Raw genomic sequence first — 114,797 nt, forward strand, 5'->3', positions numbered from 1 at the left:
CCGCCGCCGAGGCGGGTTTTGTGTTTTTGGCGCCTTGTCATGTGACGGCGCTGAGGCTGCCGATTTTGAACGCCGGCGGGACAGCGCCCCCCTCTGTCCTGCCGGACATCTCCCCCACAGGTGGGGAGATTGGCTGTTATCCTGGCTTTCGCCAATCGCCTACGCTGCAAGATTGGCGAGGCGCCGAAGCTGCCAATCTCCCCCCAAGTGGGGGAGATGTCCGGCAGGACAGAGGGGGGCGCCGTAGAGCGCGACCTCCGCGAGAAATCCAATGACCCAACGCTACGCCACGATCATTACCGACGATGATGGCCGCGAGATCGTCAGCGCCGTTGGCGAATTCGAGGGTGCTGCGCCGCAGCCGCGTCTGGGCCGGGTCGAACCGGCCGCGCCAGGCGTACTGATCGGCATGGTGCGGGATGTGGGCGGCGGCTTTGGTTTTCCGCAGTCCGGCAGTGGCGGGCAGGCCATTGGTCTCGTATTGGCGCGGCTCAAGGCGCAGGCCAGCGTGGCAAAACGCGCCGGTGCCGCAAAACCTGCCGCGACCGAAAAGCCGAAGCGCGCCAAGCGGGCGAGGAAAAAACCCGCCCGTTCGAAGAAGCCGGCCGGATCGGCGCAGAAGGCGGGCAGAGCGGCCGGCGATGCCGTTGCAAAGGCGACAGTCGATGGCTGACGACACCGCTGATCAGCCGGCGCGCCGCAAGACAAGGCCGGCAAGGCGCAAGCCGGTCCGCGAGACGGCCGCGCCGACGCCTCGTCCGAAGCGGACGAAAAAGACGCTGGGCGACGACTTTCTCGCCGCCGTGCGGGCCGATTTCCGCGCGCATGGCGCCGGCGTCATCGCCGAGGTGCGGGCCGACAAGCCGGACCAGTATCTGAAGATCGTGTTGTCAGTCCTGCCCAAAGATTTCGATGTCGCCGTCAACCATCTGGACGTATTGAGCGATGAAGAGATCCGCAGCCGCATCCGCAGCCTCGAAGCCGTCGTCAAACCGTTCCTCGAAGAGCCCGCCGATCGCCGTGAAGACGGAATACCTGGCGCTGCTGGCGGAACTTGACCGCCGCAGACGCAACAACCAGCTGGCGGCGTACAGACCGTATCAGCGCCAGGCCGAATTTCACGCGGCAGGAGCGGTCAACCGCGAAAGGCTGTTCATGGCCGGCAACCAGCTTGGCAAGACCAGGGCCGGCGGCGCGGAATGGGCGATGCATCTGACCGGCCGCTATCCCGCGTGGTGGCAAGGCAAGGTCTTCGACACGCCCGTGCGGCTGTGGGCCGCCGGCGTGACCGGCGAGGGCACGCGCGACAACCCGCAGCGCGTGCTGGTCGGCCCGCCGCAGCAGCAGGCGGCCTGGGGCACCGGCATGATCCCGGCCGATGCCATTGTCGACACCATCATGGGCCGCGGCGCGCCGGGCGCGCTCGACAGCGTCGTGGTGCGCCATGGCGGCGGCGGCGATGTGCAGGCCGGCGAGAGCGTGCTGTCGTTCAAGAGTTTCGAGAAGGGCCGCGAGAAATGGCAGGGCGAGACGCTGCACGGCGTCTGGTTCGACGAGGAGCCGCCGCTCGACATCTATTCCGAAGGCCTGACCCGCACCAACGCGACCGGCGGGATAACGATCGTGACGTTCACGCCGCTGCTTGGGATGTCGGATGTGGTGCTGTTGTTTTTGTCGGCGGGGGAGGTGGAGAGGATGGGAAAAATCAACTGACGAAGAGGAATCAAGGATATTGGCTGCCCGCAAGCTGCCTGGCGCGGGCCTTGGGATCGGTGGCTTTCCGGGTAAGCGGCATACACCTGACTTCGGATTGACCCAGGGCACGGTTCCAGTATTCCACGCATGCCTTGTTTGGCGTGTCTGGAATACAGACATTTCTGTTGATCGGCACGATTTTCCCGCCGGGGATTTGCAAAGATGAGGCTTGATTTGTGCAAGTTGTCTTCTTGCTGGAATAGGGCACGTTTGACTGGGTCGTGCAGGCGGCTGAGCTAACTGCAATAGCTATAACCAATGCTATGCGGATCATGTTTCCCCCCCAAAGTCGTTCGCCAACGTCGCACCGAACCCCATCGCTATCAACTATGCAGCTTGATCGGACTACACGAGAATGAGTCGTCACGTCACCTTCATGACCATCGACGATGCCGCGCATTATTCGGCGCAGGAGCGCGCGGCGATCGTCGCCGCCTATCCCGAACATGAGCGCGAGGCGCGCGCCCGCGGCATTCCGGTGCTGGGCTCGGGCCGCATCTTTCCTGTCGCCGAGGCGCTGATTGTCTGCGAGCCGTTCCGGCTGCCGCGCTATTGGCCGCGCATCGGCGCGCTCGATTTCGGCTGGGACCATCCTTCCGCCGCCGTCGAGCTCGCCTGGGATACGGAGGCCGATGTCGTTTATGTCACCAAGGCCGCGCGGGCCTCGCAGCAGACGCCGGCGATGCAGACGCTGACCCTGAGACCCTGGGGCGAATGGCTGCCCTTCGCCTGGCCGCGCGACGGCCGCCGCGAGACGCTGGAAGGGGCGGGGGTGGCGCTGGCCAAACAATATGCGGCACACGGGCTGAACATGCTGTCGCGCCATGCGCAGTTCGCCGACGGCTCGGTCTCGGTCGAGGCCGGGCTGATGGAGATGCTCGACCGCATGCAATCCGGCCGCTTCAAGGTGTTTTCCACGCTCACCGACTGGTTCGAGGAATTCCGCCTCTACCAGCGACAGGGATTTCGCATGTTCCGTATCGTGCAGGACGCGTTCGGGCCATCGACCGGTTACCCCGAAGGCTCGGCTGTGAACGGCATTCCGCTGCGCGACCAGGTGGTTTTCGAACGCGACCTCGGCGCGGATTGAGGGGTAGTGGATCCTCCACCTCGCGCTCCGGCTTCACGACAGTCGTTGACAGTCCAACAGCCCGCTCCGGTTCGCCGGAGCGGGCTTTTTTGCGTTTTGGCCTGAAGCGCGTCGCGGCGAAGTGGATTCATGCGACGCGCTTCAGGGCTTTGTTTTTTTGGCATGGCGTCTTCCCAAAACCGAGGTCGCCTTTGCGCGACATGCATCAGGCCAGGATGTTGACGGCGCGGGCCGCGACCAGTGCGATCGTCAGCAGGGAGATCATCGCCTCGGCCATCATCAAAAGCTTCGCGCGCTGGGAGAGTGGCAAGGTGTCGGTCGGCGAAAACGCCGTCGCGTTGGTGAAGGCGAGGAAGACATAATCGACGAAGCCCGGCAGCCAGTCGCGGATCTCGCGGTCGTTCAAGGTCATTTGCGGGAACAGGAAATCGGAATGGGCGCGGTTGACGAGGCCGCAGGTCGGCGGCCCGCCGCGATCGGTGCTCCAGAACCACAGGGCAAAAATGATGACATTGGTGACCCAGATGTTGAGCGCGTCGATCAGCAGCGTCTGGCCGCTGGAGCCGGCATGGCCCGCCAGCAGCGCGCGCACCAGGAACACCAGCGAACCGCAGTTCATGACGCTGACGACGCCGGTCATGACCAGGGCCGTCCTGCGGATCATGACGCGGAACCGGCCGACCAGATACCAGTGCTCCTCCTCGACCGCCTTCTGGGTGGCGACCTGTGTCCAGGCCGTGGCGACCGACAGCGGCACGAGCAGCGCCGCCTCAAGGGCCGGCGCCAGCCAGCGGGGGCCGAACGAAAGATCGTTGATCACCAGAAGCTGCAGGCAGATGATGACAAGGACAGCCGCGCGCGCCAGCCAGAAATCGAACGCGCGGTGGTGGATGACGGCATGCTGGTGACGCATCGAGTATCCGGGAGGTTCAGACAGGATCAGATATGCGGGTTGTTCTGTCTGGGGAGGGCAACGGAGCGCTGAAATTCCCGCTCAATCTTGGTCTTGCAATGGCCTGCAAGTATACTTTTTCGTAAGCTTTGACGTTGGGGCTGTTCGGCAAACCGGTCGGTGTGATTTAAGCGCCGCATGACGGGAATTGACGACTCCATAGATGGTTGGCTGCCGGCCGGGTTGCCTGTCGCGGGCATCGACCGTTCGTCGGTATGGTCCGACCTGCTTCGTCATCCCTGGCATTTGCTGGCCCTCTTGTGCCTGGTGCAGATCGTGTGCTGGACGGTGGTGCCGGCGCTGATCGATCCCGCGCCGCCTGGCGATGTCGTGGAAGGTTTCATGTGGGGCCGCGAATGGGTGCTGTTGACCTACAAGCATCCGCAGCTTCCCGGCTGGCTGCTTGAAACCAGCCATCTTCTGACCGGATCGTTCCGCTGGCCGCAATATCTGCTCGCCCAGCTGACGATCTCGTTGACCTTCGTCCTGGTCTATCTGCTGGCCCGCGACATGCTTGGGCAAAGCCGCGCGCTGGCCGCCGTGCTTTTGATGCCGTCGGTCTATTTCTTCGGCTGGCCCACCCCGCAATTCAATCATGACTATGCGCAGATGCCGTTCTGGGCGGCCATATGCTGGCTGCTTTGGCGTGCCGGCCGCGGTGGTGGGCCGGGCTGGTGGCTGGCGCTCGGACTGGTGTCGGGCGTCGGACTCTATGCCAAGTTCTCCACCGGCCTGCTGCTCGCCTTCGGCGCTCTCTGGCTGTTGTCCGACGCACGCGCGCGCAGCCGGCTTGCGACGCCTTGGCCATGGCTCGGCCTTGCAGTTTTTCTCGCCGTCGCCGCGCCGCTGGCCGTCGAACTGTACCGCATCGACTTCCTGCCGCTGACCTATTTCGCCGACCGCGACGCCTGGGTGACCGAACACCGTGCGCGCCTGTATTACATCGGTGTCCAGGTGGCCGGGCTCTCCGGCTTTCTGCTGGTGCTGTCCATATCAGGGCTGCTGCGGCGCTCGCCTGACCCCGAAGCGCCCGTCGAACGCGGCATTCTGGTCTATCTCGTATGGATGGGGCTCGGCCCGGCGGTCCTGATCATGCTGGCCTCGTTGTTCACCGGCACCGGTGAATCCTGGGGTGCGCCGATGTACAATCTTGTCGGCGTCGTGGCGCTCGCCTTCCTCGGTCGCCGGCTCGGCGCCTTCGAGATGCGAAGGTTGGCGATCTGCGCATTCACCTGCATCGTCACCATGTCGGCCGCCTATGCGGCGATCCGCTGGACGGACTGCAATGTGCGAGGGCGCATGGATGCAGTCTGCTGGCCGGCGCAGCCGATCTCGGACGAGGCCGAGGCGGTGTGGCACGCGGCAGCACCCGGCCGGCTCGACATTGTCGGCGGCGATACCAATCTGGCCATGCTGGCTGGTCTCAATGCCTATGACAAGCCGTCGATCTTCACCGACCTCAACATGCGGTTCGCGCCATGGATAACAGGGCGGCGCTTGCATGATCACGGCATGCTGATGGTCTGGTCGGGGCGTGGTGTGCCGCCGTCGCTGCGGGCATGGTTGGGCAACATCCCGGTCAAGACCGTTCTTTTCAACTGGTCGCGCGAGGCACCGCCCGTGCCAATCAATTTTGCCGCCATTCCGCCTGGCACGCGCTATCTGCCGCTTGCCGTGGACAGCCGAACCCGGCATCAGCGCAGCTGAAGCCTGTCGCGCGGTCCGATCGCGTTCCGCATCGTGATATTTCGTTCGTGCATGGCCGTACGCGGCCTGCAGGCGCCGCGTTCACTTCCAGTCGACTGGACGAAGCCGCCGACAATGCCCATTTATGGGAAATCCAATTTTGTTGTTGTGCAATTCAGGTCGGAAACGGCTACCGTTTCCCCCTTGAATTGCTTTCTTGAGGAGACGTGACATGGCGACTTCGACCGAACGCGCAGTGCTTGCCGGTGGCTGTTTCTGGGGCATGCAGGATCTGATACGGCGCTATCCCGGCGTCATCTCCACTCGTGTCGGCTATAGCGGTGGCGACGTACCCAACGCCACTTACCGCAACCACGGCACCCATGCCGAAGCCATCGAGATCAATTTCGATCCGGCCGTGATCAGCTATCGCACACTGTTGGAGCGCTTTTTCCAGATCCACGATCCGACGACGCGCAACCGCCAGGGCAACGATGTCGGGATGAGCTACCGCTCCGCGATCTACTATACCAGCGACGAGCAAAAGCGCGTCGCCGAAGACACCATTGAAGACGTCGATGCGTCCGGCCTGTGGCCCGGCAAGGTCGTTACCGAAGTCGCACCTGCTGGTGCCTTCTGGGAGGCCGAGCCCGAGCATCAGGATTATCTGGAGAAATATCCCAACGGCTATACCTGCCATTTCGTGAGGCCAGGCTGGAAGCTGCCGGTTCGTGAGAAGGCCGTCTCATAGGTTTACGGATAGGCTTTCGCGCGGCATGGGGCTATAATTGCTTCGCCGATTGCCGCGCGACCAGCCATCGCGTGGCGATTGACGGGAGGTGGCATTTACCGAAATGCGCGGGCTGATCTGACGGGGGTGAGCATGAAGAAGATCTATCGGAAGCCAGTCCTGGTGAAAAAGGGCCGCCTTTCAGACGTCACCGCCTTGATACCGCCTTCGCAAATCAAGGCCACCTGATCGACAGCCTTCATTGGCAAGTGCGGTCGGCCCGCTCGAAAAGGCCTGGCTCGACCGCCGTTTGAATGGGGTGACCGGCTTGACGGGCGCTTTGAGAGGGTGCCGCTTTTGAGCCCGCAAACCGGGCAAGACCGGCTTTCGGCCGTGTTCATACTCGACGTCAACCACTATACCGGGCCGCTGCTGGCAGGGTGGCTTGAAGCAGGCCATCACATCGGTGCGATTGTTGTGCCGGGGTTGCGTCGGCGCCCAAAGCACTTCAGCACCGGCAATTTACGCCGAAGACTGAAACGCAGATTGCTGCTCAGACGCTATATCGGCGACACGCCGGCAAGACTGATCGAATTCGGGCGACCTTATGATTGGGACACGCTCGGCAAGCAATTGTCGCAGGTCGAGGCCACTGTGTTGATCTGCTATGCTTTCCCCACATTGGTCCCACCGCAATTGCTGAGCGTCTTTCCCAAGGGCGGGCTCAATCTTCACCCGGCGCTGCTGCCCAACTATCGGGGCCCGCATCCTCTCCACCGCCTGGCTGTCGACGGCCAGCATGCCGTTCATGGCGGTGTGACGCTGCACAAGATGTCCGCCGCCTTCGATGACGGCGACATCCTTGGGCAGGTGTCGTTTTCGGAAACAGACTGGGCGTCGCGGCGGGCCTTGATCGACGGCTTGGCAAGCGCGATGCGCACGCTGGTGAGCGAGGTGGCGCCAGCCTACTGCAAGGGTAGCCTTTCGGGGACACGGCAGCCGGCCGGCGATTTCATCTGGGCGCGGCTTGAATCTGCCCACACGATGATCTCGCCGGCAATGTCGATCGAGCATGTCGATCGGTTGTGGCATGTGCTGGGCAATATTCCAGGGATCTATCTCGATGTCGCCGGCCGCAAGGTCAGGCTGGGGTTCCAGATCGGACGGCTAGGCTCGCCGACCGGACAAGTGCCGGTCGCACGATGGGGCACCGTGGAGTTCGATCTTGCCGATGGCAGGGTCCGGTATCTCGCCTATGGCCGCCTGCTCAAACGGCTCTTGAAATTGCGCGACGCTTTCGCGCGCTCTCAAGTCAGAAGTCGCGTCCTGAAATAGCGGTCAGCGAGAAACGATCGAGCAAGGGACTTGCCGAAAGCAGACCACCCCGGTCATCAAGACCGGTAAACGCGGAAAAGTCGCGGGGTTTGCGCGCCGCGACTTTTCTGGCTGCGATCGAAATTACTTGCCGCAGTTGTTGTCGTTCACTGTCGGTGCGGTTGCATTGCCGTTGGCGTCGCTCTGCGCACCTTGGGGATTGGTCGGGCAGTTCTTATCCGCATTGGAATTCATGTCGCCCGGCGCGGTGGTAGTGCTGTTGGTCGCAGCCGGATCGACCGTATTGGGTGAGGCCGGCGTGCTGGGGTCCACTGTGATCGACTGGCCGCTGCCGCCCGACCCTTCCGTGCCGTTTGCGCTATTGCCTTGCGCCATCGCGGATGTGGCAAGAGCAACGGTGAACGCCGAAGCTGCGAGGATTTTCATGAACATGGTTCTGTCTCCATTTCTGTGAACTCGTCGCGTTGCGACTGGTGGGTCAACCTCGCGGCTTGGCGAAGGTTCCCGATAAAATTCGCGCGGGGAGGACCCTCCGGCGTCCATCCCGTGATCAGATCTGGTGCAATGTTTTTGGCCCATTGCGCCGAAAAAACAGCTTCCCCTTCAGTTCGAATGGTGCTTTAACGCGTCCATCCACAGGGGTGCTCCGTACGGTCGGGGCTGAGACGGGGGCGGCAAGCCCACAGACCCTAGAAGCTGATCTGGGTAATACCAGCGGAGCGAGGCGGGCGATGTTTTCAGGCGCACAGATTTCCCTATATCCCATGGCCGACGATTTCGTCGGTGTCATCCTTGGTGCGCTCGGCGCACTCGATCCCTACCGGGACAGGCTCAGGATCGAGACCGACGACATCTCGACCTTGCTGGTCGGACCGCCCGAGGTGTTGTTCCCGGCGCTGCGCGATCTGTTCGTGGCGGCGGCGCGGAGCGGCAAGCATTGCGTGCTGTCGGCGGCCATTTCGCGCGGCTGCCCGGGTGAGCCGGACGATCCGATCTGCCGCTCCGACGCGTTTGGCGGACCTGTCGGGCCGCTCGGCCCACGCAAGGAAGCCGCCATCGCCGCGGTGCGCGATGCAGCTGCCACCGGCCAGCCGGCGGCGGCGCAATTCTCGCTCTATGTGATGGGCACCGGCGACCACATGGACGAGATCTATGGCTGCATCGATTTCCTGAAGCAGTCGGGCGTCTACGATCGCTCCAAGAACTTCTGCACCAAATTGCGCGGCGACACGGGCGCGATCTTTTCAGCGCTGAACGAGGCCTTCTGCCGCTTCGGGCCGGGTGCAGGCCACGTAACCCTCGACGTCACGGTTTCGGCCAACAGCCCGTCGGCTGTCTAAGCCGGCCGCGCTTCGGCGCGACCCCGTCAAAGGTTATGCCCGTGGTCTCATCATCAGTGCCGCGCCCGCTCGCGGAGTCCCTTACCAAGGCAGTACCCGCCGTCATCTCGGTCGGGTTGCTGCTCGTGGTGTGGGAGCTCTACGCTACCTATTCCGGTATCAAGCCGACGATCCTGCCTGCGCCGTCACGCGTCTTCGAACAGGCGATGCTCAATCGCGGGGCGCTGGTCGACAACGCTATTCCGACCATCCGCGCCACGCTGATCGGCTTTGCCTGTTCGCTCAGTGCCGCCTTTCTGCTGTCCATGCTGGTCGATTTCTTCCAGCCGCTGCGACGCGCGCTGTTTCCTGTCTTCATCATCAGCCAGACCTTGCCGCTGGTGGCGATCGCGCCGCTGGTGGTGCTGTGGTTCGGCTTCGGGCTGGCCCCGAAGATCATGCTGGTCGCGCTGGTCACCTTCTTTCCCATGCTGGTGGCTCTGGTGCAGGGCTACGAGGCGACCGAGACCGAGATCGGCCAGATGCTGCGCGCCATGGGAGCAGGGCGCTGGCGCGTCTTCTTGCTGGCGCGGCTGCCTTCGGCGCTGCCCTATTTCTTCGCGGGCCTGCGGATCTCCATCACCTATGCGGTGGTCGGCGCCATCTTCGCCGAATATGCGGGTGCGGCGAAAGGGCTGGGCATCTACATGCTCAACGCCAAGAACAATTTCCGCCCCGACCTGGTGCTGGCCGCCGTCGGTGTCAGCGCCGCGCTGACGCTTGTCCTGTTCGGGCTGACGGCGCTCTTGCAGCGCTTTGCCATGCCCTGGGAACGGGCCGGTCGGCAGCCGGCGGGGAAGGGCGCGCGGAGATGAGCCGGCTCGAATTGCGGCATGTGCGCAAGGCATTCGGTGGGCTCGACGTGCTCGCCGATATTTCGCTCAGCGTTGGCGCCGGCGAATTCGTCTCCATCCTTGGGCCTTCGGGTGCCGGCAAGTCGACGCTGTTCCAGCTCCTGACGGGTGCCGAGCATGGCGAGGGCGACATGTTGTTCGACGGCGCGCCGCTCGACGATCATGGCAGGCATTTTGCCTTCATGCCGCAGCGCGACGCGCTGATGCCGTGGCGGCGCATCATCGACAACACGACGCTCGGGCTGGAAGTGCAAGGCACCAGGCGCAAGGTGGCGCGGGCTCGCGTCGCGCCGCTGTTTGCCGAGTTCGGGCTTGCCGGCTTCGAGCGGCATTTTCCGGCACAGCTTTCGGGCGGCATGCGCCAGCGCGCGGCGCTTTTGCGCACGGTGGTGCAGGAGCGCGACATGCTTCTGCTGGACGAGCCGTTCGGCGCGCTCGACGCGCTGACCCGCGCGGCCATGCAGCGCTGGCTCGAGCAGATGTGGCGGCACCATCGCTGGACGGCGTTGCTGATCACGCACGATGTGCGTGAGGCCGTGTTCCTGTCCGACCGCATCTATGTGCTGTCGGCGCGCCCGGCCCGTGTGCTGCGTGAAATCAGGGTGCCGCTGCCGCGCCCGCGCGATCCGGCCGGTGCTGCCGCGCAACAGGTCGGCGCACTCGAGGCCGAGATCCTCGACATCTTGCTCAACCCTCAACCATCCAAAGGACATGACCATGACTGACTTGACGCGCCGGCAGGCTTTGCTGCTCACCCTTGCCAGCGGTCTTCCGCTGGTCGCGGGATCGAGCCGCTCCTTCGCGGCAACGCAAAAAGTCTCTGTCGCGCTGGACTGGACCGTCAACACCAACCACGTCGGGCTGTTCGTCGCCCGCGACAAGGGATTTTACCGCGAGGCCGGCCTCGAGGTCGACATCCTGCCCTACAGCGACACCGGCGCCGGCACGCTGGTCGCCAACCGCGTTGCCGATTTCGGCATCAACGGCACCATCAGCCTCTTCACCCAGAGGACCGCCGGTGCCGACTTGAAGGCGGTCTATGCGGTGGTGCAGGCCGAAACCGGCCGGGTGGTCTTCAATGCGGCGCGCAGCGAGATCAAAAGCCCGAGGGACCTCGACGGCCTGACCTATGGCGGTTTCGGCAGCGCCTGGGAAAATGCGCTGATCTCGACCATCATCCGCCATGACGGCGGCAAGGGCAATTTCGAGACGGTGACGCTCGGCACCTCCGCCTATGAAGCGCTGGCCAATGGCTCGGTCGACTTCACGCTGGAGGTCGCGACCTGGGAAGGCGTCGAGGCCGAACTCAAAGGCGTCAAGCAGCGCAGCTTCGTCTATGCCGACTACGGCGTCCCCGACGAGCACACGACACTGATCTCGTCGAGCGAAGCGTATCTCAAAGCAAACCCGGCATTGGCGTCGGCCTTCGTCGAGGCAACGCGGCGCGGTTATCAGTTCACCGTCGATCATCCGGAAGAAGCCGCCGTGCTGCTGATCGCCGCCAACAAGGATGCCCTGACCAATCCGTCTTTGATCGAGGCGTCGCTGAAAGTGCTGATCGACGGACACTATCTGCGGGCGGAAAACGGTGCCATCGGTACGATGGACCCGGCCAAGATGGACGCGATCGGCGGCTATCTCTTCACTGCGGGCATTTTGCACGACGCCGATGGCAAGGTTCTGACGCAACGTCCGGATTTCGCCAGGTATTTCGCAAATTCATATCTGGGTTGAGGCTGGATGCGCGTCACCGGTGGCGCTCGGTGAGCTACGTCGGTTTGGCGTCGGGGCGCATCTTTCTCCAGCCTTCCGGTCGATCCCGTCAATCCTGATCCGGTCTTGCCGGTTAACCGCCCGGCAATGGTTGCATGCAATGGTCCCGCCGAGGGGATCATCGGGGTGTTTGCCTTGTTCACGTCAAAAAGTGGAACGCTTCCAAGCGCCGGCCGGGACAGGATCTTATCCGACGTGCGCAAGCGCGAGATCCTTGCCGACCTGCGTGAAGGCTTCTTTCGCGCCTGTGCCCTGGCCTGCGCGGGGCTGTTCGTCTATCGCGGCCTTTATCAGGTCGTGGAGGATCCGACCCGGCTCAACGCCGCCTTGGTGGCGATTTCCGAGATACTCACCTTCACCTGGCTGCTTTTGTCGCGGCGTCCGGTGACGCGTGACTGGAATCCGCTTACGGTCATCGTCTCCGTGAGCGCCAGTTTCGGGGTTGCATTGATCAGCCTTGAACCTGGCATGGCGCTCGTTCCAGTCTATATCGCCGCGCCGTTGCAGGTCGCGGCGCTGCTATTCGTCATCTGGGGCAAGATATCGCTTGGCCGTTCCTTTGCCATCCTGCCCGGCAACCGTGGCGTGATGACGGGCGGCGCCTACCGTATCGTGCGGCACCCGATCTATGCCGGCTACCTTGCCGGCCACGTGCTCTACCTGCTGTCGGCCTTTTCCTTCCACAACCTCGCGGTCTATGCGGTCATCACCTATTTGCAGCTTTATCGCATCCTGCGCGAGGAGGCCCTGCTGGCGGCCGAGCCGGAATATCGCGCCTACATGGAACGGGTGCGCTACAGGCTGTTCTACCGGATATTCTGAGAGCAGGACTGTCGTCGAAGAGGCTGTGGGCGATCCTGTCGGGCTTGGGGATGGCTGGCAGCGCTTACCCGAAGCGGTTCCTCGTTTCTGTCCTCATCGCTGATTTATGTCCGATCTTCCGGGTTGCGCCAAGCGGAGATCAGCAATGGCGGGAGTGGCGCTTCCGTGGAAAATCGTTTTTATCTCCAGATAAGCCACTATATCGATAATACGTACTCTTTGATGTAAAATTTCTCTTACGCATCTATTATATTTTTATTCGTCTTATAATTTCTGTATTTTTGCAATAAACACCATCACCTCCGTAAGTATACGTTGATTTGAAACCTGATCTCCCCTGTCACGTAGTTGAATCTGCAATCGGCTGTACGCCGACTGCCTTAGCGCAACGACAACAGGAGAGTGTTATGGCTTTTACCATCAAGACAGTCGCCAGTGTGTTGGCCGGTAGTGCGATAGTCGTCGTTCTTTCCTTGCCAGCGAATGCGGCAGGGCTGGGTGTCGGCGCCTCGGTGGGTGGTGGCGGCGGCGTCAATGCCGGTGCCGGCGCCTCCGTCGGCGGCGGCGGTGGCGTCAACGCCGGTGCCGGAGCATCGGTTGGCGGGGGCGGTGGCGTCAATGCTGGCGCCGGTGCCAATGTCGGCGGATCTAACGGCGTCAACGCCGGATTGGGGGCCTCGGTCGGTGGAAGCAACGGCATCAATGGCGGGGCAAGTGCGAATGTCGGCGGCACGGGTGGCGTTACCGCCGGGCTCGGCGCCAATGTCGGCGCCACGAGCGGGGTCGGCGTCGGGGTCGGCATCGGCGGAACCAATCCGACAACTCCGTCCAACCCAAGCAATGCGTCGAAGGCGAGCCTCTCGGGTGTCGTGGCCCAGATGTCCGGCAGCCAGGTGGCGCGCATGAAGAAGCGGTGCGTCGACGTGCTTAGCAACGCAGGCACCTATGACCGCGATCTGCGTCAACTCTGCCTGCTGATCGCCCGTCGTTGAGGCAAGGGGCGCCAGGGACGGAAGTGCCAAACCAGCCGTGAGGCTTTGACAGCACTCTCCCGGCTACGGCCGGTCGGAAGCCCGCCATTCAGGCGGGCTTCCTGCGTGTCGAGCGCTTTCAATCACCGGCGCTTTGTTGTTTGAGATTTCATTCGCCAGCGAAAATCATCTCCGTGCGGATGTCGTGCCACAATCGCGCGGAACGGTAGGGCTGCTCGAACGTTCTCGTCTTCGAAACATCGCATGCAGCGATGTTAAAACCGGCGTGGCAGCGCCTACAGGAGCGGGAAAACCATGAGCTTAGGCACCATACTCATCATCATCCTTGTCATTGCGCTGCTTGGCGGTTTCAGCGGGCTCGGCGGCGGGCCGTTCTATGGAACTGGCTACTATGGTGGCGGCGGGCTCGGGCTTGTGCTGCTGATCATTATCGTCCTTGTCGTGCTAGGGCGGATCTAGAGGCCCACAAGGCTTCGGATAATCGCGATCTCGTGACCGTGTCCAGCTCGGAGCGCACCGGATTGTGATGAAAGCGAGCCGGCTTGTGATCCCAAATTTTTCGCGATTCTCGTATTGTGAATTCGGTCCACACCCCCCGTGGAAACAAGAGGAGAGGGTCCCACCCCTTTATCCTCCTCCAAGGCCCGCCCCGGCATCCGGAGCGGGCTTTCTTTTTTTCCCAAGGCAAGTGTTTTGAAGGCAGACCGGCATTGGCCACCAATAACGAGGATTCCGGCCTAACCGCCGGCAACCGTCAGTCGGTGCCCTCAAGGGCTGTCCCGCATTGAGGTGAGGATCGTCCATTCCCTGTCATCGAGCGACCGTTGACAGCACTGCCACGGCGGTATATTGAACAGGACTATACAGGTTCACTGAACAGGTATGCATATGAAGCGGCGCGCGGTTCAACTGTCTCCCGGCACGGGCAAGCCCGAGCAGATCGCGACCGTTCTGGAACATGAAATCCGTTCCGGCCTGCTCGGCTTCGGCGACCGCCTGCAAAGCGAAAATGAACTCGTCCAGCGCTTCTCCGTCAGCCGCAACACGGTCCGCAAGGGCCTCGAGGAACTGTCCAGCCGCGGGCTGATCACCACCAAGGTCGGCATCGGCTCCTTCGTCACCTTCGACGGCAAGCCGGTCGACGACGCCATCGGCTGGTCGCGGGCGCTGGCCAATGCGGGCGCCAATGCCGAGACCAGGACGCTGCGGCTGGAAGTGATTGAAGACGCCGATCTGGCAGCCTTGCTTGGCATCGAAAGCCCGTTCTTCATCGCCGTTGACCGGGTGCGTACCAATGCCAGCGACGGCCATGCGATTTCCATCGAGCGCAGCCGCCTGCCGCTGTCGCCGGAGCTGGAGGATGTGCCGCTGCGCGGCCTGCGCGAAGGATCGCTGCACCAGACGCTGCGCGGCGCCGGCCTGATCCCCGACCATGGCGAGGAATGGGTGGGCATCGAGATGCTCAATGCCGAGGATGCGGCCATTCTGGGCTGCCCGCAAGGCACGCCCTTCCTGCGCGGCCGCCGGCTGACGCGTGCGGCCGACGACCGGCCGATCGAATATGTCACCAGCCTGCTCAATCCCGCGCATTTCGCGCTGCATATGAGGTTCTGAGCGATGCCGGACAACATCACGCTTGATCGCGCAATGGGCGCGCTTGTCGGCGGCGCGCTGGGAGACGCGCTCGGCATGCCGACGCAGCTTCTGTCGCAGGCCCGGATTGCCGAACTCTACGGCCATGTCGAGGATTTCATCGCGCCCTTCGCCGATCATCCGGTGTCGAAGGGGCTCGCGGCCGGCACTATCACCGACGATACCGAACAGGCGCTGCTGCTCGGCCGCATTTTGGTCGAGTCCGGCGAGCGCTTCGACCATGCGCGCTGGGTCAACGCGCTGCTCGACTGGGAGCGCGAGGTCAAGGCGCGCGGCAGCTACGATCTGCTGGGACCATCGACCAAGCGCGCCATCGATGCCATCAACAATGGCGTGCCAGCGGAAGAGGCGGGGCGCGGCGGCGACACCAACGGCGCGGCGATGCGCATCGCGCCGGTCGGCATCATGATGCCGCTGGAGCCGCTCGATGCGTTGGTCGCCAAGGTGGCCGAGACCTGCCGGGCGACGCACAACACCTCGATCGCCATAGCGTCGGCCGCCGCCGTCGCGGCCGCCGTCAGCCACGGCGTGTCCGGCGGCGATTGGCGCGCCGCATCCGGCAGTGGCGTCGCTGCGGCGAGGCGAGGGGCGACGCTTGGCCATTGGGTGACCGGCGGCGACATCGCGGCGCGTATCGTCTGGGCGCAGGATCTGGTGCGCGGCAAGGTGATGAGCGATGCAATCCGGCTGATCACCGATCTGGTCGGCACCGGCGTCGCCAGCCAGGAATCCGTTCCGGCGGCCTTCGCGGTGCTCGAGCTTGCCGGCGGTGACCCCTGGCAAGCGGCTGAAATCAGCGCCAACCTCGGCGGCGACACCGATACGATCGGCGCCATCGCGGCCGGCATGGCCGGCGCCTGCACCGGCTTTTCGCGATTGCCCGGGGATCGCGTCGCCGGCCTCAGGGGGATCGACATGGCGGAGGTTCGTGCGCTCGCCGCCGACCTTGTTGCGGCGCGAACGTCCAAAACCGGTTCCGGCAAGGACGCCGCGGCATGAGCGGGCGTCTCGTCCATATCGGCAGCGCGGTGGTCGACTATGTCTACCGCATCGACGCCTTGCCGGCGCCGGGTACGGAGAAGACGGCATCCAGCTACGCGCAGGTCGCCGGCGGCGGCTTCAACATGATGGTCGCTGCCACCCGCACCGGCATGACGGTGGTGTTTGGTGGCCAGCTCGGCAGCGGGCCGAATGGCGATTTCCTGCGCGCCGCGTTCGCCGCCGAGGAAATCGGGACGCTGACGGCCCCATCGCCTCATATGGACAGCGGCAATTGCGTCGCCATGATCTCGAGCGACGCCGAACGCACTTTCGTGTCATGGCCCGGTGCGGAGAGCGTTCTCAACCTCGACATGATGGCACCGGTATCAGTGGCGCCGGGTGATTGGGTGTTCACTTCGGGCTACACGCTGAGCTACCCGGGCAGCCGCGACGCGCTCGCCGACTGGATCGAGGCGCTGCCGGAGAACATTCCCTTTGTCTTCGACCCGACGCCCGTCGTTTCAGACATTCCACGCCCGATCCTGTCGCGTGTGCTGGCCTGCTCGGCATGGCTGAGCTGCAATATGGCGGAAGCCGCCGAGATCGCCGGCCAGGGCGATGTCGAGACCCTCGCGGCGCGGCTGCTTGCCGATCATTGTCCAAGGGCGGCCGGTGTCGTGATCCGCTCCGCCGCCAAGGGCTGCCATGTCAGGCTGGCCGACGGTTCGGCGCGAACCATTGCCGGTTTCAAGGTCGATGCCGTCGACACCAATGGCGCCGGCGACACCCATATCGGCGCTTTCGTCAGCGCGCTGGCGCGGGGTGCACATCCTTTCGAGGCGGCGCGCTACGCCAATGCGGCGGCCGCCATTTCGGTGACCCGTCATGGCGGCTCGTCGGCGCCGACCGACACCGAGATCCAGACTTTCCTGACCCAGGCCGCCGCGACCGGCACGCCGGGCCAGAACCAGAAGGCCCATCAGACAGCCTGACAAGCCCCGCCAAGCGGGCAAACAAAGAGAGGAACCAACATGCGCATGCCAAGACTGACTGCTCTCTTGACGGCGACCGCCGTCTTCACCACCGCGCTCACGCTGGCCGCCAGTGCCGCCGAAGTGCATGTGCTCAACTGGAAAGGCTACGGCGCCGACGAACCATGGGCCGTCGAGGCCTTCGAGAAAGCGACCGGCAACAAGGTCGTCAACGACTTCTTCAATTCCGAACAGGAAATGCTGACCAAGATCCGGACCAATCCCGGCCTCTACGACGTCGTCATGATCAACGCCGCCTTCAACGACCAGGCGATGGCGGAAAAGCTGATCCAGCCGATCGATACCTCGAAACTGCCGAACTATGCCGACATCAGCAAGGACAAGGCGGGTTCGCCGATGCTCGACCATGACGGCAAGGTCTATGGCGTGCCGTGGGTGTGGGGCCTGACCGCGCTCGCCATCAACGAAAAGTCCTTCGACAAGCCGCCGACGTCGATCGCCGAAATGTGGGATCCCGCGCACAAGGGCCGCGTCGTCATCCGCGACGACGCCGTCGAGGCGGTGCAGTTCGGCGCCATCGCCACCGGCCAGAACATCAACGACATCAAGGATATGGATGCGGTCAAGACGAAGCTCACCTCGCTGATGCCGCAGATCAAGACCTTCTGGAGCTCGGAGAACGACTGGAACCAGATGGTCGCCTCCAACCAGATCGACATCGGCACCTATTGGAGCGGCTCGGCCGACCGCGCCAAGACGCACTTCAAGCTGCCGGTTTCGCTGGTCATTCCGCAGGAGGGCGCCGTTGCCTGGCTCGACGCGTTCTCGATCCCGGCAGGTTCGAAGAATGTCGAAGGCGCGCAGGCCTTCATCAACTGGATGATCGACCCGAAATTCTATGTCGAATGGGTCACCAAGGTCGGAGCCCCCGTCTCTGCCAACACCAAGGCGGTGGAAGCGCTGCCCGAGGATGCCTTCAACCGCAAGGTCATGGGTGATCCCGAGGTTGCCAAGCGCATCCAGTTCCAGGCGCCGATCACCGACGCGCAGCGCGAGGCTTATCTGGCGCTCTGGCAGCAGCTCAAGGTCGACGTGAAGTAAAACGCACGTCCAGGCCAGCCGGCGGTTCGCGCCGGCTGGTCCTTCAATCCTGGGGAGGAGGCTTATCATGGCAGCGCAGGGTGCGCCGCGCAGCGGGCTGAGATCGGCTCTGCCGCTGCTGGCGCCAGCCTATCTCTGGCTGACGGTGGCGATCTTCCTGCCGCTCTCGGCCATGGTCTTCTTCTCCTTCATGACCGACCTGCCGCTGACTGGGAAGCCCTGGGCTTTCACGCTTGGCAATTACGCCGCTTTCTTCTCGCAGAGCCTCTATCTGACGCTGCTGCTCGCTTCGCTCAGGCTCGGCCTGGAAGTGACGCTGTGGTGCATCGTCATCGGCTATCCCGCCGCCTATGTGCTGGCCAAGGTGCTGAAGGGCCGCAGCCGCGAGGCGATCTTCCTGCTGGTCATCCTGCCGTTCTGGTCGAACGGGCTGGTGCGGATCTTCTCCTGGGCGATGGTTTTGCGCGAGGGCGGCATCCTCGATACGGCGCTCAATGCGGTGCTCCCGTTCAAGATCAACATCGATCTGATGTATTCCTATCCCGCCGTCATCATCGGCCTGGTGCACTCCTACGTGCCCTACATGGTGCTGACCTGTTATCTCACCTTGCAGGCGATCGACGACTCGCTGATCGAGGCTGGTCGCTCGCTTGGCGCCTCGCGGCTACAAGTGCTCAAGCGTGTGATCATCCCGCTGTCGATGCCCGGTCTCGTGGCGGGGGCCGCGCTCATCTTCGTTCCCGTCGTCGGCTCGTTCATGGAGCCGCGCATCCTTGGCGGGCGCACCGGCACCTTCTACGGCACCGTCATCGAGGACCAGTTCGTCGCCGTGTTCAACTGGCCGCTGGGCGCGGCACTGTCCTTCATCCTGCTGGCCGTCGTGCTGGTCATCCTGGCGATTGCCTCACCAGTGCTGCGGAGGGCCGCGTGATGATGACGACACGTATCCTGGAAGGACTTGGCCGGCTCTACATCTTCCTGCTGCTCGCCTTCCTCTATCTGCCCATCATCATCATGGCGCTGATGTCGTTCAACGTCTCGCCCTTCTACCAACTGCCGTTCGAGTGGACGACGGAGTGGTATCAATCGCTGTGGCAGAACGACCAGCTGATCGCAGCCACCTGGAACAGCCTGGAGATCGCAATCATCACCACGCTCATCAGCGTGGTGCTCGGCTCGGCGGCGTCGCTGGCGCTTTTTCGCTATGACTTCCGCGGCAAGAAGGTGCTGCAGGCGCTGCTCTTTCCGCCGATCGCCATTCCATGGCTGATCACCGGCACGGCGATGCTGATCTTCTTCTTCGGCGTCGGCATCGGGCGCGGCCTTTTCGCCATCCTGCTCGGCCATGTCGCGCTGGCGCTGCCCTATGTCATCGTCGTCGTTTCGGCCCGGCTGCAGACTTTCGCGCCGGAACTGGAAGAGGCGGCACGCTCACTCGGCGCCAACCAGTGGCAGGTGACCAATCGCGTCACGTTGCCCTGGATCATGCCGGGCGTCATCGCCGGTGGGCTGTTTGCATTTGCCGTGTCGTTCGATCAGTTCGTCGTTTCCTACTTCCTGTCGACACCCGGCCAGACGACGCTGCCGGTCGAAATCTACGCCGCGATCCGCAAGGGTTTCACGCCCGAGATCAACGCGGTCTCGACCATCATCATTGTCGTGTCCATGGCGCTCATGCTGCTCACGGCGCGCTTCTTCAAATTCGGCGGAGAGAAATAATGGCCGGCGTGCAGGTAGCGAACGTCTCGCGCAGCTTCGGCGCGCACAAGGCGCTGGACGATGTCTCCATCGATTTCGCCGATGGCGGCTTCTATGCGCTGCTCGGGCCGTCGGGCAGCGGCAAGACCACGCTGCTCAGGCAGATCGCCGGTTTCGATTTTCCCGACTCCGGCCGTATTTCCATCGGCGGCGAGAGCGTCGAGCGCGTGCCGGTCGAAAAGCGCCGCATTGGCATGGTGTTCCAGAACTACGCGCTGTTTCCCAATATGAGCGTCGCCGACAATGTCGCCTTCGGCCTGTCGGTGCGCGGCGAGGCCAAGGCGGTGATTGCAGCGGAAGTGCAGCGCGCGCTCGACCTCGTGCAACTCGGCAAGCTCGGCGGCCGCCGCCCGCACCAGCTTTCCGGCGGCCAGCGCCAGCGTGTCGCGCTGGCGCGCGCCATCGTCACCAAGCCGCGCGTGCTTTTGCTGGATGAGCCATTGGGAGCGCTCGACAAGGCGCTGCGCGTCGACATGCAGATCGAGCTGAAACGCATCCAGCGCGAGATCGGCATCACCACCATCTTCGTCACCCACGACCAGGAAGAAGCGCTGACGATGAGCGACCGCATCGGCATATTGCGCGACGGCAGGCTGGTGCAGGAAGGGCCGCCGGAGGAAATCTACGACCGGCCGAAAAGCGAATTTGCCGCCACTTTCCTCGGCGACGCCAACATCCTTCGCGGTGACGCGACCGGCAACGGCATTCGGCTGCCGGACGGCACGGCGATCGCCGCCGGTGTGGGGGCAACGCTCGCCGCCGGCGCCAAGGCGAGCTGCGCCGTGCGGCCCGAGCGAATTCGCATCGCCACTGATGGCGGGGCCTCCGATGCGGCCAATGCGAACATGCTGAAGGGCCAGGTCTCCAAGCGCATCTTCGCCGGCAACAACAGCACCTACTTTGTCGAGCGTGCCGGCCAGACGCTGAAGGTCATCGTGCAGAACACCGGCGCCGACAGATTGGCGGAGGGGCAGGATGTGGTGCTGCGATGGTCACCGGAAAGCACGGTGCTGATCGCGGCGAGCTGATCCTCGTTCTGGCTCTTGCCAGACAGCGGGCAATAAGGAACAGCTTAGCCGGGCATGAGTCCGGAGCATTCCGATGACGCTTGAACTGACCGCGCAGGACCGATCCGTACTCGACGGCGAGCAAGGCCCATCCGCGGCTGCCGCCATGAAGATCCTCATCGCGTTTTCCAATGCGGTCGGCGCGCGGGGCCTGCTCGACATCTCGGGTGCCCATATCGATGGCTGCCTCTATCACGGCAAGGCCGGGCTCGATTTCGTCGAACGGCTGGTCGAGGGCGGCGGGCGCGTGCAGGTGCCGACGACGCTGAATGTCGGCTCGTTCGACCTCATCCATCCGGGCATGGTGAAGATGCCGGGGGCGCAAGAGGTGCCGGCGCGGCGGCTGATGAAGGCGCATCTGGAACTCGGCTGCCAGGCGACCTTCACTTGCGCGCCCTATCAGACGCGCTTCCGGCCTGAATTCGGCCAGCAGATCGCCTGGGGCGAATCCAACGCCATCGTCTTCGCCAATTCGGTGATCGGCGCGCGCACCAACCGCTATGGCGATTTCATCGATCTGTGCTGCGCCATGACCGGTCGAGCGCCGGCCTGGGGCCTGCATCTGAGCGAAAACCGGCGTGGCCGCATCCTGTTCACATTGGACATCGCTGAGCCCGAACCAAGCGACAGCCTGTTCGTCGGCATCGGGCTGATCATCGGGCAAGCCAGTGGCGACCGCGTTCCGGTCATATCAGGCCTGCCGAAGCCACGCGACGAGGATCAGTTGAAGGCGCTGGGCGCGGCCGCCGCGACGACGGGCGCCGTGGCGCTGTTCCATGCGGTCGGCATCACGCCGGAAGCGGGTACACTCGACGAAGCGTTGCACGGCCACGCACCGGAAGAGACGATCATCGTCACCCGCGCCGATATCGATGATGCGCTGGCCAGGCTGTCGATGGTGCCGGACGGAGCCCCGCTGGCGGCCGTGTCGCTCGGCACGCCGCATTTCTCGCATGAGGAATGGATGCGCCTGTTGCCGGTGCTGCGCGAGGCATCCCCTGGCAAGGGCATTCCGATCTACGTCAACACCGGGCGCGCGACGCTGACGCGACTGCAGGAGGAAGGCGCGCTTGCCGGCATGGAGGCATTCGGCCTGATCCCGGTCGCCGACACCTGCACCTATGTCACCGCGATTCTCGAGCGGCTCGACGGCGTGGTGATGACCAACTCCGGCAAATGGGCGCATTACGCGCCGGGCAATATCGGCGTGACCGTCGCCTTCGCCGACATGAGGGATTGCATCCGCTCCGCCGCGGTCGGCCATGTCGTGAGGAGTGGTTCATGACGCGGTCGGTGGAGCGATCTGGCACCTTCCAACTTGCTGGTAAGGCCGAGGGCCAAGCCTTGGTGTTTTCGCAGCCGCTCAGTTTCTGGGGCGGTATCGACGCCGAGACCGGCGACATCATCGACCATTCGCATCCTGGCCTTGGTCAGAACGTGGCCGGCAAGATCCTGGTCATGCCGAGCGGGCGGGGGTCGTCATCCTCGTCATCGGTGCTGGCCGAAGCGATCCGTAGGGGTACGGCGCCGGCCGGCATTCTGCTGCAACGGCCGGACCCGATCCTGGCGGTGGGCGCCATCGTCGCTGAGTTTCTGTACGGGATCAGCATGCCGCTGGTGGTGTGTGAGGTTGCGGGGATTGTTCCCGGCGATGAGATTGCAATTGACGTTGGTGCGGATGGCGCGGCGGTTATCCGCAAAGTCTAGGGAGGGGTGCTTGGCTCAGGTCAGCGCCCCCCTCATCGCCCTGCAGGCAGATGAGGGGCGGCGCCAACGCTTGTCAGCTCGCTGCAATCAAACAGACCTCAAACCTCAGCCCGCCATCAGCCCCGCAGCCCCGCGCCGCCAATAGGCGGCTGCCAGAGTCCGGTCTCGGCCCAAGCCCAGCGTGTCGCGCCAATATTCGCGCACGATCCTGGCGGCACCGGCTTCCGCGGCGAACCAGCCGAAGGTCGAGCCGTCCTGCGGCCATGCCACCGAGCGGACGGCCTCGGCGAGCAGCTTGTCCTCCCCCGCCGGCACGCCATCCCTTGTCAGCCAGTGCAGTTCGATGCCGGTAGCGTTGTCGATCTGCTGCTTCTCGCCCTCGTCGGCGATTTCGACAAAGGCGACGCCCCTGGTTTGCGCCGGCAGCGTTTCCAGCAGCCGCGCCAGCGCGGGAAGACCGGTTTCGTCTGATCCCATGACATACCATTCAGCCTGCCGCACCGGGCGGCCGACCGGTCCCATGATGCCGACCTTCATCCCGGCTGCTGCCTGCATGGCCCAGGCGGAGCCGACGCTGTCACCAGGATGGACGAGGAAATCGACATTCATGATGCCCCTGGCGACGTCGAGGGCGCGGATGGTGTAGACGCGCGCCACCGGGCGCCGGTCGTCAGCGGGCCAGACCGGCAGGCCATTGTCACCGAGTATCGGCCAAAGCGGATCGGGCACTTCCCCGGTTGGGAACAACATGCGGATATGCATGCCGCCGAATTTGGCGAAACGACCGAGGTCCTGGCCGGCAAGACGGATGCGGCGCATATGCGGGGTGAGGTCGCGAACCTCAATTACCGTCATCTCGCGGAACTGGGCGAGGCTGGTTTCGCCAGAGAGATCGCCGGTCCAGACGATCTCCGGGTTTTCTTCCTTGGCGTAAACCTGGACCGCCGTGGCGAGCAGGTCCTTGATGCGGGCGAGCCCATCACGATCGGGCGCGTTGGCCCGCATCACCAACTGCTCCATGTCGATGGAGGCACCGCCAAAGGTGAAGCGGAAATCGATGCGCCCGCCATGATGCGAGGCATCGGCCTCGAAGCTCCGCAGCCTGTCGCTGATGCTGTCCATGTAGTCCGGCAGGCGCCGCAGCTTGAGCCGCGCCTCGCAGGCAAGTTCATGCACCGATGCTTCGCTCATTGTCATCCTCCGATCCTGCCGGTGAGGGCCAGCTTGAAGGTGCGGCCCTTGCCCTGTTCCGTTGCAGCCGTGGTCGACCATGCGCTTTGCGGGTCGGTGTAGGCGGTGTTGAAGACGTTATCGACGCCGAAATCGAGCTTGAGATTGTCGTTGATGGTCCAGTTGGCGAAGACGTTGACGAGGTCGAAACCGTCGTTGACCACGGGTACGGCGTTGGGATTGGTGCGGCTGGTGCGGGTGATCTTGCCGACGCTGAGATATTGCGCGCCAACGGTGAGCTGGTCCTCCAGCATGCGGAAGCCAATCGTGGCCGAGAAGCGGTCGAGCGGTGTGTTGTTCAAAGCCTGGCCGGAATAGACCCCGCTGACGACCTTGGCGTCGATCAGCGCGCCGGCGAGGTTCACGAAACCCCAGTTGTAGTCGTAGACCATCTCGGCCTCGACACCCCTGAGGCGCGCGTCGCCGATGTTGATTGCCGTGCGCGGCAGGACGGTGAGGTCGACGTCGATGTAGTCCTCGACATCGGTGTGGAAGACGTTGACCTTGGCGCGCAGCCGGTCACCCGCCGTCAGCACATCGTCGTACTTCACGTTGATGCCGGCCTCCCAGTTCTTCGCCGTTTCGGGCTGCAGCAGGAGATTGGGCCGGTAGCTGTCGGCGCCGCCATGCGCGCCGCCGCCACGGAAGACATCCTGCAGGCCGGGTGCCCGGTAGCCTTCGGAGTAGGTGCCGTAGAGCTGGAAGCCTTCGAAGGGCGTGACACCGACGGTCACGCGCGGCGACCAGCGGTCGCCGGAGATCGACGCCTGTTCTGGCGGCACGGAGCGGGTCTCGCCGTCGAGCTGATAGCCGTCATAGCGCAGGGCCGTGATCACCTGCAGCCAGTTCTCGTAGTCGCCCTGCCATTGCAGGAAGCCGCCATAGCCCTGCTGTTCGCCGGCGCCGAAATGCGCGGCTTCCGAGGAGGCCTCTAGATAGTAATAGTCGAGCCCATAGGTCAGCGTGTGGGCGATGCCCCAGGCGTCGAAGCGCGAGGAGTTCCTCACGTTGAAGCCTGATGTCGCGACATCGTAGAAGCGGAAGTTGCCGATCGCCGAAGTGGGCCAGACCTGCGTCTGCTCGGCGCGGGTGCGGTTGTGATAGGCGTTGGCGCTGAGGTCGATCAGGTCGTTGTCGTCAGGCTTCCAGGTGTAGGCGGCGGTGTAGGTCTGGTTGGTCGTGTTGGTGTCGTAGCGGCTCAGTGTCGGCGAGGTCGAGCCGCTCGAACCGGTGATCTGGTCGTTGTAGCGCTGCAGGATGGCGCCGAGCTTCAGCTCATGGCCGTCGGCCGGACGCAGCGTCGTCTTCAGATAGCCGCTTGTCACGCGCTCGCCGGTCCATGGCACGGTGTCGCCATTGCCGTCGGTGTAGCTGTCGCGGTTGCGATAGATGAGGTTGCCGATGATGTCGGCATCATCGCTGAATCGGTAAGCGCCGGTGGTGCTGGTGGTGAAGCCGTCGCCATTGCTTTCATAGCCGAGCTTCTCGCTCAGCGCCCAGCTCTCATCTTTCTTGAGAAAATCGCCGGCGTCCTTGGTTTCGAAGGAAACAACGCCACCAATGCCGCCCGAGCCATAGGCGTTGGACACCGGGCCGCGAATGACGGTGGCTTCCTTGATCAGGTCCGGCTCGACATAGAACGAGCCGGAGCCATGGCCGACGCGCCAGTAATCCTGGCGGGCACCGTCGAGGGTGACGACAACGCGGCCATACTGTTCCAGGCCGCGAATGTTGATGGCGGTCGCCGGGTCGTCGCCATTCATCGAGGCGGCGACGCCGGGCGTGGTGCGGAAAATGTCGGCGGCGGTGTCGGGCTGGATGCGGTCGAGCTCATCCTGGTCGACGGCGCTGATGGCGGCCATCGATTCGATGACGGCGGTCTTGATCATCGTCGCCGAGATGGTGATCACGTCGAGCATGGTCGCCGGCTGGCTCTGCTTGGCAGTGGCCGACGCCAGGCGGTCGCTCTTGGTGGCGGCCTTTTTCTCCTGTTCCTGTTCCTGGGCGTTGGCGAAAGGCGCGGCGCAGAGGCCGAGCACGAAGGCGAGCGCGGTGCTGGCCATCAAGGTCGTGTTTGTTGTCGTTGTCATGCAAGCCCCCAAGCAAATGCAAACTGCTGGCGGTGGCTGAACGGCCCTGGCTGGCATGATTGGAATCCCTCGACCCAAACGGTCAGAGCAGGGGTCACATATTAAAACATGATGACATGAGTCAACTTTAAATTTATAGGCCAAGTCAGTCATCGAAAAGGCAAATGGACAGGAGTGAACGATGCAGGGCAGCGTAGGCGAGGGCAGGCGGAGTCCATGGTTCCAGCCGGGCAGGACCCTGGCGGTGCTGTTTCTGGCGCTGTCGGTGCTGGCACCGTCCTGCGGCTTCAAGGCGCTGGCCGCCGAGAGCGTTGTCGATGCGCTGGGGCGAACTGTCACGCCGGGGCCGGCAACGAGAATCCTGACGCTTGGCTCCGATGTCACCGAGATCGTCCATGCGCTCGGCGCCGGCGAGCGCGTCATCGCGGTCGACCGGGGCAGCAAATATCCGCCCGAGGTGACCGAGAAGCCCAATGTCGGTTATCGCCGCCAGCTTTCGGTGGAAGGGCTCGCGGGCCTGCGTCCCGACCTGATCCTGGCGGCCGAGGACAGCGGGCCGCCGGAAGCGGTGGAGGTGCTGAAGTCGCTGGCAATCCCGATCGTCTTCGTCCCGCAGGACAACACGCCAGACGGCATCGAACGCAAGATCACGCTGATCGCTGCCTCGCTCGGGCTCGAGGACAAGGGCAAGGCGGTTTCCGCCGAGGTGCTCGCCGCCTTCCAGGCCGCCGCCGAGCTGTCCGCGACAATCCCGCTGGAGCGGCGCAAGAAGGTGGTGTTCTTCCATGGGCTGGTGAAGTTGAGCGCCGCCGGCGCCGGCACCTCGGCCGACGCCATCATCCGCTATGCCGGCGGCCTCAATCCAATGGATGTCGTGCAAGGCTACAAGGCCGCCTCGGAGGAAAAACTGGTGGAGATGGCGCCCGATGTGATCCTGATGATGAGCGACGGCAAGGGCGGGCCGACGCCGGAGCAGGTCTTCTCAAACCGGGCATTGGCGGCTACGCCCGCGGCGGCCAACAAGGCACTGATCGTGCTCGACGGCGCCTACATGATCGGCTTTGGCCCGCGCACATCGGACGCGATCCGCGACCTGGCTAAGGCGCTCTATCCGGAAGGGTGACCGCTGATTGATAACGCTGCACGGGGGTGACGGTTGGAGGTCAGCAAGATGCCCTCCTTCGGTGGGTCATCGCTGACATTTCGGGGTTGGCGAAAGCGCCTCCTTCTTCGTCATCCACTGGCGGAGCAAGGAGCGAAGCGACGCGGCGCAGACCCGAGGATACATGCCGCGACTCCTGAACGCCGCAATGGGTGCAGAATTTTGCGCCGCTGTGCCTCTCGTTGATGTCACGGAATGGATCCCAGGGTCTCCGCGACGCCGCTTCGCGGCTGCTACGCCCTAGATGACGAAGTTATGGACGCTTCGGCCAATAGCCAAGGTATGTCGCTATGCCGCAGACCCGCACGGCGGGCTCTTTGCGTCGGAGCGCTCCCCTCCCGAACAAACTTGCCGGGCCGGCACAAACATTGGCACGATATTCTAGTCCTTGCGGTTGACCGCAAAGGCGTTCTCCAGCCTATAATTCTACTAAATTCATAGACTAACTGCGGCCGTTCAGCGCGCCCGTGGCATGGCCCGTGAAACAGGTGGAAAAGGGAGCGCATCGATGCCGAAGACAGAATCCAATCCGATCGAGCTTGGCACCAAGGCGGCGGACTTCCTGTTGCCCGACGCGCAGGGCGTGTTGCACCGGCTGGCCGATTTCGACGCCAGGCCGGCCGTGCTCGTCGCCTTCATCTCCAACCGCTGCCCGTTCGTCGTGCTGATCCGCGAGCAACTCGCCGCCTTCGCCAGGGATTATGCGGCCAAGGGGCTGCAGGTGGTGGCGATCAACGCCAACGACCATGAGGCGCACCCCGAGGAGACGCTCGCCCGCATCGGTGAGGAAGCTGAGAAATTCGGCTATTCCTTCCCCTATCTCAAGGACGCCTCGCAGCAGACGGCCAAGGCCTATGGCGCGGCCTGCACGCCTGATTTCTTCCTGTTCGGCGCCGATCGCCGGCTGGCCTATCACGGCCAGTTCGATGATGCGCGGCCGGGCAATGGCAGGCCGGTGACGGGTGCGGATCTGCGCGCCGCGGTCGATACGGTGCTGGAGGGCGGCAAGCCTGCAACCGATCAGGCGCCGTCGATCGGCTGCAACATCAAATGGAGCGCCGGCAATGAGCCGGTATGGTTCGCGGGCGCGGCCCGTGCCGCCTGAAGCGGCCGCGGCCAGCCTTGAATCGATCGCCGAGTAGCCATGCCCCAGCCAAAACGATCCGTGTCCGACAGCTTGCATATGCAGGCCGATGTGCTGGTGCTCGGCGGCGGGCCGTCCGCGGCCTGGGCGGCAGTCGCGGCGGCTGAGAGCGGCGCCAAGGTCGTGCTGGCCGACAAGGGCTATCTCGGCACCAGCGGCGCCACCGCGCCGTCCAACACAGGCACATGGTGCGTGCCACCGGGTGACAACAGGCATGCCGTGGTCGAGCGACGCTGGCAGCGCACCGGCGAGCTTGCCGACCAGCGCTGGATGCTGCGCTGCGTCGACGCCGCTTACCGCAATCTGCTCAGGCTTTCCGAATGGGGTTATCCCTTCCCCAGCGAGGAGGACGGCCGGCTCTACATCGCCAATCTGCGCGGTCCCGACTATATGCGCTTCATGCGCCGCCGCGTGCTTCTGGCCGGCGTCACCGTGCTCGACCATCATCCGGCACTCGAACTGCTTTCGGACGGCGATGCCATCGTCGGTGCTGCCGGTGTCGCCCGGCAGGCCGGCCATGACTGGCGCGTCGATGCCAGTGCCGTGGTGCTGGCGACCGGCGGCTGCGCCTTTCGCGAGCGCATCCTCGGCGGCACCGGCCTGACCGGTGACGGCTATCTGATGGCGGCGGAGGCCGGCGCCAGCCTGTCGGGCATGGAGTTCACCGGCAAGTACACGCTGGCGCCTTATGGTTCGTCGCTGAACAAGGGGCTGCCGTTCCGCTGGGCCTCGTTCCATCGCGAGGATGGTTCGCCGATCCTGGGACCCACCGGCGAGCCGTTGCGCAACGGCATTGGCGACCGCGAGGAAGAGGTGGCGCGCGCGCTGATCGACGGCCCGGTCTATGCGCGGCTCGATCAGGCCGAGCCGGCGCTGCAGGGCTGGCTGCGCCAGGGCCAGCCGAACTGTTTCGCGCCCTACGATCGCGCCGGCATTGATCCGTTCACCGAACTGTTCCGCATCACGCTGCGCGCCGAAGGCACGGTGCGCGGCACCGGCGGCATCGACATCGTCTCCGACGATTGCGCCACCGGCGTGCCCGGTCTCTACGTCGCCGGCGACGCTGCCAGCCGCGAGATCATGACCGGTGCGGTGTCGGGCGGCGGCGCCGTCAATTCATCCTGGGCGCTGGCCAGCGGCTGGTGGGCCGGCAAGGGCGCCTCGACCCACGCCAAGCGTCGCGGCGGCAAGGCGTTCCGCAATGCTTCACGGCCGCTCGGTCAGGCTGGCTTGAGGCCGGCGGCATCGCCGCGCGCCGACATCGCCGCAAGCGAGGTGATCGACGCCGTGCGCAATGAGGTGACGCCGCTCGACGGGAATTTCTTCCGCACAGGCGCCGGCCTGGAGCAAAGCCGGGAGCGGCTGGAGAGCGTCTGGCGCGACGTGCGCGACCATCTGCAAAGCGAGGGGCTGGACCGGGTCCGCGCCCGCGAGGCGGCATCGATCGCCGCTGCCGGGCGCTGGTCGGTGGCGGCCGCGCTGCATCGCACCGAGAGCCGTGGCATGCATCGGCGCACCGATCTGCCGGGCAAGAGCCCTGATTTGGCGCATCGGCTGGTGATCACCGGCGTCGACCAATTCCGTATCGAAGGCGCCCCCGAGCGGCTCGCGGAGCTGGCGTCATGATCGAGATCGTCTCCGCCACGCGCTGCATCGAGTGCGACATCTGCGTCAAGGTATGCCCGACCAACGTCTTCGACGCGACTGACAACGGCGCCCCCATTATCGCGCGCCAGGACGACTGCCAAACCTGCTTCCTGTGCGAGATCTATTGTCCGACGGACGCGCTTTACGTCGCCGAATTCGCCGAAGGGCCGACCGGCATCAGCGAGGCGGAAGTCGAGGAGCGGCTTCTGTTCGGCTCCTATGCCCGTGCGCTCGGCTGGAAGCGCGGTAAGGCCGGCGGCTCGGAATTCGACCCGACGCACCACATCCGCGTGGCGCAATAGGAGGGGACAAGATCATGGACCGCATTGTCGTCAGCGACATCAAGAAAACCTTCCAGCTCAAGCCCGGGCAGTTCGTCACCGTCGACGGCGAGGCGACCGATCGCGTCACCGTGCTCGATGGCGTCGACCTGTCTATCCGCAAGGGCGAGTTCATCACGCTGGTAGGGCCGAGCGGCTCCGGCAAATCGGTGCTGCTCGACATTATCGGCGGGTTGACGCAGGCGACTGCCGGGGACGTTCAGCTCGACGGAAGGCGGATCACCAGGCCCGATCCCAAGACCGGCTATGTCTTCCAGCAATACGCGCTGTTCCCCTGGCGCACGGCGCTGGCCAACATCGAATACGCGCTGGAGGTGCGCGGCGTCGGCAAGGCGGAGCGTACGGCCACCGCCCGTCACCTGCTGTCGCTGTTCGGCCTTGCCGGCTTCGAGGACCGTTTCCCCAACCAGCTCTCCGGCGGCATGCAGCAACGCGTCGCGATCGCGCGGGCGCTGGCCAGCAACCCTGAAGTGCTGTTGATGGATGAGCCCTTCGCCGCTCTCGACCAGCAGACGCGCGAGTTGCTGCAAGGCGAACTGCTCAGGATCTGGGGCAAGATCAAGACGACGGTCATTTTCGTCACCCACTCCATCGACGAGGCGATCTTCCTCGCCGACCGGGTGGTGGTGATGACCGCACGGCCAGGCGCGGTGAAGGAGATCATCGATATCGACCTGCCACGGCCGCGCGATGGCGATATCCGCGCCAGCATCGCCTTCAACGATTATCGCGCCCGCGTCTGGGACGTGCTGCGCGACGAGGTCAACAAGGCGCAGAAGGACTGGACGCTGTCGCCAGCCTTCAGCCATTGAGGAGCTAGAGCCATGGCCTATCTGACCGAAAAGCTTGGCCCCGCCATCGGTTTTCGCAGCGTTGCCGGGGCGGCGCCAAAGGTTGGTCGAGCCGCCAAGGCCCGACGGAAGAGCGCGCATTTCGGCACTTTCGTCTACGGCTTGCCGCTGCTCGGCCTGTTCTTCCTTTTGTGGGAGATCGCGCCGCGGTTGGGCTGGCTCAACCGCATCTTCTTTCCGCCGCTGAGCGAGGTGATGGTGGCGTGGTGGAACCTGCTCGCCTCGGGTGTGCTGATCGAACATATCGGCATCAGCCTGCAGCGCGCAGCGATCGGCTTCGCGCTCGGCGTGGTGGTGGCCATTCCGCTCGGTCTCTTGATGGGGCGCTATGCGCTGTTCGAGAAGGTCAGCGACCTCCTGGTGCAGACGCTGCGCAACACCTCGCAATTCGCGCTGCTGCCGGTGTTCATCCTGCTGCTCGGTATTGGCGAGGAATCGAAGGTGGCGATCACCTTCTACTCCTCGGTGTTTTTTCTCCTCGTCAACACGATCAGCGGCGTCAAATCGGTCGATCCGCTGCTGATCAAGGCGGCACGCTCGATGGGCACGTCCGACTTCGACCTGTTCCGCAAGGTCATCCTGCCGGCCAGCATTCCCTCGATCGTCGCCGGCGCGCGGCTGGCGGTCAAATCCTCGCTGTTCGCGGTCATCGGCGCCGAGATGCTGGCGGCCAAATCCGGCCTCGGCTTCCTCATCCAGAACTCGCAGCTGATGATGGAGACGGCCGACATGTATGCCGGCATCCTGACGCTCACCGTCATCGGGCTCACCGTCAACTACCTGCTCGTCTGGTTCGAACGCTGGGCGACCGCCTGGAAGGGCCAGTCCGAGTCTTCGCTCATTTAAGCCATTCATTCCAATCAGGAAGGATTTTCCCATGACCAGCATCGCATTCGATGGATTTCGCCGGCTGCTCCTGAAGGGCGCCATTGCCGTCGTCATCGGCCTTGGCGGCATGCCCGCCTTCGCGCAGGACAAGCCCGACGTGATCCGCATCGGCAGCACCGCGCCTGGGCATCTCAAATTCATCCTCGCCCAGAAGGATGGCTGGTGGGACAAGGAATTCGCCAAGGACGGCATCAAGGTTGAATTGGTGACCTTCAATGGCGGCTCGGAGGCGACGACGGCGTTGGCCACCGGCGCCATCGAGGTGACCTATACCGGCAACAACCCGGCGCTGCGCGTCGCCGCGTCCGGCGCCGATGTCAAGCTGATCGGCCTGTCGAGCTATGTCAGGGCGGGCGGCTCCTACATCGGTGTCAAGGCCGACTCGCCGCTGAAGACCCTTCAGGACCTCAAGGGCAAGAAGGTCGCCTTTCTCACCGGCACGGTGCGGCATTCGAATTTCAGCAAGGCGCTGAACAGCGTCGGCCTGACGACGAATGACGTCGAGGGGCTGAACCTGCCTTTCGAGGCCTCCGGCCCGGCACTGTTGCGCGGCGACATCGACGCCATCGTCGAGACCGACTCGACAGCGGCCAAGCTGGTCGACACCGGCGAGGCGCGTGTGCTGTTCGACACCGGCACGCATCCGGAATGGAACGTGCCCAACGTCATCTCGGTCAATGGCGCCTTCGCGGCGAAATATCCTGACCTGGTCAAGCGGCTGCTGAAGGTCGATATCGAGATTTCACGCTGGGCCGACGCGCATCCCGACGAGACGATCAAGACCTTTGTCGAGGCGACCAAATCGTCGGAAAAGTCAGTGCGCAAGACCTATGCCGACGGCGTGTTCCACCAGGATCCCAAACTCACCGACGACGCCATCGACGCCTTGAAGGGCGAGGAGAAATTCATGGCTGGCGCCGGGCTTTTGAAAGGTTCGATCGACTACGGCAAATGGGTCGACAAGAGTTTTGTCGACGCCGCCGAAGCCCAGCTGGCCGCCGTCCAATAATTGTAATCCGGACATTCATGAGGTCGCGCCAAGCAGGCGCGACCGTCGTTTCGGGCAGCAACTCGTCTGCCCGGTGATCCTGTCGCCGATGGCGGCGGTGATGGGAATTGATGGTGCTGGCCTTGGCTGACCGGCAAGCCATGGCGCTATATGCTGTCCTCCAGGGAGGAATGGATGGCAGGCACGGATTTCGAACCAGATGTGAAGGTTCGCACCAGGGAATACCGGATCGGCTGCGTCGGTGCGGGCATGATCATGGCGGAATGCCATCTGGCCGCTTATGCGCAGGCAGGCTTCCCGGTGGTGGCGATCGCCTCGCGGACGAAGGCCAGCGCCGAGAAGGTGGCCAGGCGCTGGGATATTCCGATCGTTCACGACACGCCCGAGCAATTGATCGAGGATTCCAAGGTCGAGATTGTCGACCTTGCCTTTCCGCCGGACCAGCAGCCGGCTCTCATCCGTCACGCGCTGAGGCAGCCCCACATCAAGGCGATCCTGGCGCAGAAGCCTTTGGCGCTGTCGGTTGAGGAAGCCGTCAAGCTGCGCGACGAGGCGGCCAGGTCCGGCAAGATCCTCTCGGTCAACCAGAATATGCGCTACGACCAGTCGATGCGCGTGCTGAAGCAGATCATCGACAGCGGCGCGCTGGGCGACATCGTCTTCGCCCAGATCGACATGCATGCCATCCCGCACTGGCAGGCTTTCCTTGCCGATTACGACCGGCTGACGCTCGCCAATATGAGCGTGCATCATCTCGACGTGTTGCGCTTCCTGTTCGGCGATCCCCAGGAAATCACGACGCTGACGCGCAAGGATCCGCGCACGGCCTTCGACCATTCCGACGGCATCACCGTGTCGACTTTGCGCTTTCCTTCCGGGGTGCTCGCCGTTTCGCTGGAGGATGTCTGGTCCGGTCCGCGTGAGCAGGGCTATCGTGACGACCAGCACATCAACTGGCGTGTCGACGGCACCAGGGGCGTCGCCAAGGGCACGATCGGCTGGCCGACGGGCGTCGCTTCGACGCTGACCTACGCCTCGACGGGGACGACGGGCGGCGAATGGGTGACGCCCAGCTGGGACACGATGTGGTTTCCACACGCCTTCATCGGTGTGATGGAGCAGCTGCAATACGCGGTGAAGACCGGCACGCCACCGGCACTCTCCGTTGCCGACAACGTCAAGACCATGGCGCTGGTCGAGGCCGGCTACCGCTCGATGGCGGAAGGCCGCACCGTCCGGCTTTCCGAAATCCCGACCAACTGAAATACGGGACCGCGCAAAAAGCGTGGCGGCTGAATCGCTTACCGGGAGGAGTTCACATCATGATGCAGGCAGGGATATTCACCGGCTACTTTCCCTACGAACTCGACGAGGCTGCCAGGCGCATCCGCGCGCTCGGTTTCAACACCGTGCAGCTCGACCTGCATTTCCGGGATATCGATCTCACCGCCGGGCAGATCACACGGGACAAGGCCAGAAAAGTGCGCGACACGTTCCGCGATCACAATCTGCCGGTGTGCTGCATTTCCGGCTATACAAACATCATCCATCCCGACAAGGCCGAGCGCGAGAAACGCGTCGGCTATCTCAAGGAAATCATCCGCAACGCGCGCGAATTCGGTTCGCCCTACGTGATTTCTGAGACCGGAACCTACAACACCGAGTCCGACTGGGTGCATGATCCCAGGAACAAGACCGAGGAGGGTTTCGAGGAATGCCGCAAGGTGATTTCGGACCTTGCCCAGACCGCCTATGACCACGGCGCGGTCTTCCTGCTCGAAACCTATGTCAACAATGTCGTGGGTTCGGTCGAGGAGACGGTGAAGATGTTCGCGCAGGTCGACCATCCCGGCCTCGGCCTGCTGATGGACCCGACCAATTACTTCGAAGCGCACAACATCGATCGCATGGACCAGGTGCTGAACCAGGTGTTCGACACGCTGAGCGACAAGATCCGGATCGCGCATGCCAAGGATGTGAAGCGCTCGGGCAGCGACAAGACGGAGAAGCATGCCGACATCGGCGATGCAGACGCGCATGAGGGACTGACGTTCCGTGGTGTCGGCGAGATCGAGCTGCCGGCGCCTGGCCTCGGCTCGCTCAACTATGATCTTTATCTGAGGCGGCTCAGCGAAAAGCACCCGAACATCCCTGTCATCATCGAGCATCTGACCGAGGATGACGTGCCGCGCGCGAAAACATTCCTCGACGGAAAATTCCGCGCCAACGGCCTCTAGGTCCAAACAGATCGAGCAGGATGTCGTCCAACAACCGCTTCACACTTTTCGGCATCATGCTCTCGAGGCGACGATGACGGCGATGGCAAAAAAGCGCGATTACAGCCTGGTCGGCGAAAGCACACGCAGGGCGATCGAGACCGGCCTGGCCTCGGCCGAGTGGTACCACACCGACGTGCCGCGCAAGGCGATGAAGGAACTGATGCAGCGCTCGGACGGTCCGGCGATTCGCGACACGGTGATCTGGCTCGCTGTAATCGTGGGTTCGGCCGCCGGCATCGTCTGGTTCTGGGGTTCGTGGTGGGTGGTGCCGTTCCTGTTCGTCTATGGCGTGCTCTACGGCTCGTCTAGCGACTCGCGCTGGCACGAATGCGGCCACGGCACGGCTTTCCGCACGCGCTGGATGAACGATGTCGTCTATCACATCGCCTCCTTCATGCTGATGCGCAATCCCGTGCAATGGCGCTGGAGCCATGCCCGCCACCACACCGACACCATCATCGTCGGCCGCGACGCCGAGATCGCCGTGATGCGTCCGCCGGATCTGTTGAAGGCAGCGCTCGCCTTCACCGGCATTCTCGATTTCCGCTATTCGCTGCCGACGCTGGTGCGCCAGGCCTTCGGCACGCTGTCGGCGGAGGAGAAGAGCTACATCCCCGAAATGGAACAGCACAAGGCCGTCGTCGCCGCCCGATGGCACGTGGCCATCTATGTCGCGACGATCGCTCTTGCGATCGCACTGAGGTCATGGATACCGCTGGTGCTGATCGGCCTGCCGCGCCTTTACGGCACCTGGCACATGGTGACGACCGGCCTGCTGCAGCACATCGGCCTTGCCGACAATGTCGTCGACCACCGGCTCAACACGCGCACCGTCTACATGAACCCGATCAGCCGGTTCATCTACTGGAACATGAATTACCATGTCGAGCACCACATGTTCCCCATGGTGCCGTATCACGCGCTGCCCAGGCTGCACGAACTGATCAAACACGATCTGCCGGAGCCGAACCCGTCGATGTGGCATGCCTATCGCGAGGTCTGGCCGGTCCTGCTCAGGCAGCTGAAATACGAGGATTTTTATCTCAAGCGCGAATTGCCGCCGACGGCCAGGCCCTATCGTGGCGAGTTCCACGAGGTCGATATGTCGGCGGCCGCCGAATAGCGATCGCGAAGTGTTGGCAGGAGACCGAGATGGCCGATTGGGTTGAAGCGTGCGCGGTGGATGACGTCGAGGAGGAGGATGTCATCCGCTTCGACCATGGCGGCCGCACCTTCGCGGTCTACCGCTCACCGGACGATCAGTTCTTCGCCACCGACGGCTATTGCACGCATGAGAAGGCGCATCTGGCCGACGGGCTGGTGATGGACGACATCATCGAATGCCCCAAGCATAATGGCCGTTTCAACTACAAGACCGGCCAGGCCAAGGGTGCGCCGGTCTGCGTCAATCTCGCGACCTATCCGGTGAAGATCGAGGCCGGTAAGGTGATGATCCAGATTTGACGCGCGGCAACCGACCCAGCACATGGCAAGCAATAGAGGGGATGTTCTAATGAGCCGAAAGAGACCGACCGTCGCCGATCTGCGCGCCATGAAGGGCAAGCGCCAGCTGACCATGCTGCGCGTGCTGACGCTTGATGAGGCGGAGGCCGCCGAACGGGCAGGGGTCGACATCGTGTCGGTGTCGCCCGAACTGGTGCTCAACCCCCAATATCGCGATGCCGCACCCAGCCTGTTCACCATGCCGGGCGAAAACTTCTTCGAGATCGGCACGGCGGATGATTTCCTGCGCTGGGCGTTCCGGCTCTACAAGGCCGGTGCCGACGCGGTCTATTGCAGCGCCGGCTATGCCACGATCAAGCGGATGGCCGACGATGCCATTCCCGTCATCGGCCATGTCGGCCTCATTCCGTCCCGCGCCACCTGGACCGGCGGCTTCAAGGCGGTCGGCAAGACCGCCGACACCGCCATCCAGGTCTTCGAAGCGGTGAAGCAGCTGGAGGCCGCCGGTGCGATCGGCGCGGAGATCGAAGTGGTGCCGGTGGAGGTTGCCAAGGCCATCTCGGAGCGGACCTCGCTGATCATGCTGTCGATGGGGGCGGGCACCGGCTGCGACGCGCAATATCTGTTCGCCGAGGATATCCTTGGCCAGAACCGGGGCCACATGCCGCGCCACTCCAAGGTCTATCGCAATTTCGCCGCCGAATATGACCGGCTGCAGGCGGAGCGGGTGGCGGCATTCTCCGAATATGTCGCCGACGTCAACAGTGGCGCCTATCCCGAGGATAGGCACATCGTGCACATGGACCCGGCAGAGCTCAGCCTGTTCATGAAAAGGGTGGACGCAAAGAGCTGATTATTCGGTTTCCTGGCTGATCGTCGCAGCGCCTTGCCACGCTCCATCGGCGAGCATGGCGTGGAGCACCTCGGCGTCGGTTCCCAGCGGCCGGTCGTCCTTCAGCATCGATACATGCGCGCGCACCGCCGCATAGATCGAGCCGGTGCGTGGCCCCAGCGTCGACCCTTCACGCAGGTCGACGGCCTGGGCGGCGGCCATCAGTTCGAAGGCTATCAGCCGCCGCCACAGCGCGATCATCCCGGCGCATTTCGCAACGGCGAGGGGTGACTGGGTCGCATGGTCCTCGACACCTTCCGATACCGGCAGGAAGTCGAGCATCACAGGATTGGCCTTGTGGCGAATGGCGGCCAGGATCGATGTCGCGGTCTTCTGCAGGGGCACGAAGCCGGCCGACGCGCCGCCGACCGGCGACAGGTATTTCGCCAGGCCGTTGCGTCCCGAGCCGGTGAGCTGAATGAAGCGGGCGACGCTCGCGGCGGCGCATTGCGCGATCGCCAGGCTGAGCGTCTCGAAAGCGAGCGAAAGAGCGGCCGTGTGGAAATTGCCGGTCGACAGTACCAGTTCGTCATCGCCCAGCACCAGCGGGTTGTCGGCGGCGGCGTTGAGCTCGATCTCGACGGCACGTTTCGCCTGGCCGATCGCCTCGATCAGCGCGCCGTGGATCGACGGCATGCAGCGGATCGACAGCGGGTCCTGCAGGGTGGTCGGCGCCGGCGGCTCGTCGCGGGCAAGCAGATCATGCAGTGCCTTGGCGGCTTCCTGCTGGCCGGCTGCAGGGCGTGCCATGTGCAGGCGCGGATCGAGGATGGTGCGGTTGGCGCCAAGACCTTCCATGGTCAGCGCGCCGGCCTGCTGCTGCTGGGCCAGCGCCGACAGCGCGTCAGTTACCGCCAGCGCGCCACTGCCTGAGGAGACCGCCGAGGCGTTGATCAGCGACAGCCCGTCCTTGGGTGCCAGGCTGATGGGCGCAAGGCGGCCCATCATTAGCGCCTTGGCCGCCGGCATGCGACGGCCCTGATAGTCGACTTCGCCTTCGCCGATCAGCACACGGGCAAGCGCGGTCATCAGCACGAGGTCGCCGGCACCGATCGAGCCGAGCGACGGCATCACCGGGTGGACACCGGCATTGAGCACGTCGACCAGAGCGACGAAGACAGCGGGCGAGAGGCCGGAGCCGCCGGCCGACAGCATCGCCAGGCGGGCGACCATTGTTGCCCGCACCGCCTCAACCGGCAGCGCCTCGCCGACCGCGCCGCTGCGCCCTTCCAGCAATTGGCGCTGGAAGGCACTGGCGTCGCCCTCGACCGCCGTGCCGAGATTGGCGCCGAGCCCGGTGTTCAGCCCGTATATGGGCTGGCCGGAGGCGGCGACCTGGTCGAGCACTTTCCGTGCCTTGTCCAGCCTGCCGAGGACATCGGGGCCGATCTCCACCTTGCGGGCTCCGCGGGCGACGGTGGCGATATCGCCGACACTGACAGCGGCTCCGGTGAGGACGAGCGCGCTCATGCGAAACGCAGCCTCTGGCCGATGCCTTTTTCTCCTGCCTTGGCGAGCATCGCCTTGCCGAGCGCAATGTCGGACAGCGACAGGCCGCGATGCCAGAACAGGATGGTCTCGTCGTCGCTCTGCCGGCCCGGCTTGAGGCCGGCGGCGATCTGGCCGAGTTCGGCATGCAGCGTCTTTTCGCTGAGCCGCCCGGTCTCGACATGGGCCCGCAGCGAGCCGAACTTGCCGCCCTTGCACTGGCCCCAGTCGTCGACCACCATCTTCTGCATGATGTCGGTCAGCGACAGCTCCACCGCGCTCATCGTGCCATAGGGCACGACCAGCGCGCCGGGCTTGATCCATTCAGTCTTGAGCAGCGGCTGAGGCTCCGGCAGCCGCGAGGCCTCGACAACGATGTCGGCACCTTCGATGCAGCTCTTCCAGTCGGCGACCGCCGTCACTTTCTTGCCGAGGTCGGCGGAGAGCCTGGCGGCAAAGCCGTCACGGCTTTCCGGGCGGCGCGAATGGACGCGGATCTCGTCGAAGTCGAAGAGATGGTCAAGCAGGCGCACGTTCCAGTAGGCGGTGCCGCGCGCGCCGATATGGGCGAGCACCTTGGAGTTCTTGCGTGCCAGATGCTTCGCGCCGATGGCGGTGACGGCGCCGGTGCGCATGTCGGTGATGACCGTGGCATCGAGGATGGCACGCGGCGTGCCGGTGCGCGGATCGAACAGGTTGAGAATGCCGAATTCAGAGGGCAGGCCATGCAGATAGTTGTCGACATAGTCGCCGACGATCTTCACGCCCGCCGCATCGAGTGGCGCCACATAGCCGCGCAGGACGTTGAAATGGCCGTGGAAGGATGGGTCCGGTTCCAGGTGAACACGCGGCTCGATCACGGTCTGGCCCTTGCCCTGAGCGACCAGGCCGGCCTCGACGGCGGCAATGATTTCGCCGTCGGTCATGGCAAGCGCATCGATGTCGAGAGCATTGAGATAGTCGATGTAGATGGGCTTCATTTTATGCGCGCCCTTTTCCTTTGTCGCCCCGCTCATCCCATAGCAGGCCGCGAGGCGACACGAAAGTTTGTTGCGCTGGCTATGGACGCAGTCGGTCAAATGCTGTTCAACCCGGTTTCGACATGACTGCCATTCCCGAAACTGAAGCCTTGCCGGCAACGGCCACCAGTGCGCGGCGCGTGGCGCTGATCGTCGCCATCGCCTTCTTCATGCAATTGCTGGATTCGACGATCATCTCGACCTCGTTGCCGCAGATGGGTGCCTCCTTCGGCGTGCCGGCGGTGGCGATGAGCATCGGCATCACTGTCTATATGCTGACCATGGCTGTTTTCGTGCCGCTGTCCGGCTGGCTTGCCGACCGGTTCGGCGCGCGCAACATTTTTCTCGTGGCGATCGCGCTGTTCACGCTGGCCTCGCTCGCCTGTGGCTTTTCGGAAAACCTGACCCAATTTGTCGCTGCTCGCGCCGTGCAGGGGCTGGGCAGCGCGCTGATGACGCCGGTCGGCCGCATTCTTGTCCTGCGCAATGCGTCGAAGTCCGAGCTGCTGAACGCCACCGCGCTGATCACCTGGCCGGCGCTGTTCGCGCCCGTGGTAGGGCCGGTGCTCGGCGGCTTCATCACCACCTATCTGTCCTGGTACTGGAATTTCTTCATCAACGTACCGCTTGGGCTGATCGGGCTGGCACTGGTCGCCCGCTTCATTCCGGGTGACCGGGAAGCCGATCCCAAGCCGCTGGACTGGCCGGGGTTTTTCCTGACGTCGCTCGGGCTCGCCTGCCTGCTCTACGGCCTTGAGCGCATCGCGCATCCCGAGGACGGCCTGCGGCCGACGGTGCTGCTGATCGCGGCGGGCATCGTCATCGGCTGGCTGGCGGTGCGGCATCTCCGGCGCGCGGCTCATCCGCTGCTCGATCTCTCCTCGTTCAAGGTGCTGACCTTCGCCCTCTCGACACTTGCCGCGGGCACCATATTCCGGATGGCGATCAACGCCACGCCGTTCCTGCTGCCGCTTTTGTTCCAGGTTGGCTTCGGCCTCTCGCCCGTCGATGCCGGCTTGATGATCCTGGCCTATTTTCTAGGCAATCTCGGCATGAAGACCGTAACGACGCCAACGCTGCGGCGTTTCGGTTTCCGCTCGGTGATGGTCGTCAACGGCGTCATCGCCTCGGCCTCGATCATGGCTTGCGGAGCGATCTCGCCGCAGACACCGCAGGCGCTCGTTGTCGTGTTGATGGTGATCGCCGGCCTGTCGCGGTCGATGCAGTTCACCGCGCTCAACACGCTGGCCTTCGCCGATATCGATGCGGCGCAACGCAGCTCGGCGGCAACGCTGTCGTCCATGCTGCAGCAGGTGGCGATGCTGTTCGGCGTAGCAGTGGCTGCGGCGATCCTGAACCTGTCGCAGATCGCCAGGGACCGACCGGCGCTCGACCTCGCCGATTTTCGAATCGCCTTCCTGGCGATCGGTGTCATCGGCCTGGTCGCGGCATTGCGTTTTCTCGTGCTGCCGCCCGCAGCGGGGGCAGAGGTTTCCGGCCACGTACCGGCGAACTGAGATCGAATTTTTCGCCCGATGCGGAGATAAATTCCGCCTCATTCTTTCGCTTTGATGCGGCGCTTTCGTAAATGGCTGCGATGGCGCAATCGATTGCCAAAAATGCAGGAGTTTCCGCACATTGCGCCAGTTTCGGCAATCAATGTGTCCACCCGGTGAATATCGACATCAGCCGGTGTTCTGAACGCGGATTCATTTGACGAACCGGCGCTGAGCCGATTAGCTCTGGCTTTCGGGATGGCAGCGCTGCCATCGGGGCAAATGCAGACATGAACACGACCGGCTGGCTAAATCCGAGGAGCCTGAATCAGGAAGGCATTGTCTTTGCCATTGCCGTGGTGCTGTTCGTTGCCGCGGCAATAGGGCTGCCGGGCTTCATCGATCCCAACAACCTCGTCGCCATTGTCCGCTCCGTGTCGGTGCTGGGCATATTGGCGCTCGGCATGGCTGTCGTCATCATCGGCCGCGGTATCGACCTGTCCGCCGTGGCGATCATGGCGATGTCGGTCGCCTGGTATCTGCAACTGCTCAACACGGGGACCTCGGACGGGCTGGCCTTCGCCTATGTGCTGGCCGGCGTGCTCGCCATCGGGCTGCTCAACGGCTTCCTCGTCGCCTATGCCGACGTGCCGGCGATTTTCGTGACGCTGGCCACCGGCTCCTTCGTCTTCGGCTATGTGCGCTCGCAACTGATCACGCAGGATGCGGTGCCGGTGCCGCAGGGACATTGGGTCGAACTGCTCGGCGGCCTGCGCTTCCTCGATATCCCGATCGAGGTGTTCGTCTTCGCGGGCCTCGCCTTCCTGTTCTTCCTCTTCCTGCGTTACACCAAATGGGGGCGCTATATCTATTTTGCCGGCGACAATCCGGTCGCGGCCCGCAATATCGGCATCCCGGTGCGGCCGATGCTGGTGCTGCGCTACGTGCTGTCTGCCTTCGTTGCCCTGATCGCCGGCCTGCTGACGGCGGCCAGCCTGCATTCGATCAACACGCGCGTCGTCAATTCGACGCTGCTCTACGACATCGTGCTGGTGGCGGTGATCGGAGGGATCGGCCTGTCGGGCGGACGGGGCGGGGTGCGCAACGTGCTGGTTGGGGCGGCGCTGATAGGCATCCTGCTCAACGCCATGACCATCATCGACATTCCGCTGCTCTACCAGAACCTCATCAAGGCAGCGATCCTGCTCGGCGCCATCATCGTCGACGGCATCATCAATCCACGCGACGAACAGACCGCGCAACAAGGCGACATTTAGGGGTACCCGGAACGATCGCGACGATCGGCCGGCAATGACAATCGAAACAGAGGATGTGACATGAAACTGATCAGAACACTGATGGCCGCCGCCACGGCGCTGGCCGTGACCGCCTTCGTGGCGCCGACCTTCGCCGCCGATGATCCGGGCCCGGCCGCCTATGCGCAGGCGCTCAAGGGCAAGCGCGTCATGCTGGTGCCGCTGGCGATGGGCTTCGACCTGGCGCAGGGCTGGGCGCATTATCTCAAGACCGAAGTCGAGGCCTGGGGCGGCGTGTTCGAGACGCGTGATCCGAACTGGGTGGTCGATGCGGGCGCCCAGGCGATCACCGACGCGATCTCGTCCGACACCAGGCCCGACGTGCTGATCATCCATGCACCGGACCTCAACTCCTATTCCAAGCTGATGAAGAAGGCGCAGGCCGCCGGCACCTATGTGCTTCTGGTCGACAACCCCGCCAACTTCCCGGCCGATGCCTTCGTCGGCAGCGACTGGGACCGGCTCGGCCAACTCGAGGCCGAAGCGGCGATCAAGGGCTGCGGCGAAAACTCATCGAAGAAGATCGGGCTGGTGCAGGGCGACCAGGCAAACTCTTCCAGCCTCTATCAGTATGCCGGCATCATGAAGGTGCTGGAAAAGCATCCTGACTTCAAGGTGGTGGCCAAGCCCGACTCCAACTGGGATGCGACGACCTCGCGCAACGTGACGACGACGATGCTGCAGCAGAACCCGGACATCTGCTCGATCATCGACTTCTGGGATGGTGACGCCACCGGCGCATCCGCCGCGATCCGCGACGCCAAGCTCGACGGCAAGGTGTTTCTCGTCACCACCGGCGGCGGCGAGAAGGCGGCCGATTGCGACAAGCTGCAGGATGGTACCTATGGCGCCGTGGTGATGACCGATCTTGCCCGCCAGTCGGGCGACATGAACGCCATCATCAAGTTCCTGCTGCAGAGCGGCCAGCCAGCCGGCACTTCGCACACCTATATCTACACGCTGGAGAAGGCGACGACCAAGGCCGATCTCAAGCCCGACAGCTGCTGGGACCTGAAGGCGCTGCAGGCCGAAGCGGCGGCGAAATAAACCGCACGTTCCCGACAGATATCAATGAGGTGGCCGGATTGCCCGGCCACCTCTTTCTCGTACCGCAGTGAGCCGATGTCCTTTCGCGAACGCCTTCAGTCCTGGCGCTACAATCTCGTGCCCGACCATCTGGTCGGCGAGATCCTGACCAAACGCTGGACCGACAATGCCATTCCGTTCCTGGCGCTGGTGGCAACGCTCGGCGTGTTCGGCTCGATCATTCCGGGTTTCTTCAAACTGACGTCGCTGCAGGAATCGACCCGCCAACTCGGCGAATTCTCCATGGTGGTCACCGGCATGACGGTGGTGATGCTGGGCGGCGGCATCGATCTCTCGGTCGGCTCGATCTTCGCGCTGTCCTGCTTCTCGGCCGTCTATGTGTTCTTCATCCTCGAACAGTCGATCTGGCTGGCGCTGGCTGCTTCGCTCGCCACCGGCCTCGTCTTCGGCGCCATCAACGGCTACCTCGTCGGATATCTCAGGCTGCGCGCCTTCCTCACCACGCTGGTCACCTTCATCTTCGGGCGGGCGCTGTTCGATATCCTCGTCACCACCTACGCCGCCGACGTGCAGCTTTCGACCGCCACATCTGACGTGCTCGATTTCATCGGCGACAGCACCTTCTGGGGCCTCTCGGTCTCGGTGTGGCTGGCGATCATCCTCGCCGTCGTCACCCATATCGCGCTGACGCGCTCGCGGCCGGGATGGCATGTGCTGGCGGTCGGCGGCTCCAGGCGATCGGCGCACAATGCCGGCATCCGCGTGCGCCGCACCGTGTTCATGACCTATGTCTTCTCGGGTTTCTGCGCCTCGATCGGCGGTTTCCTCATTGCCTGCCGCTTGAGCGGTGCAGGGCCGGGGACCGGCCTCAACCTCGAAATCATGGCGCTGACGGCCGCGGTGGTCGGCGGCGTCAGCCTCGGCGGCGGGCGCGGCTCGGTGATCAAGGGGCTGATGGGCGCCATCATCGTCTTGACCATGACCAACGGGCTGATCCGGCTGGGCTACGGCACCGGCACCAACCAGATGGTGCTCGGCATCATGCTGGCGGTGGCGGTCACAATCGACATCCGCTGGCTGAAGAACCGCCACAAGGTGCTCAACGAAGTCTATGTCGCACCGGTCTATCTCAAGATGGGCGAGACACAGTCTGCGGTGCCGGGCTCCGGCACGCCTTACGAACTCGACAACCGGCTGTCGGCGGCCGATCATATCGGGCTCGGTGAGCTGGAAGGGCCCGAGGATGTCATCCTCGACCGTGACGACAATCTCTATTGCGGCACCCGGCATGGCGAAATCGTCCGCTTCTTCGCGCCGGACTATGTGAAATCTGAAGTGTTTGCCCATATTGGCGGCTTTCCGCTGGGGCTCGCCTTCGACAAATCGGGCAATCTGATCAGCTGCGTCGGCGCCATGGGGCTCTATTCCGTTTCGCCGCAGCGCGAAGTCAAACGGCTGTCGGCGGAAACGTCACGCTCCTGGACCTCGATCGTCGACGATGCCCGGCTGCGCGATCCCAATGATTGCGACATCGCGCCGGACGGCCGCATCTATTTTACGGATTCGACGAAGCGATATGACGCCCACGATTGGGCGCTGGACTCGATCGAGAACCGCGCCACCGGGCGCCTGCTGGTCTACGATCCGAAGGACGGTTCGACGAAGACGCTGCTCGACGGCTATCGCTACACCAATGGGGTGTGCATGGCCCATGACGGCAAGTCGCTGTTCTTCGCCGAAAGCTGGGCCTGCCGCGTGCATCGCTATTGGCTCGAAGGGCCGAAAGCCGGCACCGCCGAATGCGTCATCCGCGACATGCCGGGCTATCCCGACAACATCAACCGGGCGTCGGACGGCAATTACTGGATGGCGTGGCTGGGCATGCGCACGCCAAGCTTCGACCTGTCGCTGCGCCATCCCGATATGCGCAAGCGCATGACGCGCCGGCTGCCGCAGGACGAGTGGCTGTTCCCCAACATCAACACCGGCGGCGTGGTGAAATTCAACGAGAAGGGCGGCATCGTCGAGGCACTTGGCGACCTCACCGGCGATGCGCATCCGATGGTCACCTCGATGCGCGAGCACAAGGGATATCTTTTCGTCGGCGGCATCCTCAACAACCGCATCGGCCGCTACAAGATCTCGGGCGCCGACCCGAACTGGACCAGCCCCGCTTCCTATTGGGGAGCAAAGCCATGATCCTCGATCCGATCCTGGATATGTTTCGCGGCAAGGCGGTCACCATCCCGCCGCTCGACGGCGCCTTCCGGCCCAACACGCGGCTCGATGACGCGCCTGCGTTTGCCGAACTGACCGAGCCGGACAATCTGCTGGCCTCCGGTGAGAGGTTGCTCGCCTCAAGCGGCAACGCCGTCTATTCGCTTGGCGCCGGAGCCGAGCCCAAGCTTGTCGAGACCTTTGCGTCCCCCGTCTCGGCGCTGGCGCTGTCGCCATCGGGTGAACTGACGGTGGCGCTTGAAAGCGGCAAGCTGCTGATATCGGGCAAGGAGGTGTCGCTTCCGGCGGATGTGCGTTGCATCACGGCACTTGCCTATGCCGATGATGGCACGCTCTGGCTCGCCAATGGTTCGGCTGAGCACGCGCCATCGCAATGGGCCGCCGACCTGATGAAGAAGGGCGCGTCCGGTTCGCTGTGGCGATGTGGCCCGGGAGCGATCGGCTTCCAGAAAGTTGCAGGCGACATCGCGTTCCCCAACGGGCTCCACCCGGCAGGCGAGGGCGTTCTGGTGAGCGAAAGCTGGCGCCACCAGCTTGTCCGTTTCAGCGGCGCGACGGGCAACCGTTCGACGGTGCTGACACATCTGCCCGGCTATCCCGCGCGGCTCGCGCCGGCGCGCGACGGCGGGGCGTGGCTGACCTTGTTCGCGCCGCGCAACCGGCTGATCGAATTCGTCTTGCAGGAGACGCACTACCGGCAGGACATGATCGACCAGGTCCCGCCGGCATACTGGATCGCGCCGGCGCTGGCCTCCAACCGCAGCTTCCTCGAACCGCTGCAATGCGGCGGCATCCGCACCATGGGAATCCACAAGCCATGGTCGCCGAGCCGCTCCTACGGGCTGGTGGTCAGGCTGGATCGGAACATGCAGCCGCAGTTCAGCCTGCACAGCCGCGCCAACGGCACGCGCCATGGCATCTGCAGCGTGGCGGAAAAGGACGGCCGGCTGTTCATCGCCTCCAAGGGTGGCGACTGCGTGCTGGCCGTCGACTCGGGAGGTTTCTGATGGAGCCGATCGTTCGCCTGGAGAACGTCACCAAGACCTATCGCGGCGTGCCCGCGGTGAGACAGGTCAGCTTCGACCTGCGTAAGGGCGAGATCCACGCGCTGCTCGGCGAGAATGGTGCCGGCAAATCGACGCTGACCAAGATCATCGCCGGCGTCGTCGACGCCACCTCCGGCAAGATGTTCCACAAGGGGCGCGAGATCGCCTACGCCTCGCCGCATGCGGCACTCGAGGCTGGGATCGCCATGGTGTTCCAGGAGACCAGCCTGGTGCCGTCGATGACGGTGGCGCAAAACCTTTATCTCGGTACTGAAAAATTCCTCAACCGGCTGCGTGGCACGTATATTTCAGCACAGCAGTTCCTGCAGTCGCTGAATTTCCCGGTCGATCCGAACGCGATGGTGGCGACGCTGGGCGCGGCGAAGCGGCAGATGGTGGAGATCGCGCGTGCGGTGCACCACAATGCCGAAATCATCATCTTCGACGAGCCGACGGCGACGCTGACGCCGGAGGAAAAGCGGCATTTCTTCGCGCTGATCCGCCGATTGAAAGCGAATGGGGTCTCGATCGTCTTCATCAGCCATGCGCTGGAAGAGGCGCTTGCCATTGCCGACCGCATCACCATTTTGCGCGACGGCGAACTGGTCGTCACCGACGATACGTCCGCCTTCGACCGCGACAAGATCGTGGCCGCCATGGTCGGGCGCACCTTGTCGGGGCAGATCTACCGACAGCGTGACGAGGCCAGGCTGCGCAAGGCCGGCAAGAAGGTGCTGTCGGTGCAGGACATTTCGATGAGCAATGTCGTGCGCAACAATTCCTTCTCGATCTTCGAAGGCCAGATCACCGGTGTGTTCGGGCTGATCGGCTCCGGCCGCACCGAGACCTTCAAGATCGTGTCCGGCATCTACAAGCGCGATTTCTTGCGCGGCGGGGCGATCGAGCTCGATGACAGGCCGGTGCGCTATCTCGTGCCGAGCGAGGCGGTGGCCGATGGCATCGTCTATGTCACCGAGGACCGCAAGAGCGAAGGCATTTTCGAGACGATGGGCATTGCCGAGAACCTGTTCGGCGGACTGCTGGCGGCCGGCCGCGAAAAGGCCTGGGTGATCAATGCGCAAGAGATGCGGCAACTCTCGGCCGAATGGACCAAGACGCTGAATATCAAGGCGATCAACGACAATGCGCGCGTGGTCGAACTTTCCGGCGGCAACCAGCAGAAGGTGGTGATCGGCAAGGGGCTGGTGCAAAAGCCGCGCATCGTCATCTTCGACGAGCCGACGCGCGGCGTCGATGTCGGCGCCATCGCCGAGATCCACCAGATCATCAACCGGCTGGCCGACGAGGGGTTGGCCGTCGTGGTCATCTCGTCCTACCTGCCGGAGATCATGAACCTGTCGGACCGGATTCTCGTTTGCCGCCAGGGCCGCATCGTCGAGGAGTTTTCGCCGGCCGAGGCCACGGAGGAGAAGATCATGTACGCGGCCGTGCATTAGGTTGCGGGGTAAAGCGGATGATCGCGCCGTTGGATCGAACACCGGAGATTAGCCGAGGCATCCCTCATTTCGTCATCCACGGGCGGAGCAAGGAGCGTAGCGACGCAGCGCAGACCCGAGGATCCATGCCGGGACTCGGATGCGCCGCCACGGTGCAGGATTCTGCTCCGCTGCACACTTCGATAGACGTCACGGAATGGATCCCAGGGTCTCCGCGACGGAGCTTCGCTCCTGCTCCGCCCTAGGATGACGAAAGGTGAGGAGGGGCTCCGCAAACCTCCACGGTTCTGCTCAAATCTGCATCAAAAACTGAATCAGAGATGCTGGTTAGCCGCCTTTGCTCCAAGCTTGATTCAACGACCTAATTCATCGATCGAAACGGAAGGACCACCCCATGGCCACCACAAAACTCCTCAGTGATGTCGAGGTTGAAAAAATCCCGGCGGTGAAGGCCGTGTTCGACGATATCCGCGCGACGCGCAAATCGGATTTCGTCAACAATTTCTGGCGCGGGCTGGCCAATGATCCGGTGTCGCTGAAGCGGGTGTGGGAGCAGCTCAAGGTGGTGATGGTGGCCGACAGCGCCATCGATCCGCTGACCAAGGAGATGATCTATATCGCCGTCTCGACCGCCAATGGCTGTTCCTACTGCGTCCATTCGCACACGGCGGCGGCGCGCGCCAAGGGGATGACCGATGCGCAGCATGGCGAGCTGGTGTCAATCATCGGGCTGGCGGGGCAGACCAACCATCTGGTCACGGCGATGCAGATTCCGGTCGACCCGCAATTCGAGGTGAAGTGAGCGTGATTTCCCGCCGCGCCGTCGCAAGATTGTGAGCGCGGCTGTTTTGTAGTCAAGCAGTGGCAAGCGAATGAAATCCGGTCGCTTTCCACGCTGCGCCGGTTGCCGCCGGCTACCCTTCGCCGGCCGCTGCCCGCAATTGCGCGGATTACCCCAGCGGCTGTTAAGGAAGTGACATGGAACGGCACTAAGGAAGCCCCATGCGATGCCGCTCGCCGGGGGGCTCGGCTCGCATGGTGGAGCCGGCATGAAAATCGTTCAGATCACAGACACTCATTTCAGCCCGACCAAGCCGCATTTCAACGGCAATTGGCAGCCGCTTGCCGCCTGGATCGAGCAGAGCGGCGCTGACCTTGTCATCCACACGGGCGACCTCAGCGTCGACGGTGCCGACCGGGACGACGACATTGCCTTCTGCATGGATCTGATGCGGGAGATCTCGAAGCCGATGCTGCTGGTGCCCGGCAATCACGATGTCGGCCATCTGCCCGGTTCGCTGCAGCCGGTCAATGCCGGGCGCCTCGAGCGCTGGCGCCGGCTGGTTGGCCCGGATTACTGGATGGAGGACGCTGGCACCTGGCGCTTCATCGGGCTGGACAGCCTGCTGATGGGTTTTGACGATGCCGAGGAAGAGGCGCAGTTCGAATGGCTGCGGACCGCACTGGAAAGCCGCGGCGGCCGGCGCGTCGCGCTCTTCGCCCACAAGCCGCTCTTCATCGACGAGCCCGGCGAGGGCGACACGGGTTACTGGAGCGTCAGGCCGGCGCAGCGGCAGCGTCTGTATGAGCTGATCGGCGCCCACGATGTTGCGCTGTTCGCCAGTGGTCACCTGCACCGCGCATGGCAGGGCGAATATGAAAACACGTCGCTTGTATGGGGTCCGTCGGCGGCCTTCGTCGTCGGCGACATGGAGCGCGATATGCCGGGCGAGCGGCTGCTTGGCGCCGTTGTCCATCAATTCGGCGACACGGTCGCCAGCGAGATCGTCACCATCCCCGGCATGACGGTCCATGTCCTGGATGACGTGGTCGAGGAGGTCTATCCGCACGAGGCGCACAAGGTTCGCAAGAAGGTCGCGTCATGAGCGCGCTTTCGCTTCGCGGCGTGAAAAAGTCGTTTGGCGGCAATGCCATTCTGAACGGCATCAGCCTTGATGTGGAGCCCGGCGAGTTCATCGCTCTGGTCGGTCCTTCCGGATGCGGCAAGAGCACCTTGCTGCGCATCCTGGCGGGGCTCGACCATGCAGACAGCGGCGAGATCTTCGTCGGCGACAGGGACATGTCGCCGGTTGCCGCGGCCGACCGCAACATCGCCATGGTGTTCCAGTCCTACGCGCTTTATCCGCATCTGACGGCGGGCCAGAACATCGCCGTTCCGCTCGCCATGAAGCGGCTGAGCCGGACGCAGCGGCTGCCGCTGGTCGGCTCGCTGCTGCCCGGCCAGAGGGAGATCCGCACCGGCATCGCTCGTGATGTCCGCGAGATGGCTGGTCTGCTCAAGATCGACCATCTGCTCGACCGCAAGCCGGGGCAGATGTCGGGCGGCCAGCGGCAGCGCGTGGCGCTGGCGCGCGCCATGGTGCGCCAGCCCTCGATCTTCCTGATGGACGAGCCGCTCTCCAATCTCGACGCCAATCTGCGCGTCCATGCCCGCGGCGAGATCGTCGAACTGCACCGCCGCGCCGGCGTGCCGACGCTCTATGTGACGCACGACCAGGCCGAGGCGCTTTCGATGGCCGACCGCGTGGCGGTGATGATCGGCGGCAATCTGCTGCAACTCGCCGCGCCCGACGTGATCTACAACGATCCCGCCCATATCGAGGTCGCGCGCTTCGTCGGCCAACCGAGGATCAACATCATCCAGGCACAGGCCGAAAGCGGCCGTGTCGGCTTCGAGGGCATCCGGCTGGCCCTGCTGGAGAAGGTTGCGACCGGGCCGGTCAGCCTCGGCATCCGGCCTGAATTCGTAAGGCTTTCCCCCAGCGGCCGGAGCGGCCTTGCCGGACGGATCGAGCGCCTCGAATTCCTCGGCTCGGAAGTCATTGCCCATTGCCGCCTCGACGCCTCCGGCGACATCATCATCGCCAAGCTGGCGCCGCAGGAGGCGAGGGACCTGATCGCCGGAATGCCGGTGGGCATCCTTCTGTCGCCCGAACAGGCGATGGTCTTCGGGCCGGAGGGACGGCGGTTGCGCACTGCGGATGTGGCGGGCGCGCGGCAGGAGCCGGCTTATGTCTAGCGTTGCGCTGGCGGGCAACGTCCCGAGCGCGGCGGCGCTGCGCGCGCGCAGCGAAGACCGGACCGCCTGGCTGCTGGCGGCGCCGGCCATCGTGTTGTTGCTGCTGTTCGTGCTGTTGCCGGTGGCCGCCGTCATCTTTCTCGGCTTCACCGATTTCGAACTCGGCTACGGCAAGTTCCGCTTCGTCGGCTTCGAGAATTACGCGCATCTCCTGAACGACCGCACCTTCCGCCGGTCGCTGTGGAACACTTCAGTCTATACAGCCATCGTCGCGCCGGTCTCGATCGTGCTTGGCCTGGGCGTTGCCCTGCTGATCGAAGGCGAGGGCCGGGCGCGCGGTTTTTTCCGCACCGTCTATTTCCTGCCCGTCGCCTCGCTGATCGTCGCGATGGCGACCGTCTGGCAGTACATCTTCCACCCGACGATCGGGCCGCTCAACGCGCTGCTTTCGCTTGCCGGCATCCCCGGCCCGAACTGGCTCGGCGCGTCGAACACCGTGCTCTACAGCCTGTCGATCATCGGCATCTGGCAGTCGGTCGGCTTCAACATGGTGCTGTTCCTGGCGGGCCTGACGGCGATCCCGCGCGAACTCTATGCCGCCGCCCATGTCGACGGCGCGAAATCGGCGCTCGACCGGTTTTTCCTGGTCACCTGGCCGATGCTTGGACCGACAACGCTGTTCGTCGTCACCATCAGCATCACCAATGCGGTGAAGGTTTTCGAAACGGTGAAGATGCTGACCGATGGCGGCCCCAACAAGGCGTCCGAAGTGTTGCTTTTCACCATCTACCAGGAGGGTTTCGTCTATCTGCGGGTCGGCTACGCCTCGGCAATGACCGTCGTCTTCCTGGCGATCCTGGTCGTGCTGATGCTTGTGCAATACCGCGTGCTCGACCGGCGGGTGCACTACACATGACGAGCATTCCGGCCGGCCGCATCATCCGCTTCGCGCTGCTTTCGCTCGGCGCGCTGATGATCCTTGCGCCCTACATCTTCATGATCTCGACGGCGGGCAAGACGCAGAGCGATATCTTCACCTCGTCGTTGTCGCTCATCCCTCAGCATTTCTACTTTGCCGAGAATTTCGCCAAGGCGTTGGCCAAGGTGCCGATGGCAACGCTGCTGTGGAACGGCGTCGTCGTCTGCGGCCTGATCTTCTTTTTCCAGGTCGTGGTTGCGATCCCTTGCGCCTACGCGATGGCCAAGCTGAAGTTCCGGGCCGCGCGGCTGATGATGGTGCTGGTCATGCTTGGCCTTCTGGTGCCGATCCACGCGACGGCGCTGCCTCTCTATGTCGCCTTCGACAGGATGTCGCTCTTGAACAGCTACACCTCGCTGGTCGCGCCCTTCACCATATCGGTGTTCGCGATCTTCATGTTCCTGCAGTTCTTCCGTGCCATGCCCGACGACCTGCTCCACGCGGCGCGGCTCGACGGCATGTCCGAACTCGGCATCGTCGCGCGCGTCATCGTGCCCAATGCGTGGCCGGCGGTCACAGCCTTCGCGATCTTTTCCGTCGTCGCGCACTGGAACGACCTCTACTGGCCGCTCATCGTCGTCAGCAAGCAGGCCTACGCCACGCCACCGCTCGGCCTGATGTATTTCCGCGCGGCCGAGGCCGGCGACGACTACGGCGCGCTGATGGCCGCCACGCTGATCATCACCCTTCCTCTCGTTGCCGCCTTCCTGCTTGCGCAGAAGCGTTTCGTCGAGGGCATCACCATGACCGGTCTCAAAGGTTGAATCTGCCAATAATTGACTGGGCCAACAAGGAGCACGAGCAATGAAGCATTTTTCCAGGATTTTCGCCGCGGCGGCGGTGTCGCTGGCGGCGGCCCTTCCGGCCTATGCCGAGACGACGCTGACGGTTCACTACCCGATGCCCGGCTTTTTCAAGAACGTGATGGACACGATCTCGAAGAAGTTCATGGAGGAAAACCCTGATATCAAGATCCAGTTCGCCAGCCCGTCAGCGACCTATGAGGAAGGCATCCAGACCATTCTTCGCCAGGCCGGCACCGACGAGATGCCCGACATCACCTTCATCGGCCTCAACCGCCTGCGTATGCTGAACGAGCGCGACGTCGCCGTGGATCTTGGCCCGCTGGTCAAGAAGGAAGGCAATATGGCGGAGCTCGGCTTCTCCGACACGATCCTGAAGCTCGCGCAGGTCAACGGCAAGCAGGTTGGTCTCGCCTTCGCCACCTCCAACCCGATCATGTATTACAATGCCGACCTGGTGAAGGCGGCCGGCGGCGATCCGGACAATCCGCCCAAGACCTGGGACGAGGTGATCGCGCTCGGCGGCAAGATCAAGGCGCTCGGCAATGGCGTCGACGGTATCGACTTCCGCTGGCAGGGCGATGACTGGATGTTCTCGGCGCTGCTGTTCGGCGCCGGCGGCAAGATGCTGAACGAGGACGAAAGCAAGGTCGCCTTCAACGGGCCGGAAGGCGAGAAGGCGGTGGAGATCCTGGAGCGGATGGTGAAGGAGGGCGGCATGCCGGTCTTCACCAAGCCGGCGGGCGAGCAGGCTTTCGCGGCCGGCAAGGTCGGCTTCGAATTCCAGACCACCGGCGCGCTGGTCAACACGATCAAGAATGTCGGCGACAAGTTCACGCTGCGCACCGCCAAGATCCCGCTGATCGATCCGGTCAACGGTCGTCTGCCGACCGGCGGCAACGCCGTGGTCATCCTGACCAAGGATACGGCCAAGCAGGAGGCCGCCTGGAAGTTCGCGAAATTCGCCGCCGGCCCCTATGGCGCTTCTGTCGTCGTGCCGGGCACGGGCTATGTCCCCAACAATGAGCTGGCGGCGAAATCGTCAGATTATCTCGGCGATTTCTACAAGAAGAACCCGCTGTTCCAGGCCGGGCTCAGCCAGATGCCGCTGATGGTTCCGTGGTATGCCTTCCCGGGCACCAACGGTGTGAAGGTGACGCAGATGATCGTCGACAATCTGTCGCGCATCGTCGACCAGTCGGCCTCGCCCAAGGAAGCGCTCACTGACGCGGCCGGCGACGTCGAAGGCATGCTGCCGACGCAGTGAGGGCTTGTGGCGGGGACTTACCTTTTTCCCTTGTGGGGTCCGAAGAACGGGGCGAGACCCGTGGCTCGCCCCGGGCGGTGGCCTCGCGAAGCGAGGTCGGATGAGGGGTGCTCCAGCTGGACGCCAACGCTCACTCCGCTGGAACACCCCTCATCCGTCTCGGCGCTGCGCGCCGATCCACCTTCCCCCACAAGGGGGAAGGAAGAGAGTGCTACACTGGCCGGTAAACCCGTTCCGCCGTGTTCCAGAAGATATCAGCCTCGGCGGCTACGCCGTGCTTCGCTACAGCTTCGCGGTGCGCTTTGATCAGCTCGGTGTGGGTGGTCCAGAGTTTCTCGATCGGGAAGTTCGAACCGAACATCAGATGATCGGAGCCCAGGATATCGATCGCGTTGTCGACGATATAGGCGATCAGCGCCGGGTCGTTGCGGTGGACGAAGGTGCCGAGGCCGGAGAGCTTGGCATAGAGATTGGGTGCCGCTGAGAGCGTGCGCAGCCCCGTCTTCCAGGCCTCGGTGGTCTCCTGATCCGTGCCGGTCAGCATGCCGGCATGGGTGATGATGAAGTTGGTCTCGGGATTCTCCCCGACCAATGTCAGCCCGTCCTTCATCTGGGCTGGGAAAAGCTGCAGGTCGAAGGACAAGCCATAGTCCTTCAACCTCGCGACGTTGGCGCGCACTTTTGGGTCGATCACCTGATCGGCCGAGGCGGCGAAGCGGAAGGCGGGCGTCTCGTGCCAGTGCAGTTGCATGCGCACGCCGCGCAGCAGTTTGTATTTCATCAGCCGGTCGATCTGGGGCCTGACATCATCCACCGTCATGTCGGCATAGCCGACGATGGCGTGCGGCCAGCCGGTTTCATCCGCTGTCTTCTGCAGGAAGGCGACCTCTTTCTCGAAATCCTCCTTCGCCCAGTTAGTCTGGACATAGACGGCCTTCTCGACGCCTGATCCCTTCTGGTCGTCGAGGAATTCGCCGATCGGATAATCGCGGCGGATCGGCTCATAGGGGCCGAAGATGCGCGGCACCATCGGCCCGACCAGCCATGGCTGGTCCTTCTGGCGCCAGATGTGGAAATGCGCGTCGATGGCTTTCTGCATCACGATACCCTTTTCCAGATGGTCTCGGCCGCCGGGGCGGGGCGGGCGAGCGACAGGATGAAATCGGTGAGGCTGGTCAACGACGAGCCGTCGATGAGATCGTCGAGATCAGGCAGGATGGCGCGAAGTGCCGCCGTTGCCGGGCGGAAGCGCGGGTCGCCGGCCAAGGGTGTTGCCAGCGACAGCCGGAAGGCGCGGGCGCTCAGCCTGCGTATGGCCGTCTCCAGCTCGGCATGGTCGCCGCGCTCGAGAGCGTCAGACAGGATCACGACCGCCGCACCGCGGGCGAAGGACGAAAAGCGGGGCACAGAGAGAAAGGCGAGCAGTGTCGGTCCCATGCGGGTGCCGCCGTCCCAGTCGTCGACCTGAGCCGCCGCGCGCGCCAGCGCCTGGTCGCGGTCGCGGACGCGCAGTGCGGTAGTGATGCGGGTCAGCCTTGTGCCGAAGGTGAAGGTCTCGGCGCGGTCGGCGCCTTGCACGATGGCGTGCGCGAGCTTGAGATAGTCCGCCGTGTGCAGCTTCATCGAGCCGGAGACGTCGATCAGGAGCAGCAGCTTGCGTGGCACGGTCTGGCGGCGACGCAGCAGCGGTGAGGGCACGTCGCCATCGGCGCTGACGATTTCGCGCAGCGAGCGGCGCAGATCGAGCTTGCCGCGCGAAGGCGTGCGCACGGTGCGGAAGGAGCGGCGGGCGGGCAGGGCGGACGGGAGCTTGCGTTGAAAGGCGGTCAGCCTGTCGTCGTCGCGCTGGAAGTCGCGGCTGCTCAATTGCTCCAGGGCGGAGGACAGCTCGCCGCCTTCCTGGCTGTGCTCGGCTTCGATCCGCTCGTCATCAGCGCCGCCATCATCCTTGATGCGGGTTTCTTCGTCCGCGTCGCCTTCGACCACGGCCGAAGTGTTGCCGTAGAAATGGCTCTGAAAATGCGCTTCGAATTCGTCGCGGCGATCGGGCGGCGGCGCCAGCGTGGCAAGGGCCGCCTCGCGGATATCGGCCATCGAGCGGGGGCCGAGCAGCGTGACCGCCTGCATGAAGCCGGAGATTTGCTCGGGGGCGATGGCGAAGCCATAGCGGCGCAGCAGCCGGCCGAAGCCGAGCAAGGGCGTGGCGGCGTGGGGCAACGCGCTCACGCAAGCGCCTCCTCGACAATGCGGCCAAGCTCCGGCGCGATATAGGACAGATCCTCCTCGTCCTTGATCAACACGCCGATGGCGCGGCGGAAGGCTTCGGGCCACGGGCTGCCGCCTTTCTCAAGGATGGTGGCGGCATTGGCCCATTCGACGGCCTCGGCGATGCCGGGCGGCTTGGCCAGCGGGCGGGCGCGGATGGTCTGCACGGCTGCCGCCACGGCTCGCGCGGTGCTTTCAGCGACATCGCCGGCACGCAGCATGATGATGGCGGCTTCGCGCTCGGCGCCGGGATAACCGATCCAGTGATAGACGCAGCGCCGCCGCAGGGCTTCGGCAAGTTCGCGGGTGCGGTTGGAGGTCAGGATGACGATCGGCTGCGCGGCGGCGCGGATGGTGCCGCGCTCGGGGATGCTGATCTGGAAATCGGAGAGGAATTCGAGCAGCAGCGCCTCGAATTCATGATCCGAACGATCGATCTCATCGACCAGCAGCACGCGCTGCTCCGGCGCCCGCAACACCTGCAGCAGCGGCCGGGCGATCAGGAAGCGGTCGTCGTAAATGTCGATTTCGTGTTCGCCGGCATGCCGGATGGCGAGCAGCTGGCGCTGGTAGTTCCATTCGTAGAGCGCGTGGGCGGCGTCGATGCCTTCATAGCATTGCAGGCGCACCAGATCGCGGCCGAGCAGCTCGGCGACAGCCTTCGCGGCTTCGGTCTTGCCGACGCCTGGCGCGCCTTCGAGCAGCAGCGGCTTGCCGAGCCGGATCGCCAGGAAAATGGCGGTGGCCAGGCTGTCGTCGGCCAGATAGCGTGAGGCGGCGAGATGAGACGCCACCGCCTCCGGCGAGGTCGCGACAGTCTCGGCGTTCACCTCGGGCATGTCAGTTCGCCGCTTGCGCCTTGAGCGCGCGCAGGATGCGCTCCGGTGTGATCGGCAGCGTGTCGATGCGCACGCCGACGGCGTCGAAGACGGCATTGGCAACCGCCGGTATCTGCGGATTGGCGCACATTTCGCCCGGCCCCTTGGCGCCGTAGGGCCCATCCGCCGACGGCCGCTCCAGAACGATGATCTCGGTCCTGGCAAGGTCGCCGGGACCCGGCATAAGATACTGGTTGAAGTCGGTGCCGCCATGATCGCGGTTGGGGTAGTAGGGCTCTGTCGTCTCGTAGAGCGCGTGGCTGATGCCCATCCAGGAGCCGCCGACCAGCTGCTGCTCGACCATTTTCGGGTTCAGCGCACGGCCGATCTCGAAGACGTTCTTGACCGTCAGCACGGTGACCTCGCCGGTCTCGTCGTCGACTTCGACCTCGGCCACCGTGCAGGCATGCGCGTAGCAGGTCGACGGTTTCATCGCGCCGGTTTCCTTCTCGGGATAGGAACGCGGGATCAGGAACATGCCGCGGCCCGATATCGAGCGGCCGCGCTTGAAATGCGCCGACAGCGCGACGTCGAAGATCGAGATCGATTTCTGCGGCGCGCCCTTGACCAGTATGTTGCCCTGGCCGTCGGTCTCGAGGTCGGAGGCGTTGACCTCCAGTTCTTCCGCCGCCACTTCCAACATAACCTGGCGAGCCTCTTTCGCCGCCTGGATGACGGCGTTGCCGGCGCGGTGCGTGCCGCGCGAGGCAAACGTGCCCATGCAGTGCGGGCCGGTATCGGTGTCGGCGGTGTCGACGACGACGCGGTCGGTCGGCACGCCGATGGTTTCGGCACAGATCTGCGCCATGATCTGCTTCATGCCCTGGCCGAGATCGACCGACGACAGCGTCACCATGAAATTGCCGGTCGGTGTCGAGTGGACCAGCGCCTGGGTCGGATCGCCGCCGAGATTCATGCCGGTGGGATAGTTGATCGCGGCGACGCCGCGTCCGCGCCTGATCGCCATCTCAAGCTTCCTTCACGTAGGACGACATCGCCATGTATTTCTCCGCCACCGGCCAGTTGGCGGCGCGCGAGGCTTCCTGCATGCACTCGATGAGTGCCGCCCCTTCCGTCGGCTGGCGATGCGCCTTCATGTCGCCGTCGCGATAGGCGTTGATGAAGCGGAATTCGAGCGGGTCCATGCCGATCAGCCGTGCCAGCTTGTCCATCTGCACCTCCAGCGCGAAGTCGCCGATGGTGACGCCGAAGCCGCGCATGGCCGACGACGGTGTGCGGTTGGTGTAGACGCAGTAGGTGTCGATCCAGACATTGGGAATGGTGTAAGGGCCGGGATAATGGCCCGCACCCTTCTGCGCGCCATAGGGCGAGTGACGCGAATAGGCGCCGGCATCGGTGTAGCCGGTGACCTTTCGGGCGACGATGCGGCCGTCCTTCATCACGCCATCCTTGATGACCACCTTTTCGGCGGCGCGAGGCGACGAAATCTGCATCTCCTCCTCGCGGCTGTAGATGAAACAGACCGGTCGTCCGGTTAGCTTGGCGCCGAGGATGGCGATCGGCTCGACGATGACGTCGACCTTGCCGCCAAAGCCGCCGCCGACCGTGCCGCCGACGAAATGCAGCTTCGAGCCCGGCATCTGCAGGATGATCGACGTGTTGTCGAGGGTGAAGAACATCGCCTGCGTGTTGGTGTAGCAGGTGAAGCGGTCATTGCCCTCCGGTGCCACGACGCAGCCGGTGGTCTCGGTCGGCGCATGCTCGATGGGCGACGATTGATAGCTTTGTTCGAGGATGTGATCGGCCTCGGCGAAACCGGCCTCGACATCGCCGAAGCGCACCTTGCGGCACTCGCCGCTGTCATAGAGATAGTAGTTCTGGCCGTGATATTCGTTGACGATGGGCGCGCCGGGCTTCAGCGCCTCCTCCATGTCGAAGACGGCCGGCAGCACTTCATAGTCGACCTTGACCTTGGCGGCGGCTTCCTGCGCGGCGCGCTCCGTCTCGGCCAGCACCGCCACCACGGCCTCGCCCTTCCAGCGCACCTTGCCGTCGGCCAGCACCGTCTCGTCCTCAGGACCGACCTGGATCAGGATCAGGATGGTGTAGACATTGTGCGGCACGTCCTTGGCGGTCAGCACCTTGACCACACCTGGATGTTTCTCCGCCTCCGACGTGTCGATCGAGCGGATGCGGGCGTGGTGGTGCGGACTGCGCACCATCTTCAGGTGCAGCATGCCTGGGAAGTTGCGGTCGGCGAAAAAGGCTGTCTTGCCGGTGACATGGCCGGGCGAATCCGAACGGGCCCTCGGCTGGCCGATCTCGTGCAGATCGTCCTTGCGGACATCGGCGAAGTAGTTCTTGCGCAGTTCCATTCTCTTGGTCCCTCAGGCGGCATTCTGCGAATTGGAACGCGCAGCCGTAAGCACCGCCTGGATGATCGGCTCGTAGCCGGTGCAGCGGCAGATGTTGCCCGACAGCGCTTCGACCACGTCGTCGCGGGTGGGGTTGGGCGTGTGGTCGAGCAGCACCTTGGCCGCCATGATCATGCCCGGTGTGCAGAAGCCGCATTGCGTGGCGAACGTGTCGAGGAAGGCGCGCTGCAGCGGATGCAGCACGCCGCCCTCGGCGAGGCCCGATGTCGTGGTGATGGCTGTTCCGTTGCAAGTTTCAGCCAAGGTCAGGCAAGACAGCCGGAGCTCGCCATCGATGATGACGGAGCAGGCGCCGCAAGTGCCTTGGTGGCAGCCGCCCTTCGGCGAAGTGTCGCCGATCTTGTCGCGCAAGGCGTTGAGCAGCGTCGTGCCGCTGTCGATGAATTCGGCTTTTTCGGAGCCGTTGAGCGTGAATTGAACCGGGACCTTCGCCATGTTTCCTCCTTGCGCGTCCGCCCGAAGGATCGGACAGACGCGCGCCCCCCAACTCGTTATTTCAACTCAGCAGCAGCCGGCCGAGATGGACCGGCAGGACCTCAGCGCGGTACCAGGCGCTGGCGATCGGATCGGTGATGGGCGTGGTGCCTTCGGCGGCGGCGGCCAGTGCGGGTGCGATGCCGTCCTGGTCGAGCGTCTTTCCCTTGAGCGCCTTTTCCGCCGCCTTGGCACGCACCGGTCGATCGGCCATGCAGCCGAGCGCGATCCGTGCCGAAGAGACGGTGCCGTCCGCGGCCTGCTCCAGGACGATGGCGATGCTCAGCACCGAGACGCCCTTGGGTTTGATCCGTGATACTTTCAGGAAGCGGAAGCCGTCGGCCTTCGGCAGCGTGAAGCCGACCGACGTGACAATGGAGCGGCTGCCGTCCCGTCCGGCCAGGAAGGTCTCGATCGGCAATTCGCCGTCATCGGTGCCGACCGTGGCGTCGAGTGCCAGCAAGGCAACGGCGAAATCGCCGTAGGGCGCGGGCGCGAACAGATTGCCGCCGACTGTCGCCATGTTGCGCACCGCCGGGCCGCCGACGGCGCGCGCGGCCTTGGCGAGCGTGCCGAGTTCCGGATGGCGCGCGATCGCCGCCATGGTCACCGAGGCGCCGATGCGGATCTTGCCGTCGGCGACCGTGATGGCCGACAGGGTCGGGTCGGTCGACCTGACAAGGCCGGAGACCGAGACGTCGCCTTCATTGGCCGCGCGGACCACGAGTGTGCCGCCACCGAGATAGCGGGTGCCGGCCGTCTTCAGCGCCGCATTGGCATCCTTCACGGTCGGGAATGTCTGGAGGGCAAGCGCCATGGAACACTCCTGTTCTGAAGCCCGATTCAGCCCTGGCCGGCAAAGTGGCTCTTCAGGGCGTTGAAGCCCCCCTGGAAGACATTGGCGCCCATGCCCTCGGCCAGCTTGTCCGCATCCTCCGGGGCGGCGTCGAAGCTGGCGGTCCATTCGGCATAGGTGCGGTCGCCATCGGTGACGCGCCGAAGCTGCAGCGTCGCCTTGTGGTTGGTGAGCGGCTGCGGCGTTTCGAGGATGGAATAGCTGACGAGGAAATTGTCGTCGGAGAAGTCGAGCAGTTTCTCACGGATGCGCGCGCCGCTGGCGAGCTGGAAGTTACGCACGCAGCCGATCGCGGTGGCGTCCTTGCCATCCTCGATGTGGCTTTCGACCATGCGTGGATGCCAGCCCGGCAGGCCGTTGAAGTCGCGTATGCGCGCCCAGACTTTTTCGACCGGCGCGTCGATGACGCTGGAGATGGTGACCTTGGCCATAAGATGTTCCCTTGCGAATGATCGTTGCGGCAAGGGTAGGGGGCTGGCGCGGGTGACGCTTATCAATGCGTCTTGAGCCCGTATCAAGGAGTCTGAAAAAACAGGCGGCTGGAACTCAGGGCGTTGCCCGCGCTGCCTCGCGGTAGAGTGTCGGCGGCACGCCGACATGGTCGCGGAAGAAGCGCGAAAAATTGCCCTGCGTGGTGAAGCCGAGATTGCAGGCGACCGAGATCAGCGGCTCCTGCGACCATTGCAGCTGGCGCACCGCCTCTTCCATGCGCAGCGTGTTCCAGTAGACGTTGGGCGTCAGGTTGGTCTGTTCCTTGAACAAGGCAAAGAAATGCGGCCGCGACAGCCCCACGCTGCGCGCCACGTCATCGAACGAGATGCGCTCGCAGACATTGGCCTTCATCAGCTGGATCGCCTTGCGGACGCGGAAATCCTGCATCGTGCTGATGCGGATGCGCGTGTCCTGCGGCGCCGAGGCGTCGGCGGCATCGAGCACGCTATCGATGAAGCGCTCGATCTCGTAATTGGCCATGTCGTCGACGCTTTCATTGTCGGTCAGATGGTCGAGCAGGCTGGCGGCGGCCTGGTGCAGCCAGGGCTCCAGCGTGATCGCCGCCTGGGCAAACAATGGCGCGGAGGAGGGCAGGTCGCGGCGGCGCCGTGCCCAGTCGGGATCGATGTAAAAGGCCAGGAAAAGGCCCGGCCTGCCATCATGCGACAGGACGTGGCTGTGCGGCTGCAGCGAATTGATCCCGGCGGCGGTGTGTGGTCCCAGCCGGACTGTCTCGCGGCCGATCGTCATTTCGCCGGCGGTGCCTTCCAGCCAGATGATCAGATGTGCCTCGACATGGGCATGGGTGACGAAGTCGCTTGCGACATTCAGGATAGAAACATGTCCGAACCGGCCCCAGTAGAGCCTGATCGCTTCCGTCATGGGTATATCCTCCCGCAGGCGACTGGCCTCCCTTCGCCTGCGTGGGGATTGTGCGGCTGGTTTCCGGTTTCCGTCAAGGCATCGGCTTGCGGCCGGTATCGATGGCGGGTTGCCTCAGGCGATTTTCAGACTGAGCGATAGGAACCGGAACGAATAGCGCTTTGGCGGCGGAGGTCCCTCAATCGCTGCGCCTGAAGTTGCGGATGCGGTCGAACAGCACCGCCAGCAGGATGGCGCCGCCGATGAAGGTGCCCTGCCAGAAGGCGTTGATGCCAAGCAGGCCAAGGCTGTTGCGGATCACCTCGATGAGGGCGGCGCCGACGATGGCGCCAAACGCGGTGCCGACGCCGCCGGCCAGGTTGGCGCCGCCGATGACGGTGGCCGCGATAACCTGCAACTCCATGCCGGTGCCGAGATTGGTGGTGACGGCGCCGAGCCATCCGGTCTGGATGATGCCGGCAATGCCCGCCGACAGTGCCGAGATCATGTAGACGGCGACCTTGATCTGGCGCACCGGCACGCCGGTCAGGGTTGCAGCGTGCTCGTTGCCGCCGATGGCGAAGATGTGGCGGCCGAACTTGGTCCAGCGCAGGATGAAGCCGGTGATCAGCGCCAGCAGGATCATGTAGAGCACGGGATTTGCGATGCCGAACAGCCAGGCGCCGCCGCCCAACGCCAGCAGCTTGTTATGGTCCGGCCCGAACTGGAAGACGACGGTGTTGTTGGAGGCGACCATGGCCAGGCTGCGGGCAATCGACAGCATGCCGAGCGTCACCACGAAAGGCGGGAAACCGAGATAGGCGATCATGACCCCGTTGAAGGCGCCGATCGCAAGCGCGGTGGCGATCGAGGCCAGGATGCCGATTTCGATCGAATAGCCGGCATGCATGGTGACGGCCAGCACCATCGACGACAGGCACAGCACCGAGCCGACCGACAGGTCGATGCCGCCAGTGATGATGACGAAGGTCATGCCGAGCGCGACGATGGCGACGAAGGTGACGTTGCGGGTGATGTTGTAGAGGTTCTTCGATGTGGCGAAGGCGTCGGTGGCAAACGACAGGAAAATGCAGGCGAGGATGACGGCGATCACCACCCAGAACGTCTGGCTGGAGAACATCCGCGACAGAAAAGTGTGCTGCTTCTGCGCGATCGTCTGGTCAAGGGTGACTGCCATTATCGACCTTTCCTGCCGGCTGCGATGCGCGCCAACGTGGTGAAATACGGGTTTTGCGCCGTCATGCCGCCTGCTCGATGGCGCCGGTGATCAGCCCGGTGACTTCCTCGGGCGAACTCGACGCGATCGTCTTGTCGGCGACCTTCCTGCCGCGCCGCATGACGATGACGCGATCGGCGACGTCGAAGACGTCGGGCATGCGGTGGCTGATCAGCACCACCGCGATGCCCTGGTTGCGCAGATTGCGGATCAGGTTGAGCACTTCGGCGACCTGCCTGACCGAGATCGCCGCCGTCGGTTCGTCCATCAGCACGATCTTGGCCTGCGACAGCATGGTGCGGGCGATGGCCACCGCCTGGCGCTGGCCACCCGACATCTGCTTGACCAGGTCGCGCGGCCGGGTTTCGGATTTGAGCTCGGCGAAGATCTGGCCGGCGCGCTTGTACATGGCCGCATAGTCTAGAATGCGGAATGGACCGACGCCGCGCCGCAACTCGCGCCCGAGATAGACGTTCGCCGCCGCCGTCAGATTGTTGCAGAGCGCCAGGTCCTGGTGGACGATCTCGATGCCGTGCTGGCGCGCCTCGACCGGCTTGTGCAGGATCAGTTCCTTGTCATCCATCCGCATCGCGCCGTGGCTCGGCCGGAAATTGCCGGCGATCATCTTGACCAGCGTCGACTTGCCGGCGCCGTTGTCGCCCATCAGGCCGACGACCTGGCCGGGCTCGATCGACAGCGACACATCGTTGACCGCCTGGATGGCGCCGAAATGCTTCGAGATGTTGGTGAGTTCGAGAACCGCCACCAGCCTTTGCCTCCCTGTGCTTGCCGCATGCCCGGGACAGGGGCGGCTTTCGCGTCGCTCTCCCAGCTCCTCCCGGAAACAGCGATATCAGGCATTTACGCAAATGCCCGTGCGGGCGTCAATTGTCCGATGAATAGGAAATAGGGCAATTGTCGGACGAATAGTGAATGGCGGTTCCGAAAAATCCGTTTTGTAGGACAAATAGCAATTGACGTTGGCGGCTTGCCGTTATTAGCTGAGGGTCGGAGGAAGATTTGCCGGCCCCGAACCATGATCGACGGTGGGGTCGGCGCGAGATCATCGACCGTGCCGGCACTGCCGGTCCGGTCGCATCTGAAAATGCTTATCGGTCTTGCCAGGCGGCACCGGCATTCGCCCTGCCATCTCGCGTTGGGGCCGATTTGTGTGGCGGGCACGCCGTGTCCGTCTGTTTTTCAAGGGAGGACTGATATGAGGAAAACAGTTTTGCTCGCCGCCGTCGCCGCCATGGCGTTGGGCGCCGGGCCGGCCTTGGCCAAGAAGCAGCTCGTCATCGTGGTGAAAGGTCTCGACAATCCGTTCTTCGAGGCCATCCACCAGGGCTGCGAGAAATGGAACAAGGAAAACGCCAGCTCGGAATATGAGTGCTTCTACACTGGTCCGGCGTCGACTTCCGACGAGGCCGGCGAGGCCCAGATCCTTCAGGATATACTGAGCAAGCCTGACACGGCGGCGGTGGCGATTTCGCCGTCCAACGCGCCGCTGATCGCGCAGACGCTCAAGACCGCCAATCCGACGATCCCGATCATGACCGTCGACGCCGATCTCGCCAAGGAGGACGCAGCCCTTCGCAAGACCTATCTCGGCACCGACAACTACCTGATGGGCAAGAAGATCGGCGAATACATCAAGAAGGCCAAGCCGAATGGCGGCACGATCTGCACCATCGAGGGCAACCCAGCAGCCGATAACATCCTGCGCCGCGCGCAAGGCATGCGCGACGCCCTGACGGGCAAGGAAGGGCTTGCGGCACTTGCCGGCGAAGGCGGCTGGACCGAAGTCGCCGGCTGCCCGGTGTTCACCAATGACGACGGTGCCAAGGGCGTGCAGGCAATGACCGATATCCTTGCCGCCAACCCCAAGCTCGATGCTTTCGGCATCATGGGCGGCTGGCCGCTGTTCGGCGCGCCGCAGCCTTATCGCGATCTGGTTGGACCGTTGAAGGACAGGCTGGCCAAGAACGACTTCGTCATCGGCGCCGCCGACACGATCGGCGACGAGGTGGCGATCGCCAGGGATGGCCTTGTCACCGCGCTGGTCGGCCAGCGGCCCTTTGAAATGGGCTACAAGGCGCCGTCGGTGATGATCGACCTGATCACGGGCAAGAAGGTCGACGATCCGGTCTTCACCGGCCTCGACGAATGCACCAAGGATACGGTCGACACCTGTATCCAGAAGTAGCTTTTAGATCCGGGGCGCTCGGCAAACGGGCGCCCCGTCAATTCCTGAGCGAGACGCAGTGGCGAGGGGCAACAGGCTCCGGCCCTGTCGCGTCCATGGTTTGGATTTTCGGCAACGGGATCGGCGCGCGCCACGCAGGTACGGATCCATCCGGACGACAGGCAGCCGACCTATTGGAACGTGGATGCCGCACGAGAAGGCAGAAAGAAAAGCCAGCCGGGCCAAGGCGCAAGCCAGCCGCGATCCGGCGGTCATGCGCAGGGCCGACGCGGCGCACTTTCCCGGATCCAGCGTTCATGCCTCACTCGCCAGCGAGATCGGTCTGCGGATCGTGCGCGGCGATTATCCGCCCGGCAGCATCCTGCCCAACGAGGCCAAATGGGCCGAAACCTTCAATGTCAGCCGTTCGGCGGTGCGCGAGGCGATCAAGATGCTGATGGCCAAGAGCCTTTTGGCATCACGCCCCAAGATCGGCAGCTGGGTCGAGCCGAAGGAGCGCTGGAATCTGCTCGACCGCGACGTGCTCGCCTGGTACGCGACCGCGCCCGACCGCGAGGCCTTCCTGCGCACCGTGCAGGAGTTTCGCCATATCATCGAACCGGAAGCGTCGGCCTTTGCCGCCATGCGGCGCAGCGACGAGCAGATGGCCGAGATCAGCCTTGCCTGCCGCGAGATGGGCGAGGCGGCCAACCTGCCGGAACGCATCCGCGCCGACACACGCTTTCACCTCGCCATCCTGCGGGCCTCGGGCAATGACCTTCTGGTGCCGCTCGGCGTGCTGATCGAGTCCGCGCTCGACCATCTCTTCGTCTTCACCACGCGGCAGGTCGGCGACCAGCGGCGAGCGCAGAAACTGCATGAGGCGATCGAGAAGAACATCCGCCTGCAACGGCCGGCGGCGGCCCGCAATGCCGTGCACAAGCTGCTCGCCGACACCGATGAGGGCATTGGAAGCAGGCGGCGGTGAGCCGTCCGCCCGTTTGAGCCTCAGATCGTCTGCTTCTTGCCATCCTTCATCGGCATCAGGTCGACGCCGTTGACCTTGGCGATATGGGTCGCCAGCATCGGCACGAACTGCTCGGCCGGACCGGTGGCATGGGCGCCGGCGAAGGAATTCTTGGTGGCGTTGCCGAGCGGGTTGGCGATGCCGGCCGCACCCGCCATGGACTCCAGATAGGTCAGGTCCTTGAAGGCGTTGGCGATGGTGAATTTGTGGGCGTCGCGGTCGCCTTCCAGCGTCCAGCGCATGAAGGTCTGGTAGAAGCCGCAATCCATGCGGCCGTTGCGGATGACGCTGTCGAAACGCGGCGGCGAGATGCCGACCTTTTCAGCCAGGGCCAATGCTTCGGAATAGATGGCGGCATAGCCCAGCGAAATGAAATTGTTGAGCAGCTTCATGCGATGGCCATCGCCGGTGTCGCCGATGTGGACGATGCGGCCGGCCCAGGTTTCGATCACCGGTTTCACCCTGGCAAAGACGGCGTCCGGCGCGCCGACCATGGCATCGAGCGTGCCTTCCCAGGCTTCCTTCGGGGTGCGGCTTAGCGGCGCGTCGACATAGTCGATGCCAAGCGCGTTGAGTTCGGCCGCGAGCGAGACGGTCGAGACCGGGTCCGAGGTCGAGCAGTCGACGACGACCGAACCTTTCTTCAAGCCTTCCTTGAGGCCGCCGGGGCCGCGGATGATGGCTTCCACCTCGCGCGACCCGGTGACGCAGATGAAGACAATGTCGGACGCCACTGCCACCTCGCGCGAGGTCGATGCTTCCCTGGCGCCTCGGCCAAGAAGGTCCTCCGCCGGCTTGCGGTTCTTGCGGCCGAGGAATGTCAGGGGATAGCCCTTGTCGACGATGTTCTTGGCGATGCCGTGCCCCATCAGGCCAAGGCCGATGAAGCCGATCGTCTCGCGCGCGGCGGAGGTGTTCATGTCGTCTGTCCTATCCCGGATTATCGATAATTGCGCCGCCGTTTTAGCCATATGTGGTTGCGGAATGCAATATTGTCTGACAATAGACGGGAATTCCAGAGCCTGTCATGGAGACGAGAATGACGAAGCGGATCATGTTCACCGGCGGCAGCGGCAAGGCTGGGCGCCATGTCGTGCAATATCTTGTCGAGCAGGGCTGCCAGGTGCTCAACATCGACACCAAGCCGCTCGACAATCCCAAGGTGCGCACGCTGATCACCGACATCACCGACAGCGGGCAGGTGTTCAACGCGCTGTCGAGCTATATGGGCCTGCACGAATTCGACCCGTCGCTGCGCCCGCAGTCGGTGGATGCGGTGGTGCATTTCGCCGCCATCCCGCGCATCATGATCACGCCCGATAACGAGGTGTTCCGCATCAATGCGATGGGCACGTACAACGTCATCGAGGCGGCGGTGAAGCTCGGCATCCGCAAGGTCATCATCGCCTCCAGCGAGACCACCTACGGCCTGGTGTTCGCCAACGAGCCGCGCGATCCCAAATATTTCCCGCTCGACGAGGAGTATGATGTCGATCCGATGGACAGCTACGCGCTGTCGAAGATCGTCAACGAGAAGACAGCGCGGGCCTTCGCGCAACGCAACGGCACCGACATCTATGCCTTGCGCATCGGCAATGTCATCGAGCCGCACGAATATTCGCTGTTTCCGAAATGGTTCGCCGATCCCGGTTTTCGCAAGCGCATTGCCTGGAGCTATATCGACGCGCGCGATCTCGGCCAGATCACGCTACGCGCCATCGAGAAGGACGGTCTCGGCTACCAGGTGTTCAACGCGGCCAATGACGATACCTCGTCGGACCTGCCGACGGCGGAACTTTTGAAGCGCTTCTATCCGGGCGTGCCAGTGAAGGCCGAGCTTGGTGAATACGAGACGCTGCTGTCGAACCGCAAGGCGCGCGACATGCTCGGCTTCCGCCCGGAACACAGCTGGCGCAAATACGTCAAAACCGCCTGAGCGACCGGGCAGAAGCGGCTGGGCTGTGCATAGCGGGGCGCTTTGCGGCCCAACCGTTCCGTGGTGCTTGACAGCTTCCGCAAACCGGCCTTTCTGAAGCGTATGCGGGACGCGAAGCCGAACAAGGAAAAATCGCCTGACAAGGCGGCTGCCGCCGAGCGCTCGACCGGTGTTCGACGGCCCGACGCGGCGCGTATTCCCGGCGCCAGCGTGCACACGTCGCTCGCGAGCGAGATCGGGCTGCGGATCGTGCGCGGCGACTATCCGCCCGGCACCATCCTGCCCAACGAAGCCAAATGGTCTGAGACCTTCAGCGTCAGCCGCTCGGCGGTGCGCGAGGCGATCAAGATGCTGATGGCCAAGAGCCTGCTTGCTTCACGCCCCAAGATCGGCAGCTGGGTGGAGCCGAAAGAACGCTGGAACCTGCTCGACCGCGATGTGCTCGCCTGGTACGCGACGTCGCCGGACCGCGAGGTGTTCCTGAAGACGGTGCAGGAGTTCCGCCACATCATCGAGCCGGAAGCGACCGCTTTCGCGGCGATGCGCCGGACCGACGAGCAGATGGCCGAGATCAGCCAGGCCTGCCGCGAGATGGGGGAGGCCGCCAGCCTGCAGGAGCGCACCCGCGCCGACACGCGCTTTCACCTTGCCATCCTGCGCGCCTCCGGCAACGATCTTCTGGTGCCGCTTGGCGTGCTGATCGAATCCGCGTTCGATCACCTGTTCACCTTCACCACGCGGGAAGTCGATGATCTCAACCATGTGCAAAAGCTGCATGAGGCGATCGAGAAGAACATCCGGCTGCAACGCCCGGACGCGGCGCGCGCCGCGGTTCGCAAGCTGCTGGCCAACACCGACCACGTGATCAAGTCGCGCTAGGGCGTATTGATGTTCAGGTGATGCCGGCCTGTCCTGAATCTCAACAAACACTAGACCGGAGCTAATCTTCCTTTTCGCGGCCGAAGGCCACGCGCAGTTCGTCCTTGGCGTGCTCGAGCACTTGCCTGCGCGCTGCGGGCAGGTTCTTGCCGGCGCGGTTGATGTAGAAATTCAGCATCGACATCGCTGACTGGAAGGGTTCGGCCTTGCGGCGGTGGCTGTGCTCGGCCGACCGCTTGAGCGAGGCGGCGATCTTTTTGGCGTCGTCGAATTCGAAGACATGATCCTCAAGATCCATCGCGTCGCTGTGCTCGGTCACCTCGGCCGACCATTTCTTCCTGGCTGTGGTCATGGCTGGGACTCCTTTGCGGGTTCGCTGATCGGAAAACTCCAGACATTGGCGTCGGTTCCCGCCTTCGTGCCCGCTCTGGAGCCACGGATTTGCTCGCCGTGGCGCTGCTGTGGGCCGAGAATGTGCCGATAGTGGCCAAAACGGCAGCCGATTTCGAGACCGCCGACAGGAAACGCCTTTGACCCGAACCGACTTGAGCCGGCCCAGTCCCGGCATCGACAGTTCCTACGCGTGGATGCGGCTGGCCATCTCAATGCTGCTGGCGACGATCGGCGCGGTCGGCATGTGGGCGGTGGTCGTGGTGCTGCCCGCCGTGCAGGCCGAGTTCGGCGTCGACCGTGCCGCTGCATCGATGCCCTACACCGCGACCATGGTTGGCTTCGCCGCCGGCAATGTGCTGGTCGGCCGCGCCATCGATCGGATGGGCTATTGGATCCCGGCGCTGTTCTCTTCCGTGGCGCTCTCCGCGGGCCTGCTGCTCGCGGCACTTTCGACCTCGATCCTGCAGTTCACCCTTGCGCAAGGGGTGCTGATCGGTGTCGGCACGTCAGTGATCTTCGGGCCGCTGATCGCCGACATCTCGCACTGGTTCAACCGCCGGCGCGGCGTCGCGGTCACGGCGGCGGCCGCCGGCAACTACCTCGCCGGCGCGCTCTGGCCCACCATCATGCCGACGCTGATCAAGGCGGAAGGCTGGCGCTTCACCTACGCGGCGATCGGTGTTTTCTGCCTGGTCACCATGGTGCCCCTGGTGCTGTTGCTGCGACGCGGTGCTCCTGACGCGGCCGCTGCCGGCTCGCCCGGGAGCCGGCCCGTGCAGCCGATTCCCATGTCGCCGGCGGCGCTGCAGACGCTGCTGGTCATCGCTGGCCTCGGCTGTTGCGTGGCGATGTCGATGCCACAGGTGCACATCGTCGCCTATTGCATGGATCTTGGCTACGGCATGGCGCACGGCGCCGACATGTTGTCGATCATGATGGCGGCGGGCGTCGTCAGCCGGCTTGCCTCCGGCTTCATCGCCGATCGCATCGGCGGCGCGAAAACCCTGCTGATCGGTTCGGTGCTGCAGTGCCTGTCGCTGCTGTTTTACATTCCGTTCGACGGGCTGGCCTCGCTCTACGTCGTGTCGCTGGTGTTCGGCCTGTCGCAAGGCGGCATCGTGCCTTGCTATGCGATCATCGTGCGCGAGTACCTGCCCGCCAAGGAGGCCGGCCAGCGTATCGGCATCGTCATGATGGCGACGATCTTCGGCATGGCGATCGGCGGCTGGATGTCGGGTTGGATTTACGACCTGACCGGTTCTTATGCGGCCGCCTTCCTCAACGGCATTGCCTGGAATCTGCTGAACATAGTGGCGATCGGGCTGTTCATGTGGAAGGCAAGGCAAAGGACTGCCATGGCGGCCTGAGCACCTCGGCTTGACAACAGGCAGGCACTGCGCGACCCCAGAGGCCGAAGGGTGCGGTAACAGGCCGGTGAAATGGCGACAGCTCAGATGATCATGTTGCGGGCGCGTTCCGGTGATCGCGCGCATGGGCCGTGGCCATGATCAAGCCGCGCTCGCGCCGGGGCGGCGGCCGCCCGACCATATCGGACGTCGCGCGCAAGGCCGGCGTCGGCGCCATTACAGTGTCGCGCGCGTTGCGCGAGCCAGAGCGTGTCAGCCTGGATTTGCGCCGTCAGATCCAGGCCGCCGTCGATGAGCTTGGCTATGTGCCGGACCCCAATGCGCGGGCTCTGGCCTCGGCGCGGGCCGAGGTGTTCGGCGTGCTGGTGCCGTCGCTCACCAACAACGTCTTCGCCGAGGTGGTGCGCGGCATCTATGACAGCCTGTCGGACAGTCCGTTCCGCATCCAGCTCGGCAACACGCATTATTCGGGACTGGAGGAGGAGCGGCTCTTGCAGGTGTTCGGCTCGCAGCGGCCGGCGGCGCTGATCGTGGCAGGCATCGACCAGACGCCAACCTCGCGAAAACTGCTGGAAAATGCCGGTTGCCCGGTGGTGCAAGTGATGGAGACCGGGCCGGATCCCGTCGACATGATGGTCGGCTTCTCGCATCTCGACGGCGGCAGGACGGCGACCGAGCACCTGATCGAGGTGGGGTATCGACGCATCGGCTTCATCGGCGCGCGCATGGATCCGCGCTCGCGGCGGCGCCTGGCTGGTTATCGCGCTGCGATGGAGAAGGCCGGCCTGTTCGACCCGCGCCTGATCACCACCACGCCGGTGCTGTCCAGCGTGTCGCTCGGCCGCGAAATGTTCCGCGATGCCCTTGCCAAGATGCCGACGCTCGACGGCGTGTTCTGCAACAATGACGATATCGCGCTCGGCGTGCTGTTCGAATGCCATCGCGCCGCGATCGATGTGCCGAAGACCATCGGCATCGTCGGCTTCAACGATCTCGATATGATGCAGGTGGCCTTTCCCTCGATCACCAGCATCCGCACCCATCGCTACGAAATCGGCAGGCGCGCGGTGGCCATGGCGCTGGCGGCGATCGCCGGCGACCGACCGGAGCAACGTATCGTTGACCTCGGCTTCGAGCTCAAGCGCCGCGAGAGCACGGCCCGCTGAACACACTTTCGAGAAGGACCGCAAATGGCGCTTTACACAACGTCATGGTAGCGCTACCATTTTCTCTGGACGGGCATCGCCAGCAAAGGGCCAAGCCTGTTTATTATACATAAGCAACAGCTCAAGCTTGTTTATTATGTATAATATGATAAATTTCCCCCCGATCGATGGGGACGGCAAGGGGAGGGATCGCGGAGGTCTTCGGCACCTGGCAGGCGTGACTGGGCAAGGCGGAGGGGCCAGCCGGAAACGCGAAAATTCCATAAACTGAACCGACAAATCAGAACTGCAATCGGGAGGATTATCGATGATCAAGTCACTTGTCGGTGGCATTGTTGCCGCCAGCGCATTCGTCATGCTCAACTCGGCCGCCATGGCCGCCGGCCCGGAAATCGTATCCGGTCCCGCCGCCCAGGCCGACTGCTTCGCGCCGTGGGGCGCGGACACGAAATTCTTCAAATATCCAAAGAAGGAAGGCCCGTTCCGCATCGCCTTCGCCAATGGCTATATCGCCAATACCTGGCGCATCCAGATGGTTCAGACGGCCAAGGCCTATGCGGCCCAGCCCGACGTCAAGGCCAAGATCAAGGAATTCAAGGTCGTCTCGACCGGCGAGGACGTGCCGGCGCAGATCTCGGCGATCAACAATTTCATCGATTCCGGCTATGACGCCATCGTCACCGACGCCCAGAACCCGACCGCTTTCGGTCCGGTCATCAAGCGCGCCAAGGAAGCCGGCATCGTGCTGGTTGCCTTCGACAACATCCTCGACACCAAGGATGCCATCAACGTCAATGTCGACCAGAAGGGTCTTGGCGAATTGTGGGCCAAGTGGCTGGTCGAGAAGGTGCCGAATGGCGGCAAGATCCTCGAGGTGCGCGGCGTGGCCGGCACCTCCGTCGATACCGATCGCCACAATGGCATCCATGAAGTGTTCGACGCCTCCGGCAAGAAATGGGACGTCACCGAAGTCGCCGGCAAATGGGATGACGGCGTGGCGCAGAAGGTGACCGCCGACGCCATCGCCACCAACGGCCCGTTCGACGGCATTACCGGCCAGGGCGGCGATACCGGCATCGTGCAGGCGATGATCGATGCCAAGCATCCGTTCGTGCCGTTCGGCGGCGAAACCGAAAACGGCTTCCGCAAGTTCTGCGCGGCCCATTCCGCCGATGGCCTGAAATGCACCTCCGCCGGCTCCGGTCCGGCCCAGGTTGCCGTCGCCATCAAGACCGCGATCGCGGCACTCGAAGGCGAGGTGGTGCCACAGGAAGTGAAGCTGCCGCTGGCTGTCGCCACGGATCCGAACATGAAGGAAGGCACCGATTACTTCCCGAAGGAATCCGACAATTTCTTCGTCGGCAATTCCTTCCCGACCTGCGGCATCAATTTCAGTGCCCAGGAAATCATGGGGCAGACCAAGGAAAACCAGTAATCGCTGGCCAATGCCTGGCGCCGCGGCTTACCCCGCGGCGCCAGCCTGCAATCCCACAATGGCCCTGGAGGGTTGATGGACGGTGCGGCTCCTCTCTTTCGCATGGAAGGCATATCCAAGCGCTATGGCGGCGTGCGGGCGCTGGAAAAGGCCGAACTTGTGGTCGAAGCCGGCAGCATCCACGCCATTCTCGGTGAAAACGGCGCCGGCAAATCGACGCTGATCAAGGTCATGGCCGGTGTCGTGGCGCCCGACGAGGGCCGCATGATGCTGGACGGCCGCGAAGTGACCTTCGCTTCGCCCGGTGCGGCGAACAAGGCCGGCATCGTCTGCATCTTCCAGGAACTGTCGCTGATCCCCGAGCTCAGCGTTGCCGACAACATCGTCATTTCCGATCCGCCCAAACGCTTCGGCATGATCGACCGCACGGCGCAGCGCCGCATCGCGGAGGAAGCCCTTGCCCGCGCCGGCGCGGCCGACATCCATCCGCTGGCGCTGGTCAAGGACCTGCCGCTGTCGCGCCGGCAGATGGTCGAGATCGCCAAGGCGCTGGCCAGGAAACCCCGCATCCTGATCCTCGATGAGGCAACATCGGCGCTGACGGCGGCGGATGTCTCTAAGATATTCGGCGTCTTGAAGCGGCTGCGCTCGGAAGGGCTGGCGCTGCTCTACATCTCGCACCGCATGAACGAGATCGCCGAACTTGCCGATCAGTGCACGGTGTTCCGCAACGGCCGCAACGTCGCCAGCTACAAGGCCGGCTCGAAGAGCGACAATGAGGTGGTCGAACTGATGATCGGCCGCGAATACAGCCACATCTTTCCGCCCAAGCCGGCGGCGGCACCGGCCAGCGCCGCCCCCAGGCTCGAAGCGCGCAAGCTCTCCTGGGCCGACCGGCTGCACGACATCTCGCTGACCGTCAGGGCAGGCGAGGTGGTCGGCCTCGGCGGTCTTGACGGCCAGGGCCAGCGCGAATTGCTGCTGGCCTTCTTCGGCGTGCTGCGCGGCCTTGCCGGCGAGGTATTGATCGACGGCAAGCCGGTGGCCATCAGCAGTCCCGCCGTGGCCCGACAGGACGGCGTCGGCATGGCGCTCATCCCGGAGGACCGCAAGACGGAAGGCTTGATGCTGCCAATGACGGTGCGCGAGAACCTGTCCTTCGCCGCGCTCGACCGGCTCTCCAGGAGCGGCATCATCGATCGCGCCGCCGAGCAGCGGCTGATCGACGACATGGTTGGCCTGCTCGCGATCAAGACGGCGGGTCTCGATATTCCGGTCGGCGCGCTGTCGGGCGGCAACCAGCAGAAAGTGGTCATCGCCAAATGGCTGATGCGCCAGCCGCGCATCATCCTGCTCAACGATCCGACGCGCGGCATCGATGTCGGCACCAAGCAGGAGATCTACCAACTGATGCGCAAGCTGGCGGATGCGGGTGCGGCGATCCTGTTCTATTCGACCGACTATGACGAGCTGATCGGCTGCTGCGACCGTGTGCTGGTGCTTTACGATGGCGCGGTCAAGCGCGAACTGGTCGGCGCCGAGATCACCGAGCGGGCGCTGATATCGAGCGCGCTCAACATCCATGGCGAGGAGAGCCCGGTGGGCCTGGGAGCAAGCGTGTGAAAGATTGGCGCTACTGGCTGGCCGAGCAGCGCGGAACGCTGCTGGCGCTCGGCATTTTCATCGTCATGTTCGTCATCTACACCTCGAACCATCCGGCCGGTTTCAACGCCAATGTGGTGCAGACGGCCGCCAACAAGGGGGTGCTGCTCGCCTTCGTCGCCATGGCGCAGACGCTGGTGGTGATCACCGCCGGCATCGACCTGTCCGTCGGCATGATCTTCCTGCTCACCAACTGCCTGGCTTCCTGGCTGGTGGTGGGCACGCCGGCGCAGACGGCGCTCGGCGTCATCGCCGTGCTGGCGGTCGGCCTGCTGTGCGGCGCCATCAACGGCGCCATCGTCATCTATGGACGGCTGCAGCCGATCGTCGCCACCATCGCCACCGGCGCCGTCTATTACGGCATCGGTCTTTTGCTGCGGCCATTCCCGGGCGGCTCGGTCAATGAAGATCTTGCCGATGCGCTGACCGGCCGCGTGTTCGGCGTGGTGCCGGCGAGCCTCGTCGTGCTGCTGGCCATCGTGCTGGTGGTCTGGGTGCCGTTCAGCCGTTCGGTGCTTGGCCGGGCCGCCTACGCGGCGGGATCGTCGGAGACGGCGGCCTACATGTCGGGCGTGCCGATCCGGCGCGGCAAGTTCGCCGCCTACACGCTGGCCGGGCTGCTGGCATCGATCGGCGGGCTGTTCCTGACCTTCTTCACCTATACGGGCGAGGCGGCCTATGCCAGCGGCAACTCCTACACGCTGTTCTCGATCGCCGCCGTGGTGCTTGGCGGCGTCTCGCTGTTCGGCGGCAAGGGCAGCGCCATTGGCGCCATCTTCGGCGCGCTCGCTTTCCGCACCATTGGCGACCTGTTGTTCGTGTTCGATTTCGATCCGCTCTGGCAGCCTTTGTTCCAGGGCGTTATCCTGCTGGTCGCCGTCAGCCTCGGCGCCTTCGCCCTGTTTCGGGTCCGCAACCGGCTGGAGTGGTTCCTGTGAGCGAAACGACGCCGATGGTTGGGAAGAGCGATGGCGGCATTGCCGGCCGCATGCCGAAATTCATCCGCCGCGCCGATCCGGCGGTGCTGACGGCCTTTGCCTGCATCGTGGTGCTGCTGTTGCTGGGCAGCCTCTATTCCAGAAGCTTCCTGTCGCCTGAATATCTGCTGCAGCAGCTCAAGGTCGCCTCATTCCTCGGTGTCATCGCCACGGGCATGATGCTGGTCATCCTGCTGGGCCAGATCGACCTGTCGGTGCCCTGGGCGGTGGCGGCGGGCGCCATGATGGCATGCGCTGCGGCTGCCTACGGTCCGGTCGGCGTCGCGCTGGCCATTCCGTTCGGCATCTTCTGCGGCGTGCTGATCGGCGTCGTCAACGGCGTCGGCGTTGCCTATCTGCGCATTCCCTCGATGATCATCACACTTGCCACCAACGCCGTCGCGCAAGGGCTGATGGTGGTCTACACCGGCGGCTTCTCGCCGCAGGATTCGGCCACCGGCGCCATGCGTTACCTCGCCACCGGCTTCGCCATTCCGGGCGTTCCCAACGCGGTCATCATCTGGGCGCTGATCGGGGCCGCGATGGTGTTCGTGCTGACCCGCACCGGCTTCGGCCGCACCGTCTACGGCATCGGCAACCGTGAGCGCGCCGCCTATCTCTCGGGCATCGACACAAGGCGTGTGGTGATGATCGCCTTCGCCGTCTCCGGCGGGCTCTCCGCCTTCGGCGGCGTGCTTCTGGCCGGCTACGCGTCGAAGGCGGCGCAGTCGATGGGCGATGCCTATCTCTTGCCGTCGATCGCCGCGGTCGTGCTTGGCGGCACCTCGATCCTCGGCGGGCGCGGGTCCTATCTCGGCACCGTTGCCGGCGTCATCCTGATCACGCTCCTGCAATCCATCCTGTCGGTCATGCAGATGCCGGAGGCGGGGCGGCAGATCATCTATGGCGTTGTCATCGTCGCCATGCTGTTGCTCTACGGCCGCGCGCCGGCAAGCCGCTAGAGCCGGACGATTTCAGGTCGAATCGACCTGAAATCTGAATCCGCCGCTGAATCAAGGAGATAGAGCATGATGTCGTCCGAAGACCGCTTCACACTTTTCGGCGTCATGCTCTAGCCGTGGACGAAGAAGCAGCGCAGGCGCCGACACGCGCCCCTGGCTCAGTGCCTCCGGCCATTGTGGTGATGGGCGTCGCCGGCTGCGGCAAGTCGGCCGTCGGCACCGCGCTTGCGGCCGCGCTGGGCGCCATCTTCATCGAGGGCGACAGGCTGCACCCGCCCGAGAATGTCGCCCGCATGGCAAGCGGCGAGCCGCTCACCGATCAACTGCGCGAAGGCTGGCTCGATGCGATCGGCGAACACATCGCGGCATCGGTCGGCAAAGGGCAGGGCGTGGTCGCGGCCTGCTCGGCGCTGAAGCGTGGCTATCGCGAACGTCTGCGTGGTTTTTGCCCCGATATCACCTTCCTCTACCTGGAGATCGACCCGGCGACGGCAAGTGAGCGGGTCGCCAGCCGGAAGGGGCATTTCATGCCGGCCAGCCTGGTCGACAGCCAGTTCGCCATACTGGAGCCGCCGGGCAGCGATGAGCGGGCACTGACGATCGACGCGACGAGACCCGTCGCCGATGTGGTTGCCGACGCGATCCGGCTGCTGGCCAAATCATGAGCCGGTATCGCCGGTTGTCATGGCATCGTCCGGGGCTTCCGTCAGCCTTCGGCTGCCGGACCATATCAGCATCTGTTCGGGAAACAGTTTCAGCGCTTCGAGCAGCCGGTCGCGCTTGAGCAGGATATAGCGTGCCTGCAGCACCATGTCCTTGGCTCCGTCCCGTCCCGTTTCCGCTTCAGCCGGCAACAGCTCCGGGCTGATGACGGCCCGGTATTCACGGAAGGGAATGGTCTCGAAGGTCGACATGGCAAACAGCGCTGCCTTGCCCCTCGCGGCGAAGTTCGCCGGTGCGGAAGCAAGGTGCGTCCAGCCACCTTCGCCGATCGCGACCTCGGTGAAGGTCGAGCCCGCATGGATGGTGTTGGTCATCAGCACCACGCCATTGCGCTTCAGGATCTTCTGGATGCGGATGGTGACCTGATAGGCATCGTCGCGCTCAAAGGTGACGCGGCTCTTGAGGTAGCGGTTCTCGACCTTGACCATCGGCGGGTTCAGGAAACGCAGACCGAACATCGATTCCGAGACCCCGTGTGAATTGATGCTCACCTGATGCGCCTCGATATCAGCCTCGTGCAGGGCGCGCTTGCCGAAGATGGTCTGGGAGGTGAACTGATCGCACCAGATGATGGCGCCATGGCCGCGCCGCAAGGCTGCCTGCAGTCCCTCCCGTCCCTCCAGCCGGACAATCGGGGACCACCGGAAACCGGCGAGGTGCGCTGCAAACTGCAGCCGGCGGCGGTGGCGTGCCGCGAGCAATGCCTGGAACAGCTTGCGTGCGTCGATGCCGCCGCCAAGCACCGCGCGCGTCGCGGCGGCATAACCTGGAAATTGCTTGCGCATATGGCGTTTCAGGCGAAGCCTGGACATCCGGTCGCAAATCGACGCCCACCAGCGCACCGGCACTGAAGCCGCGACCATGAGATAGAAGGCGGCCAGGAGGGTTTCGCGCAGGTCCTGGTTCGAGAACCAGCGCATTTTTTCGGGACGGACGATCCTGCGGCTGAAGAAGCGCACGTCCTCAGCCCTTTCCGGCACAAGGACATCGGCGATGATTTCAGTCTGGAACCTGGCCGTGGCGGGCGGTCCGCGGGCAGCCTTTCGGGATTTCGCGAACGTCGACAGCCTCATCCGGCGGGCGTCCATCTGTTCCTGTTGCAAGACCGCTTTAATGCGCCTGCGCGCATCGCGCAATCTCACGGGATGAACGGTGTTCGCCAGCCGTTGATTTAAAGCGTGTCGCATTGAAACAGATTCATGCGACGCGCTTCAAATCTTTGTTGTTATGCATGTCGTTCTCCCAAACCGAGATCACTTTTGGGCGACATGCATTAGATTTGCGAGGACAGTTCGACCGGGAAATCGTCGTTATCGGCATCGCGCATGGCGGCGAGGCTTCTGTTGTCGAGCACCTCGGCGATTGCCTGGCGCACTTCCAGCATCATGTGCCGGACCTGGCAGGTCGCTTCGTCGCAATCCTCGCAGCGCTGGTACTGTGTGCGGCTGGCGCAGGGAATGGGCGCCAGCGGCCCGTCGAGCACGCGCACGACGTGGCCGATCTTGATCTCCGAGGCGGGGCGGGCGAGGCGATAGCCGCCTTCCTTGCCCTTGCGGCTCTGGACGAAGCCGGCATTGCGCAATTCGCCCAGGATGGCATCCAGGAATTTCTTCGGGATGTTGTTGGCGACGGCGATGTCGTTGACGAAGGCCAATTGGCCAATCGGAAGACTGGAAAGATGCACGAGGGCCTTGAGGCCGTATTTGCCTTTTTTTGTCAGCATGCCCGAGTCAACCCGTTGAAACCCCAACCACCCCGCATCTGGCGGCTGTTTGTGTGCAAATAATGACGGTTTTGCCGCGCAATGGTATTTTGCGACAACAAGACGCCAAATGGCACGTTAGGCACAAACGCGTTGATTCTTTGTAACGTTTCGCAGGGATGGCGCCGGCTGAAGGCAAAACGAAGAAAGCCGGCTCAATGCCGGCTTTGCTTATCTGCTCAATATGTGCAGTGAGCCTTCAGCGGCTGCCATAGGCCTGATCGAGCAGGCCGCCGGCGGCGAAATGCTCTTTCTGGATCTTGTCCCAGCCGCCGAAGACGTCTTCCACGGTCAGCAGCCGTACCTCGGGGAAGTCAGCCTTGTATTTGGCCGCGACGGCTGCGTCACGCACGCGGTTGCCGTTCTGTGCGAGGATGTCCTGGCCTTCGGGCGTGTAGAGGAAGTCGAGATAGGTCTTGGCCAGGTCGCGCGTGCCGTGCTCGTCGGCGACCTTGTCGACGATCGCCACCGGGAATTCGGCGAGCAGGCTGACCGAAGGCGTGACCTGCTCGAACTTGTCGTCGCCATACTCCTTGCGGATGCCGCGCGTCTCGGATTCGAAGGTGATCAGCACGTCGCCGATTTCGCGCTGCACGAAAGTGGTGGTCGCGGCGCGGCCGCCCGTGTCGAAGATCGGCACGTTGTTGAACAGCTTGGTGATGAACTCCTTCACCTTGGTGTCGTCGCCCTTGAAGGCTTCCTTGGCGTAGGCCGTGGCCGCCAGATAGGTGTAGCGCGCATTGCCCGAGGTCTTCGGGTTGGGGAAGATCACCTGCACGTCGTCGCGCACCAGATCGTTCCAGTCCTTGATATGCTTGGGGTTGCCCGCGCGGACAAGGAACGAAGGCAGCGAATAGAACGGGGAGGCGTTGGCGGGAAAGTCCTTCTGCCAGTCGGCCGAGACAAAGCCTTTCTTGACCAGAAAATCGATGTCGGTGACCTGGTTAAAGGTGACGACATCGGCGCCAAGGCCCTCGGCGATGGCGCGCGCCTGCGCAGAGGTGCCCGCATGCGACTGGTCGACGGTCACGCCCGGATGCGCTGATATGAAGGCCTTGTTGACCTGAACGAACAGTTCGCGGCCGACGTCATAGGAGGCGTTGAGCAACTTGTCGGCCGACCAGGCTTGGGAGGATGCGAGGAACAGGCCGGCGACGGTGGCAACACCGAGGAAAAATCGCTTCATGAAAAAGGCTCCGGATGCAACGTGTTAACGCCGCAACCATAGCCGTGGCGCATGGGGCACGGCGAGGCATGCATGAGGGTTCCGCGCCCTCGCTGCGAGAAAAGATATAGTCGACACAATGAGTCCTTGGAATTCTATTCCAGATGACACTCGCTTCGGTCTGTATTCCTTGTGCAGGACGATCATTTGGCATATACATATGGCATATACAAACGGAGGCAACCGTGCCCCAGCATCGGCATACAACCACGTCGCCTCCGAAGGAGGCCAAGCTCTTCCGCAACAATCGCAGCCAGGCGGTGCGTATTCCTGTCGAATTCGAGCTTCCCGGCGACAAGGTTCTGATCAGCCGCGAAGGCGACCGTCTTGTCATCGAGCCGCTCCGCAAACCCGGCCTTGCCGCTCTGCTCGCCCAATGGGCGAAAGAGCCACCGCTTGGTCCTGAGGACGACTTTCCCGAGATCAAGGATGCGCCTGTTGAAGCCGAGGACATTTTTTGATGCGGTTCATGTTGGATACAAACGTCATCAGCGACATGATCCGAAACCCGGCCGGCAAGGCCGCCAGTGCAATGGTGCGCGAAGGTGATGCCGCTGTTTGCACCAGCATCGTCGTTGCCTCTGAATTGCGATATGGCTGCGCCAGGAAGGGATCGGCCAAACTGCTCAAGAAGGTCGAGGATCTGCTGGCTGAGATCCCTGTATTGCCGCTCGACGTACCGGTGGACGCTGAATACGGCGCGCTTCGCGCCGAGTTGGAGGCCGCTGGCCAACCCATTGGCCACAATGACCTTTTTATTGCCGCTCACGCCTGCGTATTGGGCACCACATTGGTGACGGCCAACGTGGGGGAGTTCGCCCGGATACGGAAGCTGAAGGTCGAGAACTGGCTGGAATAGCGCCTGACCCGAAAGATCAAGCCGCCGGAAACAGCTTCCAGCGCCCTGGACGGAACGCCACCCGGCTTTTCTGTGCCGCCGGATGATCGACGGGCAGTTCGATCTCGACCCGCTGGCGATCGCCGCCGATCTCGAGCTCCACCCGGCGCGTGCCGGCGACGCGGCGGCTGGCGGCGACCGTGCCGGCGATGCAGCCGCTGCAGCCGTCCAGCAGTTCGACGTCGTGCGGGCGGAAATAGAGCGTCGCGTCACCCTCGGGCGCGTGCGGCGCGGCTAGTCCGATGGGGCGATCAGCGAGCCAGATCTCGCCATTCTCGACCTTGACGGGAAGCGAGCTCGATTCGCCGATGAAGCCGTAGACGAAGGGCGAGTTCGGCGTGTCGTAGATATCGTCCGCCGTACCGACCTGCTCGATGCGGCCCTGGCTCATCACCACGACGCGGTCGGCAAGTTCCAGTGCCTCTTCCTGGTCGTGGGTGACGAAGACGGTGGTGTGGCCGGTGCGGTCATGGATCTCGCGCAGCCAGCGGCGCAGTTCCCGGCGGACCTGCGCATCGAGTGCGCCGAACGGCTCGTCGAGCAGCAGCACCTTGGGCTCGATCGCCATGGCACGGGCGAGCGCGACACGCTGGCGCTGGCCGCCCGACAACTGGGCCGGATAACGCTTTTCGAGGCCGGAAAGCTGAACGAGATCGAGAAGTTCGGAGGCACGGCGGCGGATTTCCTGCGCCGGCGGCCGCGAGGACCCATGCCGGACTTTCAGGCCGAAGCCGATATTGTCGGCCACCGTCATGTGCCGGAACAGCGCATAGTGCTGGAACACGAAGCCGACATTGCGCTCCTGGATCGACTTCTGCGAAGCGTCTTCGTCGCCGAAGAAGATCTTGCCGCGCGTTGGCCGTTCCAGCCCTGCGATCAGCCTGAGCAGCGTCGTCTTGCCGGAGCCTGACGGCCCCAGTAGCGCGATGAGTTCGCCCGACTTGATGTCGAGCGATACGTCGTGGAGCGCTGGAAACCGCTCAAACTCCTTACGCACGTTGGCAACGCGAACTTCCATACAAATCCCTCTGTCAGTGTCCGCGCGTCGCGGCGAGTTCGGCGCCGTAGCGCATCTCGAGCAGTGTTTTCAAGACCAGCGTGACGAGCGCCAGCCCGGCAAGCAATGAGGCGACGGCGAAGGCGCCGACGGCATTGTACTCGTTGTAGAGGATTTCGACATGCAGCGGCATGGTGTTGGTCAGGCCGCGTATGTGACCCGAAACCACCGAAACCGCGCCGAATTCGCCCATGGCGCGCGCGTTGCACAGGAGCACGCCATAGAGCAGGCCCCATTTGACGTTGGGCAGCGTGACATACCAGAAGGTCTGCCAGCCATTGGCGCCGAGCGAGAGCGCCGCTTCCTCGTCGCCATTGCCTTGTTCCTGCATCAGCGGGATCAGCTCGCGGGCGACGAAGGGGAAGGTGACGAACACGGTGGCCAGCACAATGCCGGGCACGGCGAACAGGATCTGGATGCCATGTGCCTTCAGCCATTCTCCGAGCAACCCCTGGGCGCCGAACAGAAGCACGTAGACCAGGCCTGAGATGACCGGCGAGACCGAGAAGGGCAGGTCGATCAGCGTGGTCAGGAAAGCCTTGCCCTTGAATTCGAACTTGGCGATGGCCCAGGCGGCTGAGATGCCGAAGACGACATTGAGCGGCACGGAGATCGCCGCGACGAGCAGTGTCAGGTGGATGGCCGAGCGCGCATCCGGTTCGCCCAGCGCTTGCGTATAGGCACCGATGCCTTTCGCCAGCGCCTCATGGAAGACAATGATCAGCGGCAGGAGCAGAAAGACGCCGAGGAAGGCAAAAACGATCGCCATCAGCACGGCCTGTGCCGGCCGGCTTTCGGTCACCGCCGCCGAGCGGCTCTCATGGTAGGGTTCGTAGGATTTGATTTCGGGATCAGCCATAGCGCTTGCGGCTCCATGTCTGCACTAGATTGACGACCAGAAGCATGACGAACGACAGAGCGAGCATGATCGCCGCGATCGCGGTCGCCGCCGGGTAGTTGTACTCCTCCAGCCGGATGACGATCAGAAGCGGCGCGATCTCGGATCTGTAGGGCAGGTTGCCGGCGATGAAGATGACCGAGCCGTATTCGCCGACGCCGCGCGCGAAGGCCAGCGAAAAGCCGGTGATGATGGCCGGCGCCAGGCCCGGGAACAGCACGCGGGTGATGATCTGGAAGCGGTTGGCGCCAAGCGTCGCGGCGGCTTCCTCCACCTCCTTGTCGATTTCTTCCATGATCGGCTGCACGGTGCGCACGACGAAGGGCAGGCCGATGAAGACCAACGCGATGACGATGCCGAGCGGCGTGTAGGCGACCTTGATGCCCAGCGGCATCAGCAATTTGCCGATCCAGCCGTTCGGTGCGTAGAGCGTGGTCAGCGCGATGCCGGCGACCGCGGTCGGCAGTGCGAAGGGCAGGTCGACCATTGCGTCGACGATGCGGCGACCGGGAAAGCGGTAGCGCACCAGCACCCAGGCGACGAGCGTGCCGAAGATGACATTGACGGCAGCCGCGAGGAAGGCGGTGCCGAAGCTGATTTCCAGCGCATTGATGGTGCGGCGGTCGCTGGCGATCGCCCAGAATTCAGCCCAGCCGAGAGAGGCCGAGCGCCAGATCAGCCCGGATAGCGGAATGAGGATGATGAGGGTGAGGTAGGCAAGCGAGAAGCCGAGCGTCAATCCGAAACCCGGAATGACACTCGGCTGCTTGAACCGCCACCCCGCCTGCGCGGGTGCTGTCGTCATGAAGTTCTGGATTGTCCCTTCTTATTCAACCGGACTTTGCTTGAAGAAGCCCATTGGCGAGCTTCCTCAGCAAAACCGAACCTTACTGGGCCGGCTTGTAGATCTGGTCGAATATACCACCGTCGCCGAAATGATAAGGCTGCGCCTTCTTCCAGCCGCCGAAAAGCGGATCGTCGATGGAGATCAGCTTGATATCCGGGGTCTTGGGCAGATCCGCCGGTGCGACGAGCTCGGGCTTGGCCGGACGATAGTGGTTCTTGGCGATGATCGTCTGGCCTTCCTTGGAATAGAGCCAGCCGAGATAGGCTTCGGCCACCTTGCGCGTGCCCCTGGCATCGACATTGGCGTCGACGATCGCCACCGGCGGCTCGGCCAGGATCGAGGTCGGCGGATAGACGATCTCGAAATTGTCGGCGCCGAATTCGTCGAGCGCCAGATAGGCATCGTTTTCCCAGCCGATCAGCACGTCGCCGATGCCCTTTTGCGCGAAGGTGACGGTAGAGCCGCGCGCACCGGTGTCGAGAACCGGGGCATTGGCGTAAAGCTTGCCGACGAATTCCTTGGTCTTGGCCTCGTCGCCGCCGTCATTGGCGTTGGCATAGGCCCAGGCGGCCAGATAGTTCCAGCGTGCGCCACCCGAAGTCTTGGGGTTGGGGGTGATCACCTGGGTGCCGTCCTTGATCAGGTCATTCCAGTCATGGATCCCCTTGGGATTGCCCTTGCGGACGAGGAAGATGATGGTCGAGGTATAAGGCGCTGAATTGTTTTCGAATTTCTTGCGCCAGTCGGGATTGATCTTTTTCGACTTCGAGACGATGGCGTTGATGTCGCCCTCGAGCGCCAGCGTGACCACGTCGGCATCGAGGCCGTCGATCACGGCGCGGGCCTGGGCACCCGATCCGCCATGCGACTGCTGGATCGTCACCGTCTCGCCGGTCTCGGCTTTCCAATGGGCGACGAAAGCCTCGTCGTAGGCCTTGTAGAGCTCGCGTGTCGGATCGTAGGACACGTTGAGGATGGTGGTGTCGGCGAACGCGAAACCGAGCGTGCCGAACTGGACAGATGTGGCGACCAGTGCGCCGAGCAGTTTCCTGAAATGAGGTTTGGTCATTTCTGCCTCCGTTGAACCCGCGCCAAATCTAGCGAATTGATAGAAATTAGATGCATCGAATGTTCCCTTTTTTGCCCTCCTGAAGAAAATATTGGATGATCTTGCGCCATGTCGGGAAATATTTTCCTCGTCGACACCCCGCGCGGACTCGAGGTCCTATCTAGGGATGCGCGATGCCGAGGCAAGGCCGCATTCGGTTTGATCCCGCGGCTTATTCGGCGCTTACCGGGAAATCGAAACGCTGGTTTGGAAAGGGCTGGTGACCGAGCGTGAAATGCCACCATTCGCGGGCGTAGTTCTTGAAGCCGCCGGTACGCATGGCATCGACGAGCAGCTTGCGGTTTGCCGCCGCTTCGTTGCCGAGCGGGCGGTGCGCCGTCTCGCTCATCGGGTCGAAACAGTCGAAACCGGTGCCGAAGTCGAGCGTATCGGCATTGATGGCGCCACAGGCCGGTTTGGAGACCGCCGGACTGTCGGCCCGCGCAATCGCGACATCGACGGTCGAGCCGCGCGAATGGGTCGACAGTTCACCGACATAGCCTTTGGCGATGAGGTCGCCGCGCCTGACCTTCGGATACCATTGCGGGTCGGGCGGACCGCCCGCTCGCGTCCATGCGCCCATGTCGGCAACGGCGCGGGCAGGGCGGTAGCAGTCGAACACGACCAGCGTCAGGCCTTTCGCGGCGATCGCCTGCTGGATACCGGCAAGAGCTTGCGCCGCCTGCCGGGTGAGAATGCAGACCGGCGCCTCATAGCCACTCACCTTGCGGCGCAGGAAATCGTCCGGTCCGGCGTAGCGGATGTCCTGGCGGATGGAGGGATCGATATCGGCGAGCCGAACGAAGCCGGCGGGGAGGGTATCGGCATGTGCCGGCGGAACAGAAGCCGCAAGCGCCAGTGCGCAAAAGCCAAAGCGCTGAATCGCCTGGCGCATTCTATTCAAGGAGCGCGTTCACTCGACGAACACCTTGACGCTAGCCGCCCGCCCCGCGGCGTCGATGACAGTCAGCGTCGAATAGCCCGCGCCGTCGGGCAGCCAGGTCGCGGTGCGGCGGCGGTCGATGCCAGTGAGCGGCTTGCCGTTGGCCAGCCAGCGAAATGGCGCACGGCCGCCTTGCAGTTTCAGCACCAGCGGCGAGGCATCGGCCGAATTGGTGGCGAGATCGACGCGGGCGCCGTCCGGCGGGAAGATGATGGTTGGGGCGGGTTCGGTCGGCGTCGCCTGCACCAGCCCGTCGGCACCGGCGCCGAAGCGGGCGAGCGTCACCGGCAGATCCTCGCGCTTGGGGGTGAAGGCGCCGGGCGGCTTGCCGGGCAGCGGCACCGTGGCAAGGCCGGTGCGGACAAAGCCCTCGAACAGGATCGGGGCGGCCGAGACATAGCCGGAGAGGCCCGGCACGGCGCTGGCGTCGGGGCGGCCGACCCAGACGCCCAGCACATAGCGGCCGTCGAAGCCGACCGACCATGCGTCGCGGTAGCCGTAGGACGTGCCGGTCTTGTAGGCGATGCCGCGCTGCAGGGCGCCTTCCGGCGGCTTCACGCCCGACAATATGTCGATGATCTGCCAGTTCGCCTGGTCGTTGAGGATGGTGGCGGTGGTGCGTTCGGCATTGGCCGGCTCGGTGCCGTCATGCAGCGTGTGCGTCTTGCCGCCATTGGCGAGGCCCGTATAGAGCTGGACGAGATCGCGCAGCGTGACGCCAACGCCGCCAAGGCCGATGGCCAGGCCGGGCGCCTCGTTGACCGGCAGGATCGGGTTGACGCCGGCCTGGCGGAAGCGTGCTGTCAGTCGGGCCGGGCCGACCGCGTCGAGCACGCGGATCGCCGGCACGTTGAGCGACAGTTGCAGCGCCTGGCGGACGCTGACATCGCCCTGGTAGCCCATGTCGAAGTTCCTGGGCCTGTAGCCGCCGAAATCGACCGGGCTGTCCTCGATCAGCGTTTCCTGCGCCACCAGTCCCTGCTCGAAGGCGAGGCCATAGATGAACGGCTTCAGCGTCGAGCCGGGCGAACGCACGATCTTGGTCATGTCGATCCAGCCGGAGCGGCTGGAATCGAAGAAATTGGCCGAGCCGACTTCGCCGAGGATGTCGCCGGTTCGGGAATCGGCCAGCACCATGGCGACGGAGAGGCGTGGACCGAGCTTGGTGGCGGCGTCGCGTGCCACCTGCTCCAGCCCTTGCTGGACGCTTTTGCGGATCGTCAGCTTGAGGGGCTGGCCGGGAACGGCCCGGGGCAGCATCGCATAGGCGGCGTGCGCGGCAAGTGCCGGCAGAGTGCGGCGCAGGCCTGATACATCGTCGAGCGCGGCCCGCGCGGCCTCGCGTTCGCCGATCAGGCCTGACGAGACCATGCGGGTCAGCACCCGGTCGCGGGCGGCGTGAGCGATTTCCAGATTGCGGTCGGGCCGGCGCTTTTCCGGCAATTGGGGCAGCGCGACGAGCAGGGCGGCTTCGGAGACGGTGAGCCGCTTCGGCTCCTTGCCGAAATAGGCGAGCGAAGCGGCGCGCACGCCTTCCAGGTTGCCGCCATAGGGCGCCAGCGTCAGATAGCGTTCGAGGATCTCGCTCTTCGACAGCCGCCGCTCGATCTGGATGGCGCGCAGCATCTGCTTGACCTTGGAGCCGAGGCTGCGGCTTTCGCGCGGCTCGATCAGGCGCGCAAGCTGCATCGAGAGCGTCGAGCCGCCGGAGACGATGTGGCCGCTGGTGGCGAACTGGCCGGCGGCTCGGCAAAGCGCCAGCACGTCGACACCCTCATGGTCCCAGAAGCGCTTGTCCTCATAGGTGACGAGCATGTCGACGAACTGCTTGTCGACCTGGTCGAGATGGGTTTCGAGCCGCCAGTAGCCGTCCGGCGTGGCAAAGGCGCGCAACAGCTGGCCGTCGCGATCCTGGACTTCCGTGGAGACCGTGAGTTCCGCTGGTAGCGGTGGCGGGAAGGCGCGGTCGAGTTCCCAGAGGGTAGCGACCGACAGAGCCAGGATGCCGGCGCAGGAAGCTAGCGTTATGGCTGACCGACGGAGAAATTTTCTGGAGAGCATAGTGCCGCCCCTCATCCGCCTGCCGGCACCTTCTCCCCGTATAGTGACGGGGAGAAGGGAGCTGTCGCGGCGGTCGGCGCTAGCCCCTTTCTCCCCGTCACTATACGGGGAGAGATGCCCGGCAGGGCAATGAGGGGCAGCGCAAGCCTCACGTTCATATTCGCCAAGGCGCCTTAGGGCGCCTTGATCTCCATCATGCCGGTGGCGGTGCGGGCCGAATATTGCGGCCGGTACATGTCTTCCACCGTCGCCGCCGGATGGGCGTATGTGCCCGGCGTCACGGCGCGCACCACATAGGCAAGCGTCAGATTGTGGTCGTGATCGCCGTCGGCGGGGTTGAACGCCGCGACGAAACGGTCGTCGCGGAATTCGAGGTGCGCGGCGTCGGTCTGTGCCAGCCAGGAGAAGTTCGTCAATTGGGCGCTGGAGACCAGGCCCGGATTGTCGATCTCGAAACCGGCCGGCAACAGGTCGGTGACCAGCAGGCGCGACGGCCAGCTGTTCTGCTCGGTGACCTTGAGCACGACGACATAGCGCTCGTTCTGCGTTGCCTCCGTCACATTGGCTTCGGTGCCATCGAGCTTGTAGTAGGTACGGCTGATGGTGAAGCCGTCGCCGCCGGCCGGCAAGGGCTGGATCGGCGACGCCACGCTGGTGACGACGGCCTGCAGCGGGGTCTTGCCGGTGTTGGCGATTTCGATCGGGCTGTCGACCAGCTCGGAGCCGTTGACCTGGTCGGAATAGCCGCCCGAATGCGGCGCGCCATTGACGGAAAGCGTGATCGAGTCATTGCCCTCCTTCAGCGCGCGAGCCGCCAGCAGCATCCAGGAATCGTCCTGGGTGCTGGTCCAGCGGGCTTCGGCGCGTTCCCTGGTCACCAGCTTGATCAGCTCCGGCACGATCGTCGACACCGGCTTCGATTCCGCCGCCAGCGACAACATCGCCGCGCCGTCACGCAGCGCCGAGCCGTAGTCGGAGCGGTACCAGTCGTAGTCGCTGCTCGACTTGGCGAGCTGCAGCGCGGTCTTGAACGTCGCCTCCGAGCGCTGCGTGTCGCCATAGAGCGCAAGGCTCGCCGCCAGCTGGGCAACGGCCATCGGGCTCGAGAAGGCTTCGAGCTGGGTGTCGGCATAGTAGCGCAGGTCGCCGATCGAGGCCTTCTTGTTGCGGGCCAGAACGTAGAGGGCGTAGGCGATCTCGCTGCCACGGTCCTGTACGCTCTGGTCGTAGCCGAGCGAGTTCTGCAGATTGCTCAGCGCCTGGTTCATGGCCAGCGCCGGCACGTCGTATTTCTGCTCGCGCGCCCTGGTCAGGAACTCGCTGACATAGGCGTCGAGCCACAGATCGCCGGAGCCCGGACCCCACAGGCCGAAGCTGCCGCTCGAGGACTGATAACTCAGCACCTTGTAGATGGCATCCTGGATGCGGCCGTGAAGGTCGGGGTCGCTTTCCATGCCGATGCCCGAGGCCAGCTCATTGACATAGAGAAGCGGCATGGCGCGGCTGGTGGTCTGCTCGGCGCAGCCATAGGGGTAGCGGTCGAGCGTCATCAGGAGCGAGGGCACGTCGAAGGCGGCCGCCTGCGATACGCCGACGCTGACGGAAGCGCCGTCAAGCAGGCTTGCCGCCAGGAGTTCCTTGTCGACGCGCAGCGCGCCGCCATTGCCCTTGAGATCGACCACAAGGCGCGTGGTGACCGGCAATTGCGCCGGGCGCACCGGTACATAGAGCGTCTGCTCGACCTTGGTGCCGTCGGCATGCGCCAGCTTGATGGTCAGCGAGGCATTGCCCGGCGTCTTGGCGATCAGCGGGACGGTCAGCGTCTGGCGCTTGCCCTGGGCGAGCGTCAGCTTCTGGGGCAGGGGCTTCTCGCCCGTCGAGAGATCGCCTGTCGTGTCGATCGACAGCGCATAGTCACCGGCAGGGCCGTCGGTGTCGGCGACGTCGAGCCGCATGACGGCGTTGTCGCCGGGCGCCAGGAAGCGTGGCAGGCCGGCGGTGATCACCACGGGATCGCGCACGATCACATCGGACTGGGCATGGCCGACCGCTTCCTTGGTCCAGGCGACGGCCATGACGCGCACGGTGCCGTTGAACTGCGGGATGTCGAAGTCGATCCGTGCCTTGCCGTCGGCGTCGAGCTCGACCGGGCCGGAGAAGAAGGCGACCAGCTTTTCGGTCGGCGGGCTGCCTTGCGCCTGCATGTTGGCGCCGTCACCGCCGGTCCTGAGCTTGCCGGTGGTGCCGAGCGAGCCATCGATCAGGCGGCCATAGATGTCGCGGATCTCCATGCCCAGCATGCGCTGGCCAAAGAACCAGTTCTCCGGATCCGGCGCCTTGTAGTTGGTCAGGTTGAGGATGCCGACATCGACGGCGGCAACCATGACATAGGCGTTGGTGCCCGGCTGCACGCCGGCCACGGAAACCGGGATCGACAGCTGCTGGCGCGGCATCGTCTTGTCCGGCGGCGTCAAGGTGACGGCGAGCTTCTTCGAGCCCGGATCGACCGTCAGCCATTTCACGCCGATGGCGCGGGCCGGCATGCGCGTTTCCTGCGCATCGCCCGGCCGGAACAGGGTTGCCGTGACATAGGCGCCGGCGCCCCAATCGTCGCCAACCGGAATATCGACGGTGCTGCCGCCGGCCGGCACGGTCGCCGTGATGGTCTTCAAAAGCTTGTCGGAACCGATATTGACCAGAAGTTCGCCGGCAAAATGCGGCGAGACTTTCAGCTTGGCCACTTCGCCCGCGGCATAATTGTCCTTGTCGAGGGCGATCTCCAGTCCGTCAGGCGTTTCGGTGGTCGTCGAGGCTACATACCAGCCGGCGTCGAATTCATAGCTGGTCGCCGGTCCCTCGGGGTCCGAGGTTTCGACCTCGAGCCGGTACTGGCCCCAGTCGACCGGCACGGAGACGGTGGCATCGCCATCGGCGTTGAGGTCGATCTGGCCATTGGCGATCGACTTGGTGAAGGTAACCGGCTCGTAGTTCCACGAATTGTTGGAGCGGTACCACTGGTAATTGCGTTCGACCTTGACCAGCGTCCACTGCGCGCCTTTCAGCGCCTCGCGCTTGCCATCAGGGTCGACGGCGATCAGGCTGAACTTGGCCGTGCCGCCCTGCGGCACTTCACCATCGGCGAAGTCCGGTCTAATGCCGATCATATGGCCTTGCGGGCGGATGCCGATGTTGAGCGAGCGTTCGATGGCTCGGCCACCGGTTTCGCGCATGCGCACCGTCACCTTGCCGTCGACCAACTTGGTGGTCGAGGGCAACTGGTCAACGGAGATCGGGAAGGTCGCCTTGCCGTCATCGCCAACCACGGGCAGGTTGGTGAGCGGCGTTACCGTCGGCTCCGCCGACTGCTCGTCGGCGAGGCCGAAGGAAAAGTTGGGGAAGCGGTCCCAGTCGCGCGACGTCGACAGCGTCAACTCCCCTTCCAGCGCCAGGCCCGCCGCCGGCGCGCCATAGAGGAAGCGGCCGTCAATGTTGATGTTGGCGGTTTCGCCCCGCGCGATTTCCTGCTTGTCGGCCTTCATGTCGAATTCGATGCGATCCGGCACGAAATCCTCGACGAGGAACATCTGGCTGGCGACCGCCGGCTGCTTCGGGTCGGTGTAGATCGATACCGACCAGGTGCCGCGCATGGCGTTGGGTTCAAGCGGCAGGTCGACGGCATGGCCGCCGGCCGAGGCGCCGTCGCTGACGATGCGGCGGTCCTCGACGCCGTCGGGGCGAGAGAAGATGAAGGTGAGCGGCAGGTTCTCGACCGCCTTGGCGGCGCCATCGCGGGCTAGGGCCGCGACATGGACATCCTCGCCGGCACGGTAGATGCCACGCTCGGTCCAGGCATAGACGTCCAGCGCACCGGGCGCCGCGCGCCCGGTGACGCCGCGATCGGAGAGGTCGAAGCCGGCCTTGGACATGTCGAGGAAGACGAAATCATTGTCGCCCTGCTTGGCCATCAGCACGGCCGGCACCATGCCGCCGTCGCCACGCGTCAGGCCGGGATTGAAGACGGCGTGACCGTCGGCATCCGACGTCGCGGTGCCGAGAACCTCGTTGTTGCGGGCAACCAGCGTCAGCTCGGCGCCGGCGATCGGCTTGGCGGAACCCAGCGAACGGGCAAAGACGTTGAGCCCGTCCTGGCCGGTATAGGTCGACAGGCCGATGTCGGAGACGACGAACCACTGCGTGGCCATCGAATTGTAGTCGTCGCTCTTATCGTTGACGGCCTGGGCGGTCAGCACATAGACGCCGGGCTTGCGCTGCGGCAGCGCCTCGTCGACCGGGAAGGAGGTGGTGACCTCCTTGTTGAGGTCGTTGACGATGTCGAGCTGACCCTGCCAGACCGGCGCGCCCATCTGCTCGGAAATGTTGGAGATGTCATAGCCGTCGAGCTGGTGCAGGAATTGGTAGCCCGACAGAAGCTGCGCCAGCGACCGGTCGCCGATGCGGTAGAGCTTCATTTCGGCGGCGTTCATGTTGACGGTGACGACCGGAATGCCACGGCGTGCGCCGGCCGGCAGCACGAAGCTGTCGCCGGTGAAGCGGGCGGACGGGGCGCGATCCTGCACATAGATCGAAAGCACCACCGGAGCGGCGGTCACTTCGCCTATTGCCGCCGGCAGGCCGGCGCGGAAGGTCACGTCGTAATGCTGGCCGTGTTCGAGCCCTTCGACGCAGATCTGCTTGTCCTTGGCCTCGACGCCCTTCGGCGGCGCGTTGTCGACGGTGACGAACTGCGCATAGTCGACACCGGTCTTGACCAATTCCTCGGAGAATTGCGCGCAGATGCGCGGCGCGCTGGTGTCGGCATCGACGCTGTGGTCGATCACGCGGAAACCCTTGCGGGCTTTCAGATCGGCATAGTCGGCCTGGACGGCCGGCGACGTCACCAGCGCAAGGCTCGCCTCATAGGCCTGCAGCGCCGGCCGGTAGAGATCGCGCTTGTCGAGGCCGGCGCCGAGCAGCGCCAGCACGTCGGCGCGCGTCTTGGTGGTGCGCAAAAGCTTGTAGGCGTTGAAGGCGGCCGAAGTGGCGTTCATCGGCAAGGTAGACGCTTCGGAGGTGTTGGCGGCGGGCTGCACGGCCAGCGTTTCACGCGCCAGATTGAGCCAGAGCTTGCCGTCATCGGGCATCACCGAGGCCGCGGCCTCGTATTTCTGCATGGCGGAGCGATGGTCGCCGGTCTGCATGGCCTGCTCGGCCGAACTTATCAGGGCCGCCATGCCTTCGGTCGGCTTGTCATAGGCCGGGCCAAGCAGCCTGTTGCGGTATTGCTGCGCCTGATCGGCCATCCAGTTGGGGAAGAAGGCGAGTTCCGGCGGCGCGCCGATATCCGGATCGCCGTCAATGTTGACGATCTTGCCGGCAACTGCTCCGTTGAAGGGCTTCAGCTGGTTGTAGTCGGATTTGAGGAAGCACCATTTGGCCTTGGTGTTGTAGGTGAAGGCGCGGCAGGCCGGGTCGCCAAGGCATGTTGTCTTGCACTGGTCGAGGGTGACATTCTGGTCGGATCGCAGATCGAAGCCGAAATAATCGGAATTGTCTGATGTTGCGATTCGCCGGGCCTCGGCTGCTTGGGCGACGCCGTTCCAGGCCAAGGCATTGGCCCAGGCGAAGAAAAGAAGGACCAGAATCGACAGACCACGAGCCGTGCGCATTGCCATAACACCCTCCAGACAAGTGCAAACGTCCGGGCATGTTCAAGCTTCAGTCGAGCTTGTCAACGCGCGGACGCGGCAGGTTCCGCCTGCCAACGGTTTATTTTCCGGCCAAGGACCGGTATGCGGACAGTAACCTCCATAGGACAGGGGATCACGCTTTCTTGCGGAAACGCAGAAGGTGTGAATTCCAAGCCCGTCCTATTTCAGACAATTGGATTGTGGCCCCTTTACGTGCGCTTCAGAACTTCATTCCAATTTTAGTTTTGTAACCTAGGTTGTCGTAATGCCAGCGCATGAAAAGCAGATGTCAGGAGGGACCGCGCCAGGGCGCGTTCTTTCGCGCGCCCTGCTTTTGGCCATGATCTGCTCGACCGCGCTGGTCGTCGAATCAAGGTCCGCGGCTGCGTTCGAACTTTTCGGCATCAAGCTATGGGGGTCGTCCAACGACGAGGACGCCGACATTGTCGACCCGCTGCGCTATGCCGTGACCATCACGGCGCCCGATGCGGACAAGGATCTTGTCAAGAAACTCGAGAACGCCTCGGCACTGAAGGGCGACGAGGATCGGCCGGTCTCCGGCTCGCTCGGGCTGATGGCCAAGGCGCGCAGCGACCGCGAACAGCTGGTTGCCGCACTTTTCGCCGATGCCCGCTACGAAGGCGTGGTCACCATCACCATCGACGGCAAGCCGCTCGACGAATTACCGCCGGACGCCGAATTCAAGGGCCCGCAGCCGATTCCGGTGGCGATCAATATCGCGACCGGCCCCAAATTCACCCTCGGCGATATCAGGCTGCAAGGGGATGCGGCGGGGCTGATGAGCGCCGATTACGGCCTGATATCGGGCGGCGACGCCGGATCGGGCGCGGTGCTGAAGGCCGAGGCGCTGATCGTGCGCACGTTGAAAGAACAGGGCAGGCCGCTCGCCAAGGTCACCGACCGGCAGATCGTCGCCGACCATGCCACCTCGACACTCGACGTGACGCTGACCGTTGCGGCAGGCCCTGTCGCCGGCTATGGCGCGACCACGGTGGAAGGCACCGAGAAGGTCGACCGCGACTTCACCGAATACATGACCGGGCTGAAGCGCGGCCGGCAGTACTCACCGCAGGAGATCAGCGATGCGCGTGACAGGCTGCTGGCGCTCGAGGTTTTCAACAGCGTGACCTTCAAGGAAGCCGACAAGCTCGATGCCGACGGCAACATTCCGATCGGCGTCCAGGTCAGCGAGCGCAAGCCACGCTATTTCGGCCTGGGCGGGACCTTCTCGAACACAGAGGGGCTTGGGCTGGAAGGCTATTGGGGACACCGCAACCTGTTTGGTCACGCGGAAAAGCTGCGCATCGATGGCGCCATCAGCGGCATCGGCAGCAACAATCTGTCCGATCTGAACTACAATGCCGGCATCATGTTCGAGAAACCCGGCGTGATCGGGCCGGCGTCGAAATTCTTTGCCAGTGTGAAGACCGTACTCGAGCATCCCGACGCCTACGACCATTTCTCGGTCAAGGGCAGCACCGGCCTGTCCTATGAGCTCGACAAGAAGCAGACTGTCTCGGCGGAGGTTGCGCTCGACTATTCCAGGATCACGGATGCGTTCGGCAAGCACACCTACCTGATCGCCAGCGTTCCGCTGCAATATGTCTACGACAACAGGGATAGCAGGCTGAACCCGACCAGGGGCTTCCGGGTGCTGGCCTATGCCGAGCCGAGCTACGACATCATAAGCGGGGCCGCCTTCCTCAAGCTGAAGGGCGAGAGGTCGGCCTATCAGTCGCTGGATACGGCCTCGAAATTCGTGCTGGCCGAGCGCGTCGCCGTCGGCTCGATCGTCGGCACCGGGCTCGAGAACGTTCCGGCAGACCGGCGCTTCTATTCCGGCGGCGGCGGCTCGGTGCGCGGCTATGCCTATCAGGGCATCGGCCCGAAAGACTTCACCGGCCAGCCGATCGGCGGCCTGTCCTTCTTCGAGACCTCGGTCGAAATGCGCATCGCCGTCACCGACACGATCGGCATCGTGCCGTTCGTCGATGCCGGCACGGTGTCGACCAAGTCGGTGCCCAATTTCTCCGACGTCAAGGTCGGCGCCGGCGTCGGCCTGCGTTATGTGACGCCGTTCGGGCCGTTGCGCATCGATGCCGCCGTGCCGCTCAACCGCGATCCCAGTGATCCGCATTTCGGCATCTATGCCGGCATCGGGCAGGCGTTCTGACATGAAGACGTTCTGGCGCATTCTTCGCATTGTTTTTTACACGCTGCTGATCGTGGTCGCGGGCGCGATCGGCGCGCTCGTCGTCCTGACCAAGACCGAGCGCGGACGCGACAATCTCGCCGGCATCATTTCGCGGCTGGCATCGAGCGACGACCGCAAGGTCACGGTCAGCGGCATCGACGGCATCTGGTCGGGCGCGCTCAGTGTCGACCATGTCGTGCTGGAAGACCGCAACGGGGCCTGGCTGGTGGCGCGCAAGGTCGCCGTCGACTGGTCGCCGCTGGCGCTGCTGTCGAAAAGCTTCAGTGCCGACCGCATTGCGGCCGAGCGCATCGAATTGGCACGGCTGCCGGTGGCCGGCACGCAACAGCCGGCGCCGAGCGGCGGCACGACGACGCTGCCGGTTTCCATCGACATCAAGCAGATCGACCTGCCGGAAATCGCGCTTGGACAGCAGCTGGCCGGCAGCGGCGTCGCCGAACTCGCCGCCAAGGGAATGCTCAAGGCCGATGCGGCGCCGCTGGCGGTCGAGACCACGCTCAACGTCACCCGCCATGACGGCAAGCAAGGCAATGTCGATGCGAACATCCACTTTGCGCCAGCCGACAACAGGCTCGACCTCGAGCTCAAGGCTTCGGAGCCGGCAGGCGGTATCATCGCCAACCTGCTCAAGCTGCCCGATACGCCGCCGGTCGACATAACCGTCTCGGGCACGGGGCCGCTCGCCAACTGGAACGGCATTGCCACGTTTACGGTCGACGGCGAGATCGTCACTCAGCTGACGGGCCGCCACCAGTCTACCGACAAGGGCAGCCACGTCGAGGCCAAGGGTGACGGCGATTTTGCCCGCTTCGTGCCGGAGAACTTGAAGCCGCTGTTTGCCGGCAAGACCAGTTTCGATGTCGCGGGCACCGCGACATTGGCCGGCGGCATCAGTGTCGACCGGGCCAGCATCGAAAGCGATGCCGTGCATGGCACAGCGACCGGCATCGCCGATCCGGCCGGCGCCAGCGACCTGTCTGTGGAAATTGCCGCCAAGGGCGCGCCTGTGCAGATCACCGTGGGAAGTGCCGCGCAACCAATCACGCTGGCGATCAGGAACGCGACCGCGCGTGCGTTCGGCGACGGCAAGGCGCCGATCGTCGACATCGGTGCTTCGCTGGCTTCTGTAGTGGCGGGCGGCACGCAACTGAACGACCTTGCGGCGCAGATCCATTCCGATGGCTTCGACATCCAGAATCGGTCCGGGCCGGTCGCCGTCAAGCTGACGGCGGGCGGGCTGAAGACCGACGTGGCGACGCTGGCGCCGCTGGTCACCGGCAAGGTCGACGTCGATCTCGCAGGATCGCTGAGCAAGGATGCCATCATCATCGACCAGGGCACGCTGCGTTCCGATGCGCTCAATGCCTCCCTGACGATGACGGTGGCGCTCGCGGACCTGTCGATGCAGCTCAAGATGAATGCCGATGCGGTTTCGACCGCCTTGCCGCCGCAGATCAGCTCGGTGCTCGGCGAGCGCGTGAAATTCTCGGCCGCCGCGACGCGCGATCCGCAAGGGGCTTTCGCCGCCAATTCGATCTCATTGACCTCCGGGACGCTCAGCGCCAGCGGCACCGCCAGCGCGCAGGGTGCCGACATCCAGGCCGACATCAAGGGCACGCTCGGCGACGTTTCGGTGCTGTCGCCGATGGTCGGCGTGCCGGTTGCCGGCGGCGTCGATTTCGCGCTATCGGCCAGCGGCGTCAGGACGGCCCCGGATTTCACCGTCTCCGCCAATAGCGACAGCCTGACGGCCTCGGGCCGCACAGTGAAGGCGATCAAGCTGACGGCAAGCGGCAAGGCCGACATAGCGAGCCCTTCCGCCGATGTTTCGCTGACCGGCGCCGTCAACGATCAGCCGCTCGACGTCAAGGCGGCGCTGGTGACGAGCGAGGGCAAGCGGTCGATCAACGGCTTACTCGTCTCGCTGGGCGACAACAAGGTTTCGGGCGACCTGGCACTGGATGACAAGTTCATGCCCCTGGGCACGCTGACGCTGGCGGCACCCGCAATCGACCAGTTGGCGGCGCTTGCCGGGCAGGCGGTGACGGGTGATATCAACGGCACCATCAATTTCGCCAAGGACGGCGAGACGCCGTCGGTCACCATCGATGCCAGGAGCACCTCGATCGCGCGCGGCGAGATGACCGCCAAGGCGATCGCCGTCAACGCGCTGATCGCCAACTATCTCAAGGCGCCGGCGATCTCGGGCACCATCAAGGCTGACTCGGTCACGTCGGGCGCCACCGAGATCAGCGGCATCGGCGTCGACCTGAAGCGCGACGGCGACTGGACCAATTTCACCGGCGGCGCGACGATAGCGGGCATTCCGGCGACGGCGGCCGGCCGGGTCAAGATCGCCCAGGGCACCACCAGCGTCGAGATCGCCTCGGGCGAAGCGACGGTCCGCGGCATCAAGGCGGCAATCGCCCAACCCTCGACACTGACCATCGCCAATGGCACCACCAGCATCGAGAAGCTGGCGCTCGACATTGGCGGCGGTGCGGTGACGTTGTCGGGCAGCGCCGGCCAGACGCTCGATCTCGCCGCACAGTTCTCCGCACTGCCAGCGGCGCTTGCCAATGATTTTGCGCCCGGCCTCGATGCCGTGGGTACGCTCGGCGGCACGGCGCAGGTGACGGGAACGCCGGCCGCCCCGGACGTTCGGTTCAGCGCGCAGCTTGCCGGCGCCGAAACCAGCCAGACCCGCCAGGCCGGGCTTGGGCCCCTCGCGGTCGATGCGGCCGGCAGCTACACCCTGGCCGGCGGCGTCGCGCTCGACCATGCGACGCTGTCCGGCGACAAGATTTCCGGCACGGCCACCGGCACCATCAATCCGAACGGCGCCAGCGATTTTGCGCTGGATCTCACCTCATCCGGCCCCAGCCTGCCGCTGACCGTCGGCAACGCCGAGAGCCCTGTGAAGATCGAGGTCAAGTCCTTGTCGGCAAAGGTGGCGGGGGAGAGCACGCAAGCTCGCCTGGATGTCTCCGCGATCCTGCCTTCGGTCGTCACCAGCCCGGCGAAGGTGGACGGACTTGTCCTGGCGCTGCATTCCGATGCGTTCGATCTCAAGAACCGCGCCGGAGCGGTTTCCGGCACGGTGTCGGTGGACAAGGTCGGCCTCGACAACGCGGCGATCGCGCCGCTGATCGCCGGCAAGGTCACGGCCGCTCTCAATGCCCGGCTGAGCGCCGATTCCGTCGCGATCGACAGCGGCTCGCTGAAAAGCGATGCGCTCAACAGCCAGGTTGCCGGGCAGGTATCGCTGCGCGACGGCGCCATCGACCTCAAGCTCAATGCGGATGCTCCGTCATCGGCCTTGCCGGCCGCGGCGCGCGGCATGCTTGGTGAACGGGCGCAGATCAGCGCCACGCTGAAGCGCGATCCCAACGGCAGCATCAATGTCGATGGGCTGAAGCTGGTTTCCGGCGCGCTGACCGCCGGCGGGCAAGCGAGCCTTGCCGACAACAAGCTGGCCGCCGACATCAAAGGCGCGCTGAGCGACATCTCGCTGCTGTCCAAGGACGCCAAGGGCGCCATTGCCTTCGCGCTGAACGCCCAGGGGCCAGCCATCGCGCCTGATCTTTCGCTGACGGTCAACAGCGATAGGCTGCTGGTGGCGGAGCGCGAGATCACCGGGCTGAAGCTCATCGCCACCGGCAAGGCCGATGCCGCCAAACCGGCGGCGAATGTGCAGCTGACCGGCAATGTCGCGGGACAGGCCCTGCAGGGTAGCGCGGTGCTGGCGACGGCGGACGGCAAGAGCGCCATCAACGGCCTGCTCCTGTCGCTGGGCCAGAACAAGATCTCCGGCGATCTGGCGCTGGACGACAAGTTCGTGCCCGAAGGCACGATCTCGCTCGACCTGCCCGATATCGGCCCGCTCGCCGCGCTGGCGCTGGAAAAGGCCGAAGGCGACGTGCGTGGCACGATCGCCTTCACCAGGAATGGCGCCTCACCTCAGGTTGCCATCAAGGCGGCCACCGCCTCGATCACGCGCGGCGACCTGCAGGCGAAGGCCGTCTCCATCGACGCACTGATCGCCAACTATCTCGCCGCGCCGGTGATCTCGGGCAAGATCCGCGCCGACAGCGTCATATCAGGCGGCACCGTGATCAGCGGCATCGATGTCGATCTGAAGCGCGATGGCGATTGGACGGGCTTTTCCGGCGGCGCCACGGTCAAGGGCATTCCGGCCAAGGCCGCGGGCCGCGTGAAGGTTGCCAATGGCACGACCACGATCGAGCTCGCCTCGGGCCAGGCGACCATCCAGGGCATCAAGGCGGCGATCGCCCAGGCGTCGACCGTCAGCATCGCCAACGGCACGACGACGCTCGACCGGCTGGTGCTCAATCTCGGCGGCGGCACGGCGACGGTCACCGGCAAGATCGGGCAGGCGCTCGACATCAACGCGACGCTGGCGAAGATGCCGATGTCGCTCGCCAACAGTTTCTCGCCGGGCCTCGACGCGGCCGGTTCGATTTCAGGCACGGTGAAGGTGACCGGCGCGCCGGCCAGTCCGGCCGTGGCCTTCAACATCGATGCGACCGGCGTGCAGACGTCGCAGACCCGCGGCGCCGGCGTCGGCGCGGTAAGCGTTTCCTCGTCCGGCACTTTTGCCGGCAACAAGCTGACCTTCAACGCCAATGTCAGCGACGGAGCCGGCCTTGGCCTCAAGGGCGGCGGCACGGTGACGACGGCGGGCACGCCGGCGCTCGTGCTCGACTTCAATGGCGCCGTGCCATTCGGCCTCCTCAGCCAGAAGCTTGCCGCGCAGGGCCTGGCGCTGACAGGAACCGCCAACGTCAATGTCCAGGTGCGTGGCCCCGCGACGTCGCCCGTCATCGGCGGCACCGTCAGCACCTCGGGTGCGCGGCTCGTCGATGCGCGCTCGGGCCTGGCCGTCAACGATCTCACGGCCGACGTCTCGATCGGCGGCGGCGTCGCCAGGATCAACCGGTTGACCGGAACGCTGTCGACGCGCGGCAGCCTGTCGGCCAGCGGCACGGTCGGCATCGACCCGGCGCAAGGCTTCCCGGCCGACCTTTCGATCAAGCTGACCGACGGCCGCTATACGGATGGACGCGTTGTGACCGCCAATCTCGGCGGCGACCTGACGATCAAGGGGCCGCTGACATCGGCACCGGCGATTGCCGGTACCGTTAATCTCGCCAAGACCGTCATCACGGTTCCGGACAAATTGCCCGGCTCGCTCTCGGCGCTCGACGTCAAGCACAGGAACGCGCCAAGCGCCGTCAAGGCGCAGGACAAGGCACTGCGTCCGGCGACGACCAGCGGCAAGAGCGGCGGCAGCGGTCTCGCGCTCGATGTCACCGTCAACGCGCCGAACCAGATCTTCATCCAGGGCAGGGGCGTCGATGCCGAACTCGGCGGTTCGCTCCGCCTGACCGGCCCGGCCTCGTCACCGCAGGCGGTCGGCACCTTCACCCTGCAGCGCGGCCGGCTGTCGATCCTGGGCAAGCGGCTGACCTTCACCGAGGGCACGGTCGGCTTCTCGGGTTCGCTGGTGCCCTATCTCAACCTGACGGCGACCACGACGACGACCGGCGCCACCGTCACCATCGTGGTGTCGGGCGAGGCGACCAATCCGAAATTCACCTTCTCCTCGGTGCCGGCGCTGCCCGAGGACGAGGTGCTGGCGCAACTGATCTTCGGCCGGTCCATGTCGAACCTGTCGCCGCTGCAGATCGCGCAGCTTGCCGAAGCCGCCGCGCAGCTTGCCGGCGTCGGCGGCTCGACCTCGCTGCTCGAAAACCTGCGCAGCGCCATCGGCGTCGACGATCTCGATGTGACCACGGACAGCCAGGGCGGGACGGCGGTCTCGGCCGGCAAATACCTGAACGACCGCACCTATGTGACCATCCAGAAGGGCGACAAGCCGGGTTCGGGCAAGGCGACCATCGACCTCAATGTCGGGCGTGGCGTCAAGTTGCGCGGCGAGGCGACGGACGCCGGCGAGGCCAAGGGCGGCATCTTCTACGAGAAGGAATATTGAGAGGCTGGCCCTCACCATGGCCACGACTGGCGCTGTCGTAACCAGCGCCAATGTCTCAATTTAATCGACCGAGGAGATTTAGGCGGAATCTGGGCGCACTAGCAATTTTGCGTCAAGACTGTCGCTATCGCGCGTACCGCTCCCTTTTCAAAGTTGCACATTCGCTAACATGTTCCCAATCCAAGCCATCTTTGACATCATGGCCTGGATGCGGAATGTTAAACGGCGGAAAGCCAACAATGGGAGTTAGTCATGACAATCTATAAAAGTAACGGCGACAGCGTTCCGGACCACATCCTGGCCATGGCCGAAGAAGCCAAGGCAGGAACAGTGGACCGCCGCGAATTCCTGGCGCTTGCCAGCGTCTTCGGCGCTTCGACGGCCATGGCTTACGGTCTGCTCGGCCTTGCCGCCCCAACGCCGGCCAGGGCCGAGGACGTGCAGGGCAAGAAGGGCGGCGTGATCAAAGTCGCCATGTCGGTCAAGGATCCCAAGGATCCGCGCACGGCGGACTGGTCGGAGATTTCCAATGCCGAGCGCCAGGCGCTCGAACCGCTGGTGAAATATACCAAGGAGTACACCTTCGCGCCGTATCTGCTGGCGAGCTGGGACATCAACGACGACGCCACCGAGTACACGCTGCATGTGCGGCCGGGCGTCGAATGGAACAATGGCGACAAGTTCACGGCCGACGACGTGATCTACAATTTCACCCGCTGGGCCGACAAGTCCGCCGAAGGCAACTCGATGCCGGGACGCCTCGGCAGCCTCGTCGATGATACGACCAAGAAGCTGCGCGAAGGCTCGGTGGTCAAGGTTGACGACATGACGGTCAAGCTCAAGCTGACCAAGCCGGATATCGCCATCATCCCGAACCTGTGCGATTATCCCGGCCTCATCGTTCACAAGACCTTCGACGAGAAGGGCGCGAACTTCAAGAACTGCCCGATCGGCACCGGTCCGTTCGAACTCGTCTCCTACGACGTCGGTCAGAAGGTCGTCTACAAGCGCCGCACGACCGGCAAGTGGTGGCAGGGCGAGGCCTTCCTCGACGGCGTCGAGTTCATCGACTACGGCACCGATCCGGCTGCGACGGTTTCGGCCTTCGAATCGGGCGAAGTGCAGACCAACCACGAGACGACCGCCGACTACGTCAAGATCATCGAAGGCGTCGGCGCGCCGGCCTCGGAAGTTGTGACCGCAGCCACCGTGGTGTCGCGTTTCAACGTCAACGCCAAGCCTTATGGCGACCAGAAGGTGCGTCAGGCGATGTGCCTGGCCGTCGACAATTCTGTGGTGCTGCAGCTTGGTTACGGCAACGCCGGAACGCCGGCCGAAAACCACCATGTCGCGCCGATCCATCCGGAATATGTCGAACTGCCGAAGATCAAGCGCGACATCGCCAAGGCCAAGCAGATGCTGACGGAAGCCGGCGTGATCGATTTCGAGCACGAGCTGATCAGCAATGACGAGGACTACCACAAGAACACCACGGACGCGATCGCGGCCCAGCTGCGCGAGGCCGGCATCAAGGTGAAGCGCACCGTGCTGCCGAGCTCGACCTTCTGGAACGACTGGACGAAGTATCCGTTCTCGGAGACCAACTGGAACATGCGTCCGCTGGGCATCCAGGTCATCGCCATCGCCTACCGCACGGGCGAGGCCTGGAACGAGACGGCCTACGCCAATCCGGAGTTCGACAAGAAGGTCAACGAGGCGCTCGGGATCGCCGATGCGGAGAAGCGCAAGGTGGTGATGAAGGACATCGAGCAGATCCTGCAGGATTCCGGCATCATCATCCAGCCCTACTGGCGCAAGCTCTACATCAACATCAAGCCCGAGGTGAAGAACCACTCGATGCACCCCACCTACGAGCACGACTTCGGCAAGGTCTGGCTCGATCAGGCGTGACCCACAGCTTGATGAATGCGAAGGGCGCATGGCCCTTCGTATTCGCGGGATCGCCGCCGTTGCATGAGATGCAGCGGCGGCGTGATGTCACAAGGTTTTCGTCACAGGGTTGACCATATGACCCCAACCCGGCCGGCAGGGGGGCACACATGTTCTCATTCATCATCAGACGCATCGGCACAATCCTGCTCACGATGCTGTGCCTGACGCTGGTCGTCTTCTTCCTCGTCAATCTCGAACCCAATCTGAAGAAGCTGGCGATCAGCCAGACCGAAATGCACACATCGGCCGATCAGCTCGAAAGCTGGCTGGTCAACCATGGCTACCGCCAGAACTTCTTCTCGCGCTATGGGCAGTGGCTCGGCGTCCTGCCCAAGCAACCGATCACCGATCCGGCGACCGGCAAGACGACGCAGCGCTTCACATTCTGCAACGACCCGACCGTGCCGACATTCTCCGGCGTGATCGAGGGCGATTTCGGCTGCTCGACCAAGTTCAAGACCACGGTCGCGGCCAAGCTGTTCCCGGCGCTCGGCGCCACCGGCATCCTGATGTTCTGGGTGCTGGTGGTGATGGTGCCGGTTTCGCTGCTGATCGGCATTCTCGCCGGCATGCGCGAGGGGTCACGGACCGACCGAGTGCTTTCTGTCGCCTCGATCGCCTCGACGGCGACGCCTGAATATGTGTCTGGCGTCATCTTCACCGTCGTCTTCGCCTCCTGGCTCGGCTGGCTGAACGGCTCGGCCGCCTCGGCGAGCCAGGGCATCACCTTCTACAATTTCACGCTGCCGGTGATCACGCTGGCGATCTACGGCATCGGCTACATCGCGCGCATGACGCGCGCCTCGATGGTCGAGGTGATGACGCAGCAATATATCCGCACTGCGCGGTTGAAGGGCCTTTCCTTTCGCGGCGTGGTGGTCAAGCACGCACTGCGCAACGCGCTGATAGCGCCCTTCACCGTCATCATGCTGCAGTTTCCCTGGCTGCTCACCGGTGTCGTCATCGTCGAGGTCATGTTCCGCTACCAGGGCTTCGGCTACACGCTGGTCGAGGCCGCCGGCAACAACGACATCGATCTCTTGCTCGGCTGTTCGCTGGTCTCGGTGTTCATCGTCCTGATCACGCAGCTCATTTCCGATGTCGGCTACGCGTTCCTCAATCCGCGCATCCGCGTTCAGTAGGGAGAAGGCGCATGCAAGCTCAATATATCGGCGCCTCCACCATCATCCTTGAAGTGCTGTGGCGCTTCTGGCCGGTCTGGGTCGCGCTCGTCATCGTCATGGGGGCGAGCTTTCTCTACAAGAAGAAGCTGGCGCTCTATGGCCAGCTTTTCGACAGCGGCGTCGGCATAGCGGGTGTGTTCATCTGCCTGTTCTGGCTGTTCACGGCGATCTTCGCCTCAACCATCTCGCCGTTCGATCCGCTGGGCCAGATCCCGATCATGAAGGACACGCTGCCGGGCGCCATCGAGCCGCAATCGGGGCTCGTCTATCTCTTCGGCGGCGACAAGCTGGCGCGCGACGTGTTTTCGCGCATGGTCTACGGCAGCCAGATCGTGCTGATCATCGCACCTGCAGCAACCGGTTTCGCGCTGATGGTCGGCATCACGCTCGGCCTGCCGGCCGGCTATTACGGCGGCAAGATCGATTCCATCCTGTCTTTCCTGGCCAACCTCGTTCTGGCCTTCCCGGTGATCCTGCTGTTCTACCTGCTGGTGACGCCCGGGATCATGGACACGCCGATCCCCTATGCGCTGGCCGGCGTCTTCTTCCTGTTTCCGATCATCTTCTTCAGCGTTCTGTTCTGGACGCGCTTCAAGAACCGGCCGGACCGGATCTACATCCTGCTCGGCCTGACGCTGATCATAGGCGGCTGGATCTATCTCGGCCTTGTCTTCGACAGGGACCCGCTGCACATCGTGCATATCGACCCCAACCAGCTCAACATCTTCGTGGCGGTGGTGTTCGCCTCCAGCCCCGGCGTGTTCCGCATCGTGCGCGGCCTGGTGATGGACATCAAGACGCGCGACTATGTGGCGGCGGCGCAGACGCGTGGTGAATCACCCTGGTACATCATGCTGTGGGAGATCCTGCCCAATGCGCGCGGCCCGCTGATCGTCGATGCCTGCCTGCGCATCGGCTACACCACGATCCTGCTCGGGACGCTCGGCTATTTCGGCCTCGGCCTGGCGCCGGAGAGCCCTGACTGGGGCACGGCGATCAAGGATGCCAGCCGGCTCCTGCGCTCCTTCATCCACCCGGCGCTGCCGCCGACGATCGCGCTGATGTCGTTCGTGCTGGGGCTCAACCTGTTGGCCGACTCGCTGCGCGAGCAATCGATGAAAGACTGATTGACGGGCCCTGGCCCGCCTCTGGTATAATTTGGATTGGAGCGACCCATGAACGAGGCAGTTCGAAATCCCGACAAGCCGACCCCTGGGCCGACCCCTGGGCCGATCATCGAGATCGAGAACCTGTCGATCTCCTTCTTCACCCGCAAGGGCGAGATACCGGCCGTCATGGATTTTTCCTGCACGGTCATGCCCGGCGAAGCGATGGGCATCGTCGGCGAATCCGGCTGCGGCAAGTCGACCGTGTCGCTCGGCATCATGCGCGACCTCTCCAACATCGGAAAGATCGTCGGCGGCAAGATCAAGTTCCAGGGCAAGGATATGGGCGAGCTCTCCGAGGAGGAGCTGCGCGCCATCCGCGGCAACAAGATCGCCATGATCTACCAGGAGCCGATGGCCAGCCTCAATCCGGCGATGAAGATCGGCCAGCAGCTGATGGAAGTGCCGCTGATCCACGACAAGGTGTCGAAGGAAGAGGCCTATAAACGCGCGGTCGAAATGGTGCGCTCGGTCAAGCTGCCGGACCCCGAGCGCATGATGCGTTCCTATCCGCACCAGCTGTCAGGCGGCCAGCAGCAGCGTATCGTCATTGCCATGGCGCTGCTGTCGAAGCCGGCGCTGCTTCTGCTCGACGAGCCGACGACGGCGCTCGACGTGACGGTGGAGGCTGGCATCGTCGAACTGGTCAAGGGGCTGGGCGAAAAGTTCGGCACCTCGATGATCTTCGTGTCGCACAATCTGGGCCTTATCCTCGAGACTTGCGACAGGATCACGGTCATGTATTCGGGCGAGGCGGTCGAGACCGGCAAGATCAAGGACGTCTTCGACCGGATGCGCCATCCCTACACGCAAGGGCTGTTCCGCTCGATCCCGCTGCCCGGCGCCGACAAGAACTCGCGGCCGCTGATTGCCATTCCGGGCCAGTTGCCGCTGCCGCATGAGCGGCCGAAGGGCTGCAATTTCGGCCCGCGCTGCCACCATTTTGTCGAAGGCGTCTGCAACGCCGCCGAAATCCCCATGGTCGAGGTCGCCGGTCACGAGGGCCATTTCTCGCGCTGCGTGCGTTTCAACGAGATCGACTGGGAGGCGCTGCCGCCCGGCGCCAAGAAGGTCAATGAGCGCGTCGTGCCCGGCGCGCCGGTGCTCAAGATCGAGGATCTGAGGAAGTACTACAAGGTCGGCGGCAGCGAGGTGTTCGGGTCGAGCGAAGGCCGTGTCGTCAAGGCCAACGAGACCATCTCCTTCATGGCGCGCGAATCCGAGACGGTCGCCATCGTCGGCGAATCCGGCTGCGGAAAGTCGACGCTGGCCAAGGTATTGCTCGGCCTGGAGACGGCAAGTGCCGGCACCGTGACGCTGGGCAACAAGGAGATCCAGTCGACCGGCATCGAGAAGCGCAGCGTCGACACCGTGTCCTCGATCCAGATGGTGTTCCAGAACCCGTTCGATACGCTCAATCCCAGCCATTCGGTCGGTTCGCAGATCATCCGCACGCTGGAGAAGTTCCACGTCGGCAAGACGGTCGCCGACCGGCGCAAGCGCATGCTGGAACTGCTCGACCTGGTGAAGCTGCCGCGCGCCTTCGAGACGCGCAAGCCGCGCCAGCTTTCCGGTGGCCAGAAGCAGCGCATCGGCGTGGCGCGCGCCTTTGCCGGCGACGCCAAGGTGGTGGTGGCCGACGAGCCGGTCTCCGCACTCGACGTGTCGGTGCAGGCGGCGGTGACCGAATTGCTGATGGATATCCAGCGCAAGAACAAGACGACGATGCTGTTCATCAGCCACGATCTGTCCGTCGTGCGCTATATCGCGGACCGCGTCGTGGTCATGTATCTCGGCTACATCGTCGAGCAAGGCACGACCGACCAAATCTTCGCGCCGCCCTATCATCCGTATACCGAGGCGCTGCTGTCGGCGATCCCGATCGCCGACACCAGCGTGGTCAAGAAGCACATCGTGCTTGAGGGCGACATCCCGTCGGCGATGAACCCGCCGTCTGGCTGCCCGTTCCAGACGCGCTGCGGCTACAAGAAGCTGGTGCCGGACAATCTGTGCGAGACCAAGGTGCCGCCGGTCAAGCATCTCGGTGACGGCCATATGAGCCTGTGCTGGCTGGCCGATGACGTGCTGGCGCAGATGGAGCCGGTGATCAAGTTCGACAAGGAACACGCCGCGCATGAGGGCGTGCCGGACGACGCGCAGGGCACCGGGCCGGGTTTGGCCGGGACGGCGCCCAACCGGCCGCGTGGCAAAACGGGCAGCGCGGAAGCCGACCAGATCGGGGACGCAGTGGAGCAGGGCGAGGCCGGCATGCGAGCCCGTCGCCACGAAGTCCGCGACGAGGTTTCCGAAACCGGTGTTTCGAAGCCGAAAGACACGACGAGGCGGCACTAACCCGGGCAGCTATCAGGAGCCGCATTGCCGTAGCTGCGCTTCATAGTCTCGGGCCATCTTGTCGGTGGCCCGGGCGTAGCCCTGCACCCCGGCGTCGCCGCGGTTGCCGCGGCCATAGGCAGTCCAGCCGAGATAGTAGGCGAGATAGAGATTGTAGGTGTCGTTGCGGGCGACGCCGTAGGTGTCTGATGTCTTGGAGTGATACCAGCCGACGAAGTCGACAGCGTCGGCGAATTTGGTGCGCCGCGCCGCCCAGTTGCCGGTCTCGCGCTGATATTGCGACCATGTGCCGTCCAGCGCCTGCGAGAAGCCGGTGGCCGACGAGACGTGCTTCCATGGAATGAAGCCGAGCAGCTTGGTGCGCGGCGGCCGGGCATTGCTCTTGAAGCCGGATTCCTTGCGCACCGTCGCCATCAGCACGGGGACGGGGATGCCGTATTTCTGCTCTGTCCGTTCGGCCGCCGACTGCCAGTTGTCGAACCAGCCGTCATTCTGGTCGAAGACGGCACAGACATTGTTGATGTGGCTGGGCGCGGTCGCGCAGGCCGACAATGCCAGCAACACGCCAACCGCTACAATTTTACTAAAACTCGACCTACGCATTGGATGAGCAATAGGCCGAAATCATAAAGGGAATCTTGCTGGCTCCGTTAATGCTCCGCCGCCATCAGCGCTTGAGAAAATGCCATATCGGTATTCCGACGCACCCTGTCGCTTTTTATAAAAGGCTGCTGCGCAGATGCCGCCTTGACTAAAATCGCGCCTGTAAGCGGCGCATTTCTGACAGCTTGCCCGGTCTGCCGAAGCTTTGATGCCAGGCATGAACGAACCAAGACGCAAGCGCGGCGCCGAGCGCACCAGCAACCGAGGCCCAGCGCCCATCCCGCAACTGCCGCAAAGGCGCGTGAGGAACCCCTATCCGCCGATGGCGCTGCTGTCGCCCGACCAGATCGAGGCGATCCACCAGGCGTCGATGCATATATTGGAGAATTTCGGTATCGAGGTGATGAGCCCGCGGGCGCTGTCGCTGTTCGAGAAAGCCGGTGCCGTGGTCGATCATGCAACGGCCAATGTCCGCATCGATCGCGGCATGGTTGACGAGGCGCTGAAGACCACACGGCCCACCTATACGCTGACACCCCGCAACCCGGCCAACACAATCCATCTCGGCGGCAACACCATCAATTTCACCCTCGTAGCCGGGCCGCCCAATGTGCACGACATGGAGCGAGGCCGCCGCGCCGGCAATCTGCGCGACTATGCGGACCTGACCCGGCTGGCGCAGCATTTCAACTGCGTCCACATGCTCGGCAACCAGGTATGCGCGCCGGTCGAGCTGCCGGCCAATTCGCGCCATCTCGACACCTACTTCACCAATCTGATGCTGACCGACAAGAGTTTCCATGTCTCGGCGATCGGCCGGGGCAGGGCGCTGGACGGCGTCGAGATGATGGCGATCGCGCGCGGCCTGACGCTCGACCAGCTGCGCGAGGATCCCGGCATCGCCACCATCATCTCGGTCAACTCGCCGCGCCGCTTCGACGAGATGATGGCCGAAGGGCTGATGACGATGGCCGAGTTCGGCCAGTCGGTGGCGGTCACGCCGTTCACCCTGATGGGGGCGATGAGCCCGGTGACGCTGGCGGGCGCCTTGGCGCAGCAGAATGCCGAGGCGCTGTTCGGCGTCGTGCTGACGCAGCTGGTGCGACCCGGTGCGCCGGTGATGTATGGTGCCTTTACCTCCAATGTCGACATGAAGTCCGGGGCGCCGGCCTTCGGCACGCCTGAAAACACCAAGGCCAACATCGCCTCGGGACAATTGGCCCGGCGCTACGGGCTGCCGTACCGGACAACGCCGGGCTCGGCTTCCAACGCCGCCGATGCGCAAGGCGCCTATGAGACGCTGATGGCGCTGTGGGGCGCCGTGCTCGGCCATGGCAACCTCGTCTACCACGCCGCCGGCTGGCAGGAGGGTGGGCTGACGGCATCCTTCGAGAAGTTCATCATCGATGTCGAGATGATCCAGCACATGATGGAGTTCCTGCGACCGATCGAAGTCAACGAGGCCGAGCTTGCCGTCGAGGCGTTGGGCGCGGTGCCGACCGGCGGCCATTTCTTCGGCGAGCCGCACACGCTGGAGCGCTACGCCACCGCCTTCTACCAGCCGATGCTGTCCAACTGGCAGAATTTCGAGGCCTGGCAGGAGGCAGGTGGGCTCGACGCAACGGCGCGCGCGACGCGGCTGTGGAAGAAGGCGCTGGAGGACTATGTCGAGCCGGCGATGGATATCGCCGTGCGCGAGGCGCTGGAGGCCTACGTGGCCAGGCGCAAGGAAGCGATCGGGCAGGGCGAGCCATGATGCCTTCCGTCCTGAATCCACTCTCCCGTCCAATCCATTGATATCAGAGAAAAATCCATGAAGTCGCATGCAAAGGTCGTGGTCATTGGCGGCGGTGTCGTCGGGTGCTCCGTGCTGTTCCATCTCGCCCGCCACGGCTGGACCGACGTGGTGCTGCTGGAACGCGACGAGCTGACCTCGGGTTCGACCTGGCACGCGGCCGGCGGCATGCACACGATCAATGGCGATCCCAACGTCGCCAAGCTGCAGAAATACACGATCAGCCTCTACAGGGAGATCGAGGAACTGTCGGGACAGGCGACCGGCGTGCACCTGACCGGCGGCGTGCTGCTGGCGGCGACCGAGGCACGGCTGGACTGGCTGCGCGGTGTCGTCGCCAAGGGGCGCTACCTCGGCATCGACCTGGAAGTGATCTCGCCTGCCGAGGCGGCCGAACTGATGCCGCTGATCGATCCCAAGCAATTCGTCGGCGCCGTCAGAAACAAGGAGGATGGCCATCTCGATCCCTCGGGTGTCACGCATGCCTATGCCAAGGCCGCGCGCAAACTCGGCGCCGAGGTCGAGCGCTTCACCAAGGTCGAGGACATCGTGCGGCGGCCCGACGGGATGTGGCGCGTCATCACCAACAAGGGCGAGGTGGTGGCCGAGCATGTCGTCAATGCCGGCGGCTTGTGGGCGCGCGAAGTCGGCCGCATGGTCGGCCTCGAACTGCCGGTGCTGGCCATGGAGCACATGTACCTGATCACCGAGGACATGCCGGAGGTTGCCGCCTGGAACGCCAAGACCGGCACCGAGATCATCCATGCGGTCGATTTCGACGGCGAGCTTTACCTGCGCCAGGAGCGCGGCGGCATGTTGATGGGCACCTACGAGAAGGCCAACAAGCCATGGTCCGAATACCAGACGCCATGGAATTTCGGCCATGAACTGCTCGAGCCCGACATCGACCGCATCGCGCCGTCTCTCGAGGTTGGATTCCGCCACTTCCCGGCTTTCCAGCACACCGGCATCAAGCAGATCATCAACGGGCCTTTCACCTTCGCGCCCGACGGCAACCCGCTTGTCGGGCCGGTGCGCGGCCTTCCGGGCTTCTGGGTCGCCTGCGGCGTCATGGCCGGCTTCAGCCAGGGCGGCGGCGTCGGCCTGGCGCTGTCCAACTGGATGATCGAGGGCGATCCCGGCGCCGACATCTGGGCGATGGATGTGGCACGCTACGGCGATTGGGCGACGATGGCCTACACCAATGCCAAGGTGCGCGAGAACTATTCCAGGCGTTTTTCCATCCGCTTTCCCAATGAGGAACTGCCTGCCGGACGGCCGCTGAAGACGACCCCCGTCTATGACCTCTTGTCGGCCAGGGGTGCGCAGTGGGGTGTCGCCTACGGGCTGGAAGTGCCGCTCTGGTACGCGCCGGAGGGCATCAAGGATGAGTTCTCGTGGCGGCGTTCAAGCGATTTCACTCATGTCGCCAGCGAGGTCGCAACGGTGCGCGGCGGCGTCGGCCTGTCGGAGATTTCGAGCTTCGCCAAATACAAGGTCACGGGCGAGGGGGCTGCCGTCTGGCTCGACCGGATGCTCGCCTGCAAATTGCCGAAACCCGGCCGCATGACGCTGGCGCCAATGCTCAAGGAGGACGGCAGGCTGATCGGCGATTTCACACTGGCCAATCTGGGCGCGGATGGCTGGTTCCTCGCCGGCTCCGGCGTTGCCGAGCAATATCATATGCGCTGGTTCGAGGCGCATCTGCCGGGGGATGGCTCGGTTCATATCGAGGCAATGGGCACGAAACTTACCGGCCTTGCGATTGCCGGCCCGAAGGCGCGGGACGTGCTGGCCAAGGTCAGCCGCGCCGATGTCTCCAACGCGGCGTTTCCGTTCATGGCGGCAGCGGCGATGGATATCGGCATGGCGCCGTGCCTTGTCGGCCGCGTCAGCTACACCGGCGATCTCGGCTACGAGATCTGGGTGGCGCCGGAATACCAGCGCGCGGCTTATCATGCGCTGATGGCGGCGGGCGAGGAGTTCGGCATCGGCCTGTTCGGCTCGCGCGCGCT

The 114,797-nt window shown here is 64.1% G+C and carries 98 protein-coding genes and 1 riboswitch (1 of these 99 running past the window's edge); of the genes, 68 read left to right on the forward strand and 30 right to left on the reverse strand.

Going from position 1 to position 114,797, the window contains the following annotated elements:
* Positions 1–271: 271 nt before the first annotated feature.
* From FJ977_RS29050 to FJ977_RS29065, 4 genes are all read left to right on the forward strand, one after another.
* On the forward strand, positions 272–673 hold the full coding sequence (locus FJ977_RS29050) for a hypothetical protein (RefSeq protein WP_140775648.1): 402 nt from the start codon (positions 272–274) through the stop codon (positions 671–673).
* Entirely contained in the window at positions 666–1,058 is a 393-nt protein-coding gene (locus FJ977_RS29055) for a hypothetical protein (RefSeq protein ID WP_140775649.1), read from the forward strand. Before FJ977_RS29050 ends, FJ977_RS29055 begins: the two co-directional genes overlap by 8 nt.
* Positions 1,021–1,713, forward strand: coding sequence for a terminase family protein (locus tag FJ977_RS29060; protein WP_246683369.1), 693 nt, complete (start codon positions 1,021–1,023; stop codon positions 1,711–1,713). Before FJ977_RS29055 ends, FJ977_RS29060 begins: the two co-directional genes overlap by 38 nt.
* A gap of 397 nt (positions 1,714–2,110) precedes the next feature.
* Entirely contained in the window at positions 2,111–2,845 is a 735-nt protein-coding gene (locus FJ977_RS29065) for a terminase family protein (RefSeq protein WP_140775651.1), read from the forward strand.
* Positions 2,846–3,050: 205 nt separating this feature from the next.
* On the opposite strand, the gene FJ977_RS29070 is transcribed toward FJ977_RS29065, so the two are convergent.
* Positions 3,051–3,758 carry a hypothetical protein gene (locus FJ977_RS29070; protein WP_140775652.1) on the reverse strand — a complete coding sequence of 236 codons (708 nt, stop codon included), beginning with the start codon at positions 3,756–3,758 and terminating at the stop codon, positions 3,051–3,053.
* Between the two features lie 177 nt (positions 3,759–3,935).
* Between FJ977_RS29070 and FJ977_RS29075 the strand changes: the two genes are divergently transcribed.
* The 3 genes from FJ977_RS29075 (at position 3,936) to FJ977_RS29085 (ending at position 7,548) form a co-directional block, all read left to right on the forward strand.
* Complete coding sequence (locus tag FJ977_RS29075) at positions 3,936–5,504, forward strand: glycosyltransferase family 39 protein (RefSeq protein WP_181180107.1); 1,569 nt, start codon at positions 3,936–3,938, stop codon at positions 5,502–5,504.
* 211 nt (positions 5,505–5,715) lie between these two features.
* Entirely contained in the window at positions 5,716–6,234 is a 519-nt protein-coding gene (msrA, locus tag FJ977_RS29080; RefSeq protein WP_056571625.1) for a peptide-methionine (S)-S-oxide reductase MsrA, read from the forward strand.
* A gap of 525 nt (positions 6,235–6,759) precedes the next feature.
* Positions 6,760–7,548 (forward strand): formyltransferase family protein, encoded by a 789-nt coding sequence (locus tag FJ977_RS29085; RefSeq protein WP_181180108.1) that lies wholly within the window; start codon positions 6,760–6,762, stop codon positions 7,546–7,548.
* A gap of 123 nt (positions 7,549–7,671) precedes the next feature.
* Here FJ977_RS29085 and FJ977_RS29090 read toward each other — a convergent pair whose 3' ends face one another.
* A complete protein-coding gene (locus FJ977_RS29090) occupies positions 7,672–7,980 on the reverse strand; it encodes a hypothetical protein (RefSeq protein WP_140775654.1) in 309 nt (102 codons plus the stop codon).
* 195 nt (positions 7,981–8,175) lie between these two features.
* A riboswitch (TPP riboswitch) is annotated at positions 8,176–8,289 on the forward strand.
* On the opposite strand from FJ977_RS29090, the gene FJ977_RS29095 reads away from it, so the two are divergent.
* The 16 genes from FJ977_RS29095 to FJ977_RS29170 all read left to right on the forward strand — a co-directional run bounded on the left by FJ977_RS29095 (position 8,280) and on the right by FJ977_RS29170 (position 22,627).
* Positions 8,280–8,888, forward strand: a complete 609-nt coding sequence (locus FJ977_RS29095) for a YkoF family thiamine/hydroxymethylpyrimidine-binding protein (protein ID WP_140775655.1) — start codon at positions 8,280–8,282, stop codon at positions 8,886–8,888. Its footprint overlaps the riboswitch before it by 10 nt.
* Before the next feature lie 35 nt (positions 8,889–8,923).
* Positions 8,924–9,742, forward strand: coding sequence for an ABC transporter permease (locus tag FJ977_RS29100; protein WP_181180109.1), 819 nt, complete (start codon positions 8,924–8,926; stop codon positions 9,740–9,742).
* Positions 9,739–10,506, forward strand: coding sequence for an ABC transporter ATP-binding protein (locus FJ977_RS29105; protein WP_140775656.1), 768 nt, complete (start codon positions 9,739–9,741; stop codon positions 10,504–10,506). The genes FJ977_RS29100 and FJ977_RS29105 overlap by 4 nt, the downstream gene beginning before the upstream one ends.
* Positions 10,499–11,515, forward strand: coding sequence for an ABC transporter substrate-binding protein (locus FJ977_RS29110; RefSeq protein WP_140775657.1), 1,017 nt, complete (start codon positions 10,499–10,501; stop codon positions 11,513–11,515). The genes FJ977_RS29105 and FJ977_RS29110 overlap by 8 nt, the downstream gene beginning before the upstream one ends.
* Before the next feature lie 234 nt (positions 11,516–11,749).
* Positions 11,750–12,376, forward strand: coding sequence for an isoprenylcysteine carboxylmethyltransferase family protein (locus tag FJ977_RS29115; protein WP_246683370.1), 627 nt, complete (start codon positions 11,750–11,752; stop codon positions 12,374–12,376).
* Positions 12,377–12,783: 407 nt separating this feature from the next.
* Positions 12,784–13,368 carry a hypothetical protein gene (locus FJ977_RS29120; protein ID WP_140775659.1) on the forward strand — a complete coding sequence of 195 codons (585 nt, stop codon included), beginning with the start codon at positions 12,784–12,786 and terminating at the stop codon, positions 13,366–13,368.
* Positions 13,369–13,662: 294 nt separating this feature from the next.
* Positions 13,663–13,827, forward strand: coding sequence for a DUF3309 family protein (locus FJ977_RS29125; RefSeq protein WP_064988046.1), 165 nt, complete (start codon positions 13,663–13,665; stop codon positions 13,825–13,827).
* A 429-nt stretch (positions 13,828–14,256) separates the two neighbouring features.
* On the forward strand, positions 14,257–14,982 hold the full coding sequence (locus FJ977_RS29130; protein ID WP_140775660.1) for a GntR family transcriptional regulator: 726 nt from the start codon (positions 14,257–14,259) through the stop codon (positions 14,980–14,982).
* 3 nt (positions 14,983–14,985) lie between these two features.
* Positions 14,986–16,020, forward strand: a complete 1,035-nt coding sequence (locus tag FJ977_RS29135; RefSeq protein WP_140775661.1) for an ADP-ribosylglycohydrolase family protein — start codon at positions 14,986–14,988, stop codon at positions 16,018–16,020.
* Positions 16,017–16,994 carry a PfkB family carbohydrate kinase gene (locus FJ977_RS29140; protein ID WP_140775662.1) on the forward strand — a complete coding sequence of 326 codons (978 nt, stop codon included), beginning with the start codon at positions 16,017–16,019 and terminating at the stop codon, positions 16,992–16,994. Before FJ977_RS29135 ends, FJ977_RS29140 begins: the two co-directional genes overlap by 4 nt.
* Before the next feature lie 39 nt (positions 16,995–17,033).
* Positions 17,034–18,095, forward strand: coding sequence for an ABC transporter substrate-binding protein (locus FJ977_RS29145; RefSeq protein ID WP_140775663.1), 1,062 nt, complete (start codon positions 17,034–17,036; stop codon positions 18,093–18,095).
* 67 nt (positions 18,096–18,162) lie between these two features.
* Entirely contained in the window at positions 18,163–19,026 is an 864-nt protein-coding gene (locus tag FJ977_RS29150) for an ABC transporter permease (protein WP_140775664.1), read from the forward strand.
* Positions 19,026–19,814 carry an ABC transporter permease gene (locus tag FJ977_RS29155; protein WP_140775665.1) on the forward strand — a complete coding sequence of 263 codons (789 nt, stop codon included), beginning with the start codon at positions 19,026–19,028 and terminating at the stop codon, positions 19,812–19,814. Before FJ977_RS29150 ends, FJ977_RS29155 begins: the two co-directional genes overlap by 1 nt.
* Positions 19,814–20,881, forward strand: coding sequence for an ABC transporter ATP-binding protein (locus tag FJ977_RS29160; RefSeq protein WP_140775666.1), 1,068 nt, complete (start codon positions 19,814–19,816; stop codon positions 20,879–20,881). The genes FJ977_RS29155 and FJ977_RS29160 overlap by 1 nt, the downstream gene beginning before the upstream one ends.
* A 73-nt stretch (positions 20,882–20,954) precedes the next feature.
* Positions 20,955–22,205, forward strand: a complete 1,251-nt coding sequence (locus FJ977_RS29165; RefSeq protein WP_140775667.1) for an aconitase X — start codon at positions 20,955–20,957, stop codon at positions 22,203–22,205.
* Complete coding sequence (locus tag FJ977_RS29170) at positions 22,202–22,627, forward strand: DUF126 domain-containing protein (protein ID WP_140775668.1); 426 nt, start codon at positions 22,202–22,204, stop codon at positions 22,625–22,627. Before FJ977_RS29165 ends, FJ977_RS29170 begins: the two co-directional genes overlap by 4 nt.
* Before the next feature lie 105 nt (positions 22,628–22,732).
* On the opposite strand, the gene FJ977_RS29175 is transcribed toward FJ977_RS29170, so the two are convergent.
* Together FJ977_RS29175 and FJ977_RS29180 are read right to left on the reverse strand one after the other, a co-directional pair.
* Positions 22,733–23,818, reverse strand: coding sequence for a siderophore-interacting protein (locus FJ977_RS29175; RefSeq protein ID WP_140775669.1), 1,086 nt, complete (start codon positions 23,816–23,818; stop codon positions 22,733–22,735).
* 2 nt (positions 23,819–23,820) lie between these two features.
* On the reverse strand, positions 23,821–25,947 hold the full coding sequence (locus FJ977_RS29180; RefSeq protein WP_140775670.1) for a TonB-dependent hemoglobin/transferrin/lactoferrin family receptor: 2,127 nt from the start codon (positions 25,945–25,947) through the stop codon (positions 23,821–23,823).
* Positions 25,948–26,128: 181 nt separating this feature from the next.
* Here FJ977_RS29180 and FJ977_RS29185 point away from each other — a divergent pair, with 181 nt between their 5' ends.
* From FJ977_RS29185 to FJ977_RS29240, 12 genes are all read left to right on the forward strand, one after another.
* Positions 26,129–27,070: an ABC transporter substrate-binding protein gene (locus tag FJ977_RS29185; protein WP_140775671.1), complete on the forward strand. Its 942-nt coding sequence runs from the start codon at positions 26,129–26,131 to the stop codon at positions 27,068–27,070.
* Positions 27,071–27,617: 547 nt separating this feature from the next.
* The gene (locus tag FJ977_RS29190) at positions 27,618–28,214 is read left to right on the forward strand and encodes a thioredoxin family protein (protein ID WP_140775672.1); all 597 of its coding nucleotides are present in this window, start codon (positions 27,618–27,620) and stop codon (positions 28,212–28,214) included.
* Between the two features lie 39 nt (positions 28,215–28,253).
* Entirely contained in the window at positions 28,254–29,879 is a 1,626-nt protein-coding gene (locus tag FJ977_RS29195) for an FAD-binding protein (protein WP_140775673.1), read from the forward strand.
* On the forward strand, positions 29,876–30,202 hold the full coding sequence (locus tag FJ977_RS29200) for a ferredoxin family protein (protein WP_140775674.1): 327 nt from the start codon (positions 29,876–29,878) through the stop codon (positions 30,200–30,202). The genes FJ977_RS29195 and FJ977_RS29200 overlap by 4 nt, the downstream gene beginning before the upstream one ends.
* A gap of 14 nt (positions 30,203–30,216) precedes the next feature.
* Entirely contained in the window at positions 30,217–31,053 is an 837-nt protein-coding gene (locus tag FJ977_RS29205) for an ABC transporter ATP-binding protein (RefSeq protein WP_140775675.1), read from the forward strand.
* 12 nt (positions 31,054–31,065) lie between these two features.
* Positions 31,066–31,938, forward strand: a complete 873-nt coding sequence (locus FJ977_RS29210) for an ABC transporter permease (RefSeq protein WP_140775676.1) — start codon at positions 31,066–31,068, stop codon at positions 31,936–31,938.
* 31 nt (positions 31,939–31,969) lie between these two features.
* Positions 31,970–32,989: an aliphatic sulfonate ABC transporter substrate-binding protein gene (locus FJ977_RS29215; RefSeq protein ID WP_140775677.1), complete on the forward strand. Its 1,020-nt coding sequence runs from the start codon at positions 31,970–31,972 to the stop codon at positions 32,987–32,989.
* Between the two features lie 174 nt (positions 32,990–33,163).
* Entirely contained in the window at positions 33,164–34,252 is a 1,089-nt protein-coding gene (locus FJ977_RS29220; RefSeq protein ID WP_140775678.1) for a Gfo/Idh/MocA family oxidoreductase, read from the forward strand.
* A gap of 59 nt (positions 34,253–34,311) precedes the next feature.
* Positions 34,312–35,226, forward strand: a complete 915-nt coding sequence (locus FJ977_RS29225) for a sugar phosphate isomerase/epimerase (protein WP_140775679.1) — start codon at positions 34,312–34,314, stop codon at positions 35,224–35,226.
* 73 nt (positions 35,227–35,299) lie between these two features.
* Positions 35,300–36,391 carry a fatty acid desaturase family protein gene (locus FJ977_RS29230; protein ID WP_140775680.1) on the forward strand — a complete coding sequence of 364 codons (1,092 nt, stop codon included), beginning with the start codon at positions 35,300–35,302 and terminating at the stop codon, positions 36,389–36,391.
* Between the two features lie 29 nt (positions 36,392–36,420).
* On the forward strand, positions 36,421–36,732 hold the full coding sequence (locus FJ977_RS29235; RefSeq protein WP_140775681.1) for a MocE family 2Fe-2S type ferredoxin: 312 nt from the start codon (positions 36,421–36,423) through the stop codon (positions 36,730–36,732).
* A gap of 49 nt (positions 36,733–36,781) precedes the next feature.
* On the forward strand, positions 36,782–37,585 hold the full coding sequence (locus tag FJ977_RS29240; RefSeq protein WP_140775682.1) for a 3-methyl-2-oxobutanoate hydroxymethyltransferase: 804 nt from the start codon (positions 36,782–36,784) through the stop codon (positions 37,583–37,585).
* Here FJ977_RS29240 and hutH read toward each other — a convergent pair whose 3' ends face one another.
* Both hutH and FJ977_RS29250 read right to left on the reverse strand, forming a co-directional pair.
* Positions 37,586–39,094 (reverse strand): histidine ammonia-lyase, encoded by a 1,509-nt coding sequence (hutH, locus tag FJ977_RS29245; protein ID WP_140775683.1) that lies wholly within the window; start codon positions 39,092–39,094, stop codon positions 37,586–37,588. It lies immediately after the preceding gene.
* The gene (locus FJ977_RS29250; protein ID WP_140775684.1) at positions 39,091–40,092 is read right to left on the reverse strand and encodes an ornithine cyclodeaminase family protein; all 1,002 of its coding nucleotides are present in this window, start codon (positions 40,090–40,092) and stop codon (positions 39,091–39,093) included. The genes hutH and FJ977_RS29250 overlap by 4 nt, the downstream gene beginning before the upstream one ends.
* Positions 40,093–40,214: 122 nt before the next feature.
* Between FJ977_RS29250 and FJ977_RS29255 the strand changes: the two genes are divergently transcribed.
* The 12 genes from FJ977_RS29255 to FJ977_RS29310 all read left to right on the forward strand — a co-directional run bounded on the left by FJ977_RS29255 (position 40,215) and on the right by FJ977_RS29310 (position 54,820).
* Positions 40,215–41,648: a DHA2 family efflux MFS transporter permease subunit gene (locus tag FJ977_RS29255; RefSeq protein WP_140775685.1), complete on the forward strand. Its 1,434-nt coding sequence runs from the start codon at positions 40,215–40,217 to the stop codon at positions 41,646–41,648.
* A 269-nt stretch (positions 41,649–41,917) separates the two neighbouring features.
* The gene (locus FJ977_RS29260) at positions 41,918–42,904 is read left to right on the forward strand and encodes an ABC transporter permease (protein WP_140775686.1); all 987 of its coding nucleotides are present in this window, start codon (positions 41,918–41,920) and stop codon (positions 42,902–42,904) included.
* Between the two features lie 60 nt (positions 42,905–42,964).
* Positions 42,965–43,990 (forward strand): sugar ABC transporter substrate-binding protein, encoded by a 1,026-nt coding sequence (locus tag FJ977_RS29265; RefSeq protein WP_140775687.1) that lies wholly within the window; start codon positions 42,965–42,967, stop codon positions 43,988–43,990.
* 75 nt (positions 43,991–44,065) lie between these two features.
* Positions 44,066–46,189 (forward strand): SMP-30/gluconolactonase/LRE family protein, encoded by a 2,124-nt coding sequence (locus FJ977_RS29270; RefSeq protein WP_140775688.1) that lies wholly within the window; start codon positions 44,066–44,068, stop codon positions 46,187–46,189.
* Positions 46,186–47,235 carry a hypothetical protein gene (locus FJ977_RS29275; RefSeq protein ID WP_140775689.1) on the forward strand — a complete coding sequence of 350 codons (1,050 nt, stop codon included), beginning with the start codon at positions 46,186–46,188 and terminating at the stop codon, positions 47,233–47,235. The genes FJ977_RS29270 and FJ977_RS29275 overlap by 4 nt, the downstream gene beginning before the upstream one ends.
* Positions 47,235–48,731 carry a sugar ABC transporter ATP-binding protein gene (locus FJ977_RS29280; RefSeq protein WP_140775690.1) on the forward strand — a complete coding sequence of 499 codons (1,497 nt, stop codon included), beginning with the start codon at positions 47,235–47,237 and terminating at the stop codon, positions 48,729–48,731. Before FJ977_RS29275 ends, FJ977_RS29280 begins: the two co-directional genes overlap by 1 nt.
* 394 nt (positions 48,732–49,125) lie before the next feature.
* The gene (locus tag FJ977_RS29285) at positions 49,126–49,533 is read left to right on the forward strand and encodes a carboxymuconolactone decarboxylase family protein (protein ID WP_140775691.1); all 408 of its coding nucleotides are present in this window, start codon (positions 49,126–49,128) and stop codon (positions 49,531–49,533) included.
* A gap of 247 nt (positions 49,534–49,780) precedes the next feature.
* Complete coding sequence (locus tag FJ977_RS29290) at positions 49,781–50,617, forward strand: metallophosphoesterase (RefSeq protein WP_140775692.1); 837 nt, start codon at positions 49,781–49,783, stop codon at positions 50,615–50,617.
* Positions 50,614–51,771, forward strand: coding sequence for an ABC transporter ATP-binding protein (locus FJ977_RS29295; protein WP_140775693.1), 1,158 nt, complete (start codon positions 50,614–50,616; stop codon positions 51,769–51,771). The genes FJ977_RS29290 and FJ977_RS29295 overlap by 4 nt, the downstream gene beginning before the upstream one ends.
* A complete protein-coding gene (locus FJ977_RS29300) occupies positions 51,764–52,687 on the forward strand; it encodes a sugar ABC transporter permease (RefSeq protein ID WP_140775694.1) in 924 nt (307 codons plus the stop codon). Before FJ977_RS29295 ends, FJ977_RS29300 begins: the two co-directional genes overlap by 8 nt.
* A complete protein-coding gene (locus FJ977_RS29305) occupies positions 52,684–53,514 on the forward strand; it encodes a carbohydrate ABC transporter permease (RefSeq protein WP_140775695.1) in 831 nt (276 codons plus the stop codon). The genes FJ977_RS29300 and FJ977_RS29305 overlap by 4 nt, the downstream gene beginning before the upstream one ends.
* A gap of 40 nt (positions 53,515–53,554) precedes the next feature.
* Positions 53,555–54,820: an ABC transporter substrate-binding protein gene (locus tag FJ977_RS29310; RefSeq protein WP_140775696.1), complete on the forward strand. Its 1,266-nt coding sequence runs from the start codon at positions 53,555–53,557 to the stop codon at positions 54,818–54,820.
* A 211-nt stretch (positions 54,821–55,031) separates the two neighbouring features.
* On the opposite strand, the gene FJ977_RS29315 is transcribed toward FJ977_RS29310, so the two are convergent.
* The 11 genes from FJ977_RS29315 to FJ977_RS29365 all read right to left on the reverse strand — a co-directional run bounded on the left by FJ977_RS29315 (position 55,032) and on the right by FJ977_RS29365 (position 65,045).
* Positions 55,032–55,919 (reverse strand): amidohydrolase, encoded by an 888-nt coding sequence (locus FJ977_RS29315; protein ID WP_181180110.1) that lies wholly within the window; start codon positions 55,917–55,919, stop codon positions 55,032–55,034.
* Entirely contained in the window at positions 55,919–57,037 is a 1,119-nt protein-coding gene (locus FJ977_RS29320) for a VWA domain-containing protein (protein WP_246683379.1), read from the reverse strand. The genes FJ977_RS29315 and FJ977_RS29320 overlap by 1 nt, the downstream gene beginning before the upstream one ends.
* 5 nt (positions 57,038–57,042) lie before the next feature.
* A complete protein-coding gene (locus FJ977_RS29325) occupies positions 57,043–57,924 on the reverse strand; it encodes a MoxR family ATPase (RefSeq protein ID WP_140775699.1) in 882 nt (293 codons plus the stop codon).
* A gap of 1 nt (position 57,925) precedes the next feature.
* Positions 57,926–58,930, reverse strand: a complete 1,005-nt coding sequence (locus FJ977_RS36715) for a molybdopterin cofactor-binding domain-containing protein (protein ID WP_140775700.1) — start codon at positions 58,928–58,930, stop codon at positions 57,926–57,928.
* Between the two features lies 1 nt (position 58,931).
* Positions 58,932–60,299 carry a xanthine dehydrogenase family protein molybdopterin-binding subunit gene (locus FJ977_RS36720; RefSeq protein WP_140775701.1) on the reverse strand — a complete coding sequence of 456 codons (1,368 nt, stop codon included), beginning with the start codon at positions 60,297–60,299 and terminating at the stop codon, positions 58,932–58,934.
* 12 nt (positions 60,300–60,311) lie between these two features.
* On the reverse strand, positions 60,312–60,794 hold the full coding sequence (locus FJ977_RS29340) for a (2Fe-2S)-binding protein (RefSeq protein WP_065005353.1): 483 nt from the start codon (positions 60,792–60,794) through the stop codon (positions 60,312–60,314).
* A 61-nt stretch (positions 60,795–60,855) separates the two neighbouring features.
* Complete coding sequence (locus FJ977_RS29345) at positions 60,856–61,650, reverse strand: FAD binding domain-containing protein (RefSeq protein ID WP_140775702.1); 795 nt, start codon at positions 61,648–61,650, stop codon at positions 60,856–60,858.
* A gap of 26 nt (positions 61,651–61,676) precedes the next feature.
* Positions 61,677–62,120 carry an SRPBCC family protein gene (locus tag FJ977_RS29350; protein WP_140775703.1) on the reverse strand — a complete coding sequence of 148 codons (444 nt, stop codon included), beginning with the start codon at positions 62,118–62,120 and terminating at the stop codon, positions 61,677–61,679.
* 115 nt (positions 62,121–62,235) lie between these two features.
* Positions 62,236–63,063, reverse strand: a complete 828-nt coding sequence (locus tag FJ977_RS29355) for an AraC family transcriptional regulator (protein ID WP_140775704.1) — start codon at positions 63,061–63,063, stop codon at positions 62,236–62,238.
* 178 nt (positions 63,064–63,241) lie between these two features.
* On the reverse strand, positions 63,242–64,240 hold the full coding sequence (locus tag FJ977_RS29360; protein ID WP_140775705.1) for an ABC transporter permease: 999 nt from the start codon (positions 64,238–64,240) through the stop codon (positions 63,242–63,244).
* A 61-nt stretch (positions 64,241–64,301) separates the two neighbouring features.
* On the reverse strand, positions 64,302–65,045 hold the full coding sequence (locus FJ977_RS29365; protein ID WP_056571811.1) for an ATP-binding cassette domain-containing protein: 744 nt from the start codon (positions 65,043–65,045) through the stop codon (positions 64,302–64,304).
* 450 nt (positions 65,046–65,495) lie between these two features.
* Here FJ977_RS29365 and FJ977_RS29370 point away from each other — a divergent pair, with 450 nt between their 5' ends.
* Together FJ977_RS29370 and FJ977_RS29375 are read left to right on the forward strand one after the other, a co-directional pair.
* On the forward strand, positions 65,496–66,485 hold the full coding sequence (locus tag FJ977_RS29370) for a sugar-binding protein (protein WP_140775706.1): 990 nt from the start codon (positions 65,496–65,498) through the stop codon (positions 66,483–66,485).
* A 184-nt stretch (positions 66,486–66,669) separates the two neighbouring features.
* Positions 66,670–67,452, forward strand: coding sequence for a FadR/GntR family transcriptional regulator (locus tag FJ977_RS29375; RefSeq protein ID WP_140775707.1), 783 nt, complete (start codon positions 66,670–66,672; stop codon positions 67,450–67,452).
* Positions 67,453–67,472: 20 nt separating this feature from the next.
* On the opposite strand, the gene FJ977_RS29380 is transcribed toward FJ977_RS29375, so the two are convergent.
* Positions 67,473–68,411: an NAD(P)-dependent oxidoreductase gene (locus tag FJ977_RS29380; RefSeq protein WP_140775708.1), complete on the reverse strand. Its 939-nt coding sequence runs from the start codon at positions 68,409–68,411 to the stop codon at positions 67,473–67,475.
* A 119-nt stretch (positions 68,412–68,530) separates the two neighbouring features.
* Between FJ977_RS29380 and FJ977_RS29385 the strand changes: the two genes are divergently transcribed.
* Positions 68,531–69,427 (forward strand): NAD(P)-dependent oxidoreductase, encoded by an 897-nt coding sequence (locus FJ977_RS29385; protein ID WP_140775709.1) that lies wholly within the window; start codon positions 68,531–68,533, stop codon positions 69,425–69,427.
* Positions 69,428–69,529: 102 nt separating this feature from the next.
* Complete coding sequence (locus tag FJ977_RS29390) at positions 69,530–70,306, forward strand: FadR/GntR family transcriptional regulator (RefSeq protein WP_140775710.1); 777 nt, start codon at positions 69,530–69,532, stop codon at positions 70,304–70,306.
* Positions 70,307–70,367: 61 nt separating this feature from the next.
* On the opposite strand, the gene FJ977_RS29395 is transcribed toward FJ977_RS29390, so the two are convergent.
* Positions 70,368–70,658, reverse strand: coding sequence for a DUF3175 domain-containing protein (locus tag FJ977_RS29395; RefSeq protein WP_140775711.1), 291 nt, complete (start codon positions 70,656–70,658; stop codon positions 70,368–70,370).
* 178 nt (positions 70,659–70,836) lie between these two features.
* Here FJ977_RS29395 and FJ977_RS29400 point away from each other — a divergent pair, with 178 nt between their 5' ends.
* The 7 genes from FJ977_RS29400 (at position 70,837) to FJ977_RS29430 (ending at position 78,933) form a co-directional block, all read left to right on the forward strand.
* Positions 70,837–72,066 (forward strand): MFS transporter, encoded by a 1,230-nt coding sequence (locus tag FJ977_RS29400; protein WP_140775712.1) that lies wholly within the window; start codon positions 70,837–70,839, stop codon positions 72,064–72,066.
* Positions 72,067–72,203: 137 nt separating this feature from the next.
* Positions 72,204–73,232: a LacI family DNA-binding transcriptional regulator gene (locus FJ977_RS29405; RefSeq protein ID WP_140775713.1), complete on the forward strand. Its 1,029-nt coding sequence runs from the start codon at positions 72,204–72,206 to the stop codon at positions 73,230–73,232.
* 307 nt (positions 73,233–73,539) lie between these two features.
* Positions 73,540–74,667, forward strand: a complete 1,128-nt coding sequence (locus tag FJ977_RS29410; protein WP_140775714.1) for a sugar ABC transporter substrate-binding protein — start codon at positions 73,540–73,542, stop codon at positions 74,665–74,667.
* Positions 74,668–74,742: 75 nt separating this feature from the next.
* Positions 74,743–76,290 carry a sugar ABC transporter ATP-binding protein gene (locus tag FJ977_RS29415; RefSeq protein ID WP_140775715.1) on the forward strand — a complete coding sequence of 516 codons (1,548 nt, stop codon included), beginning with the start codon at positions 74,743–74,745 and terminating at the stop codon, positions 76,288–76,290.
* A complete protein-coding gene (locus tag FJ977_RS29420) occupies positions 76,287–77,267 on the forward strand; it encodes an ABC transporter permease (RefSeq protein WP_140775716.1) in 981 nt (326 codons plus the stop codon). The genes FJ977_RS29415 and FJ977_RS29420 overlap by 4 nt, the downstream gene beginning before the upstream one ends.
* A 14-nt stretch (positions 77,268–77,281) precedes the next feature.
* Positions 77,282–78,268, forward strand: coding sequence for an ABC transporter permease (locus FJ977_RS29425; protein ID WP_140775944.1), 987 nt, complete (start codon positions 77,282–77,284; stop codon positions 78,266–78,268).
* Between the two features lie 116 nt (positions 78,269–78,384).
* On the forward strand, positions 78,385–78,933 hold the full coding sequence (locus tag FJ977_RS29430) for a gluconokinase (RefSeq protein ID WP_140775717.1): 549 nt from the start codon (positions 78,385–78,387) through the stop codon (positions 78,931–78,933).
* On the opposite strand, the gene FJ977_RS29435 is transcribed toward FJ977_RS29430, so the two are convergent.
* The 3 genes from FJ977_RS29435 to FJ977_RS29445 all read right to left on the reverse strand — a co-directional run bounded on the left by FJ977_RS29435 (position 78,928) and on the right by FJ977_RS29445 (position 81,939).
* Complete coding sequence (locus FJ977_RS29435) at positions 78,928–80,064, reverse strand: hypothetical protein (protein ID WP_140775718.1); 1,137 nt, start codon at positions 80,062–80,064, stop codon at positions 78,928–78,930. The genes FJ977_RS29430 and FJ977_RS29435 overlap by 6 nt on opposite strands.
* Before the next feature lie 200 nt (positions 80,065–80,264).
* Positions 80,265–80,714 carry an Rrf2 family transcriptional regulator gene (locus FJ977_RS29440; protein ID WP_027029809.1) on the reverse strand — a complete coding sequence of 150 codons (450 nt, stop codon included), beginning with the start codon at positions 80,712–80,714 and terminating at the stop codon, positions 80,265–80,267.
* A gap of 238 nt (positions 80,715–80,952) precedes the next feature.
* Entirely contained in the window at positions 80,953–81,939 is a 987-nt protein-coding gene (locus FJ977_RS29445; protein ID WP_140775719.1) for a sulfate ABC transporter substrate-binding protein, read from the reverse strand.
* 224 nt (positions 81,940–82,163) lie between these two features.
* Between FJ977_RS29445 and FJ977_RS29450 the strand changes: the two genes are divergently transcribed.
* Both FJ977_RS29450 and FJ977_RS29455 read left to right on the forward strand, forming a co-directional pair.
* Positions 82,164–82,439 carry an antitoxin gene (locus FJ977_RS29450; protein WP_140775945.1) on the forward strand — a complete coding sequence of 92 codons (276 nt, stop codon included), beginning with the start codon at positions 82,164–82,166 and terminating at the stop codon, positions 82,437–82,439.
* The gene (locus tag FJ977_RS29455) at positions 82,439–82,837 is read left to right on the forward strand and encodes a type II toxin-antitoxin system VapC family toxin (protein ID WP_140775720.1); all 399 of its coding nucleotides are present in this window, start codon (positions 82,439–82,441) and stop codon (positions 82,835–82,837) included. Before FJ977_RS29450 ends, FJ977_RS29455 begins: the two co-directional genes overlap by 1 nt.
* 16 nt (positions 82,838–82,853) lie before the next feature.
* Here FJ977_RS29455 and FJ977_RS29460 read toward each other — a convergent pair whose 3' ends face one another.
* The 7 genes from FJ977_RS29460 to FJ977_RS29490 form a co-directional block, all read right to left on the reverse strand.
* Positions 82,854–83,894, reverse strand: coding sequence for a sulfate/molybdate ABC transporter ATP-binding protein (locus FJ977_RS29460; RefSeq protein WP_056571856.1), 1,041 nt, complete (start codon positions 83,892–83,894; stop codon positions 82,854–82,856).
* A gap of 13 nt (positions 83,895–83,907) precedes the next feature.
* The gene (cysW, locus tag FJ977_RS29465) at positions 83,908–84,792 is read right to left on the reverse strand and encodes a sulfate ABC transporter permease subunit CysW (RefSeq protein WP_056571857.1); all 885 of its coding nucleotides are present in this window, start codon (positions 84,790–84,792) and stop codon (positions 83,908–83,910) included.
* A complete protein-coding gene (gene cysT, locus FJ977_RS29470) occupies positions 84,785–85,636 on the reverse strand; it encodes a sulfate ABC transporter permease subunit CysT (protein WP_140775721.1) in 852 nt (283 codons plus the stop codon). Before cysT ends, cysW begins: the two co-directional genes overlap by 8 nt.
* An 82-nt stretch (positions 85,637–85,718) precedes the next feature.
* Complete coding sequence (locus FJ977_RS29475; protein ID WP_140775722.1) at positions 85,719–86,747, reverse strand: sulfate ABC transporter substrate-binding protein; 1,029 nt, start codon at positions 86,745–86,747, stop codon at positions 85,719–85,721.
* A gap of 211 nt (positions 86,748–86,958) precedes the next feature.
* On the reverse strand, positions 86,959–87,681 hold the full coding sequence (locus FJ977_RS29480) for a M15 family metallopeptidase (RefSeq protein ID WP_140775723.1): 723 nt from the start codon (positions 87,679–87,681) through the stop codon (positions 86,959–86,961).
* Between the two features lie 18 nt (positions 87,682–87,699).
* Positions 87,700–89,790 (reverse strand): penicillin-binding protein 1C, encoded by a 2,091-nt coding sequence (gene pbpC / locus FJ977_RS29485; protein ID WP_246683372.1) that lies wholly within the window; start codon positions 89,788–89,790, stop codon positions 87,700–87,702.
* A 173-nt stretch (positions 89,791–89,963) separates the two neighbouring features.
* On the reverse strand, positions 89,964–95,462 hold the full coding sequence (locus FJ977_RS29490) for an alpha-2-macroglobulin family protein (RefSeq protein ID WP_140775725.1): 5,499 nt from the start codon (positions 95,460–95,462) through the stop codon (positions 89,964–89,966).
* Between the two features lie 280 nt (positions 95,463–95,742).
* Here FJ977_RS29490 and FJ977_RS29495 point away from each other — a divergent pair, with 280 nt between their 5' ends.
* The 6 genes from FJ977_RS29495 to FJ977_RS29520 all read left to right on the forward strand — a co-directional run bounded on the left by FJ977_RS29495 (position 95,743) and on the right by FJ977_RS29520 (position 110,384).
* The gene (locus FJ977_RS29495) at positions 95,743–97,671 is read left to right on the forward strand and encodes an autotransporter assembly complex family protein (protein ID WP_140775726.1); all 1,929 of its coding nucleotides are present in this window, start codon (positions 95,743–95,745) and stop codon (positions 97,669–97,671) included.
* Position 97,672: 1 nt separating this feature from the next.
* On the forward strand, positions 97,673–103,729 hold the full coding sequence (locus FJ977_RS29500; RefSeq protein ID WP_140775727.1) for a translocation/assembly module TamB domain-containing protein: 6,057 nt from the start codon (positions 97,673–97,675) through the stop codon (positions 103,727–103,729).
* Between the two features lie 252 nt (positions 103,730–103,981).
* The gene (locus FJ977_RS29505; RefSeq protein WP_140775728.1) at positions 103,982–105,640 is read left to right on the forward strand and encodes an ABC transporter substrate-binding protein; all 1,659 of its coding nucleotides are present in this window, start codon (positions 103,982–103,984) and stop codon (positions 105,638–105,640) included.
* 149 nt (positions 105,641–105,789) lie between these two features.
* Positions 105,790–106,824, forward strand: a complete 1,035-nt coding sequence (locus FJ977_RS29510) for an ABC transporter permease (protein ID WP_056571884.1) — start codon at positions 105,790–105,792, stop codon at positions 106,822–106,824.
* Positions 106,825–106,835: 11 nt separating this feature from the next.
* On the forward strand, positions 106,836–107,993 hold the full coding sequence (locus FJ977_RS29515; protein ID WP_140775729.1) for an ABC transporter permease: 1,158 nt from the start codon (positions 106,836–106,838) through the stop codon (positions 107,991–107,993).
* Positions 107,994–108,041: 48 nt separating this feature from the next.
* Positions 108,042–110,384, forward strand: coding sequence for an ABC transporter ATP-binding protein (locus tag FJ977_RS29520; protein WP_140775730.1), 2,343 nt, complete (start codon positions 108,042–108,044; stop codon positions 110,382–110,384).
* Positions 110,385–110,396: 12 nt separating this feature from the next.
* Here FJ977_RS29520 and FJ977_RS29525 read toward each other — a convergent pair whose 3' ends face one another.
* Positions 110,397–110,987 carry a transglycosylase SLT domain-containing protein gene (locus FJ977_RS29525; protein WP_140775731.1) on the reverse strand — a complete coding sequence of 197 codons (591 nt, stop codon included), beginning with the start codon at positions 110,985–110,987 and terminating at the stop codon, positions 110,397–110,399.
* A 217-nt stretch (positions 110,988–111,204) separates the two neighbouring features.
* Here FJ977_RS29525 and FJ977_RS29530 point away from each other — a divergent pair, with 217 nt between their 5' ends.
* Together FJ977_RS29530 and FJ977_RS29535 are read left to right on the forward strand one after the other, a co-directional pair.
* A complete protein-coding gene (locus FJ977_RS29530; protein ID WP_140775732.1) occupies positions 111,205–112,743 on the forward strand; it encodes a trimethylamine methyltransferase family protein in 1,539 nt (512 codons plus the stop codon).
* 57 nt (positions 112,744–112,800) lie between these two features.
* Positions 112,801–114,797: the 5' portion of an FAD-dependent oxidoreductase gene (locus FJ977_RS29535; RefSeq protein WP_140775733.1), read on the forward strand. The gene runs 430 nt beyond the window's last position; 1,997 of the gene's 2,427 nt are visible here — the first part of the coding sequence; it begins with the start codon at positions 112,801–112,803; the stop codon falls past the right edge of the window.

Source organism: Mesorhizobium sp. B2-1-3A (assembly GCF_006442655.1).
Lineage (GTDB): Bacteria > Pseudomonadota > Alphaproteobacteria > Rhizobiales > Rhizobiaceae > Mesorhizobium.

What these genes read in the sequence shown, in the direction of transcription:
- FJ977_RS29050 (WP_140775648.1), top strand. Translation starts at nt 272, where the DNA reads ATGACCCAACGCTACGCCACGATCATTACCGACGATGATGGCCGCGAG.
- FJ977_RS29055 (WP_140775649.1), top strand. Translation starts at nt 666, where the DNA reads ATGGCTGACGACACCGCTGATCAGCCGGCGCGCCGCAAGACAAGGCCG.
- FJ977_RS29065 (WP_140775651.1), top strand. Translation starts at nt 2,111, where the DNA reads ATGAGTCGTCACGTCACCTTCATGACCATCGACGATGCCGCGCATTAT.
- FJ977_RS29070 (WP_140775652.1), bottom strand. Translation starts at nt 3,758, where the DNA reads ATGCGTCACCAGCATGCCGTCATCCACCACCGCGCGTTCGATTTCTGG.
- FJ977_RS29075 (WP_181180107.1), top strand. Translation starts at nt 3,936, where the DNA reads ATGACGGGAATTGACGACTCCATAGATGGTTGGCTGCCGGCCGGGTTG.
- msrA (WP_056571625.1), top strand. Translation starts at nt 5,716, where the DNA reads ATGGCGACTTCGACCGAACGCGCAGTGCTTGCCGGTGGCTGTTTCTGG.
- FJ977_RS29090 (WP_140775654.1), bottom strand. Translation starts at nt 7,980, where the DNA reads ATGTTCATGAAAATCCTCGCAGCTTCGGCGTTCACCGTTGCTCTTGCC.
- FJ977_RS29095 (WP_140775655.1), top strand. Translation starts at nt 8,280, where the DNA reads ATGTTTTCAGGCGCACAGATTTCCCTATATCCCATGGCCGACGATTTC.
- FJ977_RS29100 (WP_181180109.1), top strand. Translation starts at nt 8,924, where the DNA reads ATGCCCGTGGTCTCATCATCAGTGCCGCGCCCGCTCGCGGAGTCCCTT.
- FJ977_RS29105 (WP_140775656.1), top strand. Translation starts at nt 9,739, where the DNA reads ATGAGCCGGCTCGAATTGCGGCATGTGCGCAAGGCATTCGGTGGGCTC.
- FJ977_RS29110 (WP_140775657.1), top strand. Translation starts at nt 10,499, where the DNA reads ATGACTGACTTGACGCGCCGGCAGGCTTTGCTGCTCACCCTTGCCAGC.
- FJ977_RS29120 (WP_140775659.1), top strand. Translation starts at nt 12,784, where the DNA reads ATGGCTTTTACCATCAAGACAGTCGCCAGTGTGTTGGCCGGTAGTGCG.
- FJ977_RS29125 (WP_064988046.1), top strand. Translation starts at nt 13,663, where the DNA reads ATGAGCTTAGGCACCATACTCATCATCATCCTTGTCATTGCGCTGCTT.
- FJ977_RS29130 (WP_140775660.1), top strand. Translation starts at nt 14,257, where the DNA reads ATGAAGCGGCGCGCGGTTCAACTGTCTCCCGGCACGGGCAAGCCCGAG.
- FJ977_RS29135 (WP_140775661.1), top strand. Translation starts at nt 14,986, where the DNA reads ATGCCGGACAACATCACGCTTGATCGCGCAATGGGCGCGCTTGTCGGC.
- FJ977_RS29140 (WP_140775662.1), top strand. Translation starts at nt 16,017, where the DNA reads ATGAGCGGGCGTCTCGTCCATATCGGCAGCGCGGTGGTCGACTATGTC.
- FJ977_RS29145 (WP_140775663.1), top strand. Translation starts at nt 17,034, where the DNA reads ATGCGCATGCCAAGACTGACTGCTCTCTTGACGGCGACCGCCGTCTTC.
- FJ977_RS29150 (WP_140775664.1), top strand. Translation starts at nt 18,163, where the DNA reads ATGGCAGCGCAGGGTGCGCCGCGCAGCGGGCTGAGATCGGCTCTGCCG.
- FJ977_RS29155 (WP_140775665.1), top strand. Translation starts at nt 19,026, where the DNA reads ATGATGACGACACGTATCCTGGAAGGACTTGGCCGGCTCTACATCTTC.
- FJ977_RS29160 (WP_140775666.1), top strand. Translation starts at nt 19,814, where the DNA reads ATGGCCGGCGTGCAGGTAGCGAACGTCTCGCGCAGCTTCGGCGCGCAC.
- FJ977_RS29165 (WP_140775667.1), top strand. Translation starts at nt 20,955, where the DNA reads ATGACGCTTGAACTGACCGCGCAGGACCGATCCGTACTCGACGGCGAG.
- FJ977_RS29170 (WP_140775668.1), top strand. Translation starts at nt 22,202, where the DNA reads ATGACGCGGTCGGTGGAGCGATCTGGCACCTTCCAACTTGCTGGTAAG.
- FJ977_RS29175 (WP_140775669.1), bottom strand. Translation starts at nt 23,818, where the DNA reads ATGAGCGAAGCATCGGTGCATGAACTTGCCTGCGAGGCGCGGCTCAAG.
- FJ977_RS29180 (WP_140775670.1), bottom strand. Translation starts at nt 25,947, where the DNA reads ATGACAACGACAACAAACACGACCTTGATGGCCAGCACCGCGCTCGCC.
- FJ977_RS29185 (WP_140775671.1), top strand. Translation starts at nt 26,129, where the DNA reads ATGCAGGGCAGCGTAGGCGAGGGCAGGCGGAGTCCATGGTTCCAGCCG.
- FJ977_RS29190 (WP_140775672.1), top strand. Translation starts at nt 27,618, where the DNA reads ATGCCGAAGACAGAATCCAATCCGATCGAGCTTGGCACCAAGGCGGCG.
- FJ977_RS29195 (WP_140775673.1), top strand. Translation starts at nt 28,254, where the DNA reads ATGCCCCAGCCAAAACGATCCGTGTCCGACAGCTTGCATATGCAGGCC.
- FJ977_RS29200 (WP_140775674.1), top strand. Translation starts at nt 29,876, where the DNA reads ATGATCGAGATCGTCTCCGCCACGCGCTGCATCGAGTGCGACATCTGC.
- FJ977_RS29205 (WP_140775675.1), top strand. Translation starts at nt 30,217, where the DNA reads ATGGACCGCATTGTCGTCAGCGACATCAAGAAAACCTTCCAGCTCAAG.
- FJ977_RS29210 (WP_140775676.1), top strand. Translation starts at nt 31,066, where the DNA reads ATGGCCTATCTGACCGAAAAGCTTGGCCCCGCCATCGGTTTTCGCAGC.
- FJ977_RS29215 (WP_140775677.1), top strand. Translation starts at nt 31,970, where the DNA reads ATGACCAGCATCGCATTCGATGGATTTCGCCGGCTGCTCCTGAAGGGC.
- FJ977_RS29220 (WP_140775678.1), top strand. Translation starts at nt 33,164, where the DNA reads ATGGCAGGCACGGATTTCGAACCAGATGTGAAGGTTCGCACCAGGGAA.
- FJ977_RS29225 (WP_140775679.1), top strand. Translation starts at nt 34,312, where the DNA reads ATGATGCAGGCAGGGATATTCACCGGCTACTTTCCCTACGAACTCGAC.
- FJ977_RS29230 (WP_140775680.1), top strand. Translation starts at nt 35,300, where the DNA reads ATGACGGCGATGGCAAAAAAGCGCGATTACAGCCTGGTCGGCGAAAGC.
- FJ977_RS29235 (WP_140775681.1), top strand. Translation starts at nt 36,421, where the DNA reads ATGGCCGATTGGGTTGAAGCGTGCGCGGTGGATGACGTCGAGGAGGAG.
- FJ977_RS29240 (WP_140775682.1), top strand. Translation starts at nt 36,782, where the DNA reads ATGAGCCGAAAGAGACCGACCGTCGCCGATCTGCGCGCCATGAAGGGC.
- hutH (WP_140775683.1), bottom strand. Translation starts at nt 39,094, where the DNA reads ATGAGCGCGCTCGTCCTCACCGGAGCCGCTGTCAGTGTCGGCGATATC.
- FJ977_RS29250 (WP_140775684.1), bottom strand. Translation starts at nt 40,092, where the DNA reads ATGAAGCCCATCTACATCGACTATCTCAATGCTCTCGACATCGATGCG.
- FJ977_RS29255 (WP_140775685.1), top strand. Translation starts at nt 40,215, where the DNA reads ATGACTGCCATTCCCGAAACTGAAGCCTTGCCGGCAACGGCCACCAGT.
- FJ977_RS29260 (WP_140775686.1), top strand. Translation starts at nt 41,918, where the DNA reads ATGAACACGACCGGCTGGCTAAATCCGAGGAGCCTGAATCAGGAAGGC.
- FJ977_RS29265 (WP_140775687.1), top strand. Translation starts at nt 42,965, where the DNA reads ATGAAACTGATCAGAACACTGATGGCCGCCGCCACGGCGCTGGCCGTG.
- FJ977_RS29270 (WP_140775688.1), top strand. Translation starts at nt 44,066, where the DNA reads ATGTCCTTTCGCGAACGCCTTCAGTCCTGGCGCTACAATCTCGTGCCC.
- FJ977_RS29275 (WP_140775689.1), top strand. Translation starts at nt 46,186, where the DNA reads ATGATCCTCGATCCGATCCTGGATATGTTTCGCGGCAAGGCGGTCACC.
- FJ977_RS29280 (WP_140775690.1), top strand. Translation starts at nt 47,235, where the DNA reads ATGGAGCCGATCGTTCGCCTGGAGAACGTCACCAAGACCTATCGCGGC.
- FJ977_RS29285 (WP_140775691.1), top strand. Translation starts at nt 49,126, where the DNA reads ATGGCCACCACAAAACTCCTCAGTGATGTCGAGGTTGAAAAAATCCCG.
- FJ977_RS29290 (WP_140775692.1), top strand. Translation starts at nt 49,781, where the DNA reads ATGAAAATCGTTCAGATCACAGACACTCATTTCAGCCCGACCAAGCCG.
- FJ977_RS29295 (WP_140775693.1), top strand. Translation starts at nt 50,614, where the DNA reads ATGAGCGCGCTTTCGCTTCGCGGCGTGAAAAAGTCGTTTGGCGGCAAT.
- FJ977_RS29300 (WP_140775694.1), top strand. Translation starts at nt 51,764, where the DNA reads ATGTCTAGCGTTGCGCTGGCGGGCAACGTCCCGAGCGCGGCGGCGCTG.
- FJ977_RS29305 (WP_140775695.1), top strand. Translation starts at nt 52,684, where the DNA reads ATGACGAGCATTCCGGCCGGCCGCATCATCCGCTTCGCGCTGCTTTCG.
- FJ977_RS29310 (WP_140775696.1), top strand. Translation starts at nt 53,555, where the DNA reads ATGAAGCATTTTTCCAGGATTTTCGCCGCGGCGGCGGTGTCGCTGGCG.
- FJ977_RS29315 (WP_181180110.1), bottom strand. Translation starts at nt 55,919, where the DNA reads ATGCAGAAAGCCATCGACGCGCATTTCCACATCTGGCGCCAGAAGGAC.
- FJ977_RS29325 (WP_140775699.1), bottom strand. Translation starts at nt 57,924, where the DNA reads ATGCCCGAGGTGAACGCCGAGACTGTCGCGACCTCGCCGGAGGCGGTG.
- FJ977_RS36715 (WP_140775700.1), bottom strand. Translation starts at nt 58,930, where the DNA reads ATGGCGATCAGGCGCGGACGCGGCGTCGCCGCGATCAACTATCCCACC.
- FJ977_RS36720 (WP_140775701.1), bottom strand. Translation starts at nt 60,299, where the DNA reads ATGGAACTGCGCAAGAACTACTTCGCCGATGTCCGCAAGGACGATCTG.
- FJ977_RS29340 (WP_065005353.1), bottom strand. Translation starts at nt 60,794, where the DNA reads ATGGCGAAGGTCCCGGTTCAATTCACGCTCAACGGCTCCGAAAAAGCC.
- FJ977_RS29345 (WP_140775702.1), bottom strand. Translation starts at nt 61,650, where the DNA reads ATGGCGCTTGCCCTCCAGACATTCCCGACCGTGAAGGATGCCAATGCG.
- FJ977_RS29350 (WP_140775703.1), bottom strand. Translation starts at nt 62,120, where the DNA reads ATGGCCAAGGTCACCATCTCCAGCGTCATCGACGCGCCGGTCGAAAAA.
- FJ977_RS29355 (WP_140775704.1), bottom strand. Translation starts at nt 63,063, where the DNA reads ATGACGGAAGCGATCAGGCTCTACTGGGGCCGGTTCGGACATGTTTCT.
- FJ977_RS29360 (WP_140775705.1), bottom strand. Translation starts at nt 64,240, where the DNA reads ATGGCAGTCACCCTTGACCAGACGATCGCGCAGAAGCAGCACACTTTT.
- FJ977_RS29370 (WP_140775706.1), top strand. Translation starts at nt 65,496, where the DNA reads ATGAGGAAAACAGTTTTGCTCGCCGCCGTCGCCGCCATGGCGTTGGGC.
- FJ977_RS29375 (WP_140775707.1), top strand. Translation starts at nt 66,670, where the DNA reads ATGCCGCACGAGAAGGCAGAAAGAAAAGCCAGCCGGGCCAAGGCGCAA.
- FJ977_RS29380 (WP_140775708.1), bottom strand. Translation starts at nt 68,411, where the DNA reads ATGAACACCTCCGCCGCGCGCGAGACGATCGGCTTCATCGGCCTTGGC.
- FJ977_RS29385 (WP_140775709.1), top strand. Translation starts at nt 68,531, where the DNA reads ATGACGAAGCGGATCATGTTCACCGGCGGCAGCGGCAAGGCTGGGCGC.
- FJ977_RS29390 (WP_140775710.1), top strand. Translation starts at nt 69,530, where the DNA reads ATGCGGGACGCGAAGCCGAACAAGGAAAAATCGCCTGACAAGGCGGCT.
- FJ977_RS29395 (WP_140775711.1), bottom strand. Translation starts at nt 70,658, where the DNA reads ATGACCACAGCCAGGAAGAAATGGTCGGCCGAGGTGACCGAGCACAGC.
- FJ977_RS29405 (WP_140775713.1), top strand. Translation starts at nt 72,204, where the DNA reads ATGATCAAGCCGCGCTCGCGCCGGGGCGGCGGCCGCCCGACCATATCG.
- FJ977_RS29410 (WP_140775714.1), top strand. Translation starts at nt 73,540, where the DNA reads ATGATCAAGTCACTTGTCGGTGGCATTGTTGCCGCCAGCGCATTCGTC.
- FJ977_RS29415 (WP_140775715.1), top strand. Translation starts at nt 74,743, where the DNA reads ATGGACGGTGCGGCTCCTCTCTTTCGCATGGAAGGCATATCCAAGCGC.
- FJ977_RS29425 (WP_140775944.1), top strand. Translation starts at nt 77,282, where the DNA reads ATGGTTGGGAAGAGCGATGGCGGCATTGCCGGCCGCATGCCGAAATTC.
- FJ977_RS29435 (WP_140775718.1), bottom strand. Translation starts at nt 80,064, where the DNA reads ATGAGGCTGTCGACGTTCGCGAAATCCCGAAAGGCTGCCCGCGGACCG.
- FJ977_RS29440 (WP_027029809.1), bottom strand. Translation starts at nt 80,714, where the DNA reads ATGCTGACAAAAAAAGGCAAATACGGCCTCAAGGCCCTCGTGCATCTT.
- FJ977_RS29445 (WP_140775719.1), bottom strand. Translation starts at nt 81,939, where the DNA reads ATGAAGCGATTTTTCCTCGGTGTTGCCACCGTCGCCGGCCTGTTCCTC.
- FJ977_RS29455 (WP_140775720.1), top strand. Translation starts at nt 82,439, where the DNA reads ATGCGGTTCATGTTGGATACAAACGTCATCAGCGACATGATCCGAAAC.
- FJ977_RS29460 (WP_056571856.1), bottom strand. Translation starts at nt 83,894, where the DNA reads ATGGAAGTTCGCGTTGCCAACGTGCGTAAGGAGTTTGAGCGGTTTCCA.
- cysW (WP_056571857.1), bottom strand. Translation starts at nt 84,792, where the DNA reads ATGGCTGATCCCGAAATCAAATCCTACGAACCCTACCATGAGAGCCGC.
- cysT (WP_140775721.1), bottom strand. Translation starts at nt 85,636, where the DNA reads ATGACGACAGCACCCGCGCAGGCGGGGTGGCGGTTCAAGCAGCCGAGT.
- FJ977_RS29475 (WP_140775722.1), bottom strand. Translation starts at nt 86,747, where the DNA reads ATGACCAAACCTCATTTCAGGAAACTGCTCGGCGCACTGGTCGCCACA.
- FJ977_RS29480 (WP_140775723.1), bottom strand. Translation starts at nt 87,681, where the DNA reads ATGCGCCAGGCGATTCAGCGCTTTGGCTTTTGCGCACTGGCGCTTGCG.
- pbpC (WP_246683372.1), bottom strand. Translation starts at nt 89,790, where the DNA reads ATGCTCTCCAGAAAATTTCTCCGTCGGTCAGCCATAACGCTAGCTTCC.
- FJ977_RS29490 (WP_140775725.1), bottom strand. Translation starts at nt 95,462, where the DNA reads ATGGCAATGCGCACGGCTCGTGGTCTGTCGATTCTGGTCCTTCTTTTC.
- FJ977_RS29495 (WP_140775726.1), top strand. Translation starts at nt 95,743, where the DNA reads ATGCCAGCGCATGAAAAGCAGATGTCAGGAGGGACCGCGCCAGGGCGC.
- FJ977_RS29500 (WP_140775727.1), top strand. Translation starts at nt 97,673, where the DNA reads ATGAAGACGTTCTGGCGCATTCTTCGCATTGTTTTTTACACGCTGCTG.
- FJ977_RS29505 (WP_140775728.1), top strand. Translation starts at nt 103,982, where the DNA reads ATGACAATCTATAAAAGTAACGGCGACAGCGTTCCGGACCACATCCTG.
- FJ977_RS29510 (WP_056571884.1), top strand. Translation starts at nt 105,790, where the DNA reads ATGTTCTCATTCATCATCAGACGCATCGGCACAATCCTGCTCACGATG.
- FJ977_RS29515 (WP_140775729.1), top strand. Translation starts at nt 106,836, where the DNA reads ATGCAAGCTCAATATATCGGCGCCTCCACCATCATCCTTGAAGTGCTG.
- FJ977_RS29520 (WP_140775730.1), top strand. Translation starts at nt 108,042, where the DNA reads ATGAACGAGGCAGTTCGAAATCCCGACAAGCCGACCCCTGGGCCGACC.
- FJ977_RS29525 (WP_140775731.1), bottom strand. Translation starts at nt 110,987, where the DNA reads ATGCGTAGGTCGAGTTTTAGTAAAATTGTAGCGGTTGGCGTGTTGCTG.
- FJ977_RS29530 (WP_140775732.1), top strand. Translation starts at nt 111,205, where the DNA reads ATGAACGAACCAAGACGCAAGCGCGGCGCCGAGCGCACCAGCAACCGA.